The organism is Allohahella marinimesophila (assembly GCF_039538005.1).
Lineage (GTDB): Bacteria > Pseudomonadota > Gammaproteobacteria > Pseudomonadales > Oleiphilaceae > Allohahella > Allohahella marinimesophila.
On record NZ_BAABBO010000011.1, the window covers coordinates 1 to 114,536 of the forward strand.

111 protein-coding genes (1 of these 111 running past the window's edge) are annotated in these 114,536 nt (G+C 57.3%); 61 read left to right on the forward strand and 50 right to left on the reverse strand.

Annotated elements, in window-relative coordinates; genetic code table 11:
* Positions 1-59: 59 nt before the first annotated feature.
* From ABD735_RS12200 to yrfG, 4 genes are all read right to left on the reverse strand, one after another.
* Complete coding sequence (locus ABD735_RS12200) at positions 60-1,613, reverse strand: phosphoenolpyruvate carboxykinase (protein WP_344806776.1); 1,554 nt, start codon at positions 1,611-1,613, stop codon at positions 60-62.
* Between the two features lie 164 nt (positions 1,614-1,777).
* Positions 1,778-2,644 (reverse strand): Hsp33 family molecular chaperone HslO, encoded by an 867-nt coding sequence (gene hslO, locus ABD735_RS12205; RefSeq protein ID WP_344806779.1) that lies wholly within the window; start codon positions 2,642-2,644, stop codon positions 1,778-1,780.
* Entirely contained in the window at positions 2,641-3,072 is a 432-nt protein-coding gene (locus ABD735_RS12210; RefSeq protein ID WP_344806781.1) for an RNA-binding S4 domain-containing protein, read from the reverse strand. Before ABD735_RS12210 ends, hslO begins: the two co-directional genes overlap by 4 nt.
* Positions 3,073-3,085: 13 nt before the next feature.
* Positions 3,086-3,883 (reverse strand): GMP/IMP nucleotidase, encoded by a 798-nt coding sequence (gene yrfG / locus ABD735_RS12215; RefSeq protein WP_344806783.1) that lies wholly within the window; start codon positions 3,881-3,883, stop codon positions 3,086-3,088.
* A gap of 33 nt (positions 3,884-3,916) precedes the next feature.
* On the opposite strand from yrfG, the gene ABD735_RS12220 reads away from it, so the two are divergent.
* Positions 3,917-4,855 carry a 3'(2'),5'-bisphosphate nucleotidase CysQ family protein gene (locus tag ABD735_RS12220; protein ID WP_344806784.1) on the forward strand — a complete coding sequence of 313 codons (939 nt, stop codon included), beginning with the start codon at positions 3,917-3,919 and terminating at the stop codon, positions 4,853-4,855.
* A gap of 43 nt (positions 4,856-4,898) precedes the next feature.
* Here the strand turns inward: ABD735_RS12220 and ABD735_RS12225 are convergent, their stop codons facing one another.
* From ABD735_RS12225 to rsmD, 3 genes are all read right to left on the reverse strand, one after another.
* Entirely contained in the window at positions 4,899-5,231 is a 333-nt protein-coding gene (locus ABD735_RS12225) for a hypothetical protein (protein ID WP_344806786.1), read from the reverse strand.
* A gap of 127 nt (positions 5,232-5,358) precedes the next feature.
* The gene (gene mutM / locus ABD735_RS12230; RefSeq protein ID WP_344806788.1) at positions 5,359-6,225 is read right to left on the reverse strand and encodes a bifunctional DNA-formamidopyrimidine glycosylase/DNA-(apurinic or apyrimidinic site) lyase; all 867 of its coding nucleotides are present in this window, start codon (positions 6,223-6,225) and stop codon (positions 5,359-5,361) included.
* On the reverse strand, positions 6,204-6,884 hold the full coding sequence (rsmD, locus tag ABD735_RS12235; RefSeq protein WP_344806790.1) for a 16S rRNA (guanine(966)-N(2))-methyltransferase RsmD: 681 nt from the start codon (positions 6,882-6,884) through the stop codon (positions 6,204-6,206). The genes mutM and rsmD overlap by 22 nt, the downstream gene beginning before the upstream one ends.
* A 132-nt stretch (positions 6,885-7,016) precedes the next feature.
* Between rsmD and ftsY the strand changes: the two genes are divergently transcribed.
* The 8 genes from ftsY to ABD735_RS12275 all read left to right on the forward strand — a co-directional run bounded on the left by ftsY (position 7,017) and on the right by ABD735_RS12275 (position 15,155).
* Positions 7,017-8,273, forward strand: a complete 1,257-nt coding sequence (gene ftsY / locus ABD735_RS12240; RefSeq protein WP_344806792.1) for a signal recognition particle-docking protein FtsY — start codon at positions 7,017-7,019, stop codon at positions 8,271-8,273.
* 29 nt (positions 8,274-8,302) lie between these two features.
* Positions 8,303-8,977 (forward strand): cell division ATP-binding protein FtsE, encoded by a 675-nt coding sequence (gene ftsE / locus ABD735_RS12245; RefSeq protein WP_344806794.1) that lies wholly within the window; start codon positions 8,303-8,305, stop codon positions 8,975-8,977.
* On the forward strand, positions 8,974-10,134 hold the full coding sequence (locus tag ABD735_RS12250) for a cell division protein FtsX (RefSeq protein ID WP_344806796.1): 1,161 nt from the start codon (positions 8,974-8,976) through the stop codon (positions 10,132-10,134). Before ftsE ends, ABD735_RS12250 begins: the two co-directional genes overlap by 4 nt.
* 156 nt (positions 10,135-10,290) lie before the next feature.
* On the forward strand, positions 10,291-11,148 hold the full coding sequence (rpoH, locus tag ABD735_RS12255) for an RNA polymerase sigma factor RpoH (RefSeq protein ID WP_344806798.1): 858 nt from the start codon (positions 10,291-10,293) through the stop codon (positions 11,146-11,148).
* Between the two features lie 65 nt (positions 11,149-11,213).
* Positions 11,214-12,113 (forward strand): NAD(P)-dependent oxidoreductase, encoded by a 900-nt coding sequence (locus ABD735_RS12260; RefSeq protein WP_344806800.1) that lies wholly within the window; start codon positions 11,214-11,216, stop codon positions 12,111-12,113.
* On the forward strand, positions 12,113-12,961 hold the full coding sequence (gene djlA, locus ABD735_RS12265) for a co-chaperone DjlA (protein WP_344806802.1): 849 nt from the start codon (positions 12,113-12,115) through the stop codon (positions 12,959-12,961). The genes ABD735_RS12260 and djlA overlap by 1 nt, the downstream gene beginning before the upstream one ends.
* A gap of 45 nt (positions 12,962-13,006) precedes the next feature.
* A complete protein-coding gene (locus ABD735_RS12270) occupies positions 13,007-13,687 on the forward strand; it encodes a heavy metal response regulator transcription factor (RefSeq protein ID WP_344806804.1) in 681 nt (226 codons plus the stop codon).
* A 19-nt stretch (positions 13,688-13,706) separates the two neighbouring features.
* Positions 13,707-15,155 carry a HAMP domain-containing sensor histidine kinase gene (locus ABD735_RS12275; protein WP_344806806.1) on the forward strand — a complete coding sequence of 483 codons (1,449 nt, stop codon included), beginning with the start codon at positions 13,707-13,709 and terminating at the stop codon, positions 15,153-15,155.
* A 14-nt stretch (positions 15,156-15,169) separates the two neighbouring features.
* On the opposite strand, the gene ABD735_RS12280 is transcribed toward ABD735_RS12275, so the two are convergent.
* Together ABD735_RS12280 and greB are read right to left on the reverse strand one after the other, a co-directional pair.
* Positions 15,170-15,454 carry a hypothetical protein gene (locus ABD735_RS12280; protein WP_344806808.1) on the reverse strand — a complete coding sequence of 95 codons (285 nt, stop codon included), beginning with the start codon at positions 15,452-15,454 and terminating at the stop codon, positions 15,170-15,172.
* 311 nt (positions 15,455-15,765) lie between these two features.
* Positions 15,766-16,239: a transcription elongation factor GreB gene (greB, locus tag ABD735_RS12285; RefSeq protein ID WP_344806810.1), complete on the reverse strand. Its 474-nt coding sequence runs from the start codon at positions 16,237-16,239 to the stop codon at positions 15,766-15,768.
* Positions 16,240-16,349: 110 nt separating this feature from the next.
* Here greB and ABD735_RS12290 point away from each other — a divergent pair, with 110 nt between their 5' ends.
* Positions 16,350-17,069 carry a hypothetical protein gene (locus tag ABD735_RS12290; protein ID WP_344806812.1) on the forward strand — a complete coding sequence of 240 codons (720 nt, stop codon included), beginning with the start codon at positions 16,350-16,352 and terminating at the stop codon, positions 17,067-17,069.
* 75 nt (positions 17,070-17,144) lie between these two features.
* On the opposite strand, the gene ABD735_RS12295 is transcribed toward ABD735_RS12290, so the two are convergent.
* Positions 17,145-17,411, reverse strand: a complete 267-nt coding sequence (locus ABD735_RS12295) for an acyl-CoA-binding protein (RefSeq protein ID WP_344806814.1) — start codon at positions 17,409-17,411, stop codon at positions 17,145-17,147.
* 128 nt (positions 17,412-17,539) lie between these two features.
* Here ABD735_RS12295 and ABD735_RS12300 point away from each other — a divergent pair, with 128 nt between their 5' ends.
* On the forward strand, positions 17,540-18,022 hold the full coding sequence (locus tag ABD735_RS12300) for a DUF4442 domain-containing protein (protein ID WP_344806816.1): 483 nt from the start codon (positions 17,540-17,542) through the stop codon (positions 18,020-18,022).
* On the opposite strand, the gene ABD735_RS12305 is transcribed toward ABD735_RS12300, so the two are convergent.
* Entirely contained in the window at positions 17,952-20,180 is a 2,229-nt protein-coding gene (locus ABD735_RS12305; protein WP_344806818.1) for an ATP-dependent helicase, read from the reverse strand. The two genes, ABD735_RS12300 and ABD735_RS12305, sit on opposite strands and share 71 nt — an antisense overlap.
* Before the next feature lie 214 nt (positions 20,181-20,394).
* Here ABD735_RS12305 and ABD735_RS12310 point away from each other — a divergent pair, with 214 nt between their 5' ends.
* Positions 20,395-20,958, forward strand: a complete 564-nt coding sequence (locus tag ABD735_RS12310) for an ankyrin repeat domain-containing protein (protein ID WP_344806819.1) — start codon at positions 20,395-20,397, stop codon at positions 20,956-20,958.
* A 43-nt stretch (positions 20,959-21,001) separates the two neighbouring features.
* Here the strand turns inward: ABD735_RS12310 and speD are convergent, their stop codons facing one another.
* Together speD and ABD735_RS12320 are read right to left on the reverse strand one after the other, a co-directional pair.
* Positions 21,002-21,805: an adenosylmethionine decarboxylase gene (speD, locus tag ABD735_RS12315; protein ID WP_344806821.1), complete on the reverse strand. Its 804-nt coding sequence runs from the start codon at positions 21,803-21,805 to the stop codon at positions 21,002-21,004.
* Between the two features lie 17 nt (positions 21,806-21,822).
* Positions 21,823-22,242, reverse strand: a complete 420-nt coding sequence (locus ABD735_RS12320; RefSeq protein ID WP_344806823.1) for an OsmC family protein — start codon at positions 22,240-22,242, stop codon at positions 21,823-21,825.
* 184 nt (positions 22,243-22,426) lie between these two features.
* Between ABD735_RS12320 and crp the strand changes: the two genes are divergently transcribed.
* Positions 22,427-23,071 carry a cAMP-activated global transcriptional regulator CRP gene (gene crp, locus ABD735_RS12325; RefSeq protein ID WP_344806825.1) on the forward strand — a complete coding sequence of 215 codons (645 nt, stop codon included), beginning with the start codon at positions 22,427-22,429 and terminating at the stop codon, positions 23,069-23,071.
* Positions 23,072-23,116: 45 nt separating this feature from the next.
* Here crp and ABD735_RS12330 read toward each other — a convergent pair whose 3' ends face one another.
* Complete coding sequence (locus tag ABD735_RS12330; RefSeq protein WP_425548609.1) at positions 23,117-23,440, reverse strand: YbaN family protein; 324 nt, start codon at positions 23,438-23,440, stop codon at positions 23,117-23,119.
* A gap of 379 nt (positions 23,441-23,819) precedes the next feature.
* On the opposite strand from ABD735_RS12330, the gene ABD735_RS12335 reads away from it, so the two are divergent.
* From ABD735_RS12335 to ABD735_RS12350, 4 genes are all read left to right on the forward strand, one after another.
* Complete coding sequence (locus ABD735_RS12335) at positions 23,820-24,215, forward strand: YbjQ family protein (RefSeq protein WP_344806827.1); 396 nt, start codon at positions 23,820-23,822, stop codon at positions 24,213-24,215.
* 224 nt (positions 24,216-24,439) lie between these two features.
* Positions 24,440-26,404: a TOL_0244 family TonB-dependent receptor gene (locus ABD735_RS12340; RefSeq protein WP_344806829.1), complete on the forward strand. Its 1,965-nt coding sequence runs from the start codon at positions 24,440-24,442 to the stop codon at positions 26,402-26,404.
* Between the two features lie 10 nt (positions 26,405-26,414).
* The gene (locus ABD735_RS12345; protein ID WP_344807393.1) at positions 26,415-26,996 is read left to right on the forward strand and encodes a TOL_0243 family YfiR-like periplasmic protein; all 582 of its coding nucleotides are present in this window, start codon (positions 26,415-26,417) and stop codon (positions 26,994-26,996) included.
* A complete protein-coding gene (locus ABD735_RS12350; protein ID WP_344806831.1) occupies positions 26,993-28,897 on the forward strand; it encodes a sensor histidine kinase, YfiR-like protein-associated in 1,905 nt (634 codons plus the stop codon). Before ABD735_RS12345 ends, ABD735_RS12350 begins: the two co-directional genes overlap by 4 nt.
* Before the next feature lie 15 nt (positions 28,898-28,912).
* Here the strand turns inward: ABD735_RS12350 and ABD735_RS12355 are convergent, their stop codons facing one another.
* Entirely contained in the window at positions 28,913-29,920 is a 1,008-nt protein-coding gene (locus ABD735_RS12355) for an AraC family transcriptional regulator (protein WP_344806834.1), read from the reverse strand.
* A 130-nt stretch (positions 29,921-30,050) separates the two neighbouring features.
* Here ABD735_RS12355 and ABD735_RS12360 point away from each other — a divergent pair, with 130 nt between their 5' ends.
* A complete protein-coding gene (locus tag ABD735_RS12360; protein ID WP_344806836.1) occupies positions 30,051-31,889 on the forward strand; it encodes a long-chain-acyl-CoA synthetase in 1,839 nt (612 codons plus the stop codon).
* Here ABD735_RS12360 and ABD735_RS12365 read toward each other — a convergent pair.
* Complete coding sequence (locus ABD735_RS12365; protein ID WP_344806837.1) at positions 31,886-32,887, reverse strand: helix-turn-helix domain-containing protein; 1,002 nt, start codon at positions 32,885-32,887, stop codon at positions 31,886-31,888. The genes ABD735_RS12360 and ABD735_RS12365 overlap by 4 nt on opposite strands.
* 133 nt (positions 32,888-33,020) lie before the next feature.
* Between ABD735_RS12365 and ABD735_RS12370 the strand changes: the two genes are divergently transcribed.
* A complete protein-coding gene (locus ABD735_RS12370; protein ID WP_344806839.1) occupies positions 33,021-33,932 on the forward strand; it encodes a sterol desaturase family protein in 912 nt (303 codons plus the stop codon).
* A gap of 9 nt (positions 33,933-33,941) precedes the next feature.
* Here ABD735_RS12370 and ABD735_RS12375 read toward each other — a convergent pair whose 3' ends face one another.
* A complete protein-coding gene (locus ABD735_RS12375) occupies positions 33,942-34,184 on the reverse strand; it encodes a DUF1653 domain-containing protein (protein ID WP_344806841.1) in 243 nt (80 codons plus the stop codon).
* Positions 34,185-34,299: 115 nt separating this feature from the next.
* On the opposite strand from ABD735_RS12375, the gene ABD735_RS12380 reads away from it, so the two are divergent.
* A complete protein-coding gene (locus tag ABD735_RS12380) occupies positions 34,300-34,758 on the forward strand; it encodes a hypothetical protein (protein WP_344806843.1) in 459 nt (152 codons plus the stop codon).
* A gap of 99 nt (positions 34,759-34,857) precedes the next feature.
* Entirely contained in the window at positions 34,858-37,089 is a 2,232-nt protein-coding gene (locus tag ABD735_RS12385; RefSeq protein ID WP_344806845.1) for a glycosyltransferase, read from the forward strand.
* Here ABD735_RS12385 and ABD735_RS12390 read toward each other — a convergent pair.
* Complete coding sequence (locus tag ABD735_RS12390) at positions 37,007-37,813, reverse strand: TVP38/TMEM64 family protein (protein WP_344806847.1); 807 nt, start codon at positions 37,811-37,813, stop codon at positions 37,007-37,009. The genes ABD735_RS12385 and ABD735_RS12390 overlap by 83 nt on opposite strands.
* 147 nt (positions 37,814-37,960) lie before the next feature.
* On the opposite strand from ABD735_RS12390, the gene ABD735_RS12395 reads away from it, so the two are divergent.
* The 12 genes from ABD735_RS12395 to ABD735_RS12450 all read left to right on the forward strand — a co-directional run bounded on the left by ABD735_RS12395 (position 37,961) and on the right by ABD735_RS12450 (position 53,188).
* Complete coding sequence (locus tag ABD735_RS12395) at positions 37,961-38,752, forward strand: M48 family metallopeptidase (RefSeq protein ID WP_344806849.1); 792 nt, start codon at positions 37,961-37,963, stop codon at positions 38,750-38,752.
* A 58-nt stretch (positions 38,753-38,810) separates the two neighbouring features.
* Positions 38,811-39,719, forward strand: a complete 909-nt coding sequence (locus ABD735_RS12400; protein ID WP_344806851.1) for an alpha/beta fold hydrolase — start codon at positions 38,811-38,813, stop codon at positions 39,717-39,719.
* 195 nt (positions 39,720-39,914) lie between these two features.
* The gene (locus tag ABD735_RS12405) at positions 39,915-40,661 is read left to right on the forward strand and encodes an SRPBCC family protein (RefSeq protein WP_344806853.1); all 747 of its coding nucleotides are present in this window, start codon (positions 39,915-39,917) and stop codon (positions 40,659-40,661) included.
* Between the two features lie 10 nt (positions 40,662-40,671).
* Positions 40,672-41,874 carry a zinc-dependent alcohol dehydrogenase gene (locus tag ABD735_RS12410; RefSeq protein WP_344806855.1) on the forward strand — a complete coding sequence of 401 codons (1,203 nt, stop codon included), beginning with the start codon at positions 40,672-40,674 and terminating at the stop codon, positions 41,872-41,874.
* Between the two features lie 17 nt (positions 41,875-41,891).
* Positions 41,892-42,674, forward strand: coding sequence for an SDR family NAD(P)-dependent oxidoreductase (locus ABD735_RS12415; RefSeq protein WP_344806857.1), 783 nt, complete (start codon positions 41,892-41,894; stop codon positions 42,672-42,674).
* An 87-nt stretch (positions 42,675-42,761) separates the two neighbouring features.
* Complete coding sequence (locus ABD735_RS12420) at positions 42,762-43,454, forward strand: metal-dependent hydrolase (RefSeq protein WP_344806859.1); 693 nt, start codon at positions 42,762-42,764, stop codon at positions 43,452-43,454.
* Between the two features lie 125 nt (positions 43,455-43,579).
* Positions 43,580-44,617 carry an amidohydrolase family protein gene (locus ABD735_RS12425; RefSeq protein WP_344806861.1) on the forward strand — a complete coding sequence of 346 codons (1,038 nt, stop codon included), beginning with the start codon at positions 43,580-43,582 and terminating at the stop codon, positions 44,615-44,617.
* A gap of 126 nt (positions 44,618-44,743) precedes the next feature.
* Positions 44,744-45,835, forward strand: a complete 1,092-nt coding sequence (locus ABD735_RS12430) for an efflux RND transporter periplasmic adaptor subunit (protein ID WP_344806863.1) — start codon at positions 44,744-44,746, stop codon at positions 45,833-45,835.
* A complete protein-coding gene (locus tag ABD735_RS12435; protein ID WP_344806865.1) occupies positions 45,835-49,017 on the forward strand; it encodes an efflux RND transporter permease subunit in 3,183 nt (1,060 codons plus the stop codon). The genes ABD735_RS12430 and ABD735_RS12435 overlap by 1 nt, the downstream gene beginning before the upstream one ends.
* An 83-nt stretch (positions 49,018-49,100) precedes the next feature.
* Positions 49,101-50,372 carry a c-type cytochrome gene (locus ABD735_RS12440; RefSeq protein WP_344806867.1) on the forward strand — a complete coding sequence of 424 codons (1,272 nt, stop codon included), beginning with the start codon at positions 49,101-49,103 and terminating at the stop codon, positions 50,370-50,372.
* 4 nt (positions 50,373-50,376) lie between these two features.
* Complete coding sequence (locus ABD735_RS12445) at positions 50,377-50,904, forward strand: (2Fe-2S)-binding protein (protein WP_344806869.1); 528 nt, start codon at positions 50,377-50,379, stop codon at positions 50,902-50,904.
* Positions 50,894-53,188 (forward strand): xanthine dehydrogenase family protein molybdopterin-binding subunit, encoded by a 2,295-nt coding sequence (locus ABD735_RS12450; RefSeq protein ID WP_344806871.1) that lies wholly within the window; start codon positions 50,894-50,896, stop codon positions 53,186-53,188. Before ABD735_RS12445 ends, ABD735_RS12450 begins: the two co-directional genes overlap by 11 nt.
* Here the strand turns inward: ABD735_RS12450 and ABD735_RS12455 are convergent.
* From ABD735_RS12455 to ABD735_RS12470, 4 genes are read right to left on the reverse strand one after another with little or no spacing between them, the layout of a single operon-like run.
* The gene (locus ABD735_RS12455; RefSeq protein ID WP_344806873.1) at positions 53,185-54,597 is read right to left on the reverse strand and encodes a serine hydrolase domain-containing protein; all 1,413 of its coding nucleotides are present in this window, start codon (positions 54,595-54,597) and stop codon (positions 53,185-53,187) included. The genes ABD735_RS12450 and ABD735_RS12455 overlap by 4 nt on opposite strands.
* Positions 54,598-54,609: 12 nt before the next feature.
* Positions 54,610-54,969 carry a DUF805 domain-containing protein gene (locus ABD735_RS12460; RefSeq protein WP_344806875.1) on the reverse strand — a complete coding sequence of 120 codons (360 nt, stop codon included), beginning with the start codon at positions 54,967-54,969 and terminating at the stop codon, positions 54,610-54,612.
* A 50-nt stretch (positions 54,970-55,019) separates the two neighbouring features.
* Entirely contained in the window at positions 55,020-55,634 is a 615-nt protein-coding gene (locus ABD735_RS12465; protein ID WP_344806877.1) for a DedA family protein, read from the reverse strand.
* A 3-nt stretch (positions 55,635-55,637) separates the two neighbouring features.
* Positions 55,638-56,081, reverse strand: a complete 444-nt coding sequence (locus ABD735_RS12470) for a DUF2383 domain-containing protein (RefSeq protein WP_344806879.1) — start codon at positions 56,079-56,081, stop codon at positions 55,638-55,640.
* A 222-nt stretch (positions 56,082-56,303) separates the two neighbouring features.
* Here ABD735_RS12470 and ABD735_RS12475 point away from each other — a divergent pair, with 222 nt between their 5' ends.
* The 4 genes from ABD735_RS12475 to ABD735_RS12490 all read left to right on the forward strand — a co-directional run bounded on the left by ABD735_RS12475 (position 56,304) and on the right by ABD735_RS12490 (position 60,713).
* Positions 56,304-56,726: a gamma-glutamylcyclotransferase family protein gene (locus tag ABD735_RS12475; RefSeq protein ID WP_344806881.1), complete on the forward strand. Its 423-nt coding sequence runs from the start codon at positions 56,304-56,306 to the stop codon at positions 56,724-56,726.
* Positions 56,723-57,343, forward strand: coding sequence for a hypothetical protein (locus ABD735_RS12480; protein WP_344806883.1), 621 nt, complete (start codon positions 56,723-56,725; stop codon positions 57,341-57,343). The genes ABD735_RS12475 and ABD735_RS12480 overlap by 4 nt, the downstream gene beginning before the upstream one ends.
* A gap of 315 nt (positions 57,344-57,658) precedes the next feature.
* A complete protein-coding gene (locus ABD735_RS12485; RefSeq protein ID WP_344806885.1) occupies positions 57,659-58,561 on the forward strand; it encodes a phytanoyl-CoA dioxygenase family protein in 903 nt (300 codons plus the stop codon).
* A 91-nt stretch (positions 58,562-58,652) separates the two neighbouring features.
* Positions 58,653-60,713, forward strand: coding sequence for an FUSC family protein (locus ABD735_RS12490; protein ID WP_344806887.1), 2,061 nt, complete (start codon positions 58,653-58,655; stop codon positions 60,711-60,713).
* On the opposite strand, the gene trpC is transcribed toward ABD735_RS12490, so the two are convergent.
* Genes trpC through rpe form a run of 5 tightly spaced genes read right to left on the reverse strand, consistent with a single transcriptional unit; the run spans position 60,710 to position 65,480 of the window.
* Positions 60,710-61,531, reverse strand: a complete 822-nt coding sequence (gene trpC, locus ABD735_RS12495) for an indole-3-glycerol phosphate synthase TrpC (protein ID WP_344806888.1) — start codon at positions 61,529-61,531, stop codon at positions 60,710-60,712. The two genes, ABD735_RS12490 and trpC, sit on opposite strands and share 4 nt — an antisense overlap.
* Positions 61,528-62,661, reverse strand: a complete 1,134-nt coding sequence (trpD, locus tag ABD735_RS12500; RefSeq protein WP_344806890.1) for an anthranilate phosphoribosyltransferase — start codon at positions 62,659-62,661, stop codon at positions 61,528-61,530. The genes trpC and trpD overlap by 4 nt, the downstream gene beginning before the upstream one ends.
* A 20-nt stretch (positions 62,662-62,681) precedes the next feature.
* A complete protein-coding gene (locus ABD735_RS12505) occupies positions 62,682-63,269 on the reverse strand; it encodes an anthranilate synthase component II (protein ID WP_344806892.1) in 588 nt (195 codons plus the stop codon).
* Between the two features lie 4 nt (positions 63,270-63,273).
* On the reverse strand, positions 63,274-64,767 hold the full coding sequence (trpE, locus tag ABD735_RS12510; RefSeq protein WP_344806894.1) for an anthranilate synthase component I: 1,494 nt from the start codon (positions 64,765-64,767) through the stop codon (positions 63,274-63,276).
* On the reverse strand, positions 64,764-65,480 hold the full coding sequence (gene rpe, locus ABD735_RS12515; RefSeq protein ID WP_344806896.1) for a ribulose-phosphate 3-epimerase: 717 nt from the start codon (positions 65,478-65,480) through the stop codon (positions 64,764-64,766). The genes trpE and rpe overlap by 4 nt, the downstream gene beginning before the upstream one ends.
* A gap of 144 nt (positions 65,481-65,624) precedes the next feature.
* Between rpe and ABD735_RS12520 the strand changes: the two genes are divergently transcribed.
* The gene (locus tag ABD735_RS12520) at positions 65,625-66,575 is read left to right on the forward strand and encodes a DUF3530 family protein (protein ID WP_344806898.1); all 951 of its coding nucleotides are present in this window, start codon (positions 65,625-65,627) and stop codon (positions 66,573-66,575) included.
* Between the two features lie 7 nt (positions 66,576-66,582).
* On the opposite strand, the gene ABD735_RS12525 is transcribed toward ABD735_RS12520, so the two are convergent.
* From ABD735_RS12525 to ABD735_RS12540, 4 genes are read right to left on the reverse strand one after another with little or no spacing between them, the layout of a single operon-like run.
* A complete protein-coding gene (locus tag ABD735_RS12525) occupies positions 66,583-67,263 on the reverse strand; it encodes an SCO family protein (protein ID WP_344806900.1) in 681 nt (226 codons plus the stop codon).
* A gap of 37 nt (positions 67,264-67,300) precedes the next feature.
* Entirely contained in the window at positions 67,301-68,032 is a 732-nt protein-coding gene (gene murU, locus ABD735_RS12530) for an N-acetylmuramate alpha-1-phosphate uridylyltransferase MurU (protein WP_344806902.1), read from the reverse strand.
* The gene (locus ABD735_RS12535) at positions 68,029-69,114 is read right to left on the reverse strand and encodes an aminoglycoside phosphotransferase family protein (RefSeq protein WP_344806904.1); all 1,086 of its coding nucleotides are present in this window, start codon (positions 69,112-69,114) and stop codon (positions 68,029-68,031) included. The genes murU and ABD735_RS12535 overlap by 4 nt, the downstream gene beginning before the upstream one ends.
* A 54-nt stretch (positions 69,115-69,168) precedes the next feature.
* Entirely contained in the window at positions 69,169-70,320 is a 1,152-nt protein-coding gene (locus ABD735_RS12540) for a patatin-like phospholipase family protein (RefSeq protein WP_344806907.1), read from the reverse strand.
* A gap of 267 nt (positions 70,321-70,587) precedes the next feature.
* Between ABD735_RS12540 and ABD735_RS12545 the strand changes: the two genes are divergently transcribed.
* From ABD735_RS12545 to ABD735_RS12575, 7 genes are read left to right on the forward strand one after another with little or no spacing between them, the layout of a single operon-like run.
* Positions 70,588-73,029: an LPS-assembly protein LptD gene (locus ABD735_RS12545; RefSeq protein ID WP_344806909.1), complete on the forward strand. Its 2,442-nt coding sequence runs from the start codon at positions 70,588-70,590 to the stop codon at positions 73,027-73,029.
* Between the two features lie 42 nt (positions 73,030-73,071).
* On the forward strand, positions 73,072-74,430 hold the full coding sequence (locus ABD735_RS12550; RefSeq protein ID WP_344806911.1) for a peptidylprolyl isomerase: 1,359 nt from the start codon (positions 73,072-73,074) through the stop codon (positions 74,428-74,430).
* Positions 74,431-75,447, forward strand: a complete 1,017-nt coding sequence (gene pdxA, locus ABD735_RS12555) for a 4-hydroxythreonine-4-phosphate dehydrogenase PdxA (RefSeq protein WP_344806913.1) — start codon at positions 74,431-74,433, stop codon at positions 75,445-75,447. It begins immediately after the preceding gene.
* Positions 75,444-76,310 (forward strand): 16S rRNA (adenine(1518)-N(6)/adenine(1519)-N(6))-dimethyltransferase RsmA, encoded by an 867-nt coding sequence (gene rsmA, locus ABD735_RS12560; protein WP_344806915.1) that lies wholly within the window; start codon positions 75,444-75,446, stop codon positions 76,308-76,310. Before pdxA ends, rsmA begins: the two co-directional genes overlap by 4 nt.
* Positions 76,307-77,167 (forward strand): symmetrical bis(5'-nucleosyl)-tetraphosphatase, encoded by an 861-nt coding sequence (locus ABD735_RS12565; protein WP_344806917.1) that lies wholly within the window; start codon positions 76,307-76,309, stop codon positions 77,165-77,167. The genes rsmA and ABD735_RS12565 overlap by 4 nt, the downstream gene beginning before the upstream one ends.
* Positions 77,164-77,373, forward strand: coding sequence for a sulfur carrier protein ThiS (gene thiS / locus ABD735_RS12570; protein WP_344806919.1), 210 nt, complete (start codon positions 77,164-77,166; stop codon positions 77,371-77,373). The genes ABD735_RS12565 and thiS overlap by 4 nt, the downstream gene beginning before the upstream one ends.
* A gap of 9 nt (positions 77,374-77,382) precedes the next feature.
* Positions 77,383-78,195, forward strand: a complete 813-nt coding sequence (locus ABD735_RS12575) for a thiazole synthase (RefSeq protein WP_425548613.1) — start codon at positions 77,383-77,385, stop codon at positions 78,193-78,195.
* A gap of 19 nt (positions 78,196-78,214) precedes the next feature.
* Here the strand turns inward: ABD735_RS12575 and ABD735_RS12580 are convergent, their stop codons facing one another.
* Positions 78,215-79,069, reverse strand: a complete 855-nt coding sequence (locus tag ABD735_RS12580) for a prephenate dehydratase (protein ID WP_344806923.1) — start codon at positions 79,067-79,069, stop codon at positions 78,215-78,217.
* Between the two features lie 155 nt (positions 79,070-79,224).
* Here ABD735_RS12580 and ABD735_RS12585 point away from each other — a divergent pair, with 155 nt between their 5' ends.
* A complete protein-coding gene (locus ABD735_RS12585) occupies positions 79,225-79,788 on the forward strand; it encodes a J domain-containing protein (protein ID WP_344806925.1) in 564 nt (187 codons plus the stop codon).
* On the opposite strand, the gene ABD735_RS12590 is transcribed toward ABD735_RS12585, so the two are convergent.
* Entirely contained in the window at positions 79,756-80,424 is a 669-nt protein-coding gene (locus ABD735_RS12590; RefSeq protein ID WP_344806927.1) for a LysE family translocator, read from the reverse strand. The two genes, ABD735_RS12585 and ABD735_RS12590, sit on opposite strands and share 33 nt — an antisense overlap.
* A 43-nt stretch (positions 80,425-80,467) precedes the next feature.
* Here ABD735_RS12590 and ABD735_RS12595 point away from each other — a divergent pair, with 43 nt between their 5' ends.
* The gene (locus tag ABD735_RS12595; RefSeq protein ID WP_344806929.1) at positions 80,468-80,824 is read left to right on the forward strand and encodes a glutaredoxin family protein; all 357 of its coding nucleotides are present in this window, start codon (positions 80,468-80,470) and stop codon (positions 80,822-80,824) included.
* 19 nt (positions 80,825-80,843) lie between these two features.
* On the opposite strand, the gene purD is transcribed toward ABD735_RS12595, so the two are convergent.
* The 9 genes from purD to aroQ all read right to left on the reverse strand — a co-directional run bounded on the left by purD (position 80,844) and on the right by aroQ (position 89,991).
* On the reverse strand, positions 80,844-82,175 hold the full coding sequence (gene purD, locus ABD735_RS12600; protein WP_344806931.1) for a phosphoribosylamine--glycine ligase: 1,332 nt from the start codon (positions 82,173-82,175) through the stop codon (positions 80,844-80,846).
* 71 nt (positions 82,176-82,246) lie between these two features.
* Positions 82,247-83,884, reverse strand: coding sequence for a bifunctional phosphoribosylaminoimidazolecarboxamide formyltransferase/IMP cyclohydrolase (purH, locus tag ABD735_RS12605; RefSeq protein ID WP_344806933.1), 1,638 nt, complete (start codon positions 83,882-83,884; stop codon positions 82,247-82,249).
* A gap of 64 nt (positions 83,885-83,948) precedes the next feature.
* Entirely contained in the window at positions 83,949-84,269 is a 321-nt protein-coding gene (fis, locus tag ABD735_RS12610; RefSeq protein WP_344806935.1) for a DNA-binding transcriptional regulator Fis, read from the reverse strand.
* Entirely contained in the window at positions 84,266-85,390 is a 1,125-nt protein-coding gene (dusB, locus tag ABD735_RS12615) for a tRNA dihydrouridine synthase DusB (protein ID WP_344806937.1), read from the reverse strand. The genes fis and dusB overlap by 4 nt, the downstream gene beginning before the upstream one ends.
* A 137-nt stretch (positions 85,391-85,527) precedes the next feature.
* Positions 85,528-86,616, reverse strand: a complete 1,089-nt coding sequence (locus ABD735_RS12620) for a DUF3426 domain-containing protein (RefSeq protein ID WP_344806939.1) — start codon at positions 86,614-86,616, stop codon at positions 85,528-85,530.
* Positions 86,617-86,655: 39 nt separating this feature from the next.
* Positions 86,656-87,612, reverse strand: coding sequence for a 50S ribosomal protein L11 methyltransferase (prmA, locus tag ABD735_RS12625; protein ID WP_344806941.1), 957 nt, complete (start codon positions 87,610-87,612; stop codon positions 86,656-86,658).
* A 7-nt stretch (positions 87,613-87,619) separates the two neighbouring features.
* Complete coding sequence (gene accC, locus ABD735_RS12630; protein WP_344807395.1) at positions 87,620-88,957, reverse strand: acetyl-CoA carboxylase biotin carboxylase subunit; 1,338 nt, start codon at positions 88,955-88,957, stop codon at positions 87,620-87,622.
* Between the two features lie 31 nt (positions 88,958-88,988).
* Positions 88,989-89,429: an acetyl-CoA carboxylase biotin carboxyl carrier protein gene (gene accB, locus ABD735_RS12635; protein WP_344806943.1), complete on the reverse strand. Its 441-nt coding sequence runs from the start codon at positions 89,427-89,429 to the stop codon at positions 88,989-88,991.
* 64 nt (positions 89,430-89,493) lie between these two features.
* The gene (aroQ, locus tag ABD735_RS12640; RefSeq protein ID WP_344806945.1) at positions 89,494-89,991 is read right to left on the reverse strand and encodes a type II 3-dehydroquinate dehydratase; all 498 of its coding nucleotides are present in this window, start codon (positions 89,989-89,991) and stop codon (positions 89,494-89,496) included.
* 213 nt (positions 89,992-90,204) lie between these two features.
* Between aroQ and ABD735_RS12645 the strand changes: the two genes are divergently transcribed.
* A complete protein-coding gene (locus ABD735_RS12645) occupies positions 90,205-91,257 on the forward strand; it encodes a DUF2333 family protein (RefSeq protein ID WP_344806947.1) in 1,053 nt (350 codons plus the stop codon).
* Between the two features lie 14 nt (positions 91,258-91,271).
* The gene (gene waaA, locus ABD735_RS12650; protein WP_344806949.1) at positions 91,272-92,663 is read left to right on the forward strand and encodes a lipid IV(A) 3-deoxy-D-manno-octulosonic acid transferase; all 1,392 of its coding nucleotides are present in this window, start codon (positions 91,272-91,274) and stop codon (positions 92,661-92,663) included.
* Here the strand turns inward: waaA and ABD735_RS12655 are convergent.
* Positions 92,650-94,092 (reverse strand): TolC family outer membrane protein, encoded by a 1,443-nt coding sequence (locus tag ABD735_RS12655; RefSeq protein WP_344806951.1) that lies wholly within the window; start codon positions 94,090-94,092, stop codon positions 92,650-92,652. The two genes, waaA and ABD735_RS12655, sit on opposite strands and share 14 nt — an antisense overlap.
* A 204-nt stretch (positions 94,093-94,296) precedes the next feature.
* Between ABD735_RS12655 and thiC the strand changes: the two genes are divergently transcribed.
* The 6 genes from thiC to gcvH all read left to right on the forward strand — a co-directional run bounded on the left by thiC (position 94,297) and on the right by gcvH (position 99,439).
* On the forward strand, positions 94,297-96,249 hold the full coding sequence (gene thiC / locus ABD735_RS12660) for a phosphomethylpyrimidine synthase ThiC (protein WP_344806953.1): 1,953 nt from the start codon (positions 94,297-94,299) through the stop codon (positions 96,247-96,249).
* Position 96,250: 1 nt separating this feature from the next.
* The gene (locus ABD735_RS12665; RefSeq protein ID WP_344806955.1) at positions 96,251-96,931 is read left to right on the forward strand and encodes an NUDIX domain-containing protein; all 681 of its coding nucleotides are present in this window, start codon (positions 96,251-96,253) and stop codon (positions 96,929-96,931) included.
* Between the two features lie 31 nt (positions 96,932-96,962).
* Positions 96,963-97,430, forward strand: coding sequence for a DUF1249 domain-containing protein (locus tag ABD735_RS12670; RefSeq protein WP_344806957.1), 468 nt, complete (start codon positions 96,963-96,965; stop codon positions 97,428-97,430).
* 120 nt (positions 97,431-97,550) lie between these two features.
* Positions 97,551-98,420: a 3',5'-cyclic-AMP phosphodiesterase gene (gene cpdA / locus ABD735_RS12675; RefSeq protein WP_344806959.1), complete on the forward strand. Its 870-nt coding sequence runs from the start codon at positions 97,551-97,553 to the stop codon at positions 98,418-98,420.
* Between the two features lie 7 nt (positions 98,421-98,427).
* Entirely contained in the window at positions 98,428-99,012 is a 585-nt protein-coding gene (locus ABD735_RS12680; RefSeq protein WP_344806961.1) for a YqiA/YcfP family alpha/beta fold hydrolase, read from the forward strand.
* Positions 99,013-99,046: 34 nt separating this feature from the next.
* Positions 99,047-99,439: a glycine cleavage system protein GcvH gene (gene gcvH / locus ABD735_RS12685; RefSeq protein WP_344806963.1), complete on the forward strand. Its 393-nt coding sequence runs from the start codon at positions 99,047-99,049 to the stop codon at positions 99,437-99,439.
* A gap of 27 nt (positions 99,440-99,466) precedes the next feature.
* On the opposite strand, the gene ABD735_RS12690 is transcribed toward gcvH, so the two are convergent.
* Positions 99,467-100,342 carry an HDOD domain-containing protein gene (locus ABD735_RS12690; protein ID WP_344806965.1) on the reverse strand — a complete coding sequence of 292 codons (876 nt, stop codon included), beginning with the start codon at positions 100,340-100,342 and terminating at the stop codon, positions 99,467-99,469.
* A 62-nt stretch (positions 100,343-100,404) separates the two neighbouring features.
* Between ABD735_RS12690 and ABD735_RS12695 the strand changes: the two genes are divergently transcribed.
* A complete protein-coding gene (locus ABD735_RS12695) occupies positions 100,405-101,616 on the forward strand; it encodes a class I SAM-dependent rRNA methyltransferase (RefSeq protein WP_344807397.1) in 1,212 nt (403 codons plus the stop codon).
* A 15-nt stretch (positions 101,617-101,631) separates the two neighbouring features.
* Here the strand turns inward: ABD735_RS12695 and ABD735_RS12700 are convergent, their stop codons facing one another.
* Positions 101,632-102,303 (reverse strand): histidinol-phosphatase, encoded by a 672-nt coding sequence (locus ABD735_RS12700; protein ID WP_344806967.1) that lies wholly within the window; start codon positions 102,301-102,303, stop codon positions 101,632-101,634.
* Positions 102,304-102,439: 136 nt separating this feature from the next.
* Between ABD735_RS12700 and ABD735_RS12705 the strand changes: the two genes are divergently transcribed.
* The 3 genes from ABD735_RS12705 to ABD735_RS12715 all read left to right on the forward strand — a co-directional run bounded on the left by ABD735_RS12705 (position 102,440) and on the right by ABD735_RS12715 (position 106,763).
* Complete coding sequence (locus ABD735_RS12705; RefSeq protein WP_344806969.1) at positions 102,440-103,003, forward strand: RNA pyrophosphohydrolase; 564 nt, start codon at positions 102,440-102,442, stop codon at positions 103,001-103,003.
* Entirely contained in the window at positions 102,996-105,278 is a 2,283-nt protein-coding gene (ptsP, locus tag ABD735_RS12710) for a phosphoenolpyruvate--protein phosphotransferase (RefSeq protein ID WP_344806971.1), read from the forward strand. The genes ABD735_RS12705 and ptsP overlap by 8 nt, the downstream gene beginning before the upstream one ends.
* Before the next feature lie 237 nt (positions 105,279-105,515).
* Positions 105,516-106,763, forward strand: a complete 1,248-nt coding sequence (locus tag ABD735_RS12715; protein ID WP_344806973.1) for a patatin-like phospholipase family protein — start codon at positions 105,516-105,518, stop codon at positions 106,761-106,763.
* A gap of 47 nt (positions 106,764-106,810) precedes the next feature.
* Here ABD735_RS12715 and hslU read toward each other — a convergent pair whose 3' ends face one another.
* The 5 genes from hslU to ABD735_RS12740 form a co-directional block, all read right to left on the reverse strand.
* Positions 106,811-108,142 (reverse strand): ATP-dependent protease ATPase subunit HslU, encoded by a 1,332-nt coding sequence (gene hslU, locus ABD735_RS12720; RefSeq protein WP_344806975.1) that lies wholly within the window; start codon positions 108,140-108,142, stop codon positions 106,811-106,813.
* 124 nt (positions 108,143-108,266) lie between these two features.
* Positions 108,267-108,821: an ATP-dependent protease subunit HslV gene (gene hslV / locus ABD735_RS12725; RefSeq protein WP_344806977.1), complete on the reverse strand. Its 555-nt coding sequence runs from the start codon at positions 108,819-108,821 to the stop codon at positions 108,267-108,269.
* Positions 108,818-109,288: an SPOR domain-containing protein gene (locus tag ABD735_RS12730; RefSeq protein ID WP_344806979.1), complete on the reverse strand. Its 471-nt coding sequence runs from the start codon at positions 109,286-109,288 to the stop codon at positions 108,818-108,820. The genes hslV and ABD735_RS12730 overlap by 4 nt, the downstream gene beginning before the upstream one ends.
* Before the next feature lie 75 nt (positions 109,289-109,363).
* On the reverse strand, positions 109,364-111,163 hold the full coding sequence (argS, locus tag ABD735_RS12735) for an arginine--tRNA ligase (RefSeq protein WP_344806981.1): 1,800 nt from the start codon (positions 111,161-111,163) through the stop codon (positions 109,364-109,366).
* Positions 111,164-111,194: 31 nt separating this feature from the next.
* Positions 111,195-113,576, reverse strand: a complete 2,382-nt coding sequence (locus ABD735_RS12740; RefSeq protein ID WP_344806983.1) for a primosomal protein N' — start codon at positions 113,574-113,576, stop codon at positions 111,195-111,197.
* Positions 113,577-113,708: 132 nt separating this feature from the next.
* Between ABD735_RS12740 and rpmE the strand changes: the two genes are divergently transcribed.
* Together rpmE and ABD735_RS12750 are read left to right on the forward strand one after the other, a co-directional pair.
* Positions 113,709-113,945 carry a 50S ribosomal protein L31 gene (gene rpmE / locus ABD735_RS12745; RefSeq protein WP_344806984.1) on the forward strand — a complete coding sequence of 79 codons (237 nt, stop codon included), beginning with the start codon at positions 113,709-113,711 and terminating at the stop codon, positions 113,943-113,945.
* A gap of 162 nt (positions 113,946-114,107) precedes the next feature.
* Positions 114,108-114,536, forward strand: the 5' portion of a protein-coding gene (locus ABD735_RS12750; protein WP_344806985.1) for a thiol:disulfide interchange protein DsbA/DsbL. It continues 237 nt past the right edge of the window; the window shows 429 of its 666 coding nt (coding positions 1-429); its start codon is at positions 114,108-114,110; its stop codon lies off the right edge, out of view.

The following is a 114,536-nucleotide window of genomic DNA, read 5'->3' on the forward strand; positions in this document are numbered from 1 at the left end:
AGTGCTTATCTGATCGGCATTAGATCATCAGATCGGCTTTTTCGTATCCGTATTTCACACTAGCCGATTTTGGGGCCTGCCGCCTTGATGGCGTCAGATACGTCGAACTTCTCGAAGTTTTCGTTGAACTGTTTGATCAGTTCAGCCGCTTTGGCGTCGTAGGCAGCCGGGTCTTTCCAGGTCTGCCGCGGATTCAGCAGCTGGCTGTCGACGCCCGGGAGGCTCGTTGGCACACGCAGGTTCAGATCCGGAAGGAGCTCCGTTTCATCAGCGTTGATGGTGTCATTCTGGATGGCCGTAATGACGGCACGTGTCACAGGAATGCTGAAGCGGCTGCCGACGCCATGTGGGCCGCCAGTCCAGCCAGTGTTGACCAGATAGACCTTGCTGCCGAACTCTTCGATCCGCTTCATCAACAGCTCAGCGTACACGCCTGCTGGGCGTGGGAAGAAGGGTGCACCAAAACAGGTGGAGAAGGTCGACTTGAGCTTCGAGCTCGAGCCCATTTCAGTGGACCCGACCAGCGCGGTATAGCCACTGAGGAAGTGATACGCTGCCGCTTCCTTGGACAATAACGACACGGGCGGGAGTACGCCGGTCATGTCACAGGTCAGGAACACGATGGCCTGAGGCTCGCCAGCCTTGTTCTCGAGTACACGCTTTTCAACGTGTTCAAGCGGATAGGCGCAACGGGTATTCTCAGTAAGACTGACATCGTTATAGTCAGGAGTGCGGGTATGCTCATCGATGACCACGTTCTCGATGATCGCACCGAAGCGAATGGCATCCCAGATGATGGGCTCATTTTTCTGACTCAGATCGATGGTCTTGGCATAGCAGCCGCCTTCGATGTTGAAGACCACACCACGGCCCCAGCCATGCTCGTCGTCACCGATGAGAAAACGCTCAGGGTCAGCAGAGAGTGTGGTCTTGCCGGTGCCGGACAGGCCAAAGAAAAGACAGGTTTCGCCGTCGTCGCCGACGTTTGCGCTGCAGTGCATAGGCAGCACGTCTTTCTCTGGCAACAGGAAGTTCTGAACAGAAAACATCGCCTTCTTCATTTCCCCGGCGTAGCGCATGCCAGCCAGCAGCACCTTGCGACGTGCAAAGTTGATGATGACTGCGCCATCGCTATTGGTGCCGTCACGCTCAGGCTCGCAGGTAAAATTCGGCACGTTCAGCACCTGCCACTCCTGCTTGTCGGCAGAGTTGTAACGTTCTGGAACGATGAACATGGTGCGGCCGAAGAGATTGTGCCAGGCCGTTTCGGTCGTGACCTTGATCGGCAGGTAGTGCTCACTGTCGGCACCGACGTGCAGCGTGGAGACAAATTGGTCCTTGCCGGAGAGGTAGGATTCAACACGGTCCCACAGGGCATCAAACTGGTCCTGCTTGAACGGGCGGTTGATCGCGCCCCAGTCAATCGAGTCGCTGGTACTGGCTTCTTCAACAATGAAGCGGTCTTTGGGTGAACGACCGGTACGATGACCAGTATCAACAACGAGTGCACCATTGTCGGCAAGGCGGCCTTCGTTGCGACGGATCGCCTGCTCGACCAGTTCGGCCGTGCTCAGGTTGGTATAGGTAGTCACATTTGAACTGTTCGTGCTCACTGCTGGTTAACCCTCAAAAGACTGAAAAGACAGCAAAATCAGCATCCCATGTGTTGCGAGAAAGGATATCCTGATCCGGTGCTGATATTGCCACCTGCATTCTGGCGCGCATTATGCCAAAAAGCAGGCTAAAAGACGATACGGGAGCCTCAGTTCCCGCCTCTTCAGCTGGCGGGTTCGAGGCAGCTCGAGGGCAGATGGTAGGCCTTGCCACAGAACTGGCAGGTGAGATCAATGACTTCCTGCTCTTTTCGAAGGCTTTCTCTCTCATCAAGCGGCAGCGACTGAAGTGCGTCTAAAAAGCGCTGTTCACTGCAACTACAGGAAAATTTCACCTTGTCCGACGACAAGAGCTGGATGTCATCCTCGTGAAACAGCCTGTAAAGAATGTCCACCACGGGAAGGTCGAAGACTTCTTCGACCTTCAAGGTGTTGGCCAGGTGACCTATGCGCTCCCACTCCAACGCCTGCCGTGCCCTGTCGTCAGTGGGCAGGCACTGGATAAGCAGCCCACCCGTTCTCATCCTTCCTGCAGTCTGCCCCGAGTCGGCGGCCTTGTGCTGGAATAGCCAGAGATGTGTCGGCAACTGTTCCGAGCGCTCGAAATAATCCTCCACGCAAGCGGCCAGCGTGGGGTGCGACAGCGCGACGATACCCTGATACCGCTGACCTCTTTCGGGGCTGAGCGTAATGGCAAGCGTGGCCTTGTCTGCAAAGGCCTGGTCGATGCTGGAGCTGGCGGGCGTCTCGCTGAAGTGGGCGATTCCGCGAATTTCATGGCGGTGATTCGCTTCAGCCATGAGCATGCTGACTGGCCCTGTACTGCGCGCCTGCAGGCTTGTGGAGCCTTCGATCTTCAATGTGGCGCTGAGGAGCACCGTGGTGCAGAGGCTCTGAGCCAACAGCTCATAGACGCTGGCGGGATACTCGGCAAAGGCGGTGGCGTCGGCCAGGGATTGGTCCAGCAAAACAAGATGCCCGCGAATATCGAGCTCGGGAAACATGAATTTATGCAGGTAATCAGCGTTCATAGCTGGTTCTCGTCGTTAACGTTTCTGAAGCGGTGGATCTGGCGGCGATCACGCTTGGTCGGGCGTCGCGCCGGCGGCATGGCGGCCATTTTCATCTGGCGTCTGACTTCAGCTTCCTGTTCGCGCGCGACAAGGCTTTCTGGAGTCTCTTCATACAGCAGCGCCGCATCAGGGGCAGAGCCGCGCCGGCCACTGACGGCAGTCACGATGACGGTTCGCTGCGAGAAACCGGCACGGAAGCGAATTTCAGCGCCGACGGCTACGGTCTTGCCGGGCTTGCAGCGTTGATCGTTGTAGAAGACCTTGCCGCCTTCGATCGCTGCCCGCGCAAGACTGCGGGTCTTGTAAAAACGTGCGGCCCAGAGGTACTTGTCCAGGCGAACGGCTTCGGGGGCTGAAGCGCTGTCTTCTTCTCGCTGCTGTTTCAAGTGGCTGTGTCCTTCAGTGGCGATGTTCTCCTGCGGCGACGTCGTCCGAAGTCAGGGTGGGTGTGCTTGTCGTTGAGGATTCTGGTATCAGTTCGCCAAGGTCGGTGAGCATGGGTACCAGCACACTGTCTGTATTACTTCCTTCGACTACTTTGCTGATACGGCGGTAGGCCTCGTCAGAGACCTGTCCACGGCTGTCAGGCTGCGCGATGCCGTAGAGGTGACGAATGCCGTGAGCGGCGGCGGCTTCGAGCACCTGTACGTTGTCATCGATAAACATGGTGTGCGATGGCTGGAAGTTCAGAGCCTGCTGCAGATGTGTCCAGAAGCGGTCAGCCTCCTTGGGCTCCCCGTAATCGTGCGACGAAATGATTCTGTCGCTACTGAAATACTGACCGAGACCAACGGCTTCCAGCTTTATTTCGAGCCCCGCGCGGTGGGCGTTGGTCACGATATAAGCCGATGCTGGCAGCGACTGTAGAAACTGCAGCAGACGTTCCGTGCCGGGACGATACTGTATGAGATGGCCAATTTCGCGCTTCAACGCGGTGATATCGACATCGAGCGTCTCGCTCCAGTAGTCGAGGCAGTACCAGTTCAGCGTCCCTCGCTGAGCCTGAATCAGAGCAGTCACGTGGCGTCGGGCCTCGGTAGGCTCCTGCTGGTGAATCTGCGCATAGCGCAGGGGCAGGTGCTCCATCCAGAAATGGTTGTCGTAGTTGAGATCGAGCAGGGTGCCGTCCATGTCCAGCAGCACGGTCTCGATCTCTGACCAATCTGGCCGCTTGTCAGCGCCCGTCGTTTCCTTCATCGTTACTCCATCAGACTTATAACAGGGAACGTCATGCTTACTACGGATCACATCGCCATTCTGGCGCCGCGTATTGAACATCTTATCAAACGTGCCGGTGCAGCAACACTGGAGGTCTTCAACGCGCCCGGAGAACTTGAAGTCACGACCAAGGCCGATGCCTCACCAGTGACGATCGCCGACCATCGTGCTCACCAGATCATCATGGAGGGCTTGAACAGGCTGGCAGCCGATCTTCGGCAACCTTCCCATGGTGAGGGCGACGAAGGACGCAGTGCCCTTATGGCGGCCACAGCGGCACTTGTAGAGCACCTGCCAGTACTCTCTGAAGAAGCTGCGCTGCAATCCTTCGAAGAAAGGCAGTCGTGGACGACTTACTGGCTGATTGATCCGCTCGATGGCACCAGGGAGTTTGTGAGCGGAAACGGCGAATACACCATCAATATCGCGCTCATCCACAATCATGAGCCAGTGGCAGGCTGGGTGTACGCGCCCGTGCAGGCGACATTGTATTCAGGGTGGCGTATGCAGGACTCGGCAGCAGCCTTTCGAGAGCGCGACGGCCAGAAGACGGTAATTCATACGCGATTACCGGACAGGCCCGGCGCACAGGGAATCGATGTGGTGGCCAGCAGGCGGCATGGTACGGATGCGCTCGCACCGATTATGGAGAAGGCTGGTGAACTGTTTTCCGAGGTGAGGACGACGAACGTTGGCAGTTCTTTGAAAATCTGTTTGCTGGCGGCTGGTGAAGCCGACTGGTATCCCCGGCTGGCGCCCACCTCAGAGTGGGACACCGCAGCCGCGGACGCCGTATTGCGGGGCGCGGGTGGCATCATGGTCGATACCAGTCACGTGCCCCTGCGGTATAACACCGGAGACTCGATTCTGAATCCGCATTTCCATGCATTTTCATGCGACCATGCGGTCTGGCGCGAGCTCCTCGGCCAGGACTCTGTCAGCGGGATCTGAGAGACATCTGATACTTCAAAGTTCCGGTGCTGTCAGAAGCTGGTCAGTTGGTACCGGCTACGACCACATCGTCCTTGCGTCCGGTCTGGGTGCAGCCCAGGCAACGGACGAAAGTGGTTGTGGCTGGGCCGACAACCAGTGTGTCGGCAGCTTCCCTGACATTACCACCAAGGGCGGAAAATGGCAGCGAGGCTATGAATACGGCTGTGCCAACGACAGTCATGCCAAACAGGACTGGACGTGCAAACACGGCATCGCCGGTCATGGCCAGGGCACTTGGTTTCTCTTCAATGACATCGGCAAAGCTGGCAGATGGCACGATCAAACTGGCGGCGAACAATGCGCCTCCCACTACTTTACTCACTTTCCCGAACATGATGACCTCTCCCACGACATAGGTATGTACCTGTTCAAGGTAGCAGGGCTCTGCTGGAGTGCCAGATGGGGCAACCAATTGAAGCGAATCACTGCAATTGGTTACAAAGTGGACGCGGTGTCCGGTGTCAACGCTGGCAGTGTTTACAATATACGGTAGTGCGCTGATTCAGACGGATATCATGCAGAATGGCCGCACAGCCCGGACAGGCGAGCCCGCCACGACCATAGACCTGGAGTGATTGCTGGAAATAACCGGGCTTGCCATCGCCACCCACGAAATCGCGCAGGGTGGTGCCGCCTTGTTCGATGGATTGCTGCAGACGAAATTTGATGGCCTCGGCCAGGCGATCATAGCGGACAGCTGAAATGAGTCCGGCCTTGCGGGTCGGTAGAATACCGGCCTGAAACAGGGCCTCGTTGGCATAAATATTACCAACCCCGACCACAATATCCTGATTCATGAGAAAGCTCTTTACGGCCGTGCGAACGCCTTTTGATCGGCGATATAGATAGGCACCGTCGAAGGCGTCCGACAGAGGTTCCGGTCCCAGGGCTTTCAGCAGCCAGTGAGAGGCTTCTTCTTCGGCGGTATTCGTCGGCCCCAGCAGGTGCCAGCTGCCGAATCGGCGAGGGTCGTTATACCGCATGATCATGGCCTCGCCCTGCGGATGAGCACGGTCTTCGAGCACGATATCGACATGATCATGCTTCTTCACCGGCGTACTGGCAGGACAGATTCTCAGTGAACCACTCATTCCGAGGTGAACGATCAGCCCCGCGTAGCCGCCACCCGGACGCTGGAGATCGATGATGAGATACTTTGCGCGTCGACGTATGCCGGTAATGAGCGAGCCGGTTACCGTTACCGCCAGCGTGTCCGGGATCGGCCAGCGCAGACGGGAGTCGCGAATCTCGACCCGGTGGACCCTGCGTCCAGTGACATGTGGTTCCAGCCCTCGCCGGGTGGTTTCTACTTCGGGGAGTTCTGGCATCTGATCAGTCCGTACTGAAGTTGACCGGCGAGCTTGTGGCGATAAAGGTCCCAGCCGGTCGGCAGCATGGCCGCCACATTGACCACCTTTTCCGCCTCAAAGTAGATCAGCGCAGTAGATTTCAGCAGCTGACTTCCGCAGAGAGTCTCGAGACAGGGTTGGAGCAGACCCTTCCCAAAGGGCGGGTCGAGGAAGACCAGATCGAATCGCCGATTCGCGTCCTGAGCTTCCAGCGCCGTCATCACTGACAGGGCAGCCCCGCAGCGAACCTCGAAATTTACCTTCGAAAGGGGTTCACTGCCACTCAGGTGCTCCAGCGACGCGCTGATCTGCCGACAGACCCGGGTATTGGTATCTGCGAAAACAACAAAGGCTGCTCCGCGAGACAAGGCCTCGGCCCCGAGTGCGCCGGTTCCGGCGAACAGGTCGACACAGTGAAGCCCACTGAGTCCTTCCTCTCCACCGAGTCCATAGTAGCTGCCGAGCCAGTTGAACACGGTTTCCCGAATGCGGTCCAGCGTCGGTCGTAGTCCCTCCGCAGCTTCAAACTGCAGCTTGCGGCCCCTGAAACGACCAGCAATCAGGCGCACCTCAGAGACCTCGCTACGGCCGCCCTGCCTTTCACTGCGGCTCTTGCCGCGTTGTACTTTACCAGCCAAATGCCCACTCCCTTCGATACGGCTGTAATTTTGACACCAAGGTGCCTAGAATGCTGCATTGCATTTCACCGGCCGGATCATAACAAAGCATATTCGCGCAAGCCTGGCCAAGCCTCAAATTAAAGGACTTCCATGGATCAAGCTCTCAATTACCTGGTGATTTTCGGCACGCTGCTGTGCCTGCTCCTCTGGATCGGGGACATGCTGCAGCGGCGCAGCCAAAGGCCCAAGCCAAAGCAGTTCGAGCTCAGGGATTTCGACAGCAAACAGGCTCGTGCCATCGAGCCTGGCAAGGCAGAAAAGGTCCCGCCACCGAAAGCTAAGCCGGATGTGCCAACAGAAAGCGGACCGGTGGCTCGCCCATCAGAGCCCTCGCTCAGACCGGCCCCTGAAGCGCCCAAACCTGTAGAGCCAGTCAAGCCAGCGCCCCCAGGCGAAGCGCCCGAGAAGGTACCCGTCGAGACAGAGAAGGGCTGGCTTGAAAGAATGCGTGCCGGTCTGAGCAAGACCAGGGCCGGGTTTGGCAAGAACCTCTCTCAGCTGTTCTCAGGCGCTCAGGCACTTGATGAGGATCTGCTGGAAGAGCTCGAAACTCTTTTGATCACTGCAGACGTGGGTATGTCTGCCACCCAGGATATCATCGCCTCCATCAGCGAGAAGCTTGAAAAGAAGCAGCTGAAAGACACAGCAGCAGTCAAAGCTGCGCTGAGACAGGAGCTCATCAGTATACTCGAGCCCTGCGCCGTTCCCCTTGATACCAGCGCCCACAAGCCCTTCATGATGCTTGTGGTTGGCGTCAATGGCGTTGGCAAGACCACGACGATCGGCAAGCTGGCCAGTCGTTACAAGGCAGAAAACAAGAAAGTGTTGCTGGCTGCAGGTGATACCTTCAGAGCCGCGGCGGTCGAGCAGTTGCAGGTCTGGGGTGAGCGAGCCGATGTGCCGGTAGTCGCCCAGCATCAGGGTGCCGACAGTGCATCGGTGCTGTTCGATGCCATGCAGTCCGCGACGGCAAAGGGTTTCGATATCGCAATTGCCGATACGGCTGGCCGGCTGCAGAATAAGGATGAGCTGATGAACGAGCTGAAGAAGGTCGTTCGCGTCATTCAGAAACACGATACCACGGCGCCGCACGAAGTGCTGCTCGTGGTGGATGCCACGACCGGTCAGAATGCCCTCAGTCAGGCCAAGCTCTTCAAGGAAGCTGTGTCTGTCACTGGTATTGCCGTGACCAAGCTGGACGGGACTGCGAAGGGGGGCATTCTGTTCGCCGTCGCAAGGCAGTTCGGTCTGCCGATCAGGTTCATCGGTGTCGGCGAGGCTGTCGGTGATCTGCGGGCATTCTCGGCCGAAGACTATGTCGATGCCATGCTGGGCACAGACCACTGAGTACCGCAGGGCTTGCAGGCGAGAGGCACATGATCGAGTTCCGTAACGTCAGCAAACATTATGGGCAGAAGCAGGTCGCGCTGGACCGTGTAGACCTGCGCCTGCAGCGTGGTGAGTTTGCGTTTCTGACCGGGCACTCAGGCGCAGGCAAGAGCACGCTGCTCAAGCTCCTGCTCCGGCTTGAACAGCCGAGCTCAGGCGAGGTCTACGTGGGCGGGCAGGCGCTGTCGACCATGCTGGCTCGACAGGTGCCTTATTACCGACGCCACCTCGGTTTCGTGTTCCAGAACGCACACCTCATTCCCGAGCGCAGTGTGTTCGACAATGTGGCGATGCCACTGATCATTGCCAACGTCGATAGCCGCGAGCTGCAGCGGCGGGTTCATGCAGCGCTAGACAAGGTGGGCTTGCTGCGTAAGGAGCGGGCCATGCCAGAATCGCTATCCGGTGGTGAGGCCCAGAGAGTGAGTATCGCACGAGCGATCGTCAATCGACCGCCGATCCTGCTGGCGGATGAACCGACCGGCAATCTGGATCCAACGCTGTCTGCTGAAATTCTCAATCTCTTCGAGGCCTTCAATCAGGTGGGTGTGACGGTGCTGATTGCCAGTCATGATCTTGATCTGCTGGAGGCGCTGGGCCATAGAATCATCAGGCTGGAACATGGCGCCATCAGTGGCACCGCGCATGGGGTGGCCTCATGAAGCGTCATGCCTCGAAGTCCGGCCAGCCGCCAGAGCAGAAGCCCATCAGGAAGTCCGGCATGAGGGGTGCGGCCCGGGTGCCTGCCAAGCCCGCCGCGAGATCGTCCACGAAGCCCGTTCGTTCCCAGACGCAGTCGCCTGCATCAGGTAAGGTGGCCACACCTAAACAGCCTCGTGCCGAAGGCGGAGCCCGCGAAGGGCTCCAGCTGTCGCCTGCCCAGAGCTATCTTCGCCATCATCGACGCTGTGCCTCAGACGCGCTGAGCTTTCTTATCGGAAGACCATTCGCTGCTGCGCTGACTTCGCTGGTAGTGGGGCTGGCACTCTCGCTGCCACTCATTCTCATCTTTCTGTCCTACAACATCGATCGCGTTGTGGCGCCGCTGCAGGCCAGTGGCGTCATCAATGTGTATTTCGATCCTGCACTCACTACCCAGCAGGCATCAGATCTGGCTCAGGTGATCAGCAAGCGGCCTGACGTCCGCTCAACAGACTTTATCGACAAGACCGAGGCGCTCGAACAGTTCAAGGATGATCCTGGCTGGTCGCAGACGCTCTCCCAGCTCGGGAACAATCCTTTGCCAGCCTCTGTGGTCGTCACGCCACTTGGTATCGAAGCGCCAGAGGGGGCCAGCAATATTCCGGGCAGCCCTCGAGCCTCGGCACTCGTCGATGCGCTGAATGGGCTGCCCGGTGTCGACGTTGTGCAGTCCGACAGCGAGTGGCTGGAACGTCTGCGCCTTATTCAGGACTTCCTGACCTCGTTTTTCGCCATGCTGGTCACTTTTTTCGGCATCATCGTCTGCGTCATTATCATCAATACCGTCAGGTTGAATGTTGAAGCCAAGCGGGAAATGATACTGGTGACACAAATGATCGGCGGCACGCACGCCTTCGTTCGCAGGCCATTTCTGTACCTGGGCTTTTTTTATAGCCTGGTCGGTATGGTCATCGCGGCCATCATTGCTGTGATAGGCGCGGGCATGCTGGAATCCGCCATGACACCCTTGCTGAGAAGCTATGAGCTGGACTTCGAGCTGTACATGCCTGATATTGACGCTTTCCTCGGCTTCATCCTGCTGAGTCTGGTTCTCTGCGTTGGATCCGCTTTCGTCGCCGCGAGCGTACAGATCAAGCGTATCGAGTACAGTGGATGACACAGCGCACCCCTCGCTGGCCGGCACCCTACTTGAATCGAGGCTCGACTCGGCAGATAATTCTGCCGAAGCAAGATTGCAGAATTATAACTTTTACCTATCATTAATGATGATACAATAGGTTTAAGAAATTGTTACAGCATTGGAGCTGATCACATGAGCAAAGCACTACAACCAGTAGATTTGTTGACCCCGGTCGGCAACCTGGAAAGCTATGTTCAGGCTGTTAATAGTGTAGCGGTCCTTAGCGCTGAAGAAGAGCGGGACCTTGCGCTCCGGTACCATGAGGAAGGGGAGCTCGACGCTGCCCGACAGCTGGTACTGGCGCACCTGAGATTCGTTGTACACATAGCACGGTCCTACAGCGGCTATGGATTACCGCTGGCTGATCTCGTCCAGGAAGGGAATATCGGCCTGATGAAGGCTGTGAAGCGTTTCGACCCACATTATGGTGTGCGTCTGGTGTCCTTCGCCGTGCATTGGGTAAAGGCCGAGATGCATGAATATATTCTGAAGAACTGGCGCATTGTCAAAGTGGCGACCACCAAGGCGCAGCGGAAACTGTTTTTCAACCTTCGCTCGTCGAAGAAAAAGCTCGCCTGGCTGAGCCAGGACGAGGTAAAGGCCGTGGCAGAAGACCTTGGTGTGAACGAAAAGGTCGTGATGGAGATGGAAAGTAGAATGTCCGGTCAGGACACTGCTTTTGATGCCTTCTCCGATGACGATGACGATGCAGCCTATCTGGCGCCCGCGAGCTACCTTGAAGACAGCTCCCGAGACCCTGCGCGCCTGCTCGAGTCCGAGAACTGGGAGGAAGATTCTACTTCCAGGCTGCATACAGCCCTGACCAGGCTCGATGATCGTAGCAAGGACATCCTGCAGAAGCGCTGGCTGAGTGACGAGAAATCGACACTGCATGATCTCGCCGATGAGTATGGCGTGTCAGCGGAGCGAATTCGGCAGCTTGAGAAAAATGCGATGAAGAAGATCAGAGCTGAACTTGCAGCGGCCTGACCGGACACCAGTACACGTATATAACCGCCGAGAGGCGGTTTTTTTTTACAGCGGAGGATCCCGGGATGAGCACAGGACAACACTGTCGAATCCGAACGGTAGCCTTCCTTGGGCTGGGTCTGATGGGCCAACCTATGGTGAGTCGTCTTCTGACCTCCGGGTATGATTTGCAGGTCTGGAATCGCACCCGAAGCAAGGCCCGGCAGTTCGAGGAAGATGGCATACTGAGAGATAGCGCTCAGGCAGCAGTGTCCAGTGCGGAGGTGGTCGTGTTCATGCTGACCGACGGGCCGGCAGTTGATCAGGTGCTGCGGTCGCTGGATCTCGCGCAAACCGCCGAAGATGCTCTTATCATCGATATGAGTTCGATTAGGCCCGAGATGGCAAAACAGCATGCAGCACTGGTCGCTGCCGCGGGCAGGCGCTATCTCGATGCCCCTGTGTCCGGAGGTACGCCTGGCGCAGCGGCTGGAACGCTGTCCATCATGGCGGGTGGGCAATCCGACGATTTTGAGACAGCGGTCACCTTCCTCAAGAACTTCGGAACGCCGCGCTATATGGGTGAAGCTGGTTGTGGCCAGATCGCGAAGCTCGCCAACCAGGCCATTGTCGGTATCACGATTGGTGCGGTGTCGGAAGCAATGCTGCTGGCGAAGAAAGCCGGTGTGGATGCTGTCGCTTTGCGGGAGGCCCTGTTGGGTGGCTTTGCCGCCAGCCGAATTCTTGAACTGCACGGCCAGCGCATCATCGATGACGATTTCGAGCCTGGAGGACGTTCATCGGTTCAGCTGAAAGACATGCGCAGCGTGTGCCAGCTAGCTGACGCACTCGACCTGGAGCTCCCGATTTCGGAGCTCGTCGCCTCGCTCTATGCACAGATGAGCGATGAGCACCTGCAACTTGATCACAGTGCCCTTTATCTCCATTTGCGTTCCCTCAGGGCGCATCATATCAACGAGGATTGATGAATTTGTTTGGAAAACTGATCGCTGGCCTGCTGGGCTATCTCATACTGGGCATTCCGGGTCTCATTCTCGGCTTGTTGATTGGCCATCTGTTCGACAAAGGCCTCGCAGGCATAGCTGCTGACCCCCGCCTATCCGATCCGGTGTATCGGGCCAAGATTGAAGCCAGCTTCTTCCGGCTCAGTTTCCAGATGCTCGGCGCCATGGCGAAGGCCGATGGGCGCGTGAGTGAAATGGAGCTTCAGGCGGCACGGGCACTCATGCAGCGCATGAACCTGGATGAGCAGCGCACCGCCGAAGCCATGACTGCCTTCAATGCCGGCAAGAGTCCTGATTTTGATCTTGATGCGGCGCTGAACGAGTTCTCCGAGGTGGTCGACAAGCGCAAGGATCTGGTGGCTTTCCTCATTCAGACGCTGGCCGTCATGGCAGCTGCAGACGGTCACCTCGACGAAGCCGAAAACGAATTCCTCATGCAGGTCGGCACCCGTCTCGGCGTCTCCAGGGCCCAGCTACAAATGCTCCTGCGGATGATGGCGGCCCAGTCGGGCTTCCATGGTCAGACCAGAGGCGGAGGTCAGCAAGGCGGCTATCAAGGTGGCGGACAGCAACCACCACATGTTTCGGAAGCCGAGCGCCTTGAGCAGGCCTATTGGGCCCTCGGCGTCAGCCAGAATGACAGCGATGCCACGATCAAGAAAGCCTATCGCAAGCTCATGAGCGAGCATCATCCGGACAAGCTGGCGGCTCGTGGTATTCCAGAATCGATGCGTGCCCTGCACACTGAGAAAGCGAAGGAGATTTCGACCGCCTATGAACTGATCAAGGCAAATCGTGGTATGAAGTAGACAGGTAAGGCATAAATTGCGCAACAGCATAATGGAGCAAACGCGATGCGGGTGTTAGTAATTGAAGACGATGCAGATGTAGCCAACTATCTCAACAAGGGCTTGAAAGAGAGTGGCTATACCGTGGATCTGGCGGACAATGGAAAGGACGGCCTGCACATGGCCCTGGAGGAGCAGTACGACCTCCTGATCGTGGACCGTATGTTGCCGGGCCTGGACGGCGTAAACGTCGTGAAGCGGCTCAGGGCCGAAGAAAAGACCACGCCTGTGTTGTTCCTCAGTGCGCTGGGTGAAGTCGATGACAGGGTGCAGGGCTTGAAAGCCGGCGGCGACGACTATCTCGTCAAGCCATTTTCATTCAGTGAGTTGCTGGCCAGGGTGGAGTCTCTGCTCCGCCGCACGCAGAACCAATCTGACATCGTGACGTCGCTGAAGGTCGCGGACCTGGAAATGGATCTGCTCGCCCGGACTGTAAAACGCTCCGGTCAGAAGATCGATCTGCAGCCGCGCGAGTTCCGTCTGCTTGAGTACTTCATGCGGAACCCGGATCAGGTGCTGACCCGAACCATGTTGCTGGAGAAGGTGTGGGATTATCATTTCGATCCGCAGACCAATGTCATCGATGTGCATATCAGTCGCCTGCGTTCAAAGATCGACAAGGATTTCAGCGTGCAGCTGCTGCATACCGTTCGGGGCTCTGGCTATATTCTCAGGGAAGGTGAGTGATCCGGAGGTCTGACTGCCAGTGAGGTTCAGCCGAATACTCAGTTCGTCCAGTTTCCGGCTGGCTTTCGTGTACATGCTGCTGTTTGCAGCCTCGGTATTCGTGCTGCTCGGCTTTATTTACTGGGCTACCGTCGGCTTCATGACCGATCAGGTCGAAGAGACGATACAGGCCGAGATTCAGGGGCTTGCCGAGCAATATCGCCGACAGGGTTTGCGCGGTATGGTCAGCGTGCTCAATGAGCGTGTGCTGAGCCGACCCACTGGCGAGTCGCTGTATCTTATCGTCAACAGCGAAAAGAAACCGCTGGCTGGCAACCTGAATGAGTGGCCAGCAGTGCTCGAAGATAGAAATGGCTGGATCAGCTTCTATCTGAATCGTCCGGCCGATCGTTTTGAGCAGCCTCACCTGGCCCGCGCCAAGCTGTTCCAGCTGCAGGGTGGCTACATGCTGCTGGTTGGCAGAGATGTTTATGACCTGTTCAGGGTCAGGGCCTTGATAGAGCAGTCGCTGCTCTACGGCATCGGCATTACCATCGCCCTCGCCTTTATTGGAGGGGTGCTGCTGGCGCGGGGTACCCGAACCAGAATCGAAACCATCAACCAGACCAGTCGCAAGATCATGCAAGGCGATCTTTCATTGCGGGTGCCAGTACGTGGAACGGGCGATGACTTCGACGAGCTTGCGGTGCACCTCAACCGCATGCTCGAGCAGATCGAAGAACTCATGGCAGGTGTCAAGCATGTCTCGGACAATATCGCCCACGACCTGAGAACCCCGCTGACACGTTTGAGAAGCCGGCTTGAAGTGCTGTCTACCAACAGGCTCGATAGCGGCTCGCAACAGATTGTCGAAGAGGCGCTGGGCGAAACTGACCGTTTGCTGATCACCTTCAATTCCCTGCTGCGAATAGCCAGAATCGAATCCGGTGGCTACCAGGCTCACTTTACCAAAGTGGATATGGTTGGGCTGGTCAACGACGCCATCGAGCTCTACGATGCGCTTGCCCAGGACAAGAATCAGACCGTCGAAGTGGAACTGGCTGAGAGTGCCTGCGTCAGCGGAGACCAGAATCTGCTATTCCAGGCCGTAGCCAATCTGCTCGATAACGCGATCAAATACAGTCCTGAAAACAGTCGGGTTGGCATTCAGCTCGACGGAGGTAGGGAAGTCACGTTGACGGTCTGGGATACTGGTCCGGGCATTGCACCCGAAGAGCGGGAACATGTATTCGAGCGCTTCTACCGCGTCGACAAGACCCGTGGCCTACCCGGCAACGGCCTTGGCCTGAGTATGGTCAGAGCGGTGGCAAGAATGCACAAGGGTCGGATCGAACTGTCAGAAACTTCAGCAGATTCGACAGGGCTGAAAGTGATCATCACACTCCCGGCCTGCGATGGCGTAACAGTCTCACCGCCGGCCTTGCCCTACCAGGGCGATTCTGCGCCACGACCCCAGGCCCTCAAATAAGGGCGGCAGTCGACTCAGCCTTTGCGGCCGAGGAAGCCCTTGACGGTATCCGAGGTGGTTTTTAACGGATGCCTGGCTGCATTGGTAATGAAACTTCGGGCTCTCTGCACGCCAGCCTTTTTCTGGTCCAGGCGGGCCCGTAGACTGTCGAGCTCACCTTCGAGATGCTTCTGTTCAGCCATGATGTAGGCCAGAACAGTGTGCCGGTTGAAGTCATCCGTAATTCCCAGCTTTTCCAACCGCCCTCCGATGAGGTCGAGTCCGGAGAGTGCCTTGTCCATCATAATCTGTGTATTCATCCTGCTGCTCCTGCGCATTCGATCACGCCCATAGCGGCCGCAATCACTGTTATCTTTGCCATACGGTGGCGCTGGCTTCAGGATGCTAAGCCCTGGCCCTAGAGCGAGCAACCTAAAACATGGGGCCAATTACAGATACTTAACGCGGCGGCCACCTCATGGCCACCAGCGAAGCCCTATAGTGGTAGCCATGAGAGGGCAATTGAATTGTCTTTTTCATGAGTAGCTCCTGTGTAGGGTCTCGTACAGGTCCCCCTGACCAGACCCAATTTGAACCTCGGTGATTACCGGGGTTTTTTTTCGTCCGGAATTCAGTGCTCGTAAGCGATGGCGTTTACAGTCCATACCAGCGCCCCAGAGGGCGTCTTGACGACGACTTCATCGTCGACCTGTTTACCGACCAGAGCCCGGGCCATCGGCGAGTCGATGGAAATATTTCGACTGCCTGCCTCGATTTCGTCTCCGCCAACGATTCGATAGCTCACTACCTTGCCCTCTTCATTCTCCACTTCTACTGTGGCCCCAAAAAACACCCGGCCCTCCTGCTCGGGGGAATAGTCAACGATTTTGAGGTCTTCGAGCTGCCGGCTCAGATAGCCCACGCGCCGGTCGATTTCCCGCAGGCGTTTCTTGCCATAGATGTACTCTGCATTCTCGCTGCGGTCACCAAGTGCAGCTGCTTCACTGACCGCGCGGGTAACCTCAGGACGTTCCACTTTCCAGAGCTGCTGCAGCTCTGCACTGAGTTTTTCCCAGCCCTGGCGGGTGATGAGCTTGGCTTTCATGAGAGTTACCGTTGCTGGATTGTATAAGAGAGCACAATATCGTAGTCGTATAGTATGGATAATGTACGGTGCACAGAAACTATAACTAGAAAAGCCGGGAAGACTACATCATGGACACACGCTTACGAATAGGAATGGCGGCTTTGACCAGCCTCCTGCTTGCTACCAGCTTGCTCAGCTTCGCCGAAGAAGATGAGCTTATTGAAATCGTCGATCCTGTCACGTCTTCCCAAGGCGGGACGGAGGAGCGCGTCGAATACACCGAAGTCGAGGTCGTCGAGGAGTTGGTGCAGCAGGATGCAGCTGATACCCAGGCCCGCAGCGAAGAAAGCGAAAAGGACGTGGTGACTCAGCCACTGCTGGTCGATCCCGAAACCAGAGAGATCGAGGCCGTGGTCATTCAGGCCGACGTACCTGGACCCGAGATAATCAAAAAGGACGAGTTCGTGATTCTTGAGGGCAAGCCGCTCGATACGAACACACCGCAGAACGTGCCTTCGGCAGAGCGCAACAGCGATCTGCTCGATCCACAGCGAACCGACCGCTCTACCGTGGAAACGATTCCCTTCGAGCCGATGGATCTGCAGGCCATGTCTCAAATGGGGATAGATGGCGCGCTGGATGCGCCTGACCTGAATCGCTCGGAAGATCCTCAGGCCGCCGTGTCTCCGCTCTCGGACGAACAGGCCAGAGAGCAGCTGAGAAAATACGATACCCGGGAAGATCTTGGTCGTTTCAACGTGCCGAGCGAGTTTCGATTGCGCCCGGCCCCAGTCGATGTGACCGGCAGAACCTACAACTACGATTATCTGATCTCGACACCGCGCTGATCACACGCGGTGGTCGCCACGCGGTGGTCGCCACTGATCAGCGCAGGCACTGGGGCTGCGCTGATCGACTGCGTGCTAGCGGTTTTTCAGGTTTTCGATCGAATCGATGTAGCGCTGCATGGCTGATTCCTTGCTGATGCCCTTCAGATCCGCCCAGGCGTCGTACTTCGCGCGGTTGATGAAGTCCATCATGCCGGGACGGCTGCCGGTGACATCGCCCTCGGTAGCCTGCTTGTACAGGCCATACAGCTCGAGCTTCAGTTCGTTCGAGGGCTTGAAGTCGCCTTCGGCATTCTTGACGTAATCGACGGTCTCGTTAAATTCCTTTTCCAGATCGCTCATGGTATCTCCTTGGGACGTAAAGGGCAGGCCAGAGGCGCGCAGCGCGTGGCGCCGAATGTTTGCAATTTTGCAGAACTGCGCCAAGAATACCGCCCTCACTCACAACTTGGAAGGATGCCTGCATCAGCATGAACAAACTCGCCTCTATTGTCGGTCGAATCAACGGATTACCGGGCTTCGCCCGTTCACGCGCGCTGACGCTGTTCTTCAACAGGCTGGTGAAATATGCGGGTACCAGTGGCACGGTGGTCGAAAAGCTCACTACCGAGCATTGCATCGTGACACTGAAGAATCGCAAGCGTGTACAGAATCACATCGGTAGTGTGCATGCGGTGGCCTGCGCCCTCATTGCCGAGTCGGCCACCGGTTTCGTAGTGGGCATGAATGTGCCGGACGACAAGGTGCCCGTCATCAAGAGCATGAATATCGATTACGTCAAGCGGGCCAAGGGCGACATGCGTGCCGAGGCCAGACTCACTGCGGCTCAGATTCAGGCGATGAAGACGGAAGACAAGGGCGAGGCTGTTATCAATGTGGTGATCACCGATGCAGAGGGGAAATCACCCTTGATAGCAAAGATGGTCTGGGCCTGGACGCCGAAGCGTCGCTAGAGCCTGTTTCGACGGCTTCGCTGTTCAGCAGCCCGAAGTAGCGCTCGACTACGGCGGTGGTGATTTTTGGCGCAGGCTCTCCAGCTGCCGATTCGAGCACATCGGCGGCTGCCAAAGAGGCTTCCAGATCCATCTCGGCGATGAATGGGCTGATGGCGCCAGTACCGGAATCGGGCGCAGGAGCCGAAAGATATAGCGAGTCTTTCGCCCTTGTGATGCCCACGTAGACCAGGCGACGTTCAGCTTCCATGTCCGTCGGCTTGCCGGCCGCCTCTGCGCCCTGCCCGCTGCGGCGATAGGGCAGCACGCTATCCTTGAAGCCTGCCACCACGACCGTTGGCCATTCCAGGCCCTTGGTCTTGTGAATGGTCGTCAGCTCCACGATCGCTGGTCTGTGGTCGCTGCCGCTACGTTGGCCATTCCCCAGCCCGGCTTCGGTCCGCAGTTCGTCAAAATGCTGAAGCGTGTCCATGACCGGCAAATTCAGCACCTTGATGTAGTAGTAAAGCCCAAGCACGTTGTTCACCTTTTCGTCTGCCGCCTCTGTCGTCAATGCTGAAGCGCCCAGCTGCGAGAGCAGATCCGTCTGGGTAATATATTGGCTGAGCACGGTCGCGGCCGAGCCTGACGACAAGGTGGCCGCGCGCAGGGCTGCGAGGGTGCCTTCGATCCGTGATAATTGCCAGCTACTGATGCCGTATTGGGCCTTGCAGGTCAGCTTGGTCAGGCCAATCTGTTCGAGCTGGGCAGGCGCCGCTGGGTCGATTCGAGCGAGTGACCTGGTCAGCCCTCTCAGAATGTCGTCCCGCACGGCGACGTGGGGAAAGCGCAGGACTTCCAGCATGATCTCGCTACGGGTCTCGAAGGGCAGTGCAGACCAGTTTGCGGCCGTCGCCCGCAGCAGATTCAGCACCTGCCGTACTTCCCGATTGTTCAGGGCCCCCTTGTTCTCGTCGATGCGGTAAGGCATGCGATTGGCCAGCAGCGCCAGCTCGATGGGAACGGCCTGCGACCAGAGCCGGCACAGAATCGCGACTGGTGTAGTGGCGCCTGCAGCAGCTGAGGCCGGTGCCAGCTGTTGGAGTAGCCTGGCGATGGCATGGGCTTCGTCCGGGCTGTTCAGCACCTCCACAGTCGTGCTGGGCGTCGATTGGTGGGCGCGACAGAGAATGTCCCGACGCTGCTTGTTATGGCCGATCAGATGATTGGCCGCGAGCGCGGCGCGGTGGCCGTAGCGAAAAGACCAGGTGAGTTGAAACGGCGCTGGATCTTCGAAGTCTTCCTGGAAGCGTTTGAGGATGAAATCGGTACTGGCGCCTCTGAACTCATAGATGGTCTGGTCTGGATCGCCGACGATAGTGACCCTGGCTCGCGAGCCTGCGATGTATTTCAGCAGCTGATGCTGCACTTCGTTGGTGTCCTGATACTCATCGACCAGCACCACATCCATCTTGTCGCGCACCAGCCGTCGCAGTGGTTCATGGGCTTGCAGACATTTGACCGGTTCATACAGCATGTCCGCAAAACTGATGCGGCTCTCACGCTGGCGCCAGTCTTCGAACAACTGGGCAACATCCTTGAGAAAACTGAACTTTGGCTGTATGTCCAGCTGCTCGAAGGTGAGCTCGAAATCGGTCAGTTGCGCCTTGCTGATGTCCAGAATGGCTTCGGCCTTCTCGATATGCTCCTTCTTGTCGCGATTCAGCGTGCTTCGCAAATCCTCAGGGGCCACTTCGCGAATCAGGCGCCAGAGCTGAAACTGGATTTCGCCTTCGCTGAGAATCTTTGGATTGAATGGCTCGAGATAGCCTTCTTCGATAAAGCGTTTGTAAAGGCGCAGGCCCATAGCGTGATAGGTGCGTATTTCGGGCAATGGCTGACCCGGCTTGTCAGACCCCATGGCGAGCTTGCGCAGCTTCTTCTCGAATTCAAGCTTGGCCGCGCGGTTGAACATCAGTACCAGAATGCGCTGGGCGCTCAGCTCGTTGTCGAGCAGGTGAAGAATACGGTGTGCCAGCGTCGTCGTCTTGCCGCTACCCGCGACTGCCGTAATGGCCACGTGAGTGACTGGTGCCTGAATGATGGCACGCTGCTCTGCCGTCAGTTGCATGGTGTCAGCAACAGTCTCGGTCCTTGTTGGCTTGTTCAAATCGGGCAAAGCGTGTTCCGTGTCGAATTCCTGGCAAGTGAGCCGCCGCTTGCCTGTACTTGTGCTGCAGTTATCGCGCAAACTGCTGATCAGGAAGCTATAGGGCTCAAGGGCTCACCAATAACAAACAATACTACCAGAACACCGCGTTGAAGCAGAGCCGCATCGAGTGAAGTCATCCGACTCGGTCTGCAAGGAATAGCGGGTTCGAAAAGGAAGACTCATGCTCAAGAGAAATGCTACAGCGCTCGTGCTGCTCCTTGCCGCGCCGCTTGTGCTGCAGGGCTGCGCGACCCCGCCGAAAACCGATGCTACCGCCGTGTTGTCTGCCGTAAGCAAGGGTGATACCCAGCGCCTGGTAAATCAGTTGGCAGAAGGCGCCGATCCGAATGTGATCAGCCCCGAGAACCAGGAAACGCCGCTGCACATTGCCGCACGCCGGGGCGACAGTCGGGCTGTGCAGGCGCTCGCTGCCTCGGGGGCTGATCTCGATGCCAGAAGCTCAGACGGCGCCACGCCCCTGGCACTGGCCATCACCAACGGACATCTCTCGACTTCCAAAGCGCTGATCAGGGCTGGCGCCCGCGTAAACACCGAATATCAGGACAAGCCATTATTGATGATCGTCGTCGAGCAGGGCTCATTGCTCATGGCGCAGGTCATGCTTTCGGCTGGCGCAAGCGTGAATGCGCGGGACGCCGATGGCGATACCGCATTAATGGTGGCAGTGAAGAAGAATAATGAAGATATGCAGATGCTACTCAGGCAGTCTGGTGGCGAGATCTGACCCTGCGGCCAGATCTGCCAGCGCCCCTTGAAGGGCGCTGAATCTATTCCTGATCCGGAGAAAGGTTTCTCGAGTAGAAAATTTCCCGCATTTCGCGCTGCAGACGACGTCTCACGCCGTCTGCCTGATCTTCTTCCATCTCGTCGGCACCAGAACCGAACAGATAGTTGTCCAGATCGAAATCTTTCAGCATCATTTTCGTGTGGAACAGGTTTTCCTGGTACACGTTCACGTCGATCATCTGATACAGGTTCTGGGTATCCTGTGTCAGGAACTCCTGAATCGAATTGATGTCGTGGTCGATATAGATCTTGGTACCGTCCAGCTCGCGCGTGAAACCACGTACCCGGTAATCGATCGTCACCACATCGGAATCGAAACTGTGAATCAGGTAGTTCAAGGCCTTCAACGGTGAAATCAGACCGCAGGTCGACACGTCTATATCAGCGCGGAAGGTGCTGATACCACCGTCCGGATGACTCTCCGGGTAGGTATGGACCGTCACGTGGCTCTTGTCGAGGTGCGCCACCACGGTCTCGGGCAACGGGCCTGGCGAAGCCTCGTCAGATCCCGGGGGTGGTGGCACTTCATGCTCGGCGATGAGCATGGTGACGCTGGCGCCGTGGGGATCGTAATCCTGGCGTGACACGTTCAGAATGTGCGCGCCTATGATCTCGACAACATCGGTGAGAATCTGAGTCAGACGCTCGGCGTTGTACTGCTCGTCGATATAGGCGATGTAGGCATCTTTCTGTTCCTCTGTCACCGCATAGCTCATATCATAGATATTGAAGCTGAGTGACTTGGTCAGATTATTGAAGCCGTGCAGTTTTAACTTATCATTCATTGACTGGTCCGCGTAGTTCAGGATTCAGCTATCGTGTAATCGTGGGTGATTTTCACGCCACCGCGTTCGAGCATTATAGAGGCCGAGCAGTATTTGTCAGCCGACATCTTTATGGCTCGTTCAACCTGCTTTGGGCTGACATCGGTGCCCTTGATCTCGAAATGGATGTGGATATCGGTGAAAACAGCCGGTATCTCATCAGCCCGTTTGGCCTTGACCGTGGCGACACAATCCGACACCACCTGGCGCGAGCGCCGCAGGATCATCATGACATCGAACGAGGTACAGGCGCCGAGGCCGACCAGCATGGTCTCCATCGGGCGCGGTCCCTGATTCTTGCCGCCCTGATCTGGCGGGCCGTCGATAGTCAGGGTGTGGCCGCTGTCTGTCTTTGCTTCGAAAAGGGCGTCGCCCTTCCATGCTATCGTTGCTTTCATCGCGTGACCATCGGTTCGTCGGCAGCTCGTCGGCAGCAGCGCTGCCAATTATAAGGGGGCAAAGCCTATCACATGCCGGCTTGCCTAATCACAGGATTTCTGCTTAATTTAACATAGTGGTCATAATGCATCTTTCTAATGAACCCAAGCCTATGCAATTCACGAGTGAACAGAGGAATCAGGAATGGTGACGGTAGTAAAGCCAACCGAGCAAACCAAGCATCTTGATTATTTCCTCTCCCAGTGTCACCGAAGACGTTACCCCAGCAAGAGCACCATCATTTACGCGGGGGACAAGAGCGATTCGCTGTTCTACATCATCAAGGGCTCCACGACAGTTATTATCGAGGATGATGACGGCCGGGAGATGATCATGGCCTACCTGAACGCCGGAGATTTCTTTGGCGAGATGGGCGTGTTCGACCCGGAAGCGGTCGGTTCGCGCAGTGCCTGGGTCAAGGCCAAGACCGAATGCGAAGTGGCTGAGATCAGTTACAGCAAATTCCGGGAAATTGCCCAGGAAGATCCCAAGATTCTTTATTTCATCGGCGAGCAAATGGCGACGCGACTGCGTCAGACCACCCGCAAGGTTGGCGATCTCGCCTTCCTCGATGTGACCGGCCGAGTGGCCCGAACGCTGCTTGATCTTTGCCGCGAGCCCGATGCCATGACACATCCCGACGGCATGCAGATCAAGATCACCCGCCAGGAAATCGGCCGCATCGTCGGTTGCTCACGTGAGATGGTTGGTCGAGTGCTCAAGGCGCTGGAAGATCAAGGCCTTGTGCAAGTGAAAGGCAAGACCATGGTGGTGTACGGAACGCGCTGAACGACTTCCTTACAAGGGCCCGGCATTCAGCCTGAGCCCTTGCTCTCATGATTCCTCCGAAGACTGTCTAGTCGGTAACCGTGCCATGTGGACGGAGACCGCCAGTCCCGTGATCAATAGTGTCAGCGATACCCAGCGGTTGCTCACCAGCCAGGCTGACAGGGCCATGGTGCTCCAGAGCATCGCGAGCGTATAAACCTTTGCGCGAAAAGGCATCCCGCGCCCTCCAAGATAATACTCGATATATTTGCCAAGATGCGGATGCCCCACAAGCCAGCCGTGGAATTCAGGTGAGCTGCGCAAAAAGCAGGCAGCTGCCAGTAGCAGAAAGGGTGTGGTCGGCAACAGGGGCAGCACGATCCCGAGCACGCCCAACGCCACAGAAACCCAGCCTATGGCAAGCAGAATACCTCGAAGTGCCCGGCTTTTGGCTGGCCGGTATGCAATGGGCCTCTGGTCACTATCGGCTCCATCCGCCGCGGAAGCATGGTCCGATTCGGGGCTTTTCTGATCCAGGTTCAGGTGCGTCTCCTTAATCGGTGGTCAAAGCGCTGATGGTGGGCAGAAATATCTCCCGGGAGCGGTTCACAGTAGCGCAGATACATTCAAGGGCAAAGCGAACTGTAATCAATTGCAAAATCTCGACGGGCCATATGTATTCGAGTGCTCTCGTCCGTCTATAGTCCAGACATCACCCAATTGCCGCCTTTGGAATGATCCAAAGGTATGGCGGCTGTGGTATAGAGTCATGGTCATAGAAAAGAGGCGTTGCGCGTTGAATAATCCAGTGTTGGTTCCACTTTTATTGAGTCTGGGGCTTGGTGCCTGCGCATCGACCGCGCCTAAGGACAAGTACAGCGACTCGTCCATATACAAGACGCATCCGCACTTCATCCGAATTACCGACAGCGATCTTCAGCAGCGTCCATATGAGGTGCTGGGAGAGGTGTCAGCGACGGTCCAGACATCGCCAAGCTCAGACAATCAGGCCATGCCTGGCCAGTTAAGCGAGCGGATGAAGGAGCAGGCCTCAATGCTGGGCGCCGATGCGATCATATTCGCCAGATTCGATGCCGTGGATGCCAATGAGCTGACTCAGCACGAGTTGGCAGGCCATGGCAGTGCCATTCGCTTCGTTGAATGAACGCTCGATGAGCGTGCGTGTGCTCGAGTGCACTAGGGCGAGGCAGGCTGCGGCGCTATAACGATTGACTGGTTGACACCCAACTCCCATGAATTACTATCCCGATACCGGGAACATGTTGTGATGCATGCGGTGTATGTGCTTGCAAAGCACCCCTCACATCGCTTTCGTTCCGACCGCCCGTTTGTAGTCTAGTGTCGCCATGGTGCGATCAGGTCCGTTTTATGAGACGTTTACTGGGCCACAAGGTCCATCGTTACGGTGCCTGCGCACCTGGCAGTGTACATTTCGTCATAGCTGCTTCTGCGTTGCTACTGACACAGCTCTCGTTTGCAGAAGAGGCGCCGCTGCAATTGGCCCTGGCCGACCTCTCGCTGGAGGAGCTTGCCCGGATGCCTGTCATCTCAGTGTCCAAGGTCGAGCGTCCGGTGTCGGAAGCCGCCGCATCGGTATTCGTCATAACTAACGACGATGTGCGCCAAAGCGGCGCTGCCACTCTGCCTGAAGCACTGCGCCTAGCGCCGAACCTGCAGGTTGCTCGCGCCGATGCGCGTAACTACGCCATTTCATCACGAGGCTTCAATAACGTATTTGCCAACAAGATGCTGGTGATGATCGACGGTAGAACCGTGTACTCGCCCTTCTTCTCAGGTGTGTATTGGGATGCCCAGGACGTCATGCTGGAAGATCTCGAACGAGTGGAAGTGGTCAGTGGCCCTGGTGGTACACTCTGGGGTGCCAATGCGGTAAACGGTGTGGTGAATATTGTTACCCGCTCTGCCGCAGAAACGCAGGGTGAGCTGGTGTCGCTTGGTGCCAGTGGCGAAGAGCAGCATGCTGCGCTGCGCTATGGTGGCGCGTTTCCGGCAGCAGGGCATTATCGTGTGTATGCGAAGCACAGTCAGCACGACGATACCGATACGGTGAGTGGCGTATCTTCAGAGACCGGCTGGGCGCGTTCGCAGACTGGATTCAGGACCGATTTCGAAACGGGCACCCGCACACTGACCGTTCAGGGCGATGCCTATGAAGGCCGTCTCCACCAGGCCGGCACTGATGATATCGAGATCAAGGGGGCGAACCTGCTGACCCGTGGCAGCTGGGCCTTCACCCCTGGCTCCACCGCTTTTCTACAGGCCTATTTTGACCATACCCAGCGTGACCAGCCGGAAGCGTTCAGTCAGCATCTGAATACCCTGGATATCGAGCTGCAGCATGAGTGGGTCGCCAGCGAGCGACATACCCTGGTGTGGGGCGGGGGATATCGGTACATGACGGATCGGATCAATAATGGCGAGAACTTCGCCTTTCTGCCCGATGACTTCGAAGTGCACTGGACCAATGTCTTTGCCCAGGACGAAATAAGGCTGACTGAGCGCCTGACGCTGACGGTGGGCTCAAAATTCGAAGAGAATCCTTTCACCGGCTGGGAGGTCATGCCGAGTGCCCAGCTGGCGTGGGCCGCCACGCCGAACCAGCTGGTCTGGGCGAGCGTATCACGGGCGGTGCGAACGCCGTCGCGCATTGATACTGATATTTTCAGCCCCAGCTCTCCGCCGGTCGTTGATGGTGTGCCACAGTATGTCATAGCGGGCGGACCCGGTTTCGTTTCTGAAACAGCCAAAGTCTACGAGCTCGGATATCGTAGCCAGCCAGTCGCCGACGTGTCCTGGTCAGTGACTGGCTTTTACAGTGACAATAACCGTTTGCGAACACTCGAACTCAACAGTAAAGGACCAGGGCTGGTGTTCGAGAACGGGGCGAAGGCCAAATCCTACGGCGTCGAAACCTGGGGTAGCTGGCAGCCCATGTCCCAGTGGCGGCTGCATGCTGGTCTGGTCGTACAGCGTTTTGAGGCCTCACTCAAACCGGGTAGTGACGACCTGTCCAATACTACGGCGCTCGCGAGTGCGGATCCAAAATACTATGGTCAGATTCGATCTGACTACGCCATCTCGCCTCAGGTGACTTTCAATGCCATGATTCGGCATGTGGCCGAGCTTCGATCGATCGATCTGCCGGCCTACACGGCGCTGGATGCCCGTTTAGCCTGGCAGCCGCGACCGCGCCTGGAACTGTCCCTGACGGCTCAAAATCTCACTGACGGTACACATGAGGAGTTTGGCTCCGAAGCAGGACGCAGCGAATTAGAGCGCGCGTTTTTCGGAAAGCTGGTGTGGGGCCTCTGACGCCGTGCTGATGTTCCTGGCTTCAAGAGCCTGGCAAGGTGGCCTTCGCCGTCTGAATGTGCTGGCCAGTTGCGCGCTCGTCTGTCTGATGGCCATGAATGCTGTCGCTGATCAAGACGGTGCGCCGGAGTATCGCATCAAGGCCGCCATGGTGTTCAAATTTCTCAGCTACACGCAGTGGCCTGATTCGGCGTTTGAATCGGCGGAGTCCCCCTTCAGAATCTGGGTGCTCGGCTCAAGTCCGATCAGCGACGAACTCGAAGCAATCATTCGGGGCAGATTGGTCAACACGCGGCCGGTCAGCCTTTACGAAGCTGAAACCGCAGCCGATGTCACCCGACCACATGTAGTGTTCGTCAGCCGCGATGCTGAGCGATATCTCGCGGGACTATCGAGAATCACCCGTCGCCAGCCTATCCTTATCGTCACAGAAAGAGACGGAGGTTTCGAAAAGAGCAGTACCATCAATCTGAGGCTGGTAGAGGGACGTATAGGCTTCGATGTCTCACTCCCCCATGCCGGAGAAACGGGTTTGAAACTGAGCTCTCGTCTGCTGTCTGTCGCTTCTTCGGTGAAGCGGGAAGAGCCATGATGCCGCGCCCGTTCAAAGACTCCATTTCCAACAAGCTCATGCTGGTAGTGATGGCCACCACCTTCATTACCCTGCTTGTGTATGGCTCGATCATGCTCGTGTTCGATCTTCGTGGTTACCATGAAGAGCTGATCAACGACGTGCGCACGCAGGCGAGTATCGTGGCGGATGTCAGTGCGCCGGCACTCGAATTCAATGATCCGCAGACTGCCAGCCAGCATCTTGGGCTGCTGAGAACACGACCGGTCATTATCCATGCAGCCCTGCTCACGCCCAGCGGCGAGCGTTTCGCCGAATACATCAGCGCCAGGTCAACTCGCGAGGAGGAGCCAATCGCCTGGCCTTCCCGAAATAATCGGGTGGCGGGCTACGTCATTGAGGGCAACCGACTCGAGGTCTGGCAGCCATTGGTCAAGGATGGGCAGATACTGGGGTCGGTGTACATCAGCGCTCGCTACGAGCTGAGCAATCGGCTGGTCAATTACGTGCTCATTCTGGTGGGCGTGATGGCGGCGAGCCTTGGCTTTGCGCTCTTCATTGCGACCTGGCTCAGGGGGGCTCTGACCGGCCCCATCTTCGCCGTCACGGATATAGCCCGGCAAGTCATGCAGACCCGGGACTTCGCTCTGCGTGCCGAAAAACATTCCGAAGATGAAATAGGCGTGCTGGTTGATGCCTTCAACGACATGCTCCGCGAAATCGAGCGTCGCGCCAAGGCGCTGGAAGCGTCCAACCACTCCCTTGAACATGAGATGTCCGAGCGGCAAGCGGCCGAGCGAGCTTTGCGCATCGCCGACCGACGCAAGGACGAGTTTCTCGCCACGCTTGCGCACGAACTGCGCAATCCGCTGGCCCCCCTGGCCAACGGACTCCGCATACTGCGGCTGCCGGGCCAGATGTCTCCTGAGCAGCAGACTGCGCTGGTCGTGATGGAGCGACAGCTGAAACAGATGGTCAGGCTGGTCGACGACCTCCTCGACGTTTCCCGCATCACGACTGGCAAACTCACCATCACAAAATCGCTTGTCGATCTTCAGTCGATCATGCAGAGCGCCATTGAAACCAGTGGCCTCTTCATCGAAGAGCTGGGGCATGACCTTGAAGTCGACATGCCTGCAAGGCCCATCTGTATCGATGCCGACCCGGTGCGCCTGGCACAGGTCTTCTCGAATCTTCTGAATAATGCTGCTAAATATACCCCTCGTGGCGGCAAGATCAGGTTTTCAGCGCGAGTGGAGAACGGGCAGGCGATCATCGATGTGGTCGATAACGGTATCGGCATCGAAGCGGAGATGCTCGCAGAAATTTTTGGCATGTTCATTCAGGTCGACCAGTCGCTGGAGCGTGATCAGGCAGGGCTTGGCGTCGGTCTGGCCCTGTCGAAGCGGCTGGTCGAGCTGCACGGTGGAAATTTGCTGGTCGGCAGTGCCGGGCATTCCCTCGGCAGCACGTTTACCGTAGTGGTGGATGTGGAGCATGAGAATGCAGATGCAGGCGACCCCAGGGCATCTTCGCCCAAAACGCGAGTGGAGCCCTGTCGAGTCCTGCTGGTGGATGACAACGTCGACTTCGTGACGAGTCTGAAAACGCTGCTGACACACTCCGGGCATGAAGTGCGTCTTGCTCACTCCGGTGCCGATGCGCTAGCCATGGCTGGTGAGTACGTCCCCGATATCGCCTTTCTGGATATCGGCATGCCCGGTATGAACGGCTACGATCTGGCCAGGGCGCTGAGGCAGCTGCCTGAGCTTGCCCACTGTACGCTAGTGGCAGTGACTGGCTGGGGCCAGGAGAAGGACAGGCAACTGTCAAAAGAGGCCGGGTTCGACCACCACCTGCTCAAGCCGGCGTCACTGGAAGACATCAAGGCCCTCATCGAGTTCGGTAGCGTCGCCACCTGAGGGCGCTGACGGCTGTCACGGATCGAATCTGCCCGGCGTGGTGCCAAACCAGGCGCGGAAGGCTTTGAAGAAAGCACTCGGCTCACTGAAGCCGAGCAGGTCGCTGAGTTCTACCATCTTAGAGACGCCATGCTTCAGGTAGTAACGCGCCCTTTCTTTGCGGACGGCCATCAACAGACTCTGGTAGTTACTACCCTCTTTCTTCAATTTTCGGTGCAGGGTCTGCCGGCTCATGTTGAGCTGTCTGGCTACGAAGTCCGAACTCAGCGCAGGATGTTGCAGACCGTCTCTGATGATTCGCCGCACCTCTGTAACCAGAGACCGTGCTCGGATCAGTTTCTCGCTATGGTCTAGCAGACGGCTTTCCAGGACCCCCTTCACATAGGCATTGCGTGAAGCGATCGGGAGTGCAAGGTCTTCGTGAGCGACCAGCATGGCATCCTCGGCTTGTCCAAAGCTGATCGTCTCACCAAAGATAGCCTTGTAAACGCTGGTGTCGTCCACACGATGCCTGAATGTCGTCTCAAGCGGCACGATCATTTTTCCGGTGAGGTGTCGAGCCCAGCTCACACCGGCTGCCATGCTTCGTTCGATGGCATGTCTATGGCGATATTCTGGCGGTGAGATCTCGTAAATCACCTTCATGCCTGCAACCTGCGGAACCATCCTGATTCTTTCTACCTCACTCATGACAGGTGCATATCTGGCGGAAATGACAATGACTTCGCCCAGTGTGTCTGCGAATCTGACAACGTTGGAAATCATGCCCATGGCCTGGAGATTGATACGGCTGCCGATGTACAGGCCAAGATCCTGCGCCATGGACGATTGCTCGCCGAGTGTCCACAAGGCCTGAACGAGGCTGACCGGGAAGCGGGCTTCGATATTTTCGAGATCGGAGCGTCTGATGCCAGCCACCTCAGCATCGGGGCCTGGCAGCACGCCGCGCTCCACCAGTCCGTCGAAGAGATCAAGTATCGGTGCGGCAGAGATGGTGGGTTCGTTCGAATGGAACTTTGTCACATCAGCGCCGGCGGGATCGTGAGACAAAAGGACACAAGGATGTTACGCGTCATCATTACCGGCACCGATATCAGCAGTTAGCATTGCGCACATACAAAAACAGTCAACACAGGAGGCAGGAGAGCCAGCCATGGATAATCAGGACATCATAACGTTTCCGCAGTTCGCAAGAAAAATACCAATGCTCATTTCGGGTGTGCCGGGGCTGGTGAAAGGCCTCAAGGTAGGCGATACCAAGGACAAAACCCGGGAGGTGGGTCTTGGTAGGTGTATCGAAACACTGGCCGCGGACAGTGGCGAGACTGAAGCCATAGTTGATGGCGACAGATCGCTGAGCTATGCCGAGTTCAACGCCTGGACCAATCGCGTGGGCAATTACCTGGCCTCCACTGGCATCATCAAGGGTGATGCGGTCGTCGTCATGATCGAGAACCGTCTGGAGCTGATGGTAGCGCTGACCGCCTGTGCCAAGATCGGTGCCGTCAGTGCGCTGGTCAATACCTCCCAGCGAGGGCGGGTGCTGACCCACAGTATCAATCTCGTCGAGCCGAAGGCGGCCATAGTGGGTGCTGAGCTGCGGTCAGCCTACGAAGAGGTGAAGACGGAGCTCACCGTTCCCGAGCAGCGACAGTTTCTCGTAGATGATACAGTGCAGTCGGGATTACCGCCTGCCTCGTCGCATAGCGGGGACTTCTGGATCGATCTGATGCATGGCAGCAAGCTGGCCTCCGGCGATAACCCCCGTCAATCGCGCGAAATCTATCCCGATGACCCCTGCTTCTACATCTACACCTCAGGCACGACGGGTCTGCCCAAAGCTGTAGTGTTCAACCACGGTCGGTTCATGAAGGCCTATGGGTCCTTCGGATTCGCTGCCGTCAAACTGGTGCCAAGTGACAGGATGTACGTCTGTTTGCCGTTCTATCACGCCACTGCCCTGGCAGTATGCTGGGGCTCTGTGCTGGCAGGCGGTGCGACACTGGTCATGGCGAGACGCTTCAGCGCGTCGAAATTCTGGGACGATATACGTCATCACAACGCCACCGCCTTTGGCTATGTCGGCGAACTGTGTCGTTACCTGATCGAGCGATCCGCCTCGCCGGATGACACAGACAACAGGGTTAGGGTCATCGTCGGCAATGGCCTCCGGCCCTCGATCTGGAAGCAATTCAAGGATCGTTTCGGTGTGCCCCGGGTGATGGAGTTCTACGCGTCCAGTGAAGGCAATATCGGCTTCTCCAATGTGCTGAATTTCGACAACACGGTGGGCCTCTGTCCATTCCGTTATTCGATCGTTGAATATGACAACGAGCATGAGCGGCCAGTACGTAACAGCAAGGGACGAATGATTCCGGTAGGTAAAGGTAAAATTGGCCTTTTGATTGGGGAAATTTCGGAGAAAACGCCGTTCCACGGCTATACCGACGCCGAGAAGACCCAGAAGTGCATTTTTCAGGACGTCTTCAAGCCGGGCGATCGGTGGTTCAACTCTGGCGATCTGATGCGGAATATGGGTTTTCGCCACGCTCAATTCGTCGATCGGCTGGGTGATACCTTCCGCTGGAAAGGGGAAAATGTCTCCACGACTGAGGTGGAGCTGATTATCGATGGCCATGACAGCGTGATCGAATCTATCGTGTACGGCGTGGAAATTCCCAACACCAACGGGCGTGCAGGTATGGCCTGGCTGAAAACCTCAGGGCACCCGGGGCAGTTCGATTTTGCGAGCTTTCTGAGGATGCTACGCACCAGCCTGCCAGCCTGTGCTGTGCCCGTATTCCTGCGATTGGGGGAGGATGCCGAGACCACCGGCACCTTCAAGCACAAAAAGGCGCCTTTGAAGGATGCGAGCTTCGATATCAACGCGATTGACGATCCGGTGTACGTGTGGCTGCCTGGGACATCGACATACACTCGCGTCACACAGTCGGTGCTCGATGGCATCAACAATGGCGCCTATCGGTTCTAGGCCTCTCCCCCTCCACGCCTGAATCGTCCTGGCGAAAGCCCTGACCAACGGCGAAACGCTCTGGTAAATGCGCTCTGCTCGGAAAAACCGAGCAGCAGCGCAATATCACTGAGACTCAAGCCCGGATCGGCAAGATACTGCTCTGCCAGTTGCTCGCGACTGCGGTCCAGCCATTGCTGCCAACTCAGGCCGTGCTGTGACAGCCGTCGCTGCAGCGTTCGCGGTGACATATGCATCGCCTTTGCAGCACGATTCAAGGTCGGCTCGCCGTCAGCCAACAGCCTGAGCAGAATCTGCTGAAGAATTCGTTCGACCTCGGATGAACCTGGCAGCGCACGCAGCAAGGCCTGAGCCTGACGGTCGAGCAGTCGTCTCAGGGTCGGATCCCGGCGAGGCATTGAAATGGACAGGTATGTTTGTGGAAATCGAACCCTGACATAAGTGTCTTCGAAGGTAACCGGGCAGCCGAAGAACGTCTCGTAGGCCGAGGCGGTGAGGGCATCGACACTGCCTCGAAAGCTGACTGCCGAGATTGGGGGTGGTTTGTCCATCTGCCTTTGCAGAAAGGTGAGTAGAGCGGCAATGGCGACACCGTCGCCGAGCTGTCCGAGACCACTGCTGTCTGGTGGCCATCGAATCTCTATCACATCATCGATCGCCTCCAGTTCAGCGATACTGACGCCATAAAACAGCCGCTCATAGCGCTGATAGGCCAGCATGGCCTCGCCAAGGGTATCGGAGGCCAGCACAAGGTAGCCGAGAACGCCGACATGCGCGGGCGTCACACAGGCTCCAATGCTCAGCTCCGCTGCAGGATTGCCCGTGGCCAGTGCAACACCACGCTCGATCAATTCGCGCCAGACAGGTACCGGCACATTGTCTTCCCGGGACCAGCGGGCCAGCGCACTGCGAAGGTCGAGGGCATCGAAGTGCTCTTCATCGAGCCAGTCTCGCAATAGCCCTGTCCAGGCACCGGTCACCCTCATCACCTGAGCCATCAGGATCACCTCGTATGGCGTTGGCGTCTTTTGTCAAAACAAAGACGTAAAAAGTCAATAATAGCAGCTGGATTCGGAGAAGAATAAGGGCTCGACAGTGAAACGGTGATGGGGTGGGCAGGCGATGATAGACATGATGACTGCGATGCTCCGCGAAAGCGGACTCCTGGAGATGTGGGCTTGGCTGAGCGGCTGGCTGGCACTCGATGCGCGACAGCTCATCTTCATGGTAGCCACGCCGATGTTCATTGCTGTCACGGTGTGGGAGTATCGCCGAATCAGGCACGACGCTCGCCTCATGGATGTGGGTGAAGCTTTTCGAAATTTCGGCCTGGGGGCGGGCTATCAACTCACGGAACTCCTGTTTGCAGGCATCATCGCGTTTCCTGTCTACGCGCTGGTATATCACTACCGTCTGCTGGATCTTGAGCTCACCTGGCTGACGGGATTGCTGGTGCTGATCGGTGTGGACATCTGTTTCTACTTGATGCATCGCTCAAGCCATCGCATGCGCTGGTTCTGGGCTGCACACGTCGTTCACCATTCATCCGAGCGCATGAATTTCTCGACTGCGATGCGCCAGAATGCGACCAATATTTTCAATGGCAACTGGGTCTTCTATCTGCCACTGGCGCTGATCGGCTTTAACCCGGTCTGGATCGGTGTCGCCTATGCCATGTCGCTGGTGTACCAGTTCTTCATTCACACCACACTAGTCGGACGCCTGCACCCCTGGGTCGAGCTGATATTCAATACGCCCAGTCATCACCGGGTTCATCACGGACGAAACCCTGCCTACATCGACCAGAATTACGGCGGAGTGCTGATCGTATGGGATCGTCTGCTGGGTACATTTGTACCCGAGGATGAGCGGAATCCGCCAGAGTACGGCATTACCCGTCAGATTCATTCGAACAATCTGCTGCGCCTATGGACGCACGAATACGTCGACCTGTTCCGCGACATGCGTCGACCTGGCGCCGTCATGTCCCGGCTGAAACATTTGTGGATGCCACCTGATTGGGAGCGGACAGACAAGGATTAGGCTGACAGCTCAGACCAGGCCGAGCGAGGACTCGAGCGGCCCTTCCCATGCAAAGCGCGGGATGCTTTCACCGTCTATTTCCACAGACTCCGTGAACATCCGCAGGGGGCGCACCCAGAGCCCCTGTTCCCCATAGAGCGCCCTGTACACCACAAGCGCTTCCTCGGTTTCGCTATGATGCGCCACCCCTAAAACGGCATATTGCTGCCCCTTATAGTGGCGATAGATCCCAGACTTCAGACTGTTATTCATGTGTACATTCCCAATTGGAGTCGAGGCGGTGACCAGTGAGCGTTTCAGATTATCTTTTACTTGTTGAGCGATAAATCTACAATAGCTGGCAGATCGCCTATTCGCAGGGGGTGCCATGAGCTTTACCGTAACGAGTGAGCTCCAGGTTGGTGCAGACGAGCTCCTGGCTACGTTGAACATGGCTGGAGTGAATGAAGAAATTGCGCCTTTCCTGAAGATGACGGCGCCAGCTGGATGGGCCACGCGGCCCATAGAAGCCTGGCCTGAACGAACATCGCTGTTCTCGAGCTGGATACTTCTGTTCGGTATCGTACCACTGGACAAGCATACCTTCTTCTTTCGTAGCATAGACCCAGCGTCAGGCTTCAGCGAAAGCTCGTCTTCGCTCATGCATTCCTGCTGGGAGCATCAGCGGGAAATCGATGGTAGCGAATTCGCCTGCCGGATCAGTGATACGGTAAATTTCAAGTGCCGAGTGCCAGGACTTGCCGTGCTGCTTGCGCCAATTTATCGGGCAGTGTTCAGGCACCGCCACCGTAGGCTCAGAATGCGGTATGGTTACAACCACGATTGACGCTGGACATTGCCACCGCTGTTTATTCGGTTGACTGATCTTCACATTGAGGTGTTCAAGTAGGGGCGCCTTGCAAGGGACTGTAAGAATTTAATGGCAATGACCAGAAAGCAGCGTTGGCTTCGCTTTGCCTATGTGGCGAACATCTTATTCGTGTGTGCATTGGTTGCTCATCAGATTCGTCTGTATGTAGAAGAGCCAGAGTTCGAGTCCGTGCACGCCAAGCAGGTTCCGGATATCAGACAGCTGCTTGAGCGCAAGTCGGCCTACCGTTTTGCCGTGGTAGGCAATATCAATAATTCGGTGCACGTCTTCCGCGATAGAATCATTCCACGAATCAACAACAGCAATATTGATTTTCTGGTCTCGGCTGGCAATGCCGTCGCTAGCGGCCAGGAGGAAAATTATCGTGCCATCTACAAGACCCTCGAGAGGCTCTCAAGGCCTTATCTGCTGACCTATGGTGCCAACGAACATAGTGATTTTGGCAGCTTTCAGTTCTATGAGCATTTTGGGCCGCATTTCTTTTCCTTTCTCTCCGGCGACAGCCATTTCATCTTTCTGGATGGCACTGGCAAGTCCTCGCTGACCTGGCAACTGGACTGGATGGAGCGCGAGTTACTCTACTCAGATGCCGAGCATCGCTTTATGTTTATCGGCTTGCCCTTGCAGACCGTGGATCATGATCTCCCACCGTTCGAATCGGATGCTTTTCTCGAGCCGAAAGTCTTCCGCGATGCTCTGGTCAGGATTGCAGAGGCTCATGGTGTGGACGCGGTCTTTTCCGCAAATCTGACACTGTTCTCGAAACAGCTTGTGAATGGGGTCGAATACGTGACCACTGGCGGTGCGGGAGGCATGATCGTCGACTCAGAAGACAGTTTTCATCACTACGTAGTCGTCGATGTAGACGAACAGGGGGTGAACATTTCCCGCGTCCGGCTGGACGTCGATGAAATCGCCTGGCGACGAACACTCAAGAGTGCCTGGTCGACGATCTACGCTTTTTTCTATGTGAGTTATCTCAGATTTCTGCTCATCGTCAGCGTCCTGGTCATTGCGGCCATTCGGCTACATCGACTGATTGCCGAAGAACGACATTACTACCCCAATTTTGAAATCGATCCGACGCCGTACATGAACCGGCCCCTTCGAATTGGCATGTACTCCAACAATTACTTTCCCTTCGTATCCGGAGTTTCGGTCTCGGTGGATCGCTTACGTCACGGGCTCAGGTCTCTCGGTAATGAGGTCCTGCTCTTCGTACCGCGCTATGCCGAAAAGGTGGCGGCAGATCAAGGGGTCATCAGGGTACCGACGCTGCTGGCTTTCGGTGAAAAAGGCGAGTTCCGGCTGACGAATCCGCTGTCACTGAAATTCTATCGCGAACTCAAGGCCTTCAAACCGGATATCATCCACGTTCATCATCCTTTCTGGCTCGGATCTCTGGGGCTCTTGTTCGGATGGCGACTCAAGGTGCCCGTGATCTATACCTACCATACCAGGCTGGAACACTACGCCCACTTCGTGCCACTGCCAGGTATGCTGTTCAGGAATCTGATCTCTCACTATCTGATAAAGCGCTTTTCCAATCGTTGCCAAGGTGTGATCGTGCCGACATATTCTGCTGAGGAATATCTTCGCGTACTTGGGGTAAGAACGAGCACACTTGTTCAGCCCACGGGCATTGATGCCGACCGTTTCAGGACGATTGATGACGCCCGTGTGGAAGCGCTTCGACATCAGTATGCCCTGACCGGCAAGAAAGTACTGATCAGCGTGTCCAGAATCAGCAGGGAAAAGAACATCGGCTTCATGCTGGGGGCGCTTGCCGTGTTGCGTCAGTGGGGGGTACACAATTTTCATCTGCTGCTGGTTGGGGACGGGCCGGCCACCCAGCAGGTGCAGGATCGAATCGATGAACTCGATCTGGCTGAGCATGTCACCCTGGTTGGACTGGTGTCACCCCAGGACATCGTGCTGTATTACCATCTGGGTGACGTGTTCGTGTTCGCTTCGAAGTCCGAGACACAGGGCATGGTCATACTCGAGGCGATGGCTGCGGGCCTGCCTGTTGTCACGGTGAGATCAAGCGGGATCGATGACGTCGTGCGCCAGGGACATAACGGTTTCAAGGCCCCTGAAAACAGGCATGAATGGGCTCAGAGTTTGAAAGAGCTTATTGAAGATGACGAACTTCGGGCCGCGCTGGGGCATCAGGCCCAAGCCTTCGCCACCGAGTACGATATCAGTCATTTTGCCCGTTCTGTGAGCGGCTTTTATGCTGAAGTACTGGCACAGTATCACCTGAATCGCCCTCGCGTTCGTTAGGCATCCTGATCTGATCGGCCGTATGCACCGGCGGGGTTTTGGGCGCCTGGGATCGCATGTAGCGTCTTGTGAAGCGCGTGAGAATGATCAGGAGCACAACCGCGGCGGCCAAGCCGACCAAAGCCCAGAACAGCTCCTCCCGCTCGACGGCGTTAAAGAGTGCGCCAAGCTGGCTGCCCAGCAGAATGACAACGGCGAGTCCCGGCACGATGCCCAGGGTCGACCCTATCATGTAGTCACGAAACCGGAGGTGGAAGGCGCCAGCCATCATGTTGGTCAGCGTGAACGGCGCCAACGGCAGCAGGTTGATGATGGTCATCGTGCGGATGCCGCGCTCCGACAGATAGCCCGACATCCCGTGGAGATAGCGCCCACCGTAACCAAGCAGGGCTTCGCGGCCCAGCCAATAACCCGCCCAGTACGACACCACGGAAGAGGCCAGGGTGCCTAGGGTGGCATACAACAAACCCCAGCCCGGGCCAAAGACAAGGCCTGTCACCACCACCAGCAGGCTGAGCGGAAACATGGTCAGCAGTAGGCCGGCATACACAAAGGTCACCGCCAGAAACATCCATGGCGCCGTGCGCCATTCAGCCAAATGCCGCACCATATCTCTGACTGCGCCCGTAGACAGAAAACCGTTTGCGCTCATCCAGCGCCACATGAGGGCGAGAAGGCCGATGATCAGGATCCCCAGGATCAGTTTCACCAATGTGCGTTGCATAACACGATTACCCTTGGGGACAATGCGAAATGGGGCAGAATACACTAGCACCTGAGCTCGCCAAAGCTGCTACGCGCTGATATTGCAAAACGCCCCGGCTGACACCATTGATAGGGTCAGGTTGGGCCACACTATCGAGGAAGATCGTTGAAACCAGGATTACTGTTCATTGCTACGATGTTGAGCCTGCTGACGGCTTGTCAGGAGTCACCCTCTGGACGCAGCCAGCTCGCTCTCCTGCCTGACTCCATGATGGATGAGCTTGGTCAGGAAGCCTTTGCCGAAATGAAGCGCCAGCAGCCAGTTGAGACGAGCCCCGCCGTCAATGCCTACGTACAATGTGTGGCTGGGCATGTCATTGATGCTGCAGTTCGGGTCTATCCCCCCGAGTCCATGCCGGAGTCATGGGAGGTGGTGGTGTTTGATGACCCCCAGCCCAATGCCTTTGCCTTGCCCGGCGGCAAGATCGGCGTACACACGGGTATGTTGCGTCTGGCACAGACACCGGATCAGCTGGCTGCTGTCATTGGCCATGAAGTTGCTCATGTTCTGGCTGATCATGGCAATGAGCGGATGACCCAGCAGCTGGGTATACAGTCTGTATTGTATGTTGTCGGTTTCTTCAGTGAAGGTGAGGGGCAACGTCTGTTGATGGAGGCGCTGGGCATTGGCTCACAACTGGGTATCGCTTTGCCGTTCAGCCGCGCTCACGAGCGCGAAGCTGATCTGCTCGGGCTCAACATCATGGCCAGTGCGGGCTTCGAGCCGCAGCAAAGTGTGAATCTGTGGCGTAATATGGCTGCAGCGGCTGGCGGTCAGCCCTTGGAATTTTTGTCCACGCACCCTGCCCATGAAACCCGAATCGAGCGTTTGCAGGAAGAGATGGAAGTCGCGTTGAAGCTGTATCAGGCGGCTACGCCCGCATCGTGTGCGGGCTAGATCCCGACACCGTCTGCTGAGCGACAGCGTTCGAGTCTGATGTAAAAGGGAGAAAAGGATGTCTTACAAGCTTGGCCAGTTCGTGTGGGCCATTCTCATGCTGATTGGCCGCAAGGCTTCGAGGCTTGCACTCAGGTCGGGTAGCATCGGTGGCCGCGCCTATACCTACCTCGTCACCGAAACCCCCGATCCCGAGCTCGAAACGCTGGTGCTTTTGCACGGTTTTACTGGCTCCAAGGACTCCTGGCTCGCACTGGTCAAACAGCTTCGTGGCCACTTCAACGTTCTGGTCATCGACCTGCCTGGCCACGGCGGGAGCCACTTCGATCCTGCACAGGACTTCTATAAGCAGTCGGTCAGTATCATCGATGACATGCTCTGGTTTCACAAAAGCGATCGGGTGCATCTGCTTGGCGCCTCGATTGGCGCCTCAGTGGCCTGTGCTTATGCCGAAAGCAGCCCCCAGCGGGTACATACGCTTATCATGGTGGGGCCAGCTGGTGTACCAGTCGAGAAGGCATCAGAGTTCTATGCCGAGGTAGATCAGGGGCGGAATCCATACTGGATTCACACGCGCCAAGCCTGGAAACACCTGCTCAGGCTTGCGCTGAAAAAGCCGCCCCCGGATTTCTGGCCGGTGTCCGCCTACCTCTTTGGTGATTATATGAGACGACAGTCGACCTATCGTCTTATCTGGGATCAGATCATCGATGAGCATCAGCGCATTCGACCACTTGATCTCGTCGCCGTTTCCGCGCTGCCGTGCAGGAAGATTCTCGTCTGGGGTGAGGCCGAACGAACCTTCCACCACGCCACCGTTGGCGTACTCAATGAGCACTTGCCAGAGCTCAGGGTCTTCCGCTGTGAAGATGGTGGCCACGCCGTGCAGTGTGATCAGCCGAAATGGTTGGCCAATCTGCTGCGCGCTGAAGTGACCATGCCACCCAGGACGCCGCCTCTGCCGTAACAGGCCTGCTTATTGCACTCTTTCTCCCTGACACCGGTTGGGATGTCTCTACTGTGGTCTTAAAGCGCTGTGAAGTCTATTTGGTTCAATGACTTAACAGCGATCGTCAGGCGCTTTGGTGCATGGAATCCGCTGAAGCGCTTACAAAGGTGATCGCAGGAATTTCAACCTTCCGCTAATTGAAGAAGGAGAAAGATGATGTCGCATTATGATGAACGGCGGCCTTATAGCGAATATGACACCGACGATTATGACGCCGATTATGACACGGACTGGAACGAACTCGACTGGTCTGATGAACATGCCCGTAGCTCGAGGGTGGCCACAGGCACCGCCCTTGCCCTGGGGGCTGCCGGGATCGCGCTGGCTGCAGTGGCCGTAGGTGTTTACAGGCATAAGGCCGAGATCGCAAACCGGCCTGCCGACAGCGCGCCCGACCGGGCAGCGAAGGATATGCACCGTAGTGACGGCAAGGCAGTGGCCGGAAAGACTGTGCTCATCAATCGTCCTCGGGTTGAGCTGTTCAAATTCTGGGAGAATTACGACAACCTCCAGCAATTCATGAAAAATGTTGAGCATGTCGAAACCCAGGGCGACAAGTCCATCTGGAAGATAGCTGCACCTGCAGGCCAGAGCGTGACCGTGGAGACGGAACTGGTCGAGCGCCGGGAAAATGAATTGCTGTCATGGAAATCCACCGCCAATTCGCAGATTGAGACTGAAGGTCACATCGCCTTTCGCGATGCGCCCGCCGGTCGCGGTACGTATGTCGAGGCTGTAGTGCAGTACAAGCCGCCTGTTGGCCAGTTCGGCAGGATGATTGCGAAGCTGTTTCGACGCGAGCCAGGGGTTCAGGCCCGCCACGAACTCAAGCGCTTCAAGATGCTGATGGAAACTGGCGAGATCGCTACATCACACCACTATATCCACGACGACGTTTGAGGAGAACATTATGCGAGCACTTACATTTCACGGTACTCATGACGTCCGGGTGGACACAGTGCCTGATCCTGAAATCATCAATCCACGTGATGCCATCATCAAGATTACCTCCACCGCAATTTGTGGCTCTGACCTGCATCTCTACGACGGGGTGATACCCGCCGTGCTGGAAGGCGATATCCTTGGTCATGAATTCATGGGCGAAGTGGTGGAGACAGGTAAGAAAAGTACCTTGAAGAAGGGTCAGCGTGTCGTCGTGCCCTTCACCATTTCGTGTGGGAGTTGCTTTGCCTGCAACAAGAAGCAGTACTCGGCCTGTGACAATTCAAATCCCGTCGAAAAGCAGGATATGACCGAGATGATGTTCGGTCAGGCTGTTGGCGGGCTGTTTGGCTATTCTCATCTGACTGGCGGGTATTCAGGCGGTCAGGCTGAATACGTTCGTGTCCCCTTTTCTGATGTCGGACCGATCGTGGTGCCTGACGAGCTCGAGGACGACAAGGTGCTGTTTTTGTCCGATATTCTGCCTACAGGCTGGATGGCGGCAGAAAACGCGGAAATCGAAGATGGTGATACGGTAGCTGTTTGGGGCTGTGGTCCAGTTGGACTATTTGCGGTACAGAGCGCATTGCATATGGGCGCACACAGGGTTATCGCGATCGACCATCATCCGCATCGGCTTGAGCTGGCGAAATCGAAGGGTGCAGAAATCCTCGATTTCAAACAGACCAACGTCATGGAAGCGTTGCTGGAAATGACGGGTGGTATAGGTCCGGACGCTGTCATTGATGCAGTTGGCATGGAGTCGCATGGCTTTGCCTTCGATAGTCAGGCCAACATGATGAATGTCGCAGACACTATCAAACAGAAAGTCGGTATCGGCGCGGATCGGGGTGGCGCACTACGGGAGGCCATATTTGCCTGCCGCAAGGGTGGTCGACTTTCCATGCCAGGCGTCTATGGTGGTTATCTCGACAAGTTTCCGCTGGGCGCATTGATGGAGAAGGGGCTTCAGGTCAGGACTGGTCAGACTCATGTGCAACGGTATACCAAGGAATTGCTGGAGCTCATCAGGGAAGACAAGATCGATACCACTTACATGATCAGTCACAGGTTGTCGCTTGAAGATGCGCCATTGGGCTACAAGAACTTCAAGGACAATGCCAACGAGTGGACCAAGGTGGTCCTCAAGCCAGCATTGGAACCAGCCTAGGCAAGGAGGACATCCGCATGAGCTCCAAACCAATTGCGGTAGTCACCGGCGCCTCTACTGGTATTGGCTATGAACTCGCTCTCTGCTGTGCGAAAGACGGCTACGATCTTGTCGTCTGTGCCAATGAGTTGGAGATTGACGCTGCCGCCGGGAAGCTTAGGCAGCATGGTGCGGTGGTCGAGCCTGTTCAGGCTGACCTCGGTTCAAAGGAGGGCGTGGACAAACTGTGGTCTGCAATACGGGGGCGTCAGGTTGACGCGCTCCTCGCCAATGCGGGCCGTGGTCTCGGAGGTGCATTTCTCGATCAGGACTTTGATGAGGCCAAGAACGTGGTTGACGTCAATGTCAGTGGCACGATTTCGTTGGTGCAGAAGGTTGGGCGGCAGATGCGCGACCGGAATAGCGGCAGGATCCTGATTACGGGATCCATTGCCGGCTTCATACCCGGTACGTTTCATGCTGTATATAACGGCACTAAAGCTTTTCTCGACAGCTTCGCTGAAGCCTTGCGCAATGAGCTCAAGGACACGGAAGTGACCGTTACCTGTCTCATGCCAGGGCTGACCGACACATTATTCTTCGATCGTGCAGGGATGCAGGGTACGGCAGCTTACGACGCGCCAAAGGAGGATCCTGCCAAGGTGGCGAAGGTTGGCTACGAGGCAATGCAAAAGGGTGACGGATCGGTGGTCAGTGGCTTCATGAACAAGGTGCAAACGACCTTTGCTGGCATCATACCTGATTCGGTTCTGGCAAAAATGCATCGTCGCCTCGCAGAGCCTCAAGACTCGAAAGCCTGAAAGGAACTCAGGTTCCTTGCTTGCTCTGGATCAATTGGCAGGGTATAAGGGACTGATTCCAATGGATTAAGGGCGACGCCAGGGACAATGGCAAACTTCAATGCACATCTGGTAGGCGGCGCAGTCGTGAGCGGCTTCGCCGCTTCTGCGATGGCATATTCCACCGTTTATTCTCTGAACGAGGCTATTGTACTGTGGGTGGCTGGCACCATCGGTGGTGTGCTGCCGGATATCGATGCCGACTCTTCTGTGGCGCTGTCGTGGATCTTTACCCTCCTGGCCTTCGTGGCTGCGCTTGTCGTTCTGCAGTTTGCGCCTGGCCAGTCACTGGTCACGATCTGGGTGCTGATGCTGGGTATCTTCGTCGGTGTCCGTTTTGGCATCATGCAGCTCTTCCTGCGTCTCACACGACACCGGGGTGCCTACCACTCCTGCGTCGCTGCTGTGTTTACTGCGCTGTGCGTCAGCTACGTCAGTCTGCGATATCTCCACCAGGACGAGGCATTGGCCTGGGCTCTGGGTGGCTTCGTGCTACTGGGTTTCATGACGCACCTGGTGCTTGACGAATGCTACGCCATTGATGTGGTCGGCGCCCGTGTAAAGCGTTCCTTTGGTTCAGCTATCAAGCCATTTAGCCTGCAGGCCTGGTGGGCCAGTCTGCTATTTGGCGGTGGCAGCTATCTTCTATGGGAAGCCCTGCCTTCCCCAGCGCCCTTCGTTGATGCGGTGACCACGCTGATCATGCAGCCGTCCACCTGGCACTTTGCCTGGCTGGGCTGATCATGAGCGAACTACCCAGGGATCTTCTGTTATTATCGCCGCTGATACGGTCGGTATGATGCTGACGTAGAAGTAGCTGTGTGTGACCCAGGACGGGCACTCTTTGTATAACGGAGTTCATAATCTTGCTGTACCGGATCGTCTTTTTCCTGCTGTTTTCAGCTGTTCTGATATCTTCCAACGCCCATGCACGTGACTATCGCTTCAGCGATTCTCATATGCATTATGTCGATTTCTTCCAGAATTCGGATGGCATGAACAAACTGCTCGAGTCCATGGATAAGGCCAAGGTCGATCACGTCATGATTTCAGGCATTCCCCTCACGAAGAAGTGGGATGAGAATGAACCGAAACGCCCACGCTATTACGCTGGTGATTATGGCAGCACCTATTGGTACAGCGCCACTGACGACATTGTCGCCAATGCAGTGATGAAGCTTTCGCCGGAGCAGCAGAAACGCTTTCATCCCTTCCTCTGCGGTTTCAATCCCACCGACAAGAACGCCGATGAACATATCCGACGGCTACTGGACAGGTATCCTGGACTCTGGCAGGGCATCGGGGAGGTCTTCACCCGTCACGACGACATCACTGCCATGACCGAGGGTGAGACCCCAAGGCCTGATAACAAGGCCATGGAGCGGGTTTATCGACTGGCTGCGGATTATGATTTGCCGGTAATGGTTCACGCCAATATCACCTCGCAGCGAGAGCGTAATCCCCTCTATGTCGACGAGGTCGAAACTGCCTTGAAGAAGCATCCTGAGGTCAGGTTCATCTGGGCTCATGCAGGCACCAGCAAAAGCCTGCATCGTGTGCAGGAGCGGCTGAACTTTCTGCATCCCCGTCTCGAAGAGCTGTTGAAAGACTACCCCAATCTCTATATAGATCTGTCGTGGAGCATGCTCGACCCGTATCTGCTGAATGCTGATGGCACACCGGACAAGGACTGGCTGGCGCTTGTCGAAGCCTTTCCAGATCGCTTCATGATTGGCTCTGACGTGGTAGGCAGTTTCGACAGCATGGGCAAGTTTCTGACTGGCTTCGAGCCCTTTCTCGATGCTCTGCCGACAGCTGTTGCCAAGGCGGTGGCGCGGGATAATTTTCTCGCTGTTCTGCCCCGCAACCGACAGATTGCGTCAGCGGAACCTCAGCCTGACTAGACCCTCCGCAGCTCAGACGTCTTTTCCTGCAATAGATATGAATACATCAAGGTCCGGCGGGGGCGACCTGCCGTAACTTTTAGCAGTACACACGCTCCTTCCAGTTCACCAGCCAGAGGAAAACCTTTGCGGCCTCGTATTGTCCTCTCGAACACCCCGGTATTGATGCTCTTCCTCATGGTCACGCTTCCCCTCTCGGCGGCTGAGCTGCCAGGTGTTCAGCTCAGCCCCGTCGAACAATCCTCTATCGTGGAAGAAGTGCGTCTGAACGGCACGGTGAATGCCATGCGAAATGCTCGCTTGTCACCTTCGGTGCCTGGTCTGGTAGAGGCGGTGCATGCAGAGCCCGGTGATCGGGTAGAATCCGGTGACGAACTCATACATCTGGACGACGAACTCGAGCGCCATATGCTGTCCAGCGCCCGGGCGGAAACCCAGGAGGCACGCGCTCTGCTAGCCGACGCCGAGCGACGACTCAGTGAGGCTCGCTCGGTGGGCGCAGGTCGTAACATCGCAGCAACTGAAATCAGTGCTCGTGAGAGTGCAGTCGAAACGTCAAAAGCCATGTTGTTGCGCCTTCAGGCTGAAGAAGCCAGGCAGTTGGCGCTGCTGAGCCGACATAGCGTCAAGGCACCGTTCAGTGGTGTAGTGACTGCGCGTCACAGCGATCTCGGCGAGTGGGTCACGCCAGGTGACCCCTTGATGGATCTTGTGGACAGCAGCGATCTACGTCTCGATTTCCAGGTTCCGCAGGATTATTTCGCGCTCATCGGCGAAGGCAGCAGCGTGATGGTCGAACCCTCAAGTTCGTCCGGTGGCGCCGAAGCGATGGCCGCGTCTATCGACGCAGTAGTGCCAGTGACCGACCCCCAGGCACGCACTTTTCTGCTGAGGACCAAAGTGCCAGAGCAGCTTCAGCTGCTGCCGGGTATGTCGGCGACTGCCATGCTCAGGGTGGATTCAGGCAAGGCAGGTCTGACGGTACCTCGAGATGCCATCAATCGCTATCCCGAAGGCCGCACCACAGTATGGATTGCCGAAGCGGAGGGGGAAGACGTATTCGTGGTGCGTGAACAGCGGGTCGAGCTTGGCGCCAGCTTTGCTGAGAGGGTGGTGATCCGGGATGGACTGACTGGCGAAGAACAGATCGTCTCACGTGGCAACGAATCGCTCAATAACGATATGAAGGTCCGTCTCTCCAGGTGGGCAGCCGAATAATGTTTGCCGGTGTGATTCGCCACGGCACCCTGGTCGCCGTGGTCACGCTCATATTTGCGATTCTGGCGGCTGTCGCAGCCTGGCAAATTCCGGTACAGATGATTCCGGATCTCGAAGTGCGCACGGTGACGGTGGAGACCCAGTGGCCCGGCGCGACGCCTCAGGACATCGAAAAGGAAATTCTGATCGAGCAGGAGCGCTACCTGCGCAATGTTCCCAATCTCAGTCGCATGACCTCGACGGCTTCCAGTGGGTCGTCCGAAATAGAGCTCGAAGTTCCCTTTGGCATCGATACCACTGAGACGCTGATTCAGGTCAACAACGCGCTGAGTCAGGTGTCGAATTACCCCTTGAATGTAGACGAACCGAGGATTGTGGCGGCCTCGTTCTCCTCCAATGCTTTCATGTATTTTCGGGTCTCGACCCTGCCAGGGAATCCGCGAGATCTCGATATCGATCTCATGCGTGACTTCGTTGAAGACCGGGTGCGGCCACGAATGGAAAGTGTGGCCGGCGTTTCCGAAGTCGGCGTCGGTGGCGGTGCGGACCGGCAAATGCAGATTACCGTCGATGAGCAGCGCCTGGCGCAGCGGGGGCTCAGCCTGCTGGATGTCCGGGACGCGATCAACGCCAGGAATCAGGATATCTCGGGTGGCGAGATTGATGCCGGAAAGCGGCGCTACCTGCTCAGGACCGTCGGTCGCTTCGACGATATAGAAGCACTCAGAAACCTTGTGGTGTCCCGACAGGGGGATAATGTGATCCGGCTCGGCGAAGTCGCTACTGTGCAGCAGGATCACTCGCGCATCCGGGAACTGTCAGTCATCAATGGCCGAAAAACGCTTGGCCTGCAGGTGCGGCGGGAGAGTGGCTCCAACGTCATCGATATCAAGCATGCGATGCTCGAGGAAGTCGAGCGAATCAATAGCGAAATTCTCGAGCCCGAGGGGCTGATACTGGAGTTGACCGCTGATGATGCGCGCTATGTGGAAGCTTCGGTGGCCAACGTCTGGACCAACCTCGCGTTGGGGATGTTTCTCGCTACCCTGGTGATGTATCTCTTCCTGCGCTCCTATAAAGCCACTTTAGTAGGCGTTATCGGTATTCCGCTGTGTGCACTGGCGGCTTTCCTCGGTCTGCTGATCACCGGCCGCACCATCAATGTCATCTCCATGGCTGGTATCGCTTTCGCGATAGGTATGACGGTAGATAACAGTATCGTCGTGCTCGAAAACATCGAGCGTTACCGACGTCTCGGCAAGAATCGCTTCGAATCCGCGCTGCAGGGGGTCAAGGAAGTCTGGCCGGCAGTGCTGGCTTCGACCATGACGACGATACTCGTCTTCCTGCCCATCCTGTTCATCGAAGAAGAAGCCGGGCAGCTCTATTCCGACGTGGCGATAGCTATTACCTTTGCCATCATTGCGTCGATGCTGGTCGCTGTCACGCTGATTCCGACCCTGTCGGCGCGGCTCAGTTTCGGCGTAAGCTCGGAGCCTACCGAGGATGGCCGTGAGCCCGAAGCGAAAGGCTGGGAAGGTAAATTTTCAAGGGGCGTCAGCTGGATTATTGCGGGCCCAGTTCGCAGAGCCGTGGCTCTGTTGGGCACCGTGCTGGCCAGCGTGCTGATCATCGTCATGCTGACGCCGCCGGCTGAGTATCTACCAGAAGGTGAAGAGCCAAAAACCTTCGCGTCGATGAATGCGCCACCTGGCTATAACCTCACGGAAATGGCAGTGATCGGCCAGCAGGTAGAGGATCATTTCCTGCCTCATGTGAATGCCGATGGCAGTGCCTATGCCGCGGGTGAGACCGCCGTGCCGCCAATGGCCTACCTGAACCTTCAGGTGAGCCCGACCTCCATTCGCGTGATCTCCGAAACGATCGACCCTACACAGATCGAAGCCCTGATGGATGCCTTGACGAACTTCTACGAGCAGTTTCCGGGCATGCGAGCCTTCGCAGCGAAAGGCTCCATCATCTCGAGCAACGACGGTGGTACACGCAGCATCAATCTGGATATATCAGGCCCGGACCTGGTGTCGGTGTACGCGGCAGCCAATGCGGCTTATGCGCGAGCCAACGAGGTCTTCGATAATCCCCGTATTCAGACCCAGCCATCGACACTCACGCTGGCCCAACCCCTGGTGCAGATCCGGCCCGACTGGGACCGGATTGCCGAGTTGGGTCTGGACACCGAGTCGATCGGCTTTACCGTTGCCTCGCTCACCGAGGGCGCCTTCGTCGACGACTTCTTCCTCGATGACGAGAAGATCGACATTTACCTCTACGGTAGTGAAGGCCGGAATCCGACGCTGGCTGGTTTGCCGAACGTAATGGTGCATACGCCTCAGGGTGCAACACTGCCGCTGAGCAGTCTTGCGACGATTGAAGAGACCGTCGATACCAGCACAGTCCGTCGAGTAGACGGCCGGCGAACAGTGACGCTGAACGTCATTCCACCAGACGATGTCGCACTGGAAACCGGCGTCGAAAAGGTTCGCAACGAGTTGTTGACACTGATGCGGGAAAACGGTGAATTGCCCGGCTCAGTCAGTATCGATATCTCAGGCGCCAGCGATCAACTCAATGCCACCAAGGCCGCGCTGACCAGTAATTTCATTATCGCTGTCGCGATCGTCTACCTGGTGCTGGTGGCGATATTCTCCCACTGGGGTTATCCCCTGTTGATCATGACGGCGATCCCGCTGGGGATAGCCGGCGGCATCGTGGGCCTGGCCCTGATGAACCTGGTAGGCGGCCTGCTGCCAATGATAGGACTGCAGCCGCTGAGTCAGCCCTTCGACATGATCACGATGCTGGGCTTCCTGATTCTGATGGGCACGGTGGTGAACAATCCGATTCTGGTGGTGGAGCAGACGAGAGAAAATCTGCGACAGGCTGGCGTCAGCATCGTCGACGCCGTGGGACGGGCAGTGGAGACACGGCTGCGACCGATAGCCATGACCACCTTGACGACGATTTGCGGTCTTGCTCCGCTGGTCTTTATCCCAGGGGAGGGTACGGAGCTGTATCGCGGGGTTGGTGCGATCGTACTGTTTGGTTTGCTGGGCGCAGCGACTGTCACCCTGACCTTCCTGCCGGCGCTGATCGTCACTGTCCTGAAACTACGGGGTGTGAAATCAGGCGCTACCCCATCGGTTTCAACCGGGACTTCGTAGAGTGTACATGCCATTCACGCACAGTCATCCGGAAATGGATTTTCCGCACTGCGCAGCACAGGGCTTGGAAGGGCCTCAGCTCGATGGACAATTCTGGTCAGTTCAGACAGAGAATCCTGGTGACGCTTTGCCTCTTGTCTGCAGGGCTATCAATACCGGCAGGCGCTGCAAGGCCTGCCGGGCAAACTGACAGCGCGCTCGATCGCGGCCGCTATCTCACCCAGGCGGCAAACTGCAAAGGCTGTCATACCACAATACTCGGCCAACCCTATGCGGGCAGTGTGGCATTCGATACACCCTTCGGCACACTATACTCTACCAACATCACGGCGGACGAAGTCGAGGGCATAGGCGCTTGGACTGAAGACGAGTTCGTTCGTGCGATGCACGAGGGCATCGGTCGAAACGGCCAGCATCTCTATCCTGCATTTCCGTACACAGCGTATACCCAGCTCTCTCGAGAAGATGTTATTGCTATCAGAGACTATCTGATGGCCCAGCCCGTTGTAGCTCATGAAGTGCCGTCCAATGACATGAAGTTTCCCTTCAGTAACCGGAGTCTGCTCTGGTTCTGGAAGCTCATGAATTTCGATGAAGGTCGCTTCGCCGCTGACGAAGATCAGTCCGAGCAGTGGAACAGAGGCGCCTATCTTACCGAAGCCCTCGGACACTGTGGGCAATGCCATACCCCACGTACGCTCACACAAGGGCTGGATGATGATGAAAAATTTGCTGGCGCTGTGCTGCAAGGCTGGCGGGCCTACAACATCACACCGCACGAGACAGGCATAGGCAACTGGTCAGGTGAGGAGCTCCGCTTCTATCTTTCGACAGGTCACATACCAGACAAGATTGCCTCAGGCGGTCCCATGGCCGATGTGGTCACTAATAGTCTGCGGCATCTGAGCCCTGAAGATATCGATGCGATGGCGACCTATCTGGAAACGATCCCCCCGCAAGCAGGTATCGTTCCTGCGCTGTCAGATGTCAGTTTCAACCTGGACGAGCCAGCTGAAGACTCGGCGTTGGCGGCCACCATGGCCTCAGGCGAGCAGCTATTCGAGACAGCCTGCGTCAGCTGTCATTACCCCGACGGCGGCGGACCTGGGGGCGCTTATCCGCTATTTCCTCATCACAGCGCGGTGCGTGCCGAGGATGGTCTCAATCTCATCAATGTCATGCTGCAGGGCCTGGAGAGGCACGGCAGCGATGGCTACAAATTCATGCCTGCCTATCACGCTCTGATGAACGACGAACAGATAGCAGCAGTCGTGACCTACGTCGGCAGGCGTTTCGGAGGCTATGAAGCCGACTTTAGTGCCGAGGATATCCGCAAGCAACGACAGGAGCACTAGCAGCATGACCACCCGGATGACCCTGCAGGTGAACGGTGAAGCGCGGGAGGTGCAGATCGATGCCACCACCCCCTTGCTGTATGTGCTTCGAAATGAGCTTGAACTCCGTGGCGCAAAGTTCGGCTGCGGTCTGGGTGAATGCGGCGCCTGCACGGCACTCGTCGACGGTCGGCCGGTGCGGACCTGCGTGACGGCGACCGGCGCGATCGGTGAGCGAAGTATCGTCACGATCGAAGGCCTGGGCTCAGCTGAAAATCCACACCCACTGCAACAGGCCTTCATAGATGAACAGGCAGCGCAATGCGCTTATTGTATCAGTGGGATGATCATGACGGCGAAGGCACTTCTGGAACGCAAGGCTTCACCAAGCGATGCAGACATACGCAACGCGCTCTCGGCCAATCTCTGTGGCTGCGGTACGCACCTTCGCATCGTGCGGGCTGTGCAGCGAGCGGCGGGGGTGATGCGAGGCGAGACAGCGAAGCCGGATGACGCGGGGATGAAGGACGAGGGGGTGCAGCATGCGTCCTGAGTCGGGTACCGGTCTCGTGAATTCAGCACTCCCGGAGGCGCTCTCGCGTCGGCACTTCCTCAAGGGCACCGGTGCGATGGCGATAGGCTTTTCGCTCCTGCCTGCTTTAATGCCGCGTCTGGTAGCAGCCGATACCGAATCCGCGAATGGCGTTCGGCCAGCCAAAGCCTCAAGTAGCGATGTCGATGCCTGGCTGCTTATCACCGGTCGGGGTGAATTGGTCATTTACAGTGGCAAGGTCGAGTTAGGCACGGGTGTTGAAACCGCGCTGCGGCAGATTGTCGCTGAAGAACTGCTCATGCCCATGGCGGCCACGCGCTTCATCCAGGGCGACACCCAGCTGACGCCAGATCAGGGTTACACTGCAGGCAGCAACACGATCAACCAGGGTAGCGTGCCAATGCGGCGTGCAGCAGCCACTGCACGACGGCTGCTGTTCGAGCGGGCAGCAGAGCAGCTGCAGGTTCAGGTTGATCAGTTGACCGGTAGTGACGGGAATATCCATGTCGCGGGCGACGAGGCCCAGGCCGTGAGCTACGCTAGCCTGATCGGCAATGGCCTCCTGGAGGCCAGCATTGACCAGGAACTGGCTTTTCTTGACGCAGATCGCTACCGGCTGGTGGGGCAGTCGATTCCTCGAGTGGACATACCGTCCAAGGTGTTCGGACGCTTTACTTATGTTCATGATCTCACGGTGGCGGGCATGCTGCATGCCCGCGTGATACGACCACCGGACACCGGTGCCACGCGAGTGACTGCAGAACTCAAAAGTGTCGACCGTAGTTCAATTCCGGCGGGCGTAAAGATCGTGCAGCGAGGCAATTTTCTCGCTGTCGTTGCCGAAAAGGAATGGCAGGCGATCAGTGCCGCGGATGCCCTCAAGGTCGAATGGCACAGTCAGCCCAGGCTGCCACGTATGGAGCAGCTCTATACTGAAATGAGGGCGATGCAGTCGGAGGAAAAGACAATAGCTTCAAGCGGCGATGCGAACACGGCGCTCGGCGAGGCCGATGAGACCATCGAAGCGGTGTACCAGTGGCCTTATCAGATGCACGATTCCATAGGGCCATCCTGCAGTGTAGCCAATGTTACCGCAGATTCGGCCGAGGTGTGGTCGAGTACGCAAGGCGTTTATCCCCTGCGCAGCTGTCTGGCAGACCTGCTCAGTATGCCTGAAGACGCCGTCCGCGTGATCTACGTCGAAGGCTCTGGTTGCTATGGTCACAATGGCGCCGATGACGTGTCTGCCGATGCTGCGCTGATTTCCCAGATCGTTGGCAAGCCCGTGCGCGTGCAATGGTCGCGAGCAGACGAGCATGGCTGGAACCCGAAAGGCCCCGCCATGGTCATGGTACTGAAGGGCGGGCTGTCTAGCGAGGGAGACATTACCAGCTGGACTTTCGATAACTGGACGCCTCCGCATCTGACACGACCTATTGCCAGGATGGGCGCCAAAAACCTGCTCGCAGGCAACCTGGCGAGTGATCTGGTACCCGATGGGCCCGCCATTGGCGGTGACCGGAATGCCGGTGTCACCTACCGATACCCGAATTACCAGGTGACTACGCACTGGATTCCAGTTGAAAGATCACCCCTTCGGCCTTCGGCGCTTCGCGCACTGGGTGGCATTCAGAACAGCTTCGCCAATGAATCATTCGTCGACGAGCTCGCACATGCCGCAGGCGCAGATCCAGTGGCGATGCGTCTGAATTATCTGCAGGACGAGCGCGCGATTGCGGTGATCAAGGCTGCTACCGAAAAGGCTGGTTGGCAGGCGCGGAAGTCTCCACAGCGGCATCTGGAGCACACTGACGAGATGCTATCCGGCAGAGGCATGGCCTACGCACAGTACAAGAACGGTAGCGCCTACGTGGCGATAGTGGCCGAGGTAGGGGTCAGTGTCGACACTGGAATTCACGTGGGCAAGATCACTGTAGCGCATGACTGTGGTCTGATCATCAACCCGGATGGGCTGCGCAATCAGATTGAAGGCAACGTGTTGCAGGGCATCAGCCGGACTCTCAAGGAAGAGGTGATTTTCGACCAGATTGGTGTGACCAGTCTGGAATGGGGCGCTTATCCGATACTGACCTTTGCTGACATTCCGGAAGTGGACATCGTGCTGCTGGATCGTCCCGAGCTGCCTCCACTGGGTGCAGGTGAACCAACGATTGTTGCTGTTCCAGCCGCCATCGCCAATGCGGTATTCGACGCCACTGGTCTTCGCCTGCGAACTGTGCCGTTTACAAGACAACGCTTGAAAGCAGCCTTCTCTGCAGCTTAAAGCGCCTCAGTATCGGAGGGCACGAGCGCCCGGTAGCGCTCCCCTAATGGATAATCTTCCTTGCTCCAGCCTAGTCTTACAAGCACCAGGTTTTGCGACGGTACCATCAGCACGAATTGCTGCCGATTTCCGGTCATGTAGTAAGCGTCTGCGGGCAGGAGGGGACGGCGCAACTCGGAAGCAGCATCGTGACCGCGGTTAAGCCAGAAGTGATAGCCATAGCGGGATTCGTTGCGGCTACGATTGGGCGTGGTAGCAGCTGTGACCCAGCCGTCAGGCAGCAGACGGGCTTCCTCGGCCTGTCCCTCGTTGATGACGCCATCATCGAGCATGAGCTGCCCCAGCCTTGCCCAGTCCCGTGCTGACGCATACGCAAACGAGCTGCCGACGAAGACGCCGCTGGGGTCCATCTCGAATACGGTATGGGCCATGGCCATCGGCTGAAGAATCTCGCGATACAGAAAATTCAGGCTGTCTTGTGGTGAGCCCCCCAACTGTCTCTGAAGCCAGTGCACCAGCATATTGGTGGTCGCTGACGAATAGACGGACTGCTCTCCCGGTGGCCGGACGAGAGGTGTTTCCATGTGAACTGAAGCCGCGCTGTGCGAGCCAAAGAGCATACGCGTGGTGGTGCTCCCCGGGGCGTAGATTTCAGCTAATTCGAGGCCCGACGTCATCTGAAGCATGTGCTCGACCGTGATGAGACGTCTGTCGTCCTCGGCCCAATCAGCAAACAGCACGGCATCATCCTGGCTAATGATGCCAAGGGCTTCAGCGCGACCCAGCATCACCGCCGAGAGACTCTTGGCCATCGACCAGCCGAGCAGTTTCGTCTCTTCGTTGTAGCCCTGGGCATAGGATTCCGCGGTCACGACACCGCTTTCGACCAGCAGCAGCGCGCGTGTATCAAAGCCTTCGATGTTGTCCTGTTCAAGAAGCACATCGAGCTGCACTTGACGGGGCATCTGAATGGTACTCACGACTGGACCGGCAGGCCACGCTGTCTGATCCGTAGTGACGGCCGGAGAGGCCGGTACCTCCAGCTGATCGAGGTGCGAGGTGTCGCCGATATTGAGTGTGCAACCTAGCCCGGGCCGATAGCTCGCGGAGGTCCTGCCCATGCCCAGCAGTTCTGCAGACACTGCGGGAAGACGGGTATCAATCTCCAGTGTCAGCAATCGGTTAACGGGCGAGTAAGTGGCAAGATCATCCACGATCTGCTGCTTGTCGAGACCGGTAACGAAATGCCCGGAGCAACCGAGTTTGGCGCCAAAAGCGCTCGCAAGGCTGACAACCGAGCCGATGTTCCAGGGGTAGAACCCCAGTAGCAGGCGCGAGCCAAGCGAGAGTCCGGCCACCAGAATGGCAACAACCACCACTATTACGACGCCCCGCACTGCGCCGGTCATGAAGGGGACAATTCAGTCAGGTGGATTGAGGCCTTTGGGATTGGGGCCATACTCGTTCGCTCCAGGTTCACTATCGAGCGCGAGCATGATAATGATTATGATTGTGCCGATGACGGGAATCAGCATCAGCAGATACCACCAGCCAGTTCGACCAGTATCGTGAAGCCTGCGCACGGCCGCAGAAATGAGCGGGATGAATAGGACGAGGCTGTAAAGGCCACTCAGAAAATTGCCGAGCCCAAGAGTCCGTTCTACGAGTCCGATGCCGAGCAGTATCAGGATATGGATGAGTATGAACATCCAGTATTCGGTTCTATGTGCGCGGCCAGTAAACACCACGTAATTCTGAAGCGCCTTCTTGTACCATTCCATGGGGGATCCTTGAAGCATGATCAGATGAGTGATGTGGTCTTGATGAGCGCTCAGTCCGCCTTCGCGGCATTGCGTCGGTCGAACGTGACAACCCGATAGATATAACCGAGGACGAGGCCAATAACTACCACATTCGAAATCGGGTTCATGTATTCCCCGATCAGTTCGAAATTACTTTTAAGCAAGTAGCCTGCGCCGGTCAAGAGCACGGTGAAAATTATGGTGCCAGCAGCTGAATAGAGAAGGAAGGGCAGCAAGCTCATTCTGGCCATGCCGGCCGGAACGGAAATGAGCGTACGAATACCTGGTAGCATTCTGCCAAAAAAAACCGCAGCCCAGCCGTGACGCTGAAACCAGTCCCGTGCTGCGTCGACTTCATGGGGGGAGAGCCCAAGCCACCTGCCGTGGCGAGATGCCCATCGCTTGAGCCTGTCCGCGCCAACGAGACGTCCGATGTAATACCAGAATATCGCACCGAGCAATGAGCCAATACTACCCGCTACGACAACGCCGACGATATTGAGTTCGCCTTTGGCCGCAACAAACCCTCCGAGCGGCATGATCAGCTCGGAGGGAATTGGCGGAAAGACGTTCTCGGCGAACATCAACAGGGCAATACCGAAATAGCCGGTCCTCTCGACCAGGCTGACTACAAAATCAAACATGCATCAGGCAGTGGCCTTTTCCTTCAGATGTTGGTCTATCCACGCCTTGTGACGCTGCTCATCAGCATAGTTGGCATTGAGCACACTCAGCTCATGAGGCTGGAGGTCGTCCAGACCACGAGCCTTGTCATAAGCTACGTTAGTGACCTTTTCATTGGCGCTCATGGCCATCAGGATGGTCTTGTCGCCAATGAGATCGGCCAGCACGACCTTTCCCTTGGTAAGAATACGCTTGAAGTCTGGGCCATCTGGTGGCGTTTCACCACGCTTCCTGACGAGATCACCGATATTCGCGGTATGACGCACGTGATCCTGCTTGAAGCTTTCAAGCTTCTTGGCGGCCTGCTTGTCGTCGAGGCGATCAATGGCTGCATCATAGGCTTCGATGGCGTCATAATCGAGCGCGACGAGTTCCTTTAGTGCTTTTATGACTGCTTTATCTGACATGGTCCTATCTCCTTATGGTCATTCGACCTGGTGTAGCGCAAAGAAATAAGCAAGCCATGCGCCAACTCGAAGAAGGGGCGGTCTGCTGCGGCCTGCAGGTGAGTGTGTTGCATTCGTAGCACTGCGAGTGAGCCGAATACTACAAGCTGTCGTGTAAGAAATACGCTGCTAACGGGGCAGCCCCGAGATGTCCCCACTCTGATCGTATCTGGAGAAGAAGCCGTGCCGGAAGAAGATTATCTGTTCGTATACGGGACTCTGCTCAAGGCAGGATCGCCCCAGGCTTTCGAGCTGCTATCCCAACACTGCGAGCGTCATGCGAGCGGCCGGATTCAGGGCAAGCTGTTTGAAGTCGACGGTTACCCCGGGATGATAGATTCCGACAGCGTAGCTGATCGCGTTATTGGAGAGTTATATCAGATCGGTGGCCTGCACAGCATTCTACCCGCCCTCGACTACTATGAGGAATGCAGCGAACATTTTCCGCAGCCTCATGAATATATCCGGCGTCGGCGTCGGGTCATACTGGCCGACCATGTGGTCGTCGAGGCCTGGGTATACCTGTATAACCGTGACACGGCTGGATTAGAGCGCATTTATAGTGGGGACTATAGCGCCTTCATTTGCTCACCTGGAGAATCATGATGCCACTCTTTACCCTGATCATACTCATAGCGCTGGCCATACTCGGGTTTTACGCTATTCGGCAATCGAGCGCGCGGGCAAACAAGCGTCTGGAAGACGAGGCGGAGGGAGAGCAGGACAGGTCGCTCATCAAGACCCGAACCAATGATGTGGACGAGGTCGATGACCGGCATGCCCGCCAGGCGTCGATGTATGCCGGAGACCTTGGGGACTATCAGAAAGAGGAGACTGAGATGGCTATCGAGCTTGCCAGGGAAAAGTTTGGACGCTCGCTGGATTTTTCACATCGATCGGTTGCTGATGTTGAGGCCATTCTTGGTGGTGCCCATGACTACACCTTGCTGGGCGATCCGAAAGATACTGATAATCTGGTCGACTGGGCTGAAATATTCGGCTGTTATATCGCCACAGTCATTCAGAAGCAGACCGGCGAAGGGGTGTTGGCTCGTGATCATCAGGATCTCGGTGACAGCAGCTATCCGTTCAGTTGGCGCGGCGAAACACTATTCCTGCAGTTGTGGTGTCACAAGCGAATATTTGATGGCCCTGAGTATGACGTGAGCCGCAGATACAAGGCTGACATTCTGGACAGAATTTATCGGTCCACCTCAGAGTGACACCGCATCGGGCTCGGCAGAGTCTATCAAGCAGCGCTGCGCCGGCGTAATTTTTCGGAAGATCATCTGCTGAGGAGGGCGTTGATGCCGCTGAGTCCGCCGGACCTCCCCTTGCAATTTCTGCTCATGACAGGTAAACAGGCCCTCCAGTTCAGGAAGGTCCCCGCCGTTTTTTCAAACAGTTTAACGCCAGAATGAACCAAACGAGTTAAGTTCCGTACCTACGGCCATCGAACTCTGCTCGGCCTTTTGGCATAGCGCGCTGCGCGGCAGTGTTCTTTTAAGAACAGACATTCTTATAGGAGGAAAATCGTTATGGAACCTGTGAGGGATATCTATCCGTCCAGAACAGGGGAGTGTGAAAAAATACTGAATCGCATGGATCCCGTGGTTTATGGGGACAGCACAAGCGCCCCCGAATTTGGGCTGAAACAGAATCAAATCGAATTTTATGAAGACAACGGGTACCTGACGATACCTGACTTCATGCCGGAAGTGGTGCCAGATCTCATCGCAGAAATGGACCGCATGAAAGAAGACCTCGCTGGTGACGAAACGCTCGTCACAGAGCCAGATAGTGGAGAGATCAGGACGATCTTCAAGCCTTTTGCCCACAGTGATGTCGTCGACCAGCTCTCTCGTGACCCCCGCATTCTCGATAAGGTCAGGCAATTGCTTGGTTCCGAAGTGTATATGATGCAATCGCGAATCAACGTCAAGCCGGCTTTCAAGGGAAAATCATTTCCGTGGCATTCCGATTTCGAAACCTGGCATGTGGAAGACGGGATGCCGCGCATGCGGGCCGTTACGGTATGGCTGATGCTCAGCGAGAACACTGAGTACAATGGACCCCTGTTCGTCGTGCCCGGCTCGCACAAGAAGTATGTGGCCTGCAGTGGCAAGACCATCGAGAAGAATTATGAGACCTCATTGAAGAAACAGGTGCTGGGGGTGCCAAAGCCTGAAACGATGAAAGAGGTGCTGGCCAACTCCGATATCAAGGGGCTCTATGGCGGGCCGGGGACCTTGGTTTTCCATGAATGCAATCTGCTGCATGGTTCACCAGACAATATTTCAGCTGACCCGAGGTCCATTCTGATGTTCGTGTACAACAGTGTCGAAAACCGACCGGTCGAGCCATTTGGCGGACAGCCACCACGGCCACATTATCTGTCGAATCCCGATGTGGCGCCGCTCAAGCCGATAAAACTCAGCTAAAGCGCTCGGCTGGCCAGCAAGACGCTGGTCGTGGCGGCAATCTCTGATATCCTGAGGGGCTGGTGACAGCAGTATCCTTCAGGTTGGAGACATGGCTTCCGATAGCAAGCAGCGCAGGGTGTCCTTTCGTAAGCGGCTGTACCGTCTAAGGGCGGCATTCATCCAGCAGGATCCCGGGCTGCTTCGTCTGCAGGCCACTGGGCGCATCATGGCCACGCTCTCAGCGGTCATCGTTGCGCTCCTCTATCTCACCGATCTGCTCGAACTGCCCGTTCAGAGCATGTTGCTGGCCACCAGTGCGGCGGCTTATCTCAGTCTCTTTATCCGGGATGAACTCAGAGCCGACCGTATCCGCACGACTTTTCTGTCCTCGCTCAGCATTATCGCGGCCGTCGCACCTGGGGTGTGGCTCGCACCTTATGGTATTGCCGCAGCACCGCTCCTCTGTGCGCTGGTGCTGGTGTCTTTCGCTATGGCTGCCGTGGGTACCCGCGCCACAACTGTAGGGCTTGCGGGTACCTGGATGTACGGCTTCAGCCTGTATTTTCAGCCACCAATGGGGCATACGCTCACCTATCTGCTCGCGGTAGGCTTCGGCTGCGGAGTCACCATGCTGATCCGCTTCGTAATCTGGCGCGACGACCGCTCGCTGGAGCGTAAGCGTCTACTCAGAATCTACGGCATGGCCATGTACGACTTCATCGATGCCCTGATGGCCCGCAGCAATGCCAGGCGTCGAACCTATGCCTTCAATCGCATGCACAACCGGGTCTTTCCCATCGAGAGTGCGCTGCTGCGCCGTTCCGACATTCCTGATCGGCTTTATGAAACCCTGCTGCGCTTCCGGCTTGGCATTGAAGGTGTAGGCCTGAGGATCAAGGAGTTCAGACCCGAGGATCTCGAGCGCTTGCGCCAGGATCTCCTGCTGTTCCCTCCGGAGATTTCCCGAACCGAAAATGCGGCCGAGCGATCAGCCCGAGCGGATGAGGGCGCGCCTCTGCCAGCTGAAGCGCATCCGCTGATGAAGCGACTGCGGCTGAGAATGTTGAGAATTGGCGTGCTGTCCCACAAGAGTAGCTCCGGACTTGCCCGAATCAGCACCCGCAGTCAGCCGGTGAGTGACGACAGCACCTGGCGAGATCGTTTGCCACGGGTACTGCCAAAGGCGCTGCAGGTGACGCTGGCCGTTTCTCTGGCAGTGCTGTTCGGCAGCATGCTGTCCACCGATCGCTGGCTCTGGGCTTTTCTGGCAGCGCTGTTCATGTATGTAGGCAACGAGTCTGCTGGACAGATTCTGACCCGCGGCTGGAGCAATGTGGTAGGCAGCATCATCGGCGTTGGTATCGGTCTGCTCGTGACCAGCCTGGTACAGGGCAATATGGCGGTCGAGCTGACGGCTATCTTCTGTTTTCTGTTTATCGGCATTTACGCCACGCCAGTCAACTACGCCTTCTTCGCAGCCGGTGTCACGGCTACCTTGGGGTTGTTGCAGAGCATGAGTGGGGGCGAAGTGCCTTCGATACTGGAGCTGCGCTTCATCGAGGTCATCATCGGTGCCGGCGTGGGCGTTCTGGTCGCCTACATCGTCTCACCGCTTCAGGCCAGAACCCATGTTCGCCGCTCAGTCGCGGCCTTGCTGGTGAGCCTGTGCCGTCTGCTGGAGCACTCCGCTGCTGGTGAGCAGCGCTCGATGCATGAGAAGCTCAACCTGTTCAGACTGGCGATCGCGCCTGGTCGTCTGGGCTTCATGCCTCAGGTCAGACACGCCATCACCCGACGCACCGGCCAGCTGATGGCCGTTGTGCACTACGTGGAACTTTACGACTATCTTCGGCACCTGGCTGCCGCTGATCTTGAGGAGTCGACTGCGGCAAGTGACACCGATAGAGCGAGCGCCGAGTCTGGTGCGCCATTCGCCACCCGCGGCGAAGATGAGGTGCAGCGAAGACGGCTCGTGCTTCAGATGGAGGAACTGGCCGCGGCGCTGACGGCAAATCGAGCGCCGGTGAACTCGCTGGAGCCGACCTCAGCGCTGCCGCAGGTGACTGAAAGCGCCCGCAGTGGTATCGATCCGGACGCCTTCAAGGCAGCCCTTGATCGACTCGAGCTGGCGCTGTATGAGCTCATCGAGGATGTCGCGAAGCGGAACTAACTGAACAGGGCTTGCAGGGCCGCACCCGGATCGTCTGCGCGCATGAAGGATTCACCGACCAGAAAGCTGAACACGCCGTTACGCTGCATATGGTCGACATCCTCACGGCTGGTGATGCCGCTTTCTGTCACCACGATCTTGCCAGCTGGTATCTTGTGCAAAAGTTTCGTGGTGGTATCGAGCGAGACATCGAAGGTGTGCAGGTCGCGGTTGTTGATGCCGAGCAAGGGTGTGCCCAGTGTAAGGGCGGCACTCAGTTCGGACTCGTTATGGACTTCGACCAACACATCCAGCTGCAGGCTTCGAGCGAGGTCGTGCAGCGTATGCATCTGCTCCACTTCGAGGCAGGCGGCGATGAGCAGGATGCAGTCAGCACCGATAAGCCTTGCTTCATAAACCTGATAGGCATCGATGATGAAGTCTTTTCGAAGTACTGGCAGCGAACAGGCAGCACGGGCTTCCTGTAAATAGCTGTCGCTGCCCTGGAAATAGTCAATATCCGTCAGCACAGACAGACAGGCAGCGCCGCCCTTCTCATACTGCGAGGCAATACGGGCTGGATCGAAATCCTCCCGGATGACACCTTTGCTGGGTGAGGCTTTCTTGATTTCAGCGATCACGGCAGGCTCGCCGCGGTCCAGCTTGCGCTGGATGGCCCTGACGAAGCCTCGGGGTGGGGCCACTGTGGCCAGTGCCTCGATGAGGCTGGACTGTGGATTTCGCAGACTGCGCTCCTCGACTTCTTCACGCTTGCGATTGACGATGGACTTGAGGATGGTCGGCGTTTCGCTGCTGGAAGTAGGATCGACGTGGCTCACGACTGATCCTCCATCAGCAGATGGGTAAAGCTCGCCAGCTCATGTAATTTTGCCAGCGCGAGCCCGGAGCCAATGGCATCCTGTGCCAGCACGACACCCTCGGCGAGCGACTGCGCGAGATCCGCAGCATAGATGGCTGCGCCTGCATTGAAGGCAATCAGCTGGCCTGCCGCATCGATCTGCGCAAAATGGGCATCAGCGTCGGCGTCTGAAATCCGGCCGTTGTCATCGAAGCCTTTGCGCCGCTGGGTTCGACCCTGTGTGCGGTCGAGGGCATGGTTATCCAGCGCCTGTTTGATCAGCGTGAGGCTCTCCTCGGAGTCGTTGACCTTCAGGCTGTCCATGGACTGGGATTCGAGACCCACGTCTTCTGGCGAAACCCGATATTCGGTGATTTTGCCCTTGAACAGTTCGACGACCAGTGTGGGCGCGGAGAGACTGAATTCATCAAGGCCATCATCGGAATGCACGACCAAAACATGCTCACTGCCCAGACGCTGAAGGGCTTCGCAGATGGGTCGACACAGGCTTTGATCGAACACGCCGATCACCTGTTTTTTCACGCCAGCGGGATTGGTGATGGGGCCCAGGACGTTGAAGATGGTGCGGACGCCCATCTCCTTGCGAGGACCAATGGCGTGCTTCATGGCGCTGTGATGTGAGGGCGCAAACAGAAAGCCGACGCCGATATCTTCGATAGCGCGGGCAGTGGCCTCCGGCGGAATGGACAGGTTGACCCCTGCCGTTTCGAGCAGGTCCGCGCTGCCAGTCTTGCTCGATACGCTGCGGTTGCCATGCTTGGCGACCTTGGCACCCGCTGCGGCGGCCACGAAGGCTGCTGCCGTACTCACGTTGAAGAGTCCGCTGCCATCACCGCCGGTGCCGCAGGTATCGACCAGGTTGGTCAGATCACCCTTGACCGATACGGGCGTTGCCAGCGAGCGCATCACCCGCGCCGCGCCGGTGATCTCGTCAATCGTCTCGCCCTTCATGCGCAGCGCAATCAGAAACCCACCGATCTGGGCTGGCGTAGCCTGACCGGTCATGATCTGTTGCATGACGTCGGTCATGTCTTCAGTCGACAGGTCCTGTCGATCGATGAGCTTCTTGAGTGCTGCTTGTATTTCCATATGAGGTGTCAGATACCGTGTTAGCGCGCAGGGCTTTTCAGGAAATTGTCGAGCAGGGCGTGACCATGCTCGGTGAGTATCGATTCGGGATGGAACTGCACCCCTTCGATATTGAGCGTTTTATGACGCACGCCCATGATCTCTTCTATTTCACCGTTCTCATACTCTGTCCAGGCGGTCAGCTCCAGACAGTCCGGCAGGCTATCCTTCTGCAGTACCAGCGAGTGGTAACGGGTCGCCGTATACGGTGAAGGGAGTCCGGCAAATACGCCCACACCGGTATGATAGATGGGGGACGTCTTGCCATGCATGATTCGCCCGCCACGTACCACCTGCGCGCCATAGACCTGGCCAATCGCCTGATGGCCAAGGCAGACCCCCAGTAATGGGATCTCCCCGGCGAAACGGCGAATGACGTCCATTGAAATGCCAGCTTCATTTGGCGTGCAGGGGCCGGGAGAGATGACGATCTTTTCAGGCGCCATCTTCGCAATGTCGTCTACTGTCAGCTCATCATTTCTCACCACGCGCACGTCGGCACCGAGTTCGCCAAGATACTGCACGATGTTGTAGGTAAACGAATCGTAGTTGTCGATCATCAGCAGCATTCGATTACAGTCCCCGCTGGGCGAGTGCGACCGCGCGGATGACCGCACGACCCTTGTTGAGCGTTTCTTCCCATTCAGTCGCCGGCACGGAGTCGGCCACGATGCCTGCACCGGCCTGAACGTAGAGCATGTCATTCTTGATAACGGCCGTGCGAATGGCGATGGCCGTGTCCATATTGCCCTGCCAGGAGAGATAGCCGATCGCGCCACCATAGATACCGCGCTTGACCGGCTCCAGCTCATCGATGATCTCCATGGCGCGCACCTTGGGTGCCCCACTGAGTGTGCCAGCGGGCAAGGTGGCAGCGAGCACGTCGAGGGCAGACATGCCCTGCTTGAGCTTGCCGATCACATTGGAGACGATATGCATGACATGCGAGTAGCGCTCGATGACCATCTTCTCGGTCAGTTTCACGCTGCTGATATCCGCCACCCGGCCGACATCGTTGCGGCCGAGATCGATGAGCATGAGATGTTCTGCCAGTTCCTTGGGATCTGCCAGCAGTTCCTTCTCGAGGGCCTGGTCTTCTGCTTCATTGGCGCCACGCGGTCGAGTACCGGCGATCGGACGCACAGTAACGATACCCTCTTCGAGACGGGTGAGAATTTCGGGGGAAGAACCAACGATATGGAAGTCGCCAAAATCCAGATAATACATGTAGGGTGATGGATTCAGGCAGCGCAGGGCACGATACAGATTGATCGGCTCGGCCTTGAATTCGACCGACATCCGCTGCGACAGCACGGCCTGCATGATGTCGCCAGCCTTGATGTACTCGCGAATCTTCTCCACACCAGCCTCGTAGCCTTCTCGTGTAGAAGCGCTTCTGAAATCATCTTCCACGGCCTGAGTCGCCTGACCCACATGTAGCGAATGATCCGGCAGCGGTTCACGAAGCCGGCGCTCGAGCTCGTCCAGCCTGTCTTCAGCCTTGGCCAGCGCTTCAGGGTCGGCCGGGTCGCAGTGATGCATCAACAGCAGCTTGCCACTCAGGTTGTCGAACACAACCAGTTCGTCCGATACCATGAGATAGATGTCTGGCGTGCCAATGGCGTCATCAGTCGGCTGGGTGTGCTGCAGGCGCTTCTCGACGTAGCGAACGGTATCGTAGCCAAAATAACCCACCAGGCCGCCATGGAAACGCGGCATGTCATCAAGCTCCGGGCAGCGGAAACGCGACTGGTACTCCGCGACGACAGCCAGCGGATCTTCACAGGTGAACGAATCTGTGACTTGTCCGTCGCAGCCAATCTCCACGTCGTGACCGGATATGCGCAAGAAGTGACGGCAGGGCAGGCCGATGATGGAATAGCGGCCCCATTTTTCGCCACCCTGCACCGATTCGAGCAAATAGGACAGTGGTTGCTTGCCCAGTTTCAGATACGTGGACAGCGGCGTGTCCAGATCGGCCATGACTTCACGCACGATCGGGACCCGGTTGTAGTCTTCGCGTCCGAATTGATCCAGTCGGGCCTGGTCGATGGTCGGTATGCTCATATGCTCCTGGCCAGGGCGATTTCATCGCGCATGCGGCTGATGGTGCTGGCGTAATCTTCACTGTTGAAAATGGCTGAACCGGCAACGAACATATCGGCCCCAGCCTGGGCAATCTCGCGGATATTGTCGATTTTCACGCCACCGTCGATTTCGAGGCGAATATCACGACCGCTCGCATCGATACGCTGACGAACTTCCTTGAGCTTGCGCAGTGTCGACGGAATGAAAGACTGCCCGCCGAATCCCGGGTTGACCGACATCAGCAGCACCACATCGAGCTGCTCCAGCGTGTAATCCAGTACGCTGAGCGGCGTTGCGGGATTTAGCACCAGCCCAGCCTTGCAGCCATGCTGCTTGATGAGCGCGATGGAGCGGTCGACATGATCCGAAGCTTCCGGATGGAAGGTGATCCAGGTGGCACCAGCTTTCGCAAACAGCTCGATAAGTGGATCGACTGGCTTGACCATCAAATGCACATCAATGGCCGCATCCAGGCCATCCTTTTTTAGCGAGCGTGCAACGGCTTCGCACACCATCGGCCCGATGGTGAGATTGGGGACATAGTGATTATCCATCACGTCGAAATGGACGACGTCTGCACCAGCCTCGATGACGTGCCGGATTTCCTCGCCCAGGCGGGCAAAATCGGCTGACAGGATCGATGGGGCGATGAGGGCGTTCGCAGATTGATTCGACGCGCTTTGTTTCGACATGTGCAAACTCCGTCCATACTTGAAGAACACCACATCTTACTGGAACGGCTCACAGGCTCAAGCTCGATGCTCAATGGTTGTACTTCGTCAAAACGCGCTAGTTTATTGCACTTGATTCGCCGTGTCTCGTGCGGCTGCCTGATTTTGAGCGGCGTCGCCACTGCTGCTGAGCAATTCGAAGGTCGGCTGGCTGCAGAGTCCGCAGCCATGGCCGCGCTCGAACAGCAGTTGGCGAATTCGCCGGGTTCACTCACACGCATCGAGAAGCTTGGCAGTGAGCAGGCGGGCTTTGCGCCTGTGCTCGGGCTGGCGTTGCTGCCGCAAGGCGAGGTCGTGCGCGGCGGCGTGCTGTTGTTACACGATAGCGCACAGCACCCCGACTGGCCCGATTTTACCGGGCCAGCTCGTCAGGCGCTCGCTGGCGACGGCTGGCACACGCTGTCGGTCACGCTTACGCCGGTGCGCCCTGAGGCGCGGCCAAGCCGCAGTTTGCCGCCGCGGCTCGCCGATGGCGGGCTCCCTGCCGTGCTGAAGGCCGACACCGATGCCAATGATGCAGCGCCCGCAGACGCCTCCCCTGAGGCAACCTTGGCCGAGAGCGTTCCTGTCGTCGATGCTGTAGAAGCCACGCCAGCCGAAGTGCCGAGGTTGAAGCAGTTCTCGGATATGGAGCGTGTGGCTCTGGGACTGGCCTGGCTTGGCCAGCAAGCGGTGGACAATCAGGTGCTCGTCGGTGTTGGGCTGGGTGCCGACACCGCGCTGGCGGCCTATGCCAGCCTTAATCTCGGTACGCGGGGCGTTGTACTCGTGCTGGTGAATGCAACCCTCGGATTCACCGAAATGAACGAGCTCCTGAAGCAGAGTCCGGGTCTTGCCGAGGCGGTCATCCTTGATATCTATGACCCCGACAGTTACTTCGCCAGTGCACTGGCGAAGGGGCGCAAGACACTGATGCAACGAAGCTCCGCACAGGCCTATCAACAACGAGCCGTCGCGGGTATCGACCGCGATCTCCGGCTGCACCAGGCCCCAGTCATTCGTAGTATGCGAGGCTGGTTGCGCCGCTATGCGCCGGGCGTCGAGGGCGCACGCTGACAGACCCTCAGTGGCAGGGTAACAGGGCCGCGCTCAGATGGTAGAGTGAAGTCTGGGCAGGAATGATCAGGTTCAGCGCCTTGAGTATGCGTTCTGCGTTCTGTGGTCCGCGCAGCACAGCTTCCAGATCACCATCCGGGTTAATCAGGGCCAGGCTGTCGGAGTGGCTGACGATGTAGTTGCCATCAGCATCTTTTTCCTCTGCCTCGAACACCGTGTTCAATTGCAATGCGAGCCGCTGGGTGGCTTCGAAATCGGCGCGGGCGCCAATAAATCGCTCATCGAAATGTGTCAGATAGCTGCGCATGGTGTCCAGGTCGTCGCGGGCAGGGTCCATGGTGAGATAGACCACCTGTAACGGATAATAGGGCTGCGCCTCGTCCCACTGAGTCTGCACCTTGCGGAGCTCCATCAGATTGATCGGGCAGATGTCCGGACATGACATATAGCCAAAATTAACCAGCACCCACTGGCCTTCGAAGTCGGTCGTAAGGTCGATCGTCTTGCCTGTGGTCGACTCGAGCGGTTGCGCTTCAATCACCCGCGGCTCTGGCATCATGACCGCGTTCAGCAGGCTGAGTTGCTCTACGTCCAGGCTGCGCTCCTTGCTGAACTGCATGCCGATAAAAATCCCCAGGGCAGCAGCGAGCAGGGCGATGACGACAATAGCGATGGCTTGAGGCTTCAAAGAAAACTTCCTTGATGTGAGTAAGCGGAGTGACTGATCAGTGAGGCGATTGTAGCATGCGATCGAGGGCCTGCAGCCGGTCTACGGTACCGATATCAAGCCAGGTGGCGTCCAGCGCCTGTCCAGTCACTGCGCCCTGATCCATCGCCTTGCGCAGCACCGGGGCCAGCGGATAAGCGCCTGCGGGCAGCTTGCTGAACATCGATGAACGGTATCGACCGATGCCTGAAAAGGTCATCACCCGCGCCTGTCCTGCGGTCATGGCGGTGCCTTGAATGAGGGGTTTGGTGCGCACTCGGCCGTCGTCATATAACAGGAAATCGCCAGCAGGATTGTGATCAGGGTTGTCGGTCAGCAGAACATGGGCCAGCTCGGCAGGGGCCAGTCTGTGTTCGAGCAGCTGGCTGTAGTCATACTCGCAATACACATCGCCATTGGTGACGATGAACTCGAAGTCCTCGCTGTCGTCTTGCGCCAGCAACGGCAATGCCTGCCTGATGCCGCCCGCGGTTTCCAATGGTTCGCGTTCAGCAGAATAGCGGATGACGGCGCCATAGCGGCTGCCATCTCCAAGCGCAGCTTCGATCTGTTCACCAAGCCAGGCATGGTTGATCACCAATTCACGCAAGCCCGCCTTCACCAGCCCCTCTATCGTATATTCGATCAGCGCCCTGCCACCGGCCTTGAGCAGCGGCTTCGGGGTATGCTCGGTCAACGGTCGCATGCGTGTGCCGTAGCCGGCAGCCAGGATAAGCGCCTTGATGGTCATGGCTGATCGGTGGTGCGGGCAAACACGTCATAAGCTGGAATAACTTCCTTGCGCAGCAGGGTTTCCAGTCGTTGCATGATATCGACATAACGAGAAGTTTTGCTCAGTGCCGCGGCAGTGTCGGCCAGGTAGGTCAGTACCAGCGGGATATCCTTCAGATAGCGTGCCTTGCCATCACGACGGTACAGTCTGGCGAATATACCGGCCGCCTTGAGATGACGCTGCATGCCCATGAGGTCGAACTGCACCTGGGTGAAGGCCGCCACATTGTTCTGGCCGGTTCGGCTACCACTGTGGGCAATATAATGGGTCATGAGCCGCTGACGCAGACTGTCATCCAGCAGGACATAACAGTCCTTGAGTAGTGAGACCAGGTCATAGCTCGACGGACCGACCACCGCGTCCTGGAAATCGATGATGCGAACAGCATCCCGCTCGTCGATCATGAGGTTGCGCGAATGATAATCCCGATGCACCACACTGTGCGGCTGTGCCAATGCTTCCAGTACCAGAACATCATCGAGCGCCGTCAGCAGCTCGTGACTCTGGGGCACAACGGCCGGGCTGAGCTCGAGGCAGGCCTCCAGTAACCAGTCGCGGAACAGCGCAGTCTCGCGCCGCAACAGGGCTTCGTCGTAGCGTGGCATGGCGTTGACTGCCTCGCTGTCGAGCGGCAGCGCCTGAATTCGACACAAACTTTCGATGGCCGCCTGGTAGTAATGTTCTATCTCGGTCGATCTGGCAGCCACGCGGGGGCCGGTCAGCGAAAACAGCGTGCGATCGTCAAGATCTTCCATGGCAATAAAGCCGGCGTCGTCATCGACGGCGAAGAGTTCGGGTACCGCTATACCAGCGGCAAACCAGTCTTCGGCAATCGTCGCGAAGGGGCGTGTACTTTCATGCGGGGCTGGCGCGTCCATGAGCATCATGCGCTTGCCGGACGGCGAAGTGATTCGACAGTAATGGCGAAAACTGGCGTCACCAGGCAGGGGGCTGGCCCATGCCTGCTCGGCAGCCGCGAATTCCGGATCCACACGTCGGAGATTTCCGATCAGGCCGCTCTGGGCCGTCGGGGAGGCCATCCGCCTTACCCATTCAATCAGTTGCTCAAGTCTCAAGGAAAGCCTGCTTCTGGTCTATACCGCTGGATTGATATCTGAACGCAGGAACTGCTCGATCTGTCGTTCATGTGCACGGGCGTCATTGTAACCGAGATCGATGAGGTCGCTGATGAATGATCGCTCGAACATCAGGTAGCTCGCCATACTCGCGCCGCCCTCAGGATCAAGCTTGCTCTGCCCCAGAAACTTGCGTACTGCCGGCGGCAGGTCATCTGTGTGACGTGAGGCAATCTGATCGATCGGCTCGCTGGGCGAAATCACGAGGATGTCCAGCGGCTTCAGGTTCAATGGCGATGCCGCAAGTGTCTCCTGCGGGATCATGGCGATAAGCTGATTGATGAGCAGGGCCTTGTCAATATCGTTTTCGATCACATCCAGAAAGGCGCCATTGAGCATATGCTCCATTACCTGCGCCAGGTTCGGGAACTTGCGGGCTTTTACCCGCTGTGGCGCGGATATCCTGTTGGCACTGACACCGATTATCAGCAGTCGTTCGGCGCCGAGGTGAACCGCCGGGCTGAGTGGCGCCATATTCCTCACTACACCATCGCCGAAGTATTCCCGATTGATCTTCACCGGCGGAAAAATGGTGGGAATGGCTGAAGAAGCCAGCAGATGATCGACTTCGAGACGGGTGGCCACACCGACGCGCTGTCCAAGATGCCAGCTCTCGAGATGACCGCCACCCTGAAAAAAGCTGACGCTTTGACCACTCTTGTAACCGCAAGCGGTTACCGACACCGCCTTTATACCACCATGTTCAATGGCCGCGGCGAGCCCTTCTGCATTCATGACCTTGTTGAGAAAGCCTCTCAAGGGGGTCGCATCCAGCATGGAGGCCGGCATGTCATGCTCGTCGCCACTGAGAAAGGATTTGACGAAATGAGACATCCGCTTGGCAACGCCCCAGAAATCGGTGCGATAGATGTCGGAGGATTTCAGGCCGAGCCAGAGTTCGACCAGCGCGTCCACGCTTTCACGGAAGTTGGTACCGTTCGCCGCCAGCCCAACAGCATTCAGCGCACCGGCTGAAGTACCGCAGATGATGGGGAAGGGATGTTCCAGCGCAGGAAGCTGATCTGCAATCGCCTTGAGAACGCCAATTTGATAAGCCGCTCTTGCCCCGCCGCCAGTCAGTATCAGGGCTGTATCTCTGTTTCCGCTCACTGGGCCTGGTCCCTTGTCTGTACGCTCTCTGGCGCCATGTATTGTTCTCTGTTTGGCTTCAGTCTAGTTCAAAAGTCCTTGTACTGCGCTGGCCGGGCTCGTTATAGTTCGCCGTTGAACAGTCTGTAAACACCGCTGTCAGCCGACTCGCCCGACGCCATCGGCGGCGCCGGTCATTCCAGTAACGATCATACGTTCGATCAAAGCCACGATCTGGATCCGCAAGCTCCGATGCCCTACCGACCACCTCGCCACTGCATAACAAGCGTGCCTCATGCAGTCAGGCGGGTCAGTAGCAGTGTACTCATCAGTTCCATGCTGAGCACGGCTGCGGCCTGTGCGCTGCTGTCTCCACTGGCACAGGCTGAAACGGAAGCCGAAAGACAGACCATAGCCGAACTCGACTGGGTGCCGCGGGAAAGCTTCGACAAACGTTTGCGAGACTCGATAGAGCCGTATTGTGAGGGCACTTACCTGGTGCCCCAATATGGTTTCGACATGACCCTCGAGACACCAAGTGGCGCCGCAGGCTCCAGGCTGGCCGACCTGGTCAAGGCTCGAGCCGGTGAGGTCAGTGCCGATTCTGGCTCGTATGTCCGCTTCAAGGACGGGGTCGAGGTGCAGCAGGGCGAATGGTGGGTCGAGGCGGAGAACGCCGAAATGGATCGTGCTACCGATGTGATGACCGCTTATGGTGGCATGATCGCGCGCGGGCCGCGGATTGGATTTTCTGGCGGTTTCATGCGCTATAACTTCAAGTCGAGCCTGATTGAAATAGAAAATGCCGATTACGTGCTGTATGAACGGCATGCCAGGGGAGAGGCGACCTCGATACGCTCGGAAGGCTCTGACGTCATCTATGCAACAGATAGCAGTTTCACCACCTGCTCTCCCGGCAACACCTCATGGTCGTTGATGGCGCGTTCGCTGGAGCTGAATCGTAAGGAGGGCGAAGGTGTTGCCCGCAATGCCACCTTGCGGGTCGCAGACGTGCCTATTCTGTATTTGCCTTATTTTGCGTTTCCACTGGACGACAGCCGTCGCAGTGGCTTCCTCTTTCCTTTCATCGGGTCGTCCAATGCCGGCAGTGGTATTTCGATTGGAGCACCGTATTACTTCAACCTGGCACCGAACTACGACCTGACCTACACGCCGCAGTATATCCACCGGCGCGGCATTCTTAATGAACTAGAGGGACGGTATCTCGATCCGCGTTCCGAAGCTGTGTTCAGAGCAGGTTACATTGCCAACGACGAGTCCTTTGCCGAAAGCAATCCAGACAAGGGCAGCGGGCGCCGGTTCGGCGTCGATTTCGAGCAGCGCTATCTGGTCGATCGCCAGTGGTATGCACTGCTCGACTACAACTACGTCAGTGACTTGCGCTACATCGATGACCTCAATCGCACCCTGCAGATCCAAAGCGAGACCCATATCCGACGTACGATCGACGTCAAGTATGCCGGGGAAGATATGGAGCTGCGCACCCGATTTCTTGGCTATCAGACTGTCGACCCAAATATCGCCCGGGTCGACCGGCCTTATCTGCTGCTGCCACAGATTTATCTCGACTACGACATCAACGACGAGCTGTTCAGATATCAGATCACTTCGGAATACAGCTATTTCTGGCGCCGCGACGATGAGATCGAAGATCCGGCGCGTCGGGTGAAAGGCAGCCGCTGGCGTACACAGCCCTCGCTCTCGTTTCCGTTCAGCAGGACCTGGGGTTATTTCACACCGAAGCTGAAGCTCGACCATACTGACTATATTCTGCAGGATCGCCTCCCAGGCGAAGAGACTCATGTCAGTCGGACAGTTCCCTTTTTCAGCGTCGATTCCGGAATCTATCTGGATCGTAAGCTTGAGCTCTTCGACAGGCTGTATAATCAGAGCCTCGAGCCAAGAATATTTTACGTGGCTTCAGCGCAACAGAATCAGCAGGATATCCCGAATTTCGATACATCGGTGGCGACCTTTAGCTTCTCGCAGCTCTACAATGAGGACCGTTTTTTCGGTGGCGATCGCGTTGGTGACAACAATCGCCTGACGCTCGGTTTTACGACCCGCTTCAATGAATACATTTCAGGCTGGGAGCGTTTGCGCCTGAGTCTCGGACAGATCTTTCATTTTTCCGACCGTGACGTGGGCTTCAGGGATCCACAGGGCAACGAGTTGTCGCCGGGAACGGAATTTGACGGTATCAGTGACGACAGCAAGTCTGCCTTTGCCGGCGAGCTGGCCTGGTCTCCGAACAGGCGCATGGACATTCGTGTCGATGGATTGTGGGATCCAGACACCGGCGAGACGGAGCTTGGGGGCACCTCGGTCTCGTATCATGATGAAGATTACAGGACGATCGTGAATCTCACGCACCGTTATAGTATCGACAATCTCGAGCAGGCCGATGTGTCGACGATCTTGCCGGTGTCGGATACGACTTCCTTCATTGGCCGCTGGCTTTACGATTTGAACACCAAGCGGACGCTAGCGACTATTTATGGTCTTGAGTACACCGACTGCTGCTGGCGGGTTCAGGCCATGGTGCGGAGCATACTGGAAGATGACAGCAAGATTGATCACGGTTTTATCCTGCGCTTTGAGCTGCGAGGCCTTGGCGAGATAGGCACAGGCGTCACCTCCGCACTCGAGCAGGAAATTCGCAATATGCGCGAACGCGATAATTACCGGCAGACCCGGTACAATTGGTAGGCAGTGGTCTGCATTCACACAGCCAGAGGCTGACTGGAGTTTATGAATAGTTATTCGAAATCACGATCCTGGATGAACCGGTGTTCGCCTGTCTCGTTGGCACTTTGCCTTGCTGTCCTTGCGACGCTATCTGGTCTGGCGACGAACCTGGCTGCGGAGGAGATGCTCGTCGATTCCGTGGTCGTCGTGGTCGACGACGACATCGTGCTCAAGCAGGAGGTGGACGCGAGAGTGGATCAGATCCGCAAGCGTATCCGGCGCGATGGGGGTACGCCGCCGCCTCGGGCGGAGCTCGAGCAGCGTATCGTCGAGCAGCTCATCAACGAACGCATTCAGTTGCAGATGGCGCGACGCGCTGGTCTTCGCATCAACGACAGCCAGCTGAACGAGACACTCACGACCATTGCCAGGGAAAATGGCATGACGCCGGAACAGTTTGAAGACGCCCTGAAACAGGACGGGCTCAGCCTGAGCGAAGCCCGTGAGCAGATTCGCCGTGAAATGTTGATGGGCCGACTGCAGCAGAGAAACGTCGAGCCTCGGGTCCGGGTCACCGATCGGGAAGTCAACGACTATCTGGCATCGGCAGCTGGTCAGGCGCAGTCCGAAGTGGAGTATCGGCTGGCGCACATACTCATAGAAGTGCCCAGGGGTGGCGATACCGATCCGGCGACTAACGAGGAACTGCAGAGCCTGCTCAAGGCCCTGGAAGAGGGTGAGGATTTTGCGAAGCTCGCGAGTGAATATTCGGATTCAGGTACAGCCAGTGACGGCGGAGATCTCGGCTGGCGCAAGTCGACTGACCTGCCCGGACTGTTCGCACCCGTCGTGCCTGATCTCAAGGTTGGAGAGGTGTCCAGGCCGCTGACCACGCCCACCGGCCTGCATCTGGTCAAGCTTGTCGAGCAGCGGGGCGGTACGCAAAAGGTCGTTCAGCAGACGCTGACTGACCACATCCTGGTGAGTCCCGGCGCACTGCGCAGTGAAGCAGAGGCTGAAAGTCTGATCAGGGAGATCGACCAGCGCCTTGAAGCCGGCGAATCTTTCGAAGCGCTCGCGCGCTCCTATTCAGACGATCCGGTCAGTGCCAGTAATGGCGGCTCGCTCGAGTGGGCGTCGCCAGGGCAGACAGTGCCAGAATTTGAGGCGGTCATGAATCAGACCCCTCTCGGTGAAGTCAGCGAACCTTTCCAGAGCCAGTTTGGCTGGCACATTCTGCGGGTCCGCGATCGACGCGAGCAGGACCAGAGCGAGCGTTTCATGTTCGTCGAGGCAAAGAACTCGATCAGCAAGCGAAAGTTTCAGGAAGCGCTGTCGAAATGGCGTACCGAAATTCGGGACGAGGCCTTCGTCGAGTTCCGTGATGAGCGATACGCCCCGCCCGATGGTAGTGACAGTTAGGTGACTGCTTCAGGCGCGCAAGCCAGCCGCCCGCTGATCATCACCAGCGGCGAGCCTGCCGGTGTGGGGCCAGACCTCTGTGTCAGGCTGGCGGCGGGCGGGTTGAGTGCGCCTGCCGTGTTTGCTGGTGATCCGGATTTGCTCAAGTCGCGCGCTGCTGGGCTGGGCCTGGATATCGAGCTTGTGGAATATCGCGACGATATGAGCCTCCCAGCCGCCGATGGCGGAAACGCCGCGCCGCCGCAGATGTTCGTATTACCAGTTCCTCTCGCGGACACTGTTGCCCCTGGTCAACCTTCGGCTGCCAATGGCGCTGCGGTGGTGAGCATGCTCCAACAGGCTGCACAGGGCTGCCTGGACGGTCGGTTCAGGGCCGTGGTCACTGCGCCGGTAAACAAGGCGCTCATCAACGAAGCCGGCATTGCCTTCAGCGGTCATACCGAGTTCTTTCAGGATTATGCCGGCGTGCCCCTGGTCGTCATGATGCTGGCCAGTGCAGACCTTCGTGTCGCGCTGGTGACCACGCACCTGCCGCTGCGCCATGTAGCCGATGCCATCACTGAAGCCCGACTGCGTAGCATCATCGAAATTCTGCTGCACGATCTGCGCTCACGTTTCGGCCTGGCCAGTCCTCGGATACTGGTCGCCGGTCTCAATCCCCATGCGGGGGAAAACGGCTATCTTGGCCGAGAGGAAATAGACATCATCACGCCAGTACTGGACAGTTTTCGTGCCGCCGGGCATGCGCTCATCGGGCCGCTGCCAGCCGATACCCTCTTTACCCCCAAGGTGCTCAAAGGGGCGGATGCCGTGTTGGCGATGTATCACGATCAGGGCCTGCCGGTACTCAAGTATCAGGGTTTTGGCGCAGCGGCAAATATTACCCTGGGGCTTCCTTTTGTCCGAACATCGGTCGACCACGGAACAGCCTATGATCTGGCCGGAACGATGAACGCCGATCTGGGCAGTCTACAGACTGCCGTCAGGGTTGCCCTTGAAATGACGGTGCGCGCATGAGCAATCCAGTGAATCCTGGTCAGGCAGCTCAACTGCCTGGCTTTCGTCATCAGGCGAGGAAACGCTTCGGGCAGAATTTCCTGCGCTCTTCCACGGTCATCGATCGCATCATCGCCGCCATCCGGCCGACTGAAAGCGACCATGTGGTGGAGATTGGACCCGGGCAGGGGGCCATCACCGGCGGCCTGCTCGACAGCGGTGCGCTGGTATCGGTCATCGAACTGGACCGCGATCTCATCCCGCTCCTCAAGATCGAGTTTGCAACGCGGCAGAATCTTCGCATTCACGAAGCCGACGCGCTGCGCTTCGATTTCGCTTCGCTGGTGGCTGAAAATGGGGGCGTAGATGCGGCGCCGGCAGGCCTACGGGTGGTGGGAAATCTACCTTACAATATTTCCACGCCACTGATATTCAAGCTGCTCGAATATCGTACCTTCTTCGCGGACATGCACTTCATGCTTCAGCGTGAGGTGGTCGAGCGTCTGGCAGCCGAACCCGGCAGCAAGACTTACGGTAGGCTCAGCGTCATGACGCAGCACGCCTGTCGCGTCGAACAACTCTTCGATGTTCCGCCGACTGCCTTCGTGCCGGCGCCCAAGGTCTGGTCTGCGATTGTCCGGCTTGAGCCTCTGCCGCGGCACTTCACCTCGAAAGAGGACGAGGCACTGTTCGCAAACGTCGTTCAGCATAGTTTCTCGATGCGGCGGAAGACCATCAGAAATAATCTGAAGGGTATCGCAACGGACTCGCAGCTCGAGGCCGTGGGGATAGACCCGGGTTGTCGAGCCGAAACCCTGAGCGGTGGGAGCTTTGTCAGGCTGGCTGAATTGTTGATTGAAGAAAAAAAGCGGACGGCAATATGAGTTTCTTCGCCATCGGTGACATCCAGGGCTGTTACGACGGTTTTCGGACTCTGCTGGATCGCATTCATTTCAATCCGGCTGCGGATACGGTCTGGCTTGCCGGCGATCTCGTCAATCGTGGCCCGGGCTCGCTCGACACGCTTCGTTTTGTTCGCCAGCATCCCGCCTTCAGCGTGGTGCTGGGTAACCATGACCTGCATCTGCTCGCAGTGGCCTTTGGTGGTGCTTCGCTCAGGCGGAAGGATACACTGCGCCAGATACTGGATGCACCTGACGCCGCAGAGCTTCTGCAATGGCTGGCGCAGCAGCCATTGATGCTGACCGGGCAGAGCGTCAGCGGCCTCAGCCTGGCGATGACCCATGCCGGCATTCCCCCGCACTGGACAATTTCAAAGACGCAGTCGCTGGCGGGTGAGCTTGAAACGGCTATTCGCGAAGCCGCAGCCAATCCAGACAGCGATCATTTTCTTCGGCACATGTATGGCAACGAAGCCGACCAGTGGAAGGAAGCGCTGGATGGCACACTCAGGCTGCAGGCCATAGCGAATTACCTCACCCGCATGCGTTTCATCGACAACGACTTCAGGATGGACCTCAATCTGAAAGAGGATGTCGATTCGGCCCCCTCGAATCTGAAGCCCTGGTTCACGTATCCCCGGCCCGACAAGGTACGCATCCTCTTCGGCCACTGGGCGGCCCTGGAAGGTGAGGCTGCCTCCAGTTATGCCATAGCCCTTGACGCCGGCTATGTATGGGGTGGGCATATGAAAGCCGTCAATATCGATACGATTACAGACAATAATGACCACGTCGCCATAGAAGTATCGGCGCCGATGGAGCAGGTGCCGACCGGATGAAAACCGTAGATATCAGCGTCAATGGCGAAGCCTGCAGCATGCCAGCCGACGCCAGCGTAGCCGACCTGCTTGCCGAGTTGAAGCTCGCGGGCAGGCGGATTGCCGTAGAGCTCAATGAAAATATCGTCCCAAAATCCAGTTACGCGCAGACGCGATTGGCGACTGGTGATCAGCTTGAAATCGTTCACGCCATAGGTGGAGGTTAATCAGTGTCAATAGTGAGACCTGGAGCGAGTGAAGCCGATCGCTTCACGGTAGGCTCCCATACTTTCAATTCACGATTGCTGGTCGGCACCGGCAAATACCGTGATTTTGAACAGACCCGTCTGGCGATAGAGGCCAGTGGCGCAGAGATCGTCACCGTAGCGATTCGCCGGACGAACATCGGACAGAACGCCGATGAGCCCAATCTGCTCGATTACCTGCCGCCGGATAAATATACCATCCTGCCCAATACCGCAGGCTGCCATACCGCGAAAGACGCTGTGCGGACCTGCCGACTCGCTCGTGAGCTGCTGGATGGCTGGAACCTGGTCAAGCTAGAAGTGCTCAGTGAGCACAAGACCCTGTATCCGGATGTGGTCGAGACACTCAATGCTGCCGAGGTACTGGTTCGGGATGGCTTCGAAGTCATGGTCTATACCAGCGACGATCCCATCGTGGCACGGCAACTGGAGGCGATCGGCTGCAAGGCTGTGATGCCGCTGGGCGCGCCAATCGGGTCCGGTCTTGGCCTGCAGAACCCCTATAACATTGCGATGATTCTGGAAGAGCTGACGGTGCCTGTGCTGGTTGACGCGGGAGTGGGTACCGCATCCGAAGCGGCCGTGGCCATGGAGCTGGGCTGTGATGGCGTCCTGATGAATACCGCCATCGCGCTGGCGGAGGATCCCATCATGATGGCCAGAGCCATGCGACTGGCTGTGGAGAGCGGGCGACTGGCTTACCTGGCCGGGCGCATGCCGAGGCGGGCGCATGCCAGCGCCTCATCGCCCATGGACAATCTGGTCGGTCGTCGCCCCGGCTGATTTCAAGCCGAATCGGGACCTAGTCGGCCGTCATCCTGTGCACATTACTGCTGCGGAAAGGATGTGAACGGTAGGTGCCCAGCAGACGGACTTCGTCTACGAAGAAGGTCAGTTCCTCGATCGCCAGCTTCAGAGATTCGGAGTGCACGTGCCCTTCGATATCGACGTGAAACTGCGTCGCATTGAGGCTGCCACCAGGCATATAGCTTTCGAGCTTGACCAGGTTCACCCCATTTGTGGCGAAACCACCAAGGGCCTTGTAGAGTGAGGCCGGGATATTTCTGACCTTGAACAGCAGTGACGTGATGTATTCGACGCCAGGCTCCATGGGCGGAATCTGCTCCTCATGGGACAGAATGATGAAGCGTGTGGTATTGCCTGCCTTGTCCTGAAAATTCTCCTGAATGATGCTGAGGCCATACAGTTCGGCTGCCAGTCTCGAGGAAATTGCCGCGTGGGTCGGGTCAGCCATCTGACTGATCTCCAGCGCCGCGCCAGCCGTGTCCAGCTTGGCCTGAGCCTGCATGCCCAGGCGGGTAATGTTGTCCTTGCACTGGGCAAGCGCCTGCGGATGGGAGTGGACTACCTTTATCTGCTCGAGTCGGGTGCCGGGTAGACCGACCAGGCAGTGATTGACGGCCTCGAAATGTTCGGCGACGATATGGAGACTCATCTCCGGAATGAGCCGATAGATTTCTTCGACCCGCCCGGCTGTGGAATTGTCCACCGGGATCATGGCGAGCTCGGCAGTCCCTGCTTCAACCTCGAGCATGGCCTTGTGGAACGAAGCGCAGGCCCGCGCGTTCTTTTCGGGAAAGACATGCTTGCAGGCGAGATGGGAATAGGCGCCCTCGTGGCCCTGATAAACGATCAATGCAACCTCGACTCTGACTGATATTTGCTGATGCTGGTTTGACAGCGGTGTCGCGAGTGTAATTCAATCCGGCCCGTAACAAAACAACCGCCCTTCGCTCTGTTGCGCCGGGTGGTGGCGGGTCCTGGCGGCGCCGCACATCTTTCTGGAGCTACATGCAAACGCTCATATTCCTGATTCTCGCCATTGGCTTCTATTTTTTCATGAAGCGGGTGTTTACCGTGGGCGGGTCGCCGCGGGAGCGGCTGCTCCTCATCGCGGTCGGCGTGGGTATCCTTGGTCTGCTGGCCTACATGGTCATCCATGGCCGCTTCCAGTTTCTCGCGCCGCTCATGGCCGGCCTCATTCCACTGATCCGTCGTCTGCCGCTTTTGCTGTCCCTGCTGGGTCGCGTCTTTCCCCAACAGAAGGCGCAGGTCCTCGAACGTCTGAAAGGGCTGTTCGGGCGCCGTATCGACAGCGGCGATAATCGGTCTGGTGAACATCGAGGTTCCGGCCAGAATGCTGGGCGCAGAAGGGGCACGCAAGCTGAGCGACGAGCAGCGCTTGAGACGCTGGGGCTCTCGGGTGATCCGGACAAAGCCACCATCGTCGCCGCTCACCGGCGGCTCATGCAGGCGGCCCATCCAGATCATGGGGGTAGCCATGAGGAAGCGGCGAAGCTCAATGCCGCAAAGGATTTTCTCCTAGCGGGTTTCAGTAAACAGCAGCAGGCGTGAGCCGAAGGCAATAAGAATGCCACCCATGACGGCGTCCACCCATCTGAGCGAGCGCAGGAAACGACTTCTGACTGCTGTGGTCGACAGCAACAGGCTGACCGTCACGAACCAGCCCATGGTCGCCAGGCACATGTAGATACCGTAGCCAAGCTGCATCAATTTCGGGGTGCCAGGTTCTATCACGACGGAAAATAGCGCAAAGAAGAACAGGGTGGCCTTCGGGTTGAGCACATTCGTCAGGAAGCCGGTCCAGAGGCTGGCGGCAGGCCGGAAAGCTGCTGGCTCGGCCGTATGACTTGACGATGAGTCAGCAGGGTCCTGCCCAGCGGGTAGCTTCTTTGCTGCAAACGCGCTGCGAAGGCACTGAATGCCGAGATAGATAAGATAAGCCGCCCCGCAAAGCCGGACGAGATCGAATAACCAGGCGGATTGATGCATGATAACGGCGAGTCCGAGCAGGGAATAGGCCACATGCACCAGAATGCCGAGACCAATACCAATGCTGCTGGCGACTGCTGCGGCCTTGCCGGCCACCAGGCTTTGGCGAATGACAAGCATGAGGTCGGGGCCGGGACTAATAACGGCCAGCAGATGGGCCACGGCCACCATTAAGAATTCCTGCCAGTATGCGAGCATGTCCTGTATCCTGAACGCCGACACTCATCCATCGGGAGCGAGCATGAGCCGGGTCGTCATAGTGCTTCTGAGTCTGCTGCTGATGCCTGCGAGCCAGGCCGAGTCAGACACGAATTCAATCACGCTGTTCAGCCAGAACTACTGCGCCGCCTGTGAAGTAGCCAAGCGCTACCTGGATGCCAGAGCTGTTCCCTACCGGGAATACAACATCAGCGACTCACCACTGGCACATCGCTATTTTGACAAGCTGGGTGGCCGAGGCACGCCCTTTTTCATCGTCAACAACAAGCGGATGCAAGGCTTCGACAGTCAGCGTTTCTGGTCTCTCTACGGCCTGCCTGAGGCAGACGGCCCCGCAGTCGAGGCCATGGCAGTAACGCCGCCACCCGATGGGCCATGAGCGACATTCAGCCGACCTGTCAGGCCTTGCCCTGCTCCCTGGCAACAGCCCGGTAGCCTATGTCACGACGGCAATACATGCCATCCCAGCTGATCCGATCGACGCCTGCGTAGGCACGAGCCTGTGCTTCCGCCACGCTGCTACCCAGCGCAGTGACACAGAGTACACGACCGCCATTCGTCGTCAGCGCATTCTCAGCGCCCGGCTGGCTACTCGTACCGGCGTGAAATACCTTGAGCACACCAGCCGGCAGACCAAGTGCTTCAGCGGTCACATCGCCCTGTTCGTCGAGACCGTGAATCACCTTGCCCTTGCCATAAGCTTCAGGATAGCCGCCTGCGGCGAGGACCACGCCAAGCGCAGAAGCCTCGGTCCAATCACAGCTGACCTGATCGAGCCGTGCCTCGATGCCGGCGAGTATCAATTCAGCAAAATCGCTGTCCAGACGCATCAGTACAGGCTGCGTTTCCGGGTCGCCAAAGCGGCAGTTGAACTCAATGACGTTTGGCGTACCGTCAGCGGCTATCATAAGGCCCGCATACAGGAAGCCGGTGTAGGGAATGCCATCGGCAGCCATGCCTTGTACGGTAGGCTCGATCACTTCCGCCATGATGCGCTCATGAATCGCCGGCGTAACTACCGGCGCTGGTGAGTATGCGCCCATGCCGCCGGTATTGAGGCCGGTATCGGCGTCCCCGATTCGCTTGTGGTCCTGGCTGGAGGCCATGGCGACAATATTGCTGCCATCGACCATGACGATAAAGCTGGCTTCTTCGCCTACCAGGCAGTCCTCAATGACGACCCGATGACCCGCATCGCCAAAGCTGTTGCCTTCGAGCATATCCCGGACAGCGGCTTCTGCCTGATCGATGGTCTCTGCCACGATGACGCCTTTGCCGGCAGCCAGGCCATCGGCTTTCACAACGATTGGCGCGCCTTGCTGGCGAATGTACGAGATGGCTTCATCAGGATTGGTGAAGGTTTCATACGCCGCAGTCGGAATACCGTGCCTGGCCAGAAAATGCTTGGTAAAGGCTTTGGAGCCTTCCAGCTGGGCCGCAGCTTGCGAAGGCCCGAAAATGGGGATCTGACGAGCTCGGAAGTAGTCGACGATACCGGCTACCAGCGGCGCCTCTGGGCCTACGATAATAAAATCGATGGACTCTGCCTTGACCAGCGCTTCAATGCCCGCAAAATCGAGCATATCCAGAGCCACATTACTGACCCCTGGCTCGAGCGCAGTGCCGGCATTGCCGGGTGCAACCAGTACCGCATCAACGCGCGAACTCTGTGCCAGTTTCCATGCCAGGGCATGTTCACGTCCACCAGAGCCAATGACAAGAGCTTTCATTTTGAATCCTGTGCTTGATGACCGCTCAGCCATCAAATTGACTGTGCGGGACCATGAGGTGCGCCGACAGACTAGTGTCGGAAGTGGCGCATGCCGGTGAAGACCATGGCGATATCGTGGGCATCAGCTGCAGCGATGACTTCGTCATCACGGATGGACCCACCCGGCTGGATGATGGCTGTGATACCAACCCTGGCGGCAGCTTCAATGCCATCCTTGAAGGGAAAGAAGGCATCGGAGGCCATGACCGAACCGGCAATCTTGAGCCCCTCGTCACCCGCCTTGATATTGGCGATCTTGGCGCTATAGACGCGGCTCATCTGACCCGCGCCGATGCCTATGGTGCGCCGTTGCCGTGCATACACGATGGCATTCGACTTGACGAACTTGGCCACTTCCCAGGCGAACAGCATATCGTCCATCTCCTGTTCGGTCGGCTCACGCTTGGTAACTGTCCGCACATCGTCTTCACTGACGATGCCGAGATCGCGGTCCTGAATAAGCAAACCGCCAGTGACACGCTTGTAGTCGAGCGCCGTCTGGCGCACGTTGACCAGTTCGCCACAAGCAAGGACCCGAATATTGGGCTTGCGAGCAAAGGTCTTGATCGCATCTTCACTGAATGATGGGGCGACGACGACTTCGACGAACTGACGGTCGAGAATTTCCCGTGCGGTGTCAGACTCCACCTCGCGGTTGAAGGCGATGATGCCGCCAAACGCGGAAGTGGGGTCGGTCTGGTAGGCGAGGTCATAGGCCTGCAGAAGATCTGCACCCAGCGCAACGCCACAGGGGTTGGCATGCTTCACGATGACACAGGCTGGATCGGCATACGGCTTTACGCATTCCAGTGCAGCATCGGTATCGGCGATATTGTTGAAGGAGAGTGCCTTGCCTTGCAGCTGGGTCGAAGACGCTACGCCAGGTTCGGTATTGTCGGCTTCAACGTAAAACGCGCCTTCCTGGTGGGGGTTTTCGCCATGACGGAGGTCCTGCTTCTTGACGAACTGCATGCTGTGGGTGCCCGGGAATACCCGTTTACCTGCTTCACGGACCGAACGAAGATTGAGGTCCGTGTTGTCGGCGTCTTCAAGCTGTTCATTGGCAGCGGCAATGGCCCCAAGATAATTGGAGATCAGGCCATCGTATTCCGCTGTATGGGCAAAGGCCTTGGCTGCCAGACTGAAACGCAGGTGGGCACTGAGCCAGCCCTTGTCCCTGCGGATATCAGCCAGCACACCACTGTAATCACGAGGGTCGACTACGATGCAGGTGTGCGCATAATTCTTCGCGGCGGCTCTCACCATGGTAGGGCCGCCGATATCGATGTTTTCAATGGCAGTATCTATTGAACAGTCTGGTCGGCTCACCGTGTCCTTGAATGGGTAAAGATTCACGATCACGAGGTCAATGGGCAGAATGCCATTGTCCTGCATGACCTGATCATCCTGGCCGCGTCGACCAAGAATGCCACCGTGAACCTTCGGATGCAGAGTTTTCAGCCTGCCGTCCATCATTTCCGGAAAGTCTGTGTATTCGGAAACTTCCGTCACCGAAATCTTGTTCTCCTGCAGCAGGCGATAGGTGCCGCCGGTGGAGATGATTTCGATGCCGATCGCGGCAAGCGCGTTGGCAAATTCGACAATGCCCGTCTTATCAGAAACGCTGATCAGCGCCCGTCTGACCTCGATTGAGCCAACTGCACTCATGAACTCTTCCCATTACAAAATTGAGGATTACCGGACGTCATGTCCAGAGGTGTGTACCTGTGACCTAGAGGAGGCCGTACTGCTTCAGCTTCTTGCGAAGCGTGCCGCGATTCAGGCCGAGTATCTCGGCGGCTCTGGTCTGGTTGTTTCTGGTAAATCTGAGCGTCTGCTCCATCAGCGGCGCTTCGACTTCGGAGAGTACCATGTTGTAGATATCCCTGACTTCGAGACCATCCAGCTGGCCGAAGTAACGGGCGAGAGACTGGTCGACACTGTCTCTCAATGTACCTGGCTTGTCTTTCTGATCCACGTACAGTTGACAGCTCGGACGGCTTGTTTCGGCAAGTGATTCGGCTGTAGAGGACGCGAGAGTTTCCGTATTCATGCGGCATTTTCCTTATAGTTATGAGGATTGTTATGGGTCTTTTGGTCGTTCTTGCTAGGCTTGCTCTGAAAGGCGCGGTCAGCGCCTGGGTCAGCACTGTTACCGGTACAGGTAGCCGGGGGAATGCTGACGGTTTGCTCGTTGAAAAATGCACGAATATGCATCAGTTGCGTCTGGCTGTCCTGCAGCGTGTTGAACAGGCGCCTGAACTGGGTCACTAGGCCGGCGTCGATTCCGCAGTGGTCGAGATACCAGCCAACATGCTTGCGGACAATCTTGACGCCTGCGGCCACGCCGTAGAAGTCGTGGAGTTCATGAACATGTCGATAGACCAGTTCACCGAGCGCGATCCGGTCGGGGCGGGCGGCCACTGCTTCGGGCTGAAGTCCACTGAAAGTGAGTGCCTGGGCCAAAGCCCGAAACAGCCAGGGCTGCCCCTGTGCAGCTCGACCAATCATTAACGCATCGGCGCCAGTGTAGAGCTTGATCGCCAGCGCCTTTTCCACAGAATCGATATCGCCGTTGGCGATCACGGGAATGCCGACAGCCTGCTTTACCTCGGCAATGGTGTCGTACTCGGCATCACCTTTGAAGCGGTCCTGACGCGTGCGTCCGTGTATGGTCAGTGCCTGAATGCCCGCTGACTCGGCAATGCGTGCAATGGCGACCGCATTCCTCGTTTCTGGCGACCAGCCAGTGCGAATCTTCAGTGTGACCGGGACATCGACAGCAGCCACGACTGCGTCGAGGATGGCGGCTACGAGGGCCTCATCGCGCATCAGCGCCGAGCCTGCAGCCTTGTTGCAGACCTTCTTTGCTGGGCAGCCCATGTTGATATCGATGATCTGCGCGCCATGAGTCACATTGTCGCGTGCAGCGTCTGCCATGAAGCCGGGATCCGCGCCGGCAATCTGCACCGATATCGGCCCACTTTCGCCCTCGTGGTTGCGACGGCGATGAGTTTTTGCGGTATCGCGAAAGGCGGGGTTACTGCCCAGCATTTCCGAAACGGCCAGCCCGGCACCCATTTCACGGCAGATCTTTCGGAACGGCCGATCAGTGACGCCCGCCATGGGGGCGACTACAAGCGGTGGATCAATTCGATGCTGGCCTATAAGCATGGCGTTCAATAATTGAGCGGTAAGGGAGGATGGCTATGATACTCATGTCTCCAGTTCTGTTAAAGAGCAGAATAGGACATTTATTCATCAAATCTGAGACATAGCAGCTTGACAGGCCTTCAGGACGCCTAAAGCGCTCAGGATTTCGGTTGGCTCAGGCGCTCGTAAGCGGCAGAAGGTTGAAAATCAAGACGATAATTGACCGCCGCTGGACCCGGATCATGTATCTCGAGCACGATCTTCAGCGGCGCTTCGGGCGTCATGAACGCATCCTCCGGATCGAGATTCGGGAAGTACTCGCCTGGGGTGAATCGGCGTCGGGCGATAATTCTGTCGTTGGCGTCCGAAAATTCGAGCTGTATATCCGGGTAGGGCTGGGGAATGTCGGCCTTGTTGACAATGATGCTGTCGACGACCAGCGCATTTCTTTCGACAGGATGGGCGCGAACCACCAGATCCTGACTATGGATATCATCGAGCTGGTAAATGGAGGGCAGTTCGCAGCCGGCGTGATCACAGAAGGTCTGGTAAATCGGAATCAGTTCCGGGAAACGCTGGGCAAGCTTGTCGAAATGGAGCCAGGCCAGCTGGGCAAGCAACAGCAGCGCGAGAATCGTAGCCAGTGCAACGCCGCCAACCGACAACCACATTGTTCGATAATCGACGCCTGCAGTGGTTCTCCCGGGGCGGTGATCGGGGCGATCCGCCCGCAGTTGATCGAAATTGTTGCTCTGGCCGAAGTGGCTGTCAGCGCCATAATTCGCAAACTGTTCTGTTGGCGCGGCAGCTGCAGGTACTCTGGTCTCAGTATTCTCCCGGCTTTTCTCGCTGGAGACGCTTTCTTTCAGCAGATCCTCTGCCCAGGCTTCGTCAGCGGCACTATCGTCTGCATAGTCGGGCTCGTCGGCATGGGCGTAGTCGAATGTGTCGTCGACAAAGGCATCGGAATAGTCATCGGTGCCGACGGGTTTTAACGGCGAGCGGCGCTTGCCATAGCCGTGCTCGAAATCATCGACGCCATCCTGGATGAGTTCATCATCGTCGCCATCGGCAAATACCTCTGGATCCTCATGCGGCACCTGTGCGGCATCCTGTACCTCGACGAGGTTGTCATCGGCCTGAAACACCTGCATGCAGGCGCCACAACGGACCTTGCCAGCAGCCAGTTCAAGCTGCTTTTCGGTGACCTTGAAAGTGGCGTCGCAATGGGGGCACTGGGTGAGCAAATGAGAGTCCCTATGACAATGGCGGAGATGGCTAAAGAATCATACTCTGCGTCCATGCAGGCAGCACCAATCTTCCAGCATGTCACACTGCAATTCAATACCATGGTCGAGGTAGGCCTGCCGGACAGCCTGCGATTGATCAGCCAGAACGCCAGACAGCACCAGATGGCCGCCCGGACGCACGAGGGCTGACAGTTGGCTAGCCAGCTCGATGAGCGGGCCGGCCAGAATGTTAGCGACGACGAGATCCGCCTCCCGACCTTTCAGCTCGGGAATATCGACACAGTTCAGCCGGTCATCCACCTCGTTCAGCCGCGCATTTTCACGAGTTGCGGTGAGTGCCTGAGGGTCAATGTCGACGGCTAGCGCCGATTCGGCCCCTAACAGGAGTGCCGCAATACCCAATATGCCGGAGCCGCAACCAAAATCGATGACGGTAGGCGGGCTCTCGCGGAAGCTGCTGTAGTCTTCGGCACTGAAAAAAGTATCCAGGAAGGTCAGGCACATGGCGGTGGTGGGGTGGGTTCCAGTGCCAAAGGCGAGACCGGGATCCAGTCGCAGTTCGACAGCGTCTTCCCGCGTCTCCTTGTCCCAAGAGGGCACAACCCAGAGTCGCTGACCGAAAGGCATGGCCTTGAAATGGCTCATCCACGACCGTTCCCACACCTCATCTTCCAGTTCTTCGGCTTTCAACGTGGCCAGCAGCCTTTCAGCGGGCTCACCGAGTCGACCGACAGTCTCTCGAACAGCGGCGATCACAGCTTCGGCCATGGCGCCGCTATCGGCGAGATCGAAAAGTGCGGTGACTGTGAGTGCCTCCCAGAGTGGGGTCTCGCCCGGGCCGGGTTCCAGTAATGGCTGGTCAGCTGCGTCGCCCAATGTGACCGATACTGCGCCCGCCTCGAGTAAGGCCTCTTCGAGCGGATCGACATCAGCTGGGGTGCAGTCCAGGCTCACTTGCAGCCATTTTGCCGGGTTCAGAGCGTTTTCAGGCATGGAAATCCTAGGCTTTCAGCAGCTTTTCAAGATAGTGAATATTGATGTCCATGCTGCGGACACCGCTATCGCTGACCAGCCGACGATGCAGCGGCAAGTTGGTCTGAATGCCTTCGATCACCATTTCATCGAGAGCGTTTCGGCTGCGGTTGAGCGCGTTCTCGCGGGTGCTGCCCCAGCAGATGATCTTGCCGATCAGAGAGTCGTAGTAGGGCGGCACTCTATAGCCGCTGTATATATGCGAGTCGACCCGGACACCGTTGCCCCCGGGGGCGTGGTAGTATCGAATTTCGCCAGGGCTGGGCACGAAGCGCACCGGGTCCTCGGCATTCACCCGACACTCGACTGCGTGGCCCCTGGCGATGATGTCTTCCTGACGGATGTTCAGAGGCTCGCCGCTGGCAATGGATAGTTGCGCCTTCACGATATCGATGCCCGTGATCATCTCCGTCACCGGATGCTCGACCTGGACACGGGTATTCATTTCAATGAAGAAGTATTCACCGTTCTGGTAGAGGAATTCAAAGGTGCCTGCGCCACGATAGTTGATGTCCTTGCAGGCTTTCACACAGGCGGCCAGCACTGCAGCCCTGGCTTCCTGGTCGACATTGATCGCAGGCGCTTCTTCCAGCACCTTCTGATGTCTGCGTTGCAGCGAGCAGTCCCTATCCCATAGATGCACGGCATTGCCCTGGCCATCCGCCAGCACCTGAACTTCGATATGTCGCGGTGAATCCAGGAATTTTTCCAGGTACACAGTCGGATCGCCGAAGGCTGCGTTCGCTTCGGATTGTGTCACCTGAACAGCATTCAGTAGCGCAGCTTCGGAATAGACCACCTGCATGCCGCGTCCACCCCCGCCCGAAGCGGCCTTGATCAGGACCGGATACCCAATCTCGCGGGCGGTCTCGAGCGTCAGTTTGGCGTCATCAGTGATGGCGCCTTCTGAACCGGGCACTGTGGGTACGCCGGCTGCCTTCATTGCCTGCTTCGCAGAGACCTTGTTGCCCATCAGTCGGATGGTGTCAGCCGTGGGCCCAATGAAGATGAAGCCACTCTTTTCGACCTGTTCAGCGAAGTCTGCATTTTCTGCCAGAAAGCCGTAGCCGGGATGGATGGCGACGGTGTCAGTGACTTCGGCCGCACTGATGATGGCCGGGATATTGAGGTAGCTGAGCGCTGCCGAGTTGGGGCCGATACAAACGGATTCGTCGGCGAGCCGGACGTGCATCAGGTCGCGGTCAACCTGCGAATGGACCGCTACGGTCTGAATGCCGAGTTCCTTGCAGGCCCGAAGTATTCGAAGTGCAATTTCACCGCGGTTCGCGATAAGCACTTTTTTGATTTTTCCTGAGCGACTCAAGTCAGCGTCCCTTCTAGCCGATCGAAAACAGGGGCTGGTCGAACTCGACCGGCTCGCCATTTTCGACGTGGATGGCGGTGATGGTGCCGGCCTTGTCGGCCTCGATCTGATTCATCATTTTCATGGCTTCGACGATGCAGATGATGTCACCCACCTTGATCTCCTGGCCAACCTCGACAAAAGGCTTGGCGGTAGGCGATGAGGCGCGATAGAAGGTGCCCACCATGGGTGAAGTGACCAAGTCTTCAGCCTTGACCGGGGCCGCGGCCTCCGCCTGCTGTGGTGCGCCGTGGTCGGCGTACGCGGGTGCTGGGGCTGGCGCATAGGTAGCCACTGGCTGTCTGCCATAACCGCGAATGATGCGGACCGACTCTTCACCTTCCTTGATTTCAATTTCTGAAATATCTGACTGCTCGATGAGCTCGATAATCTTTTTGACTTTCCGGATATCCATAGTGTTTGTTACCTGAAAAAATGAAGTGCCCGGTCGGCGAGAATGCGGCAACGGTGCAGTAGGCTCACTGGCTATCACTCTCATCCTGGTTTTCGCCCTGTCGCCTGCCGAGCCAGTGATAAGCAGCGTCCAGTGCGAGAATATAACCCTGTGCTCCGAGTCCACTGATGACGCCGCTGGCGATGTCCGAGAAGTATGAATGCCTGCGGAAGGGCTCACGGGCATGGACGTTAGAGATGTGAATTTCGATGAATGGCAAGGCCGCACCGAGCAAGGCATCACGAAGTGCAACGCTCGTGTGCGTAAACGCTGCCGGATTGAACAGGGCGAAGACTATCCCATCATTTGCAGCGTTATGAATGCGCTCAATGAGTTCAGCCTCGGAGTTGCTCTGAAAGTGCTCGAGACTCAGCTCAAGTTCGTCATTGTCTTCGTTGAGCTGTGCCGCATGTTCGTCGAGCATGCTGACGATGTCGTCAAGGGTTACCGAGCCGTATAGGCCGGGTTCGCGTGAGCCGAGGAGATTGAGATTCGGGCCTTGCAGTACAAGAACATTTGCCATGAAGGGATCTGCTGCTTGCGCTCTTGCTATGAGTAAGATACGAGCGAGTTTGCCGATGTTGTCAGCACAGTTCAAGCAAAAACACTTGATCTCACGCTTTGAGCGCTTGCTATAAACCTGCTGCAGGAGGTGATGAAATCTTCACGCTGATGCAGTAGCCTTGGAGAGCAAAGGCCCATGGCCCCTGCTGACTCTTCTTCACTGGACACAACTATGCTCAGAAAAACACGTAACTTCCTGGTCGAACGTGGGCAGGATATGGAAGATGCGCTCGGCGGAAGTGCCAAGATCGTCAAGACACTTCTGGCGGTGCTGCTGATCTACCTCCTCGTCGTGATCGTCCTCGGCATCTGGTGGAGTTCGGAACCGGACAGTTTCAATGTCAGTGAAAATAGCGCGCAGCTGGCTGAAGCCCAGGGCCACAAAGAGGTGACAGGCTATGTCACCACGGCCACCATGATTCGTCTTATGGATACCCTCCTGACCAAGCCTGGCGGCTATATTTCCAATGATGTGCTGCCGCCGGGGGTCTGGATGGACAACATGTCCAACTGGGAGTTCGGTGTCCTGGTGCAGGTACGGGATCTGACGAGAGCGCTCCGCAGAGAGATCAGTCGCTCGCAGAGTCAGTCAACCGAGGACCGCTCACTGGTTATCGCAGAACCAGCGTTCCACTTCAATAACGATGCCTGGATACTGCCGTCCACCGAGTCGGAATACGAAAACGGCATCAAGGCCATGCGAAACTATCTGCAGCGCCTGGCTGACCCCACTGACAAGCAGGCCCAGTTCTACGCGCGGGCGGATAACCTGCAGTCTTGGCTGCAGGACGTCGGTACGCGTCTCGGCAGTTTGTCGCAACGCTTGAGCGAGAGCGTAGGCAAGGAGCAGTTCGACATGGATTTGGTGGCGCGTATTGGTGCCGATGGCCTGGAGGAGCAACCCGAGAGTCAACGCATCAAGACCAGCTTCACCGAAATCGATGACGTGTTCTATCAGGCGAGAGGCACTGCCTACGCATTGATCCATCTCCTCAAAGCCGTCGAGAAGGATTTCGAAAGCATTCTCGGCAGCAAGAATGCGCGCGTGAGTCTTGCCCAGATCATCGTTGAACTGGAGGCCACGCAGGCGACAGTCTGGAGCCCAATGATTCTGAATGGTGGGGGCTTCGGCGTGTTCGCCAACCACTCGCTCGCCATGGCTTCCTATATATCACGCGCCAACGCCGCGATTATAGACCTGCGAAATCTGCTCGAGAGGGGCTAGGCTCGACCGGCTTTATGCGGCACTCCGCACCCCACAGCGCCGCCGGGTCCGAAGGCGCGTCTGACGGCAGGTGGGCGCGCCTGGCCTACACGCAACTCTTCCGTCTGCTCTTGCCAATCATGCTTCTGCGGCTGTGGTGGCGAGGCCGGGTTCAACCGGCTTATCGGTCGCGCTGGCGGGAGCGCTTTGGCTTCATTTCGCTTCCAACAGCATTTCGGGGCGATTCGGTATTGTGGGTTCATGCCGTATCCGTTGGCGAAACACAGGCCGCCGAAGCGCTCATTCGTGCCTTGCTAGCGCAGGATGCCGCGCTCGCCATAGTCATCACCACGACTACGCCGACGGGCGCAGCGCAGGTTCGAAAACTGTTTGCAGCGGATCTTGCTGCTGAGGGGCGACCAGGCAGATTGTTCCACAGCTATGCCCCCTTCGATATGCCTGGCAGCATCAAACGATTCATCGGCGAATGTCGTCCCCGGGCCCTGCTGGTCATGGAAACCGAAGTATGGCCAAACTGGCTGGCCGTCTGTCAGTCGCGGGCTATTCCTGCGTATCTCATCAATGCCAGACTCTCGGAACGCTCCGCCAGAGGCTATCGACGTATTCAACGTCTTGCGGAGCCTGCATTTCGCGCGTTCACCCATATCTGCGCTCAGGCCGGAGCCGATGCAGACCGCCTGCTTGCGCTGGGCGCTCGCACAGAAGCATTGTCAGTGACTGGCAGCATCAAGTTTGACCAGTCGATTTCGCTCGATGATGAAACCCTGCGCCAGCTGGTGGCGAACGAAGTCGCTGCCGAGCGTTTTACCTGGATTGCAGCGAGCACACATGAGGGCGAAGAGCAGCTTGTGATCGACGTTCATGCCCGTCTGCTGCAGCAACATCCCGGCGCTCTACTCATACTCGTACCCCGGCATCCGGATCGTTTCGATCGTGTCGATGGCCTGCTGGCCCGAAGTTCTCTGAGCCACGTCAGACGCACTCAGATCCCCGACCAGGCGGGTCTGGTTCGAACAGCTGATGTGCTATTGGTCGACAGTATGGGTGAGCTGTTGTATTTCTACGAGCGAAGCGATCTGGCCTTCGTAGGCGGCAGTCTGGTGAACAATGGCGGCCATAATCCGCTGGAGCCTGCCGCATTGGGCAAGGCGGTGGTCATGGGGGACAGTCAGTTCAACTTTGCCGATATCTGTAGCCAATTGAGTGGAGCCGGTGCCTTGCTCACAGTCGACAGGCTGTCGTTGGAGGCTACGGTGTCGAGCTTCGCGCAGACGCCTGGCCTGGCCCGGGAAGCGGGGGAGAAAGGCAGAGCTTTCGTGGTCGCCAATCGAGGCGCGATTGGGCGGGTGTGCGAGCGTATCCTGCCTGGATTGCGCCCGCCACCGGCTACGATTACAGAGAGCTGATGTCCGTCGGTCGGTTCAGCCACTGGTCGAGCTGTCGTATGTCGTCTTCTCCCAGTCGCCCTGCCGCGCGCAGGAGCGAGAGTGAATTGATGATGTAGTCATATCTCGCGTTGGCAAAATCCGATAGTGCCTGATAGTAAGCACTCTCTGCCTGCAGCACCTCTACCACGTTCCTGGTGCCTACGTCATAACCGGCGCGAGTAGCTTCAAGCGCACTTTCACTGGAAATGATCTGCTGCTGCCGAGCCTGAATCGCTTCGACATTGGTGCGCAGATTACGGTAAAGGCTGCGCACCTGCAGCCGGACATTACGCCTGACGGTGTTGCCGATCTCTTCAGCCTGAATGTACTGATAATTTGCCTGCCTGATACCAGCCCGTGCGCCACCGCCGAGATAGAGTGGCAGGTTCAGGTTGAGCCCGATCGTGCCCTGAGTCACTTCGGTATCGATCGGACTCTGCCCTGCAAACTGGGAATATCCGTAGGATGCGGTCGCATTCACAGTGGGGTAGAGATCTGCCCTGCGTGCCTCCAGCAGCTCTTCAGCTGCTTGTACGGCCAGCGCCGCAGCCAGAAGTTCGGGATTGTTCGCGTAAGCCAGCTCTTCCCATTCGCTCACTGGTACCTTGGTAGGGTCCAGGATCGGGTAGTCTTCGGCCAGCAGATTGATTTCTTCGACCGAAAGCCCCGTCAGCCGCTCCAGATCTTCCAGCGCGATATCCAGCTGGCCTTCAGCGTTGATACGGTCGACCTTGCCGGCATCGAATATTGCACGCGATTCCTGTACTTCGGTAATGGCGATCAGGCCAACATCGAAGCGTTCCTTCGCCTGTTCCCACTGTCGCTCAAAGGCTGCTTCGGCACGACGTGAGGTGCTCAGCTCATCAATAGCCCGGAGAACGCTGAAATAGGCTTCGGCAGAGCTGAAAGTCAAGGTGAGAACGGCTTGGCGAAATTCTTCCTCGGCACGGGAACTGGTCTTGCGTGCGGCCTCGAGCTCGTTGAAAGCGGAGGGGTCGTAGAGTGCCTGGCTGACCGAAACGCCTGCATTGTAAGTCTTGTAGCTGTCGTCACCGCGGCCGGCGCCCTGCGTAAAGACCGGATCTCCTCCAGGCACGACTGTGGTCGATTGGGCGCTGCCATCAGAGTCGACCGACTGATCGGTATATTCGGCTCCGGCAGTTGCGCCAAGCTGTGGCAGCAGTCTTGCCCGGCTTCGATTGACGTCTTCCGATACGATCTGTCTTCCGGCCTGGGCCGCGGCAAGTTCCGAGTCGTACTGCAGCGCTTTTTCGTAAGCCGTACTGAGGCCTATGGCTGAGGCGAGTGGGGACAGGGCGCAGATGAGCAGGCCGCCGCCAGCCAGCACCAGGGCCTGGCGATATCGTGGGCGCACAAAGGGGAGTGAAGTGTTCTCGTTCAGACGCATTGTTTGTTCCTTGACGGCGAGCTTGGGGTATCTGCTGAAGAAACCCGCTTTTGCAGGCCGTACTATACGCTGTAAGTTTTGCCGACGCGAGTGCTGCCGGGTTCCTGAATGCCGCCCATAAATGGCCAAAGACGTGGCGAATTCGAGTCAGAGTATATACATTGGGCTGGCACCTGCTAATTGACCTAGGGAGACTTACCAGCCATGAATATCAAAGAGGGCAGCCTTGCCGCTAAACCAGCCAGTCGCAAGGATCACGTCGTCATCGATCCGGAAGCTTTAAAGTCTTTCCCCGCCAGTCAGAAGCGCTATCTAGCCTTGGAAGACAACAAGCCCACAGGTGCCGAAGCAGGCGCCAGACAGCAGTCGGCGGCGATACGCGACAGCCTGCGGGTGCCCGTCCGGTCCATTTCGCTCAGCCCAACCCATACCAAAGGGGGGGCTGAAGACAACGCGCCGGTTTTTGTCTACGACACCTCTGGACCTTACACCGACGCGAGCGCGGATATCAACATCACCGCAGGACTGCCGCGTCATCGGGAGGCCTGGATAGAAGATCGCGCCGATAGCGCAGCGTGTTCGGTATTCAGCTCCGAATATACCGAGCGTCGCTGGCGTGACCCTACGCTCGAAGTCATCCGTTTCCCGCACAAGCATTTACCCCGCAAGGCGGTGCCTGGCCGTAACGTGAGTCAGCTGCACTACGCCCGTAACGGCTTCATTACCGCCGAAATGGAGTACGTCGCGCTGCGTGAAAATATGCGCTTGCAGGACGCCCGTGCAAAAGGATTGCTGACGCCACAGCATCCGGGCCAGTCTTTCGGGGCGGCCATTCCTGCAGACATCACTGCAGAATTCGTTCGATCCGAAATCGCCAGGGGGCGGGCGATCATCCCGGCGAACATCAACCATCCCGAACTCGAACCAATGATTATCGGGCGCAATTTTCTCACCAAGGTCAACGCCAATATCGGTAACTCGGCTGTGACCTCGAGCATCAGCGAAGAAGTCGAAAAGATGACCTGGTCTACTCGCTGGGGTGGCGATACGGTCATGGATCTGTCTACCGGCAAGAACATCCACGAGACTCGTGAGTGGGTCATCCGGAACTCCCCAGTGCCGATCGGTACGGTGCCGATCTATCAGGCGCTGGAGAAAGTCGGTGGTGTGGCTGAGGATCTCACCTGGGACCTGTACCGCGACACCCTGATTGAACAGGCCGAGCAGGGCGTCGATTACTTCACGATCCATGCTGGAGTGCTGCTGCGCTATGTACCACTGACGGCAAAGCGGGTCACCGGCATCGTCTCCCGTGGTGGCAGCATCCTCGCCAAATGGTGTCTTGCGCATCACAAGGAGAACTTCCTGTATACGCATTTCGAAGAGATTTGCGAGATCATGAAGGCTTACGATATCTCGTTCTCGCTTGGTGATGGCCTGCGACCTGGCTCGATTGCCGATGCCAACGATGCTGCCCAGTTCGGTGAGCTCGAGACGCTGGGTGAGCTGACAAAGATCGCCTGGAAGCATGATATCCAGACCATGATCGAGGGCCCGGGTCACGTCCCGATGCATATGATCAAGGCGAACATGGACAAGCAGCTCGAAGTCTGCGGCGAAGCCCCATTCTACACGCTGGGTCCACTGACCACTGATATCGCGCCCGGATATGACCACATTACTTCAGGCATAGGTGCGGCGATGATCGGCTGGTTCGGCTGTGCCATGCTTTGCTACGTCACACCCAAGGAACACCTGGGGCTGCCGGACAAGCAGGACGTCAAGGACGGTCTCATTACCTACAAGATTGCGGCGCACGCGGCCGACCTCGCCAAAGGCTTTCCTGGCGCGCAGATTCGGGACGATGCCCTGAGCAAGGCCCGCTTTGAATTCCGTTGGGAGGATCAGTTCAATCTGGCGCTGGATCCTGATACGGCCACGGCCTTCCACGATGAGACGCTGCCGAAAGACAGCGCCAAGGTGGCGCATTTCTGTTCGATGTGTGGTCCGAAATTCTGCAGCATGAAGATCTCGCAGGAAGTTCGTGATTATGCGGCGGACATGGACGAGGCTGATTCGGCCGAGCTCGAAGCTGCCATGCAGGAAAAGTCGAGAGAGTTTCTCGACGGTGGCAGCGAACTGTACAAAGAGGTCTGAGGTGAGCGCTGACGGCTTCGATTACGAAGATGTACAGATTCTCGACAACGACCTGAGCTACGATGGCTTCTTCAAGATCCGCAGCCTGCGTCTCAGACACAGGCTGTTTGCAGATGGGATCATGGATTCGGTTGAAGTCGACACTGTCGATAGGTCCGTTGAGGGCGCCTGGAGCGGCGTGATTCGGCGAGAGTGCTTCGTTCGGGATCAGGTCGCTGTCGTGCTGCCGTACCACGCCGAGAGCGACTCAGTGGTGCTGAATGAAGAATTTCGCATCGGCGCCTGCCTGCAATCGGGCGCGTCGGCTGAACTGGTCGGGTCGCCCTGGCTACTTGAAATTGTTGCTGGTATCTGCGAAAAGGGCGAAGACCCAGAGGCTTCAGCCCGCCGTGAAGCCAATGAAGAGGCTGGATTGAAAATAGGCCGTCTGGTGCCAGTGCACCAGTATCTGCCCAGTCCGGGTGGCAGTAACGAGTTTGTTAATCTTTACTGCGGACTGCTGGACGAAAAACCAGAGCCAGGTGTTTTCGGCATGGGTAGCGAGGCTGAAAACATCCGTACCCGCGTCGTGTCCCGTAAGGAGGCCATGACCTTGCTGGCCGACGGTCACATCCGCAACGCTGCGACTATTATCGCACTGCAATGGCTCACACTGAATCTGAGCCAGTTCAAGGGAACATGAACACTTATTCTCACAGGCAACCCGAGAGAACGTGTTGAAGAAACGCTATACCCCAGACATTGCTGAACTCGGCGCGACCTGCGAGGCGAACTATCTGCGCCTGAGCAAGCTACGTCCTGCCGAACTGGATTCGGTGGACACGCTGCATTACGAGCTGTTCGCCGAAGGTCACTATCTCGGCGTCATCAAACTCAGCCGCACCGAGCGTAGCCGCTATACCGATACGATACTGCTGGAGCAGACGCATGCCGCCGGGCGCTGGTTAAACGATCCGCACATGCTGGTAAGAATTTATCATGACGCCTCCATGGCCGAAGTCATCTCCGCACAGGGCCACCTGCGTATAGACGGCTTCAATGACTATCCAAACGACAACATGCATCTGCCAGACGAGAAGTCCCAGCTGAACAAGTTTCTCGCTGAGTGGCTATCCATATGTCTGCGCTACGGTCACCGAAAGAATTCGCTCGATGATCAGTTGAATGCCTGGTGCAGCTGACTATGGGCCAGGGCACAGCCCTGAATCGGCAGGGTTTCTGTTTACGCGGGACCTTGACTATAATCCAGTGGCAATGATATCCATGACCCTTGCGCCCATTCACGGAAGCCCTCATCTGCCATGACGCTCGAGACCCGGCCGGATGCGAACGATCCCCATCCATACCAGACCACCAGAGACAGCCAGTCGCCTGGCGCGGCGGCAAGACCTCTGCGAATCGTGCAGATCAGCGACCCCCATCTGTGCGAAACCCATGATGGCACGCTGCTTGGCCTGAAAACCCATGACAGCCTGGATGCCGTGCTGGCCCTTGTCGACGATGACGCATCGACACCTGATCTCATCATAGCGACTGGAGACATTACCCAGGATCGGAGCCGCGAGGCCTATGCCGACTTCTGCCAGCAGATTGCACGTTTCGGCTGTCCGGTCGTCTGGATTCCCGGTAATCATGACGATGCCGACATGATGGCTGAAGTGGCGCCCTTTCCCGAGCTGCAGAGCAAGACCTTCGTGATTGGCGACTGGAAGTTCATATTTCTCAATACGGCCGTTCCTGGTAAGGTCTACGGTCGGCTGGCTGCGGAGGAGCTACAGTTGCTGCAGTCCGAGCTGGATAATGCCGTACAACCGCACATTGCCGTGTGCCTGCACCACCATCCCATCACGATAAGGAGCCGCTGGCTCGACAAGATCGGTCTTCGAAATGCCGATGATTTCTTTGCCGTCACTGATCGTTGCGACAAGGTTCGGGCAATCGTCTGGGGCCACATTCACCAGGAAATCGACGAACTGCGTAACAACGTCAGAATGCTGGCCTCGCCGTCGACCTGTGTGCAGTTCAAGCCGGAGTCCGGCAGTTTCGCAGTGGGTGAGCAGGCGCCAGGCTACCGCTGGTTCGATCTGTTTCCCGACGGCAGGATCGAGACACAGGTGGAGCGAGCTGACCACATCGACTTCGTCATCGACATGAACAGCAAGGGCTACTGAGCCTCTCATGCACTGGCTGTACCTGCACGGTTTTCTCAGTAGCCCGGCGTCGGCCAAGGCCCAGGCGCTGAAGCAGTGGCTCGAGGCCGAGCAGGACAGCATCGTGACGGCGCCGACCTTGCCTTTCAACCCCCTGGAAGTGGTTGAGGTCATACAGACTGTTATCGACGCAGCAGCCCGTGAGTCCAGGCCGGTCACAGGTATCGTTGGCAGCTCTCTTGGTGGTTTCTACGCCAGACTGATCTGTGCGAAATACGGCTTGCCAGCAGTGCTGCTCAATCCAGCGCTCAGGCCAGACCTGTTGTTCGAGCATCACCTGGGTGTGCAGACCAACCCATACACCGGGGAAAGCTACGATTTCAGACCGGCCGATCTCGAAGTGCTCAGGACGCTCATTGTCGAACGGGATCCTGATCCACGTAAGCTGTTCCTGTTGATTCAGATGAACGATGAGACGCTCGATTCTGCGCAGACCGTAGCCCAGTTACGACAGAGCCCAGCCTGGATTCAGTCTGGTGGCAGTCACCGATTTGACGGATTCGAGCATACTTTTTCGGCAATCAGGACTTTTCTCGGCTCGACGACGTGCTAAAATCCTGCGCCATTCTGAAAGAGGAGTTTGTAGAGTGTCTGACCTGCCTTCCGACCTGCGCTATGCGGCAACCCATGAATGGGCCCAGATTGACGACGACGGCGTTACCATTATCGTTGGCATTACCGACCATGCCCAGAAGGCGCTTGGCGACATTACCTATATCGAGTTGCCTGAGCTTGGCGCCGATCTCATTGCCGGGCAGGAAGCCGGAGTCGTCGAATCAGTGAAGGCCGCCTCGGATATCTATGCGCCGATCAGCGGTATGGTCACTGCCATTAACGAAGAGTTGCTGGAAAGCCCTGAGCTGGTCAACGAAGACCCCTATGGTGCTGGCTGGTTTTTCAAGATGCAGCTGCAGGATCCGTCCGATCTCGATTCGCTGCTGGACAGTGATGGCTATGAGGCGGCCATAGAGGCCGAATAACGCTATCAGGGTGCGCAGCGGCCGGCGTCAGATCAGGCCGCTGTCGCCTAGACTGTCTGTCATCTCGTCGAGGTCGTAGCTGCTCAGCCCCAGCAGTTCCAGCACAGCCTCGTGAATCCTGTCCCATTCATGATCTTCAGTCTGGTTGCCCAGTTTCAGATGGTTTCCGGCGAGATGCTCGGCTGTTTTCAGGATGGCCGTCAGCGCCTTGCGCTGATGAGGGCCTGATTCCTCGGTGAAATATTCCGCATCGACTCGATGATGCTCGGCGATGATCTGGCAGAGCTCTGCCGGAAGGTTCCAGGCGCGCCCGGTGTAGTAACCCACGACTGCATGATTGGTCTGAATCTGCTCGTTTTCCCACTCGGTAATGCGCTTGTGCGGGTCGGCATAGGCACGAATCTGCAGATCCTTGTAATTGGGATATCGCAGCATCATCAGCGGTATGCCGCAGTTATGGAACAGGCCGAGCAGATAGGCTTCGTCCGGCGAGTGGTAACCGACTTTACGGGCTATCGATGCTGCAATTGAAGCGACGTCGCTGGTCGTGTCCCAGAACTTGGTCAGCTCGGTAATCTGTGCGTCGGACATCGAGCCCTTGATGGAGATGCCATTGACGATATTGACCACCGAAGTCAGGCCGAGCAGAGCCACCGCCTGTTCGATTGACGTAATATGACTCTTTATGCCATAAAACGGTGAATTGACCACTTTAAGAATCGTGCCGGCGAGACCGACATCTCGACGAATCAGGCGTGCAATCTGCGTGATATCAGGATTGGGCATGATCTGCTCCATCTGGATATCAACGAGGATCTGCGGTTGAGGTGGAATCTTGATGCCCTGCAGGACCTTTTCGATCTGTTCGGCATTCATCTCTATGGTCATATGCCCGATACGCATGAGTCGCTTTCACAAGTGCTGCCGGAGAGGCCGCGCTTTTCAAACTAATAGTGTAGACCGTGATGAATGATGTCCCTGTATTAAAATTGTTGCCGAAAGCTGACCGTCGCATACGCAACGGGCACTGCTGGATTTACAGCAATGAATTCGACGTGGCGAAGACGCCACTGAAGCTCATCGAAAGCGGTGAGCAGGCTGTTGTCATCAATGCCCAGGACAAGTTTGTGTGTACGGCCATGATTAACCCTCACACACTCATTGCCGGGCGCGTTATCTCGCGCCGGGAAGGCAATTTCCTGTCTGAAAAGCTGCTGAAGAAGCGTTTGCTGCTGGCTCGCTCCTTGCGCGACCGGCTCTATGACAAGCCGTTCTACCGCATGGTCTATGGCGACAGCGATGCCTTTCCAGGGCTCGTAATCGACCGCTTCGACGACAGCTACATCGTGCAGATCTCGACGTCTGGCATGGAGCAGTTCAAGGGCGTCATCGTTGACTGCCTGCACAACTCTCTCGGTGCAGAACGTGTGATCATCAAGAACGATGGCAAGATGCGCGAAGTGGAAGGTCTCGATAGTGGCGTTGAACTGTCAGGTCCCTCGATCGAGCGACTGCGAGTCGTTGAAAATGGCACGACGATGCATTGCGATCCCTTGGGTGGGCAGAAGACCGGCTGGTTCTATGATCATCGCGAGAATCGTCAGTGGGCCAGAAAGCTGGCGAAGGGCAAGCGTGTGCTTGATCTTTACAGTTATGTTGGCGGCTGGGGTGTGCAGATGTTGGATGCCGGCGCCAGTGAAGTGACTTTTGTCGACGCCTCTGAGTCCGCGATCGAGATGGCTCGGGAAAATGCTGAGTCTGTCGGAGGAGCTGATGTGCCAGCCAGGTTCATGCAGGGCGACGCCCGCGCCGTTCTGCATCAACTGCTGGAGGCCAACGAAAAATTCGATATGGTCATTGTCGATCCGCCTGCACTCATTCCGCGTCGAAAGGACGTGCCACCGGGTGAGCGGGCCTATCAGAAGATCAATGAACTGGCGCTTCGGCTGGTAGACGCCAGCTCCGCGGATGGCGGGGTGCTGGTATCGGCTTCCTGTTCCATGCACCTGCCCGCAGAACGACTGCAACTATTGTGCAACCAGGCTGCCAGGAAGAACGACCGCCTGCTGCGGCAGCTCTTCGCCGGCACTCAGGGCGCGGACCATCCGGTGTTGCCGTCGGTGCCTGAAACGCGCTATCTCGACTGCTTCGGTTTCCAGGTTTTACAGCCCTACTAGCAGAGCCGGACCCGCTTAGCAGATCAGCTTGATCACCGGCCAGCCCCTGTCATTCGCGGTCGCGAGCAGAACAGGGTCAGGATTGACGCATACAGGCCGCCCGACGCGGCTCAGCAGGGGCAGGTCGTTGCGTGAATCTGAGTAGAAGCTGGCCGATCGCAAGGGAATATCGATGTCATTAACGCCCTGTTCACGCAGCCAGGTCTCCAGTTTTGTCAGCTTGCCATCCTGGAAGCAGGGTGTGCCGGTCGCCTGACCTGTGTAGCACCCATCTTTCATTTCCGCATCCGAGGCGAGCAACACATCGATGCCGAAGATGTCGGCAATCGGTCTCGTGACGAAATCGTTCGTGGCCGTGATCATGATGAGCTGATCACCCGCCTGCCGGTGCTCATCCACCAGCTCAAGGCTGGCCTTGCTGACACGCTGGCGGATCTCCTGGTCGATGAAGCTGGCTCTGTGTCGGTGCAGATCCTCGACGCTATAGCGACTCAGTGGTTCAAGGGCGAAGCGAAGGTAGGCGTGGATATCGAGTTTGCCTTCGCGGTAATCCGCGTGAAACTGCTCATTGCCTTTAGCGTAAGCGTCACGGTCCACGATGCCGAGTTCGCACATGTACTCGCCCCAGAGATAATCGCTGTCGCCGTCAAGCAGGGTGTTGTCCAGATCGAAAAGCGCTAATTTCATGTCTATCCTCTATAAAGGACCCGTATAGGGCCCTGTTTTACTTCTTAAAGACCAGGACTCTGGTCAAAGTCGGCATTGTCTGGCATCGTATGATCAGACTACCCATGGTTCACACACTTAAATAGGTTCTGCACCGGTGATTGACGCAGATGGATTTAGAGCCAATGTCGGTATCATACTGACAAATGATGCTGGCCGGGTCTTCTGGGCACGACGCATCGGCCAGAATTCCTGGCAATTTCCGCAGGGCGGCATCAAGCCCCATGAAACTGCCGAACAGGCCTTGTTTCGAGAGTTGCAGGAAGAAGTCGGGCTGTCAGCTTCAGGTGTCACCGTGCTGGGCGTGACTGACGGCTGGCTGCGTTACAAGCTGCCAAAAAAACTCATTCGCTACAACTCTCATCCTGTGTGCGTTGGGCAGAAACAGAAATGGTTTCTGCTCAGACTGACGGACGACGAGTCGGCCATCGAAATGTCCTCGTCCCCCAAACCGGAATTCGATGGCTGGAGTTGGGTCAACTACTGGTACCCGCTCAGTCAGGTGGTCGTATTCAAGCGCGAAGTGTATCGTAGCGCACTTCGCCAGCTCCTGCCCCATCACCACAGGACCCTGCAGGCGGCGACTCAGCCAACACTGCTGGCCGAACTCCGCCTTACCGAGACCCTGGCGGTCAAGCGAGCAGCCGACCGCCGTGCTTAACCTGCTGAAGAGTATTGTACAGGAGGTGTCCAAGGCCCCGGAACTGGGCGCGGCACTTGAGATCATCGTCCGGCGGGTTCGTCAGGCCATGAACACGGAAGTCTGCTCGGTCTACCTCCTCGATCCGGTGCAGAATCGCTATACGCTTATGGCGACCGAAGGTCTCAATGCCAGCGCCGTCGGGAAGGTGACCCTGGGTCATTCGGAGGGCCTCGTCGGGCTGGTTGGCGTACGAGAAGAACCGATCAACCTGCAAAACGCACCGTCCCATCCCCGCTTTCGCTATTTCCCTGAAATCGGGGAAGATCCGTATAACGCTTTTCTCGGTGTGCCAATTATCCACCGTCGCAGAAACCTTGGTGTGCTCGTGGTGCAGCAACAGGAGGCCAGACTCTTCGACGAGAGTGAAGAGTCCTTCCTGGTGACGGTGTCAGCGCAGCTGGCAGCAACCATAGCGCACGGTGAAGCAACAGGCATTCTGTCAGGTATTCATTTTTCCGGTGAGCGCGCCAGAGACGTCTGTATAAAGGGTGTTGCCGGCTCTGGCGGGGTTGGTATCGGGCAGTGTGCGGTCATTTATCCGCCTGCCGACCTTGACGCCGTGCCTGACAAGGCCTGCGAGGATATCGAAGTCGAGCTTGCAGCCTTCAGTGTGGCGGTCGAAACCGTGCGGGACGACATCCGCAAGGTGGACAGCCGTCTCAGCGATCAACTACGCCCTGAGGAGCGGGCCCTGTTCGATGTCTATCTCGGCATGCTCGACAACAACGCGCTGCCGGGTGAAGTCGTGTCCATGATCAGGGAAGGGCACTGGGCGCAGGGGGCCCTGCGGCGTGTCATTGATGAATACGTCAGACACTTCGAGGCCATCAAGGACGCCTACCTCAGCGAGCGTGCCGTCGACATCAAGGATCTTGGCACCCGGCTCCTGGCCTGTCTGCAGATGGATGCCGAGCAGATTGAACGCAAGTACCCTGACAAGGTCGTGCTGGTCAGTGAAGAGCTGACACCATCGATGCTAGGTGAAGTGCCCAGAAACAAGCTTGTTGGCCTGGTGTCCGCTCGCGGCTCCGGTAACTCACATGTGGCCATTCTTGCACGCGCCATGGGCTTGCCGTGCGTCATGGGTGCCGTCGATACGCCTATCAATCGTATCGAAGGCGTGGAGGTGGTGGTCGATGGTTTCAGTGGCGAGCTCTACAGTCACATCTCCGCCGAACTCCGCAGTTATTATCTCAGCATCGCCGAAGAAGAGCGCAACCTGTCCAAGGGCCTCGAGCAGATTCGAGACAAGCCCTGTGTGACCACCGATGGGCACCAGATGCCGCTGTGGGTGAATACGGGACTGATGACAGATGTCATGCGCTCGCTGAATCAGGGCGCCGAGGGCGTGGGGCTGTACCGTACCGAAGTGCCGTTCATGATCAACGATCGCTTTCCGAGCGAGCTCGAACAGCGCGACAGCTATCGTGAGCAGCTCGAGGCCTTTTCCCCCGGCCCGGTGACCATGCGGACGCTGGATGTTGGCGGCGATAAATCGCTGTCCTACTTCCCAATCAAGGAGGAGAATCCCTTCCTGGGCTGGCGCGGCATCCGGGTTACGCTTGATCATCCGGAAATATTTCTCGTGCAGGTCAGGGCCATGCTGAAGGCGAGCGCCGGTCTCAACAATCTGCGCATCATGCTGCCGATGATTTCCAACATATCGGAAATCGAGGAGGCGATGCATCTTGTGTATCGCGTCTACCACGAAGTGCGGGAAGAGGGTTTCGATGTCGCGCTGCCGCCGCTCGGCGTGATGATCGAGGTGCCAGCGGCGATCTTCCAGGTGCGGGAAATTGCCGAGCGGGTGGACTTCATCTCCGTAGGGAGCAACGATCTGACCCAGTACCTGCTCGCGGTAGACAGGAATAATCCCCGGGTGGCATCGCTCTACCACACCTTCCATCCCGCGGTGCTTCACGCCTTGAAGCGCATCGTGGAGGATGCGCACGCCGTCGACAAGAAAGTGAGCATCTGTGGGGAGCTCGCGGGGGACCCCGGTGGGGCCATTCTGCTGATGGCCATGGGTTACGACATGCTGTCGATGAACGCCAACAATCTCCTTCGCATCAAATCGGTACTGCGGGCGGTCAGCCTGGAGTGGGCGCAGGCCCTACTGGCACGTTTGCTGACCATGGATTCGCCGCAGGTGATCAAGGCCACGATCGACCTTGCGCTCCGTGAAATCGGCTTCGATCACCTGTCACGGCCACCACGCACCGAAACGCACTGATCGTCGGCCATCTTTCACACTTTTTTGTGCCTATTTTTACCGCGAAACCATCACTCTCGTTAAATTAGTATGAAAGTACTAAGCCTAAATGATTGAATTCTGTAGGAGGCTAGAGGCAGACCGCAAAATCTGGACCTATACTTTAATCATGAGCGTATTATTGATTAACAAAGGTTCACTGGATGAGGAATTGGATGTCTTTGTGGTCCGGCACAGACGCGTAGTTGGGAGTGAAGGATGAGTGGACTAAATAAAGATGGCGTCAGAAAGAAAATTGCCCTCGTCCTTGGCGGTGGCGGTCCTCTTGGCGGCATTTATCAGATCGGCGCGCTTCGCGCGCTGGACGAGGCCATCGAAGGCGTGGACTTCAACGATCTGTTCACCTATGTCGGGACAAGTTCGGGTGCGTTCGTAGCGGCCAACCTTGCCAATCAGATGACTACGGCGCAGATGTGTCGAATTTTCGTCAAGCACGAAGCTGATGTGCATCCGTTCCAGCCGCAGATATTCTTCCGGCCGGCCACACGCGAGTACCTCAAGCGCCTCATGTCTGTGCCTGGCCTGTTTACCAAAGCCTGCTCGAGGTTTCTCGAAAACCCGAAAGACCAATCGTTCCTGGAAGCGCTGACCATTCTCGCCGAGGCCATCCCTACAGGCCTGTTCGATAACGAGGGTCTGAACGACTATCTGCAGGCCTCGTACAGTCTGCTAGGCAGAACCAACGACTTCCGCAAACTGAAACGGCCGCTCTATCTTGTCGCTGCAGATATCGAGCGTGGCGAATCTGTCTGTTTTGGATCAAAAGGCTTTGCGCATATTCCTATTTCCAAGGCGGTTCAGGCCAGCGTTGCTGCGCCCGGCCTTTACATGCCTGTCGAGATCGATGGCCGACATTATGTCGACGGCACCATTCGCAAGGGGATGCACGCCTCTATCGCGCTGGATGCTGGTGCGGAACTGGTGCTGGCTATCAATCCGGTCGTCCCGGTTGATGTCAATGCAGCGGTGCAGGCTGGCACGATGGAGCCAGATATGCTCCTGAATCGCGGCTTGCCCAACATCCTCGCGCAGTCCTATCGCGTCATGGCCCATAGTCGAATGGTCTCTGGTATGCGGGCGCATGGCCAGGACTATCCCAATTCGAACATCGTTCTGTTTGAACCGGCGCGAAACGACGCCAAACTCTTTTTCTCAAGTGTATTCAGCTTTGATTCAAGACGGATTGTCTGCGAGCACGCCTACCAGATGACACGGCATGACCTGTTGGCGAGAAAAGATGAGCTCAGTCCGATTCTGGCGAAGTTCGGCGCGCATCTGAATCTTGACACTTTGATGGACGAGCAGCGAACGATCAGCACTTCGCTATACGGGGAGATGCTTCCCATGTACGTGGCGCGAGAGCGACGCAAGCGTTCCAGGGTGAAGCAGGGCTATCTTAACAAGCTCGGTTCGAGCCTTGGTAATGTGGCAGAGCGCCTGCTCTAGTCAGGCGCTGGTGCCATCACCCGGTTCAGCCGGGCGGGGCGAAAGCGCTACAGGATGTAGCGACTGAGATCTTCGTTCTTCGACAGTTCCGAAAGCGTCTTGTCGACATATTCCGCAGTGACTTCGAACTTGTCTGAGACCGTGTCGCCAGCACCGTAAGACACCTCTTCCAGCAACTTCTCCAGCACCGTATGCAGACGTCGCGCACCGATGTTCTCGGTGCGCTCGTTCACATGGAACGCAATTTCCGCAATGCGCAGTATGGCGTCGTCCGTGAAGCTCAGCTGCACCCCTTCTACCGACAGCAATGCTTCGTACTGATTCGTCAGCGATGCGTCTGGTTCGGTCAGAATACGCTTGAAGTCATCAGGCGTCAGTGCCTCGAGTTCGACCCGGATTGGCAGTCGGCCCTGGAGCTCCGGTATCAGGTCCGATGGCTTCGTAAGGTGGAAAGCGCCCGATGCGATGAAGAGAATGTGGTCAGTCTTGATCATGCCGAATTTCGTGCTGACGGTGCAGCCTTCGATGAGTGGCAGCAGGTCCCGCTGAACACCTTCACGGCTGACATCGGCCGAGGCGCCTGAACCAGCTCGTTTGGCGACCTTGTCGATTTCGTCCAGAAACACGATGCCGTTCTGCTCAACCAGCTTCAGGGCACGCTGTTTGATATCGTCATCGTTGACCAGGCGCGCGGCTTCTTCTTCCTTCAGCTTTTTCATGGCTTCGGAAATTTTCATTCGCTTGGTCTTCTTGCGATCGCCGGACATTGAGGAGAACATGTTCTGCAGCTGACTGGTCATGTCTTCCATGCCTGGCGGTGCCATGATCTCGACGCCAACCGGTGTGGCACGCACTTCGATATCAATTTCCTTGTCGTCCAGCTTGCCTTCACGCAGCTTCTTCCGGAACACCTGGCGCGCAGTGGTCTCACCTTCCTGCTCGGCGTCCGCACTCGTGGTGCGCGCGGCAGGCAGGAGAACATCCAGCACACGATCTTCAGCAGCGTCGAGCGCCCGGTGTTCGACCTTGGACATCTCGCTTTCGCGCAGCATCTTGATCGCCATATCTGCCAGATCACGAATAATGGATTCGACATCACGACCCACGTAGCCAACCTCGGTAAACTTGGTGGCTTCGATCTTGATGAAGGGGGCATCGGCCAGCTTGGCCAGACGTCGTGCGATTTCAGTCTTGCCCACCCCGGTCGGACCGATCATGAGAATGTTCTTGGGTGTAATTTCCTCACGCAGTTCGCTGTTCATCTGCATGCGGCGCCAGCGGTTACGCAAGGCGACAGCCACAGCACGCTTTGCTGCGGCCTGGCCGATGATGTGCTTGTCCAGTTCCTGGACAATCTCTCTGGGTTTCAATGAAGCCATGTGGTGTTCCGTTCCCTATGTCTGCTTTGGGGTCTGCTTTGGGGTCNGCTGCGCTGGGGTGCTGCCCGAAGGGCATGCCTGATGGACTGGCAAGACCCCTGACTATGCTGGTCCGCCGAGGCGCTCAGCGCTTGTTCGCATCACTGCCGGAGTCACCGAAGTTGATGATCTCGATAGTCTGCTCCTGGTTGGTAAATACGCAGATGTCGCCGGCAATGTGCAGACTCTTGCGCACGATGTCCTCGGCGCTCAACTCCGTATTCTCCAGCAGGGCCTTGGCCGCAGCCTGGGCAAAAGGACCACCCGAGCCAGTGGCGATCAGGCTGGCTTCAGGCTCTATCACATCTCCGTTGCCAGTGATGATCAGCGAAGCATTTTCGTCGGCAACCGCCAGAATGGCTTCCAGACGACGAAGTGCCCGATCCGTTCGCCAGTCCTTGGCCAGTTCTACCGCCGCCCGAACAAGCTGGCCAGAATGCTTCTCCAGCTGGGCTTCAAAGCGCTCGAAGAGTGTAAAGGCATCGGCAGTACCGCCTGCGAAGCCGGCAATCACGCGATCGTTGTATAAACGGCGTACCTTGCGGGCATTGCCCTTCATGATGGTATTACCGAGCGATACTTGCCCGTCGCCCCCCATGGCAACCTGATTGCCACGACGGACGGAAACGATGGTAGTCATTGTGTGGTCTCGATCTTCTTTTTGCGAACGAGTGGCTGGATACGGACCCTGACCAGCGAATCGATCGCACGATTCATTTTCGAGCGTGACTGGAATGGTCCCACGATAACGCGGTACCAGATTCCGTTGTCAGCCGTGTTGGTCTGTTCTATATGGGCCTGCATGCCCTGAAATGCAATGGTCGCTTTCTGCTTTTCCGCATCTGCGTGCGATCGAAAGGAACCAGTCTGCAGGATATAGACGACTGAAGGGTCAGGTGCCTTTGGCACATACTCGGGCACATGCTGTGGAATCACCTTGGCTTCAGGCAGCATCTTGTAGAAGTCGTAGGAACGCTTCTTGTCGGCCGGCAGGTCCTCTTCAGCAGTCTGCCCCTTTTTCAGGGACTCAACCGCTTTTTCCACCGGCACGGCGTTGAGGGTGACCAGAAACCAGATGAAGCCAGCCGCCAATGCGGCATACAGCATCCATACCCATTTACTGACTGATGCGACTGCGCGCTGTTTACTCGCGCTTTTTTTGGCAGGACGGGCCATAAGGCGCTACATCGACTCCGGTGCATTGACGCCGAGAATGGCCAGGCCATTGCGGATCACCTGCGCTACCGACTCCGCCAGCGCCAGACGTGCGAGCACCAGTGGTTCCTCATCGACGATGACCCGGGTGCCGTTGTAGTAGCCGTGGAACTCGGACGCCAGTTCGCGCAGGTAGTGCGCAAGCGTGTGGGGCTCATAATTCTGCGCGGCCACCTCGATGACTTCAGGAAAGGCTGCCAGCTTGGCGACCAGCGCCAGCTCAGCGTCCTCAGTCAAGGGTTCCAGCAGAGCCGCACTGTCTTTTGACGTCCAGTCGGTTTGCTTCAGACGCTCGGCCACGCTCGCTGGCACTTTCTGCCAGAGCTGCGAGATTCGGGCGTGCGCATACTGCACGTAGTAGACCGGATTATCCTTGGTTTCGGACTTGGCGAGCTCGAGATCGAAATCCATGTGCTGTTCGGTCTTTCGCGCGACGTAGACGAAGCGCGCGGCATCGTTACCCACCTCTTCTCTCAGCTCTCGCAATGTGACGAAGGAGCCGCTTCGGGTGGACATCTGCACGCGTTCTTCGCCGCGATACAGAATGGCAAACTGCACCAGCTTGACCACGAGTCGCTCTGCATCGAGGCCGAGCGCCGTGAGCGCCGCTTTGACGCGCGTTATATAGCCGTGGTGATCGGCCCCCCACACATTGATAACCGTGTGAAAGCCACGGTCGAACTTGTTCTTGTGGTAGGCGATATCAGAGGCGAAATAGGTGTACTCGCCGTTGTCGCGCTGCACCACCCGGTCCTTGTCGTCGCCGAAGCTGGTGGAACGGAACCAGAGCGCACCGTCCTGTTCATAGACGTGCCCCTTGCTGCGTAGCAGTGCGAGTGCGCCTGGAATTTCAGACGCGACCGAAGCCTCCGAAAACCAGCGGTCGTATTGCACGCCAAACTCGCCGAGGTCGTCGGCAATGTCTGCGAGAATGGCATCGAGCGAGGTATTGAAGAGTACTTCATACTGCTCTTCGCCAAGCATCTCGCGGCAGCGGGCAATGAGCGCGTCGATATGCTGCTCCTTGTCACCGCCCTGTGGTTCATCAGGGGCGATGCCGGCGAAGACCTTGGAGGCTGGCCGCTGGAAGCGCTCGCCGTGCTCATCGGCAAACTGTTGAGCGATCTCAAGCAGATAGTCGCCTTTGTAACCGTTTACCGGGAACGTGAACGACTCGCCCAAAATAGCCAGGTAACGCAGCCAGAGTGAGACCGCGAGAATACTCATCTGTCGGCCCGCATCGTTGACATAGTACTCCCTGACCACCTCATGCCCAGTTGCCGCCAGCAAGGCGGACAAAGAGGCACCGTAAGCTGCGCCTCTACCATGCCCCACGTGCAGGGGGCCTGTCGGGTTCGCTGATACGAATTCGACCTGGATCTTCTTACCCTTGCCGGCGCGGCTATGACCATAGCGATCCGCAGCGGCAAGAATATTAGGAATGGCCGCCAGACGGCTTTCGGCCCGGATATAGAAGTTGATGAAGCCCGGCCCGGCAATCTCCGTCCTTTCGACGATCTTCGAACCAGCGAGCGCCCCAGTCAGCAGGCCTGCGATCTCTCTCGGTGCCTTTCCGAACACCTTTGACGATACCATGGCGATGTTACTGGCAAAGTCGCCGTGCTGCTTGTCCTTGGGTACATCAAGGTTGATCTTCAGTGACGATGGCTGGAAGTCGTCTGCGAATGCCTCTTGAGGCGCCAGCTCGCCGGATTTGACGAGATCGGAGAGTGCCTGTCGGATCAGGCTTTCGAGCACTTGCTTCATGTAGGGGTCCTGCCCGCTGCCGGGGCGTCTTTCAAAGTGTTTCGTAGGGGTCAATGTCCAGCGACCAGCTGAAAGGCTGGTGGCGACCGGTTCGTCCCGGCAGTTGCAGTGCCCGGGAACGCGGGCGATCTGGGGACGCGGGCTGACTCATCAATCCGGTGATCAAGCTGCGTAGGGTAGCGCGCTTTGAGGCAATCAACCAGAGCAGACCGTGATGACGATTCTTCTTCCGCGCCAGAACGGCCGGGAAGGGGCCGTGCACAGTGACACCGTCGCCAAGATGCTGTTGCGTCATGACCGTTTTCAGTTGCGAAGCCAGTAGCGCCAGACCCTGCTGAAGATGGGCTTCGGAAGCGGCTTCTGCGCGGATGACCGCCATCGACGAATAGGGTGGCATCGCCAACTGCCTGCGCAGCTCCAGCTCGTTGAGCGCGAATTGACGATAGTCCTGCGCCAGCAGTTGGGCGATGAGCGGATGCGAGGGTAGGCGTGTTTGTACCAGCACCCGCCCGGCATGCTCACCACGGCCCACTCGACCGCAGACCTGGGTCAGCAGCTGCATGGCGCGCTCTGAGGCGCGGAGATCGCCGCTGAACAGGGCGCCGTCTGCATCCAGGATAACGGCGAGGGTCAGGTCCGGAAAATCATGACCTTTGGCGAGCATCTGGGTGCCCAGCAGTACACAGGGCTCGCCAGCCTTTACCAGCTCCAGCTTGTCATGCAGGGCGCTTGTGCTGCCTATGGTGTCGCGATCGACACGGATGACCGGTATGTCGTCTCCGACAAGCGCCTGAAGCGCTTCCTCCGCATGTTCGGTTCCGCTGCCCAGCGGTACCAGGGAGCCGCTCGTGCATTCGGGGCAGTTCGTAGGTAGCCTGAGGCGCAGATCGCAGTGATGGCAGCGCAGGCTGGCATCATGCCGATGCAAGGTCATGCGGCTGTCGCAGCGGCTGCAGCCGGCAATCCAGCCACAGCTCTGGCAGAAGAGGGCAGGGGCATAGCCGCGCCGGTTCAGAAATACCAGCACCTGTCGCCTGGCCTGCAGTGTGTCGAGAATGGCTCTCGCAGCAGGGTCTGAGAGGCCCCCGGTCAGTTTTCGACTTCGAATGTTGACGAGCTCGATCTGCGGGCGCGCAAAGGCCGCTGTGCGATGTCTCAGGCGCAGCAGCTGATAGCGACCACTTTCGGCATTCTGCAGCGACTCCAGCGAAGGCGTCGCTGAGCCCAGTACCACCGGGCAGCTCTGGTTGCTGGCGCGAACGACCGCCAGGTCACGCGCGTTGAAACGACAGTTATCCTGCTGCTTGAACGAGCTGTCGTGCTCCTCATCGACCACCACGAGCGCAAGCTGGGTGAAGCTGAGAAAAATGGCAGACCGGGTGCCGACCACGACGGGCTTCTTTTTCAGTCGAATGTCGTTCCAGGCCAGCAGTCGTTGCTTGTCGGTGAGTCCACTGTGATAGACGCAGACGAGGCCAGGAAAACGCTTTTCGAAGCGCGCCGTCAGCTGCGGCGTCAGTGAAATTTCGGGGACCAGTATGAGGGCCTGACGGCCTTCGGCGATCAGCCGGTCCAGCGCAGCCAGATACACTTCGGTCTTGCCGCTGCCAGTGAGCCCATCGAGCAGGAAGGCTGCGAATTTGCCGTCACTGGACACGATGGCCTCGACGGTGGCTTTCTGTTCATTATTGAGGGTGTGTCCGGCGGGTGGGCCGTCGCTGGCGGCCTGGGGCTCTTCCTCGCCCTTTGCTGCCTCCATGGCAAGCTCGTCCATAATGACCTCCTCGATAAGGCCGGCTGTTTCGAGTGCCGTGAACTGGGCCTTCCCAAAGCCAAGCGAACGTAGATGACCATGTTCGATCTGGTGTGCAGGCGCCGTCTGCAAGGCTGTGAGCAGCTCGCGCTGTTTGCGGCCCTGTAACTGCCCGCTGGCTTCTTCGGTGGGCGCTCTGCCCAGACGCCAGTAGCGCACGGTCAGCCATTCACGGCTCTGCTGCAGGCGTGAGCTGGTTCTGAGGGCGGGCGGCAGAGCCAGCTGCAGCAGCTCCCCAGCGGCCGAGCAATAGTAACGCGCGGTCCATAACATGAGGTCCAGGGTCTGCTCGGCGAGCAAAGGTATGGTATCCAGCACGGTTTCTACCGGACGCAGGCGTGAGCAGTCATTCTGCGCAGTGGCCTGCGAGGTCCTGTCGACGATGCCAACCAGTCTGCGATTGTTCACGCTCACGACCACTCTTGCGCCACGACGCGGTGCAGCGCCATCTGGTGCGAGGGCTGGGTCGAACAGATAACTCAGCGGCGTGCGGAAAGGCAGCGGCACCCACACCTCGACAATGAGGATCTGCGCATGGTCCATGGTTGCAGAATGATCAGACTTGCTTATCTGCGGGTTTCTGGTATCATCCGCCCTCATTTTTTCTGATGCGATAGCGTTACGCATTTGGGAAATTGCGGTGCCTCACAATCCCGGCAACGCGCTGCAGACTGCTGCAGACGTGGTCCATTGATGGGGTAGCGGCAAACCACTTTCACAAGGTGTATCTCCATGAAGCCAAATATTCATCCGAAGTACGAAGAAGTTACTGCGACCTGCAGTTGCGGCAATGTTATCAAAACCAAATCCACGGTAGGGAAAGACTTGCTTCTCGACGTCTGTTCCGCCTGCCACCCCTTCTACACCGGCAAGCAGAAGATTCTCGACACCGGCGGTAGAATAGACAAGTTCAACAAGCGTTTCGGCGGCCGAATCAGCAGCGCCAAACCAGCAGACACTGCCAGTTAAGCTGACGAAACCCGAAAAGTAAAAAACCCCTGACGGTCTGACCGGGCAGGGGTTTTTTGTTTCTGGCCTTTTTGTAATTCACAATGTCTTCAACTTCTTTACGAATCGCCGCTAGTATGGAAGTCTAAGAGCACTATATTTTTCCTTCAAGGTCTGATTGCCATGTCGTTAACACCATTCAAATCCTTTCTACTGTTCATTGGTATGAGTTTTTCCATCCTGGCTTGTGCTGAGGATGAGAAGACTGAAAAAGCGTATGTCGCCGGTACTCATTACGATGTGCTTCCAGTGGCCGTACCCACCAGGAATCCCGACAAAATAGAAGTCGTCGAGCTGTTCTGGTACGGCTGCCCGCATTGTTACAACTTCGATCCCATCCTGCAGGAATGGGCCAAGAAATTGCCCGACCACGTGGACTTCTGGCACTCACCAGCCGCCTTCAACGATACCTGGAAGATGCATGCTCAGGCCTACTACACTTTCAAGGCACTGAAGATAGCTGACAAGATGCATCAGCCTTTCTTTGATGCGCTGGTCAAAGAGCGTCGCCAGCTCAATTCGCCGGAGGCCATTGCCGATTTCGTTGCCAGT

What these genes read in the sequence shown, in the direction of transcription:
- hslO (WP_344806779.1), bottom strand. Translation starts at nt 2,644, where the DNA reads ATGAACGCTGATTACCTGCATAAATTCATGTTTCCCGAGCTCGATATT.
- yrfG (WP_344806783.1), bottom strand. Translation starts at nt 3,883, where the DNA reads ATGAAGGAAACGACGGGCGCTGACAAGCGGCCAGATTGGTCAGAGATC.
- ABD735_RS12220 (WP_344806784.1), top strand. Translation starts at nt 3,917, where the DNA reads ATGCTTACTACGGATCACATCGCCATTCTGGCGCCGCGTATTGAACAT.
- ABD735_RS12225 (WP_344806786.1), bottom strand. Translation starts at nt 5,231, where the DNA reads ATGTTCGGGAAAGTGAGTAAAGTAGTGGGAGGCGCATTGTTCGCCGCC.
- mutM (WP_344806788.1), bottom strand. Translation starts at nt 6,225, where the DNA reads ATGCCAGAACTCCCCGAAGTAGAAACCACCCGGCGAGGGCTGGAACCA.
- ftsY (WP_344806792.1), top strand. Translation starts at nt 7,017, where the DNA reads ATGGATCAAGCTCTCAATTACCTGGTGATTTTCGGCACGCTGCTGTGC.
- ftsE (WP_344806794.1), top strand. Translation starts at nt 8,303, where the DNA reads ATGATCGAGTTCCGTAACGTCAGCAAACATTATGGGCAGAAGCAGGTC.
- ABD735_RS12250 (WP_344806796.1), top strand. Translation starts at nt 8,974, where the DNA reads ATGAAGCGTCATGCCTCGAAGTCCGGCCAGCCGCCAGAGCAGAAGCCC.
- rpoH (WP_344806798.1), top strand. Translation starts at nt 10,291, where the DNA reads ATGAGCAAAGCACTACAACCAGTAGATTTGTTGACCCCGGTCGGCAAC.
- ABD735_RS12260 (WP_344806800.1), top strand. Translation starts at nt 11,214, where the DNA reads ATGAGCACAGGACAACACTGTCGAATCCGAACGGTAGCCTTCCTTGGG.
- djlA (WP_344806802.1), top strand. Translation starts at nt 12,113, where the DNA reads ATGAATTTGTTTGGAAAACTGATCGCTGGCCTGCTGGGCTATCTCATA.
- ABD735_RS12270 (WP_344806804.1), top strand. Translation starts at nt 13,007, where the DNA reads ATGCGGGTGTTAGTAATTGAAGACGATGCAGATGTAGCCAACTATCTC.
- ABD735_RS12280 (WP_344806808.1), bottom strand. Translation starts at nt 15,454, where the DNA reads ATGAATACACAGATTATGATGGACAAGGCACTCTCCGGACTCGACCTC.
- greB (WP_344806810.1), bottom strand. Translation starts at nt 16,239, where the DNA reads ATGAAAGCCAAGCTCATCACCCGCCAGGGCTGGGAAAAACTCAGTGCA.
- ABD735_RS12290 (WP_344806812.1), top strand. Translation starts at nt 16,350, where the DNA reads ATGGACACACGCTTACGAATAGGAATGGCGGCTTTGACCAGCCTCCTG.
- ABD735_RS12295 (WP_344806814.1), bottom strand. Translation starts at nt 17,411, where the DNA reads ATGAGCGATCTGGAAAAGGAATTTAACGAGACCGTCGATTACGTCAAG.
- ABD735_RS12300 (WP_344806816.1), top strand. Translation starts at nt 17,540, where the DNA reads ATGAACAAACTCGCCTCTATTGTCGGTCGAATCAACGGATTACCGGGC.
- ABD735_RS12310 (WP_344806819.1), top strand. Translation starts at nt 20,395, where the DNA reads ATGCTCAAGAGAAATGCTACAGCGCTCGTGCTGCTCCTTGCCGCGCCG.
- speD (WP_344806821.1), bottom strand. Translation starts at nt 21,805, where the DNA reads ATGAATGATAAGTTAAAACTGCACGGCTTCAATAATCTGACCAAGTCA.
- ABD735_RS12320 (WP_344806823.1), bottom strand. Translation starts at nt 22,242, where the DNA reads ATGAAAGCAACGATAGCATGGAAGGGCGACGCCCTTTTCGAAGCAAAG.
- crp (WP_344806825.1), top strand. Translation starts at nt 22,427, where the DNA reads ATGGTGACGGTAGTAAAGCCAACCGAGCAAACCAAGCATCTTGATTAT.
- ABD735_RS12335 (WP_344806827.1), top strand. Translation starts at nt 23,820, where the DNA reads ATGGTCATAGAAAAGAGGCGTTGCGCGTTGAATAATCCAGTGTTGGTT.
- ABD735_RS12340 (WP_344806829.1), top strand. Translation starts at nt 24,440, where the DNA reads ATGAGACGTTTACTGGGCCACAAGGTCCATCGTTACGGTGCCTGCGCA.
- ABD735_RS12345 (WP_344807393.1), top strand. Translation starts at nt 26,415, where the DNA reads ATGTTCCTGGCTTCAAGAGCCTGGCAAGGTGGCCTTCGCCGTCTGAAT.
- ABD735_RS12350 (WP_344806831.1), top strand. Translation starts at nt 26,993, where the DNA reads ATGATGCCGCGCCCGTTCAAAGACTCCATTTCCAACAAGCTCATGCTG.
- ABD735_RS12360 (WP_344806836.1), top strand. Translation starts at nt 30,051, where the DNA reads ATGGATAATCAGGACATCATAACGTTTCCGCAGTTCGCAAGAAAAATA.
- ABD735_RS12365 (WP_344806837.1), bottom strand. Translation starts at nt 32,887, where the DNA reads ATGGCTCAGGTGATGAGGGTGACCGGTGCCTGGACAGGGCTATTGCGA.
- ABD735_RS12370 (WP_344806839.1), top strand. Translation starts at nt 33,021, where the DNA reads ATGATGACTGCGATGCTCCGCGAAAGCGGACTCCTGGAGATGTGGGCT.
- ABD735_RS12375 (WP_344806841.1), bottom strand. Translation starts at nt 34,184, where the DNA reads ATGAATAACAGTCTGAAGTCTGGGATCTATCGCCACTATAAGGGGCAG.
- ABD735_RS12380 (WP_344806843.1), top strand. Translation starts at nt 34,300, where the DNA reads ATGAGCTTTACCGTAACGAGTGAGCTCCAGGTTGGTGCAGACGAGCTC.
- ABD735_RS12385 (WP_344806845.1), top strand. Translation starts at nt 34,858, where the DNA reads ATGACCAGAAAGCAGCGTTGGCTTCGCTTTGCCTATGTGGCGAACATC.
- ABD735_RS12390 (WP_344806847.1), bottom strand. Translation starts at nt 37,813, where the DNA reads ATGCAACGCACATTGGTGAAACTGATCCTGGGGATCCTGATCATCGGC.
- ABD735_RS12400 (WP_344806851.1), top strand. Translation starts at nt 38,811, where the DNA reads ATGTCTTACAAGCTTGGCCAGTTCGTGTGGGCCATTCTCATGCTGATT.
- ABD735_RS12405 (WP_344806853.1), top strand. Translation starts at nt 39,915, where the DNA reads ATGATGTCGCATTATGATGAACGGCGGCCTTATAGCGAATATGACACC.
- ABD735_RS12410 (WP_344806855.1), top strand. Translation starts at nt 40,672, where the DNA reads ATGCGAGCACTTACATTTCACGGTACTCATGACGTCCGGGTGGACACA.
- ABD735_RS12415 (WP_344806857.1), top strand. Translation starts at nt 41,892, where the DNA reads ATGAGCTCCAAACCAATTGCGGTAGTCACCGGCGCCTCTACTGGTATT.
- ABD735_RS12420 (WP_344806859.1), top strand. Translation starts at nt 42,762, where the DNA reads ATGGCAAACTTCAATGCACATCTGGTAGGCGGCGCAGTCGTGAGCGGC.
- ABD735_RS12435 (WP_344806865.1), top strand. Translation starts at nt 45,835, where the DNA reads ATGTTTGCCGGTGTGATTCGCCACGGCACCCTGGTCGCCGTGGTCACG.
- ABD735_RS12440 (WP_344806867.1), top strand. Translation starts at nt 49,101, where the DNA reads ATGGACAATTCTGGTCAGTTCAGACAGAGAATCCTGGTGACGCTTTGC.
- ABD735_RS12445 (WP_344806869.1), top strand. Translation starts at nt 50,377, where the DNA reads ATGACCACCCGGATGACCCTGCAGGTGAACGGTGAAGCGCGGGAGGTG.
- ABD735_RS12450 (WP_344806871.1), top strand. Translation starts at nt 50,894, where the DNA reads ATGCGTCCTGAGTCGGGTACCGGTCTCGTGAATTCAGCACTCCCGGAG.
- ABD735_RS12455 (WP_344806873.1), bottom strand. Translation starts at nt 54,597, where the DNA reads ATGACCGGCGCAGTGCGGGGCGTCGTAATAGTGGTGGTTGTTGCCATT.
- ABD735_RS12460 (WP_344806875.1), bottom strand. Translation starts at nt 54,969, where the DNA reads ATGGAATGGTACAAGAAGGCGCTTCAGAATTACGTGGTGTTTACTGGC.
- ABD735_RS12465 (WP_344806877.1), bottom strand. Translation starts at nt 55,634, where the DNA reads ATGTTTGATTTTGTAGTCAGCCTGGTCGAGAGGACCGGCTATTTCGGT.
- ABD735_RS12470 (WP_344806879.1), bottom strand. Translation starts at nt 56,081, where the DNA reads ATGTCAGATAAAGCAGTCATAAAAGCACTAAAGGAACTCGTCGCGCTC.
- ABD735_RS12480 (WP_344806883.1), top strand. Translation starts at nt 56,723, where the DNA reads ATGATGCCACTCTTTACCCTGATCATACTCATAGCGCTGGCCATACTC.
- ABD735_RS12485 (WP_344806885.1), top strand. Translation starts at nt 57,659, where the DNA reads ATGGAACCTGTGAGGGATATCTATCCGTCCAGAACAGGGGAGTGTGAA.
- ABD735_RS12490 (WP_344806887.1), top strand. Translation starts at nt 58,653, where the DNA reads ATGGCTTCCGATAGCAAGCAGCGCAGGGTGTCCTTTCGTAAGCGGCTG.
- trpD (WP_344806890.1), bottom strand. Translation starts at nt 62,661, where the DNA reads ATGGAAATACAAGCAGCACTCAAGAAGCTCATCGATCGACAGGACCTG.
- ABD735_RS12505 (WP_344806892.1), bottom strand. Translation starts at nt 63,269, where the DNA reads ATGCTGCTGATGATCGACAACTACGATTCGTTTACCTACAACATCGTG.
- trpE (WP_344806894.1), bottom strand. Translation starts at nt 64,767, where the DNA reads ATGAGCATACCGACCATCGACCAGGCCCGACTGGATCAATTCGGACGC.
- rpe (WP_344806896.1), bottom strand. Translation starts at nt 65,480, where the DNA reads ATGTCGAAACAAAGCGCGTCGAATCAATCTGCGAACGCCCTCATCGCC.
- murU (WP_344806902.1), bottom strand. Translation starts at nt 68,032, where the DNA reads ATGACCATCAAGGCGCTTATCCTGGCTGCCGGCTACGGCACACGCATG.
- ABD735_RS12535 (WP_344806904.1), bottom strand. Translation starts at nt 69,114, where the DNA reads ATGGCCTCCCCGACGGCCCAGAGCGGCCTGATCGGAAATCTCCGACGT.
- ABD735_RS12550 (WP_344806911.1), top strand. Translation starts at nt 73,072, where the DNA reads ATGAATAGTTATTCGAAATCACGATCCTGGATGAACCGGTGTTCGCCT.
- rsmA (WP_344806915.1), top strand. Translation starts at nt 75,444, where the DNA reads ATGAGCAATCCAGTGAATCCTGGTCAGGCAGCTCAACTGCCTGGCTTT.
- ABD735_RS12565 (WP_344806917.1), top strand. Translation starts at nt 76,307, where the DNA reads ATGAGTTTCTTCGCCATCGGTGACATCCAGGGCTGTTACGACGGTTTT.
- thiS (WP_344806919.1), top strand. Translation starts at nt 77,164, where the DNA reads ATGAAAACCGTAGATATCAGCGTCAATGGCGAAGCCTGCAGCATGCCA.
- ABD735_RS12585 (WP_344806925.1), top strand. Translation starts at nt 79,225, where the DNA reads ATGCAAACGCTCATATTCCTGATTCTCGCCATTGGCTTCTATTTTTTC.
- ABD735_RS12590 (WP_344806927.1), bottom strand. Translation starts at nt 80,424, where the DNA reads ATGCTCGCATACTGGCAGGAATTCTTAATGGTGGCCGTGGCCCATCTG.
- ABD735_RS12595 (WP_344806929.1), top strand. Translation starts at nt 80,468, where the DNA reads ATGAGCCGGGTCGTCATAGTGCTTCTGAGTCTGCTGCTGATGCCTGCG.
- purD (WP_344806931.1), bottom strand. Translation starts at nt 82,175, where the DNA reads ATGAAAGCTCTTGTCATTGGCTCTGGTGGACGTGAACATGCCCTGGCA.
- purH (WP_344806933.1), bottom strand. Translation starts at nt 83,884, where the DNA reads ATGAGTGCAGTTGGCTCAATCGAGGTCAGACGGGCGCTGATCAGCGTT.
- fis (WP_344806935.1), bottom strand. Translation starts at nt 84,269, where the DNA reads ATGAATACGGAAACTCTCGCGTCCTCTACAGCCGAATCACTTGCCGAA.
- dusB (WP_344806937.1), bottom strand. Translation starts at nt 85,390, where the DNA reads ATGCTTATAGGCCAGCATCGAATTGATCCACCGCTTGTAGTCGCCCCC.
- prmA (WP_344806941.1), bottom strand. Translation starts at nt 87,612, where the DNA reads ATGCCTGAAAACGCTCTGAACCCGGCAAAATGGCTGCAAGTGAGCCTG.
- accB (WP_344806943.1), bottom strand. Translation starts at nt 89,429, where the DNA reads ATGGATATCCGGAAAGTCAAAAAGATTATCGAGCTCATCGAGCAGTCA.
- aroQ (WP_344806945.1), bottom strand. Translation starts at nt 89,991, where the DNA reads ATGGCAAATGTTCTTGTACTGCAAGGCCCGAATCTCAATCTCCTCGGC.
- ABD735_RS12645 (WP_344806947.1), top strand. Translation starts at nt 90,205, where the DNA reads ATGCTCAGAAAAACACGTAACTTCCTGGTCGAACGTGGGCAGGATATG.
- waaA (WP_344806949.1), top strand. Translation starts at nt 91,272, where the DNA reads ATGCGGCACTCCGCACCCCACAGCGCCGCCGGGTCCGAAGGCGCGTCT.
- ABD735_RS12655 (WP_344806951.1), bottom strand. Translation starts at nt 94,092, where the DNA reads ATGCGTCTGAACGAGAACACTTCACTCCCCTTTGTGCGCCCACGATAT.
- thiC (WP_344806953.1), top strand. Translation starts at nt 94,297, where the DNA reads ATGAATATCAAAGAGGGCAGCCTTGCCGCTAAACCAGCCAGTCGCAAG.
- cpdA (WP_344806959.1), top strand. Translation starts at nt 97,551, where the DNA reads ATGACGCTCGAGACCCGGCCGGATGCGAACGATCCCCATCCATACCAG.
- ABD735_RS12680 (WP_344806961.1), top strand. Translation starts at nt 98,428, where the DNA reads ATGCACTGGCTGTACCTGCACGGTTTTCTCAGTAGCCCGGCGTCGGCC.
- ABD735_RS12690 (WP_344806965.1), bottom strand. Translation starts at nt 100,342, where the DNA reads ATGCGTATCGGGCATATGACCATAGAGATGAATGCCGAACAGATCGAA.
- ABD735_RS12695 (WP_344807397.1), top strand. Translation starts at nt 100,405, where the DNA reads ATGAATGATGTCCCTGTATTAAAATTGTTGCCGAAAGCTGACCGTCGC.
- ABD735_RS12700 (WP_344806967.1), bottom strand. Translation starts at nt 102,303, where the DNA reads ATGAAATTAGCGCTTTTCGATCTGGACAACACCCTGCTTGACGGCGAC.
- ABD735_RS12715 (WP_344806973.1), top strand. Translation starts at nt 105,516, where the DNA reads ATGAGTGGACTAAATAAAGATGGCGTCAGAAAGAAAATTGCCCTCGTC.
- hslU (WP_344806975.1), bottom strand. Translation starts at nt 108,142, where the DNA reads ATGGCTTCATTGAAACCCAGAGAGATTGTCCAGGAACTGGACAAGCAC.
- hslV (WP_344806977.1), bottom strand. Translation starts at nt 108,821, where the DNA reads ATGACTACCATCGTTTCCGTCCGTCGTGGCAATCAGGTTGCCATGGGG.
- ABD735_RS12730 (WP_344806979.1), bottom strand. Translation starts at nt 109,288, where the DNA reads ATGCTGTATGCCGCATTGGCGGCTGGCTTCATCTGGTTTCTGGTCACC.
- argS (WP_344806981.1), bottom strand. Translation starts at nt 111,163, where the DNA reads ATGAAGCAAGTGCTCGAAAGCCTGATCCGACAGGCACTCTCCGATCTC.
- ABD735_RS12740 (WP_344806983.1), bottom strand. Translation starts at nt 113,576, where the DNA reads ATGAGGGCGGATGATACCAGAAACCCGCAGATAAGCAAGTCTGATCAT.
- rpmE (WP_344806984.1), top strand. Translation starts at nt 113,709, where the DNA reads ATGAAGCCAAATATTCATCCGAAGTACGAAGAAGTTACTGCGACCTGC.